A 110,768-nucleotide genomic window follows, 5' to 3' on the forward strand; every position below is an offset into this window, starting at 1 on the left:
GCGGAGTTGACCTTCTTGCCGGTGGCGAGCCGGCCCTGCGTCAGCGCCACGTTGGCGGCGGTGTTCTGCAGCTGGAGGAGGTTCGAGCGGATGCCCTTCGAAACGACGATATCAGCCATGGTACGCTCCCATCCTGGGGTATAGACGCGCATCCCTTTCTGAGATGCCAGTGGATAGAAGCATCCGAATCTTTCTATGAACTTAAATCATTGCGCTGAAGTCCCGTGTCGGCTGCCATGGTTACCGAAGACTGTCGCGGCGCTCGACCGGGCAGGAGCCTGCCGCCGTTCGCCTTGAGGGCGGGGGGCGAGCAAGTGCGCTCGCGGGCGCGAACCGCAGGCGAAGCGTCGCGGCGGCGGCTCCTCGATGGCATGGAGGGGATCGACGACGAAAACCCCCGCCCCAGGTTCGGAGCGGAGGCGAGAGGCCTGGCCGGCCCTGCTGTCAGGCGCTGCGGGCGACCTCGTGCTCGCGGCCGTCCTCGCCGTCGAGGACCGACTGGAGGGCGACCTTCATGCGCAGGTAGGACTCGGCGGGGATCTGGTCGAGCACCGTCCCGGAGCCTTCCTCGATGACCTTCATCACGGTCATACCGGTCGCCGCGTCGTTCTCGATCTCGCGGCGGCGCACGCTCGCGAGGTCGATCGTGTTCGACCGGCGGGCACGGGCCTCGGCGCGGCCGTCGTTGTCGGCGGCGGCCGAAGCGCCCCCGGACTGCTGCACGACAGCCTGTACGGGCAACTCGGTGTGGACGGTAGGGGCGGTCTCAACCGCCCGCGCAGGGGCGATCGGCGCAGCTGCGATCGGCCTCAGGGTTCCGGTTTCCATGACACACTCCCGGGCCCGTCCTGGGCCCCATACCACTCCTGGGAGCGATCCTAGCGAGAGCCGTTGAATCGTCCGTTAAGGCGTACAGGACAATTCGACGGGTCGACTCGGAATTTTGAGACCTCGTAACAAATCGATATGGCCGACCCAACGTCGACGGCCGGACATTATTGGTCCATGATGGTGTCCGCTGAATGTGTGAACGGAAGCATTTCCGGCGTTAACGCTCGGGACTCGGGCAGCCAAAACGAAGACTCGCGAGGATTCGTCAGAGATTCCGGTCGAGCGCCAGTCCACGGGCGCCGGTCTCCGCCGATGGCCTGACCGTCGACCCCGGGCCGTAGGTGCGCGGGCCGGCCTGGCGGCCGACCGCGTCGGAGACGTTGCGCACGATATCCTCGGCGACGTCGCGGGCGGTGGCCAGCACCGCGAGGTTGACCTTCAGCAGTTCGGCGAACAGTGCATGCTTGGCGCGCATCGCCTCGACGGCCGCGGGCGCATGGCGAGCGAGGGCGACCGAGTTGGCCTTCACGCGGCTGCGGATGCGCACGTAGGCGGCGGCGAGGCGCGATTTGTCGATCGCCATGTCGCCGGCCTGGAGGAGCGCGCCGGCGCGGACCAGCCTAGTCTCTTCCTCGATGACGCCGATCAGCCCGTCCATGGTGGCGTCGAGCTCGGCGAGGATCGACTCCGCGCCGGCCGGGGTCATCACAAGGATCTCGGCATTGTCCTCCGAGGGCACGAACTCCGGGTTCATGACGCGGCTCCTTCCTGAATGCGCAGCATTTCGCGATAGACGGTGTCGGCGACGCCGATGCCGCCGCGGCGGACCATCTCCTTGCCGTACTGGTCGATGAGCATGCCGCGCCAGGTTTCCTCGGCCTGGCCGCCGTGGAAGGGACCGGAGGTCTCGAGCCCGGCGAACATCTGCTTCATCATGGCGGAGAGAAAGACGGCCTCGTATTCCTCCGCGGAGGCGCGAGCGCGCGCCTTGGCGTCGCCGCGCTTGGCGGCCGTGGGGACGATGGAGGGCAGGGGCTCGGCGATCTGCAGGGGCGTCATGGTCACATCACCTCGATCTCGGCCTGGAGGGCGCCGGCTGCCTTGATGGCCTGGAGGATGGAGATCAGGTCGCGCGGGCCGATCCCGAGCGCGTTCAGCCCGTCCACGAGTTCGCGCAGGGAGACGGACTCGCGCACGATGGCGAGGCGGCGCTTGTCGTCGGTGTTGACGGTCACCTCGCTGCGCGGCGTCACCACGGTCTGGCCGCGCGAGAAGGCCTCGGGCTGGCTCACCTGGGCGTCCTCGCTGACGGTCACGGTCAGGTTGCCCTGGGCGATCGCCACGGTGGAGACGCGGACGTCCTGGCCCATGACGATGATGCCGGTCGACTCGTCGACCACCACCTTGGCGGGCAGGTCGGGCTGGACGGTGAGCTGCTCGATGTCGGTGATCAGGTCGACGATGTTGCCGTTGAACTTCGGCGGTAGGGTCAGGCGGACGTTCGAGGGATCGGTCGGCTCAGCGACGGGCATCCCGATCAGGTCGTTCACCGCCTGGGCGATACGGCGGGCGGTGGTGAAGTCCGGGTTGCGCAGGGCGAGGCGCACGCTCGACAGGGTGGCGAGCTTGAACTCGATCTCGCGCTCGACGATGGCGCCGTTGGCGATGCGGGCGGAGGTCGGCACGCCGCGGGTCACCGTGGTGGCGTCGCCCTTGGCCATGAAGCCACCGACCGCGAGCGGCCCCTGCGCGATGGCATAGACCTCGCCATCGGCGCCCATGAGGGGCGTGACCAGGAGGGTGCCGCCCTGGAGGCTCTTGGCGTCGCCGAGGGCGGAGACGTTCACGTCGATGCGGCTGCCCTGGGTGGCGAAGGGCTGCAGGTTGGCGGTGACCATGACGGCCGCCACGTTGGCGGTGCGCAGGTTGGCGCCGCGGGTGTTCATGCCGAGCCGCTCCAGCATCGCCTGCAGGCTCTGGCGGGTGAAGGGCGCGTTGTTGAGGCTGTCGCCCGTGCCGTTCAGGCCGACGACGAGGCCGTAGCCCACGAGCTGGTTCTCGCGAACGCCCTCGAAGGACGCCAGGTCTTTGATTCGCGAGGCCGCGGCCGCCGGGTATGCCCCGAGGCCGGCCAGCGAGGCCATGAGCAGGATCGCGGCGATCCCGCGGGTCCGATTACGCTTCATCAACGAGATCTCCCCAAATCTCGAAGAGCCCTGATGCGAGGGTCGTGCCAGTCGGCCCGGTCATCCAGGATCCGGCAGGATTGCTCGGATTCGGTCTGCCGGGAGCGGGGCGGGAGGTCGGGGCCGGCGCCCATTCCTGCCGGGCGTGCCCGGGTCCGGCCGGCAAAGTCTGCCGGGCGATTAACAGGGCGTTAACCATACCGGCCGATCCTCCGGTCGGGCTCGGCTGCGGAACGGGAGGGTCGACGATGCGGATCGACGGACCGGGGCGTCCGAACGGGATCGGCGGGCCGGCGGGGGCGCGGCGCGGCGGGGGCCAGTCGTCCTTCGCGCTGCCGGAGGAGAGCCGCACCGCGCGGGCTTCGACCACTCCCGGCGCGGGCGGCGTCTACGACGTGGCCGCGCTCATCGCCCTGCAGGCGGTTGAGGATCCCCTGCAACGCCGGCGCCGGGCCGTGCGCCGGGGATTCGACCTTCTCGACGTGCTCGATTCGATCCGGTTGGACCTGCTCGCCGGCTCGGTCTCGCCGGAGCGGCTGGAGCGGCTGGTCGGGTTGCTCGGCAAGCCGGAGGGCGCGGGGGATCCAAAGGTGGACGCGCTCATCGAGGAGATCGAACTGCGCGCCCGGGTGGAACTGGCCAAGCGGGGCACCTATCCGGACTGAAGGCCTGGAGCTAAGCCTCCGTGTTCGCGTCAGTTTTCGGTCACAGTCAGGTTCACGAGAACGTCGTCATTGCGACATTGTATCCTGCCGCGCGCCTGTCTATATTCCGCGCGCCTCGCGAGGGGGATACCAGGGAGTAGGAAGGGACATGATCACGGCCGAGATCGAAGAAGATTATCGCCCGTCGGAAGACGAACCCTTCATGAACGATCGTCAGCGTGAGTATTTTCGGAAGAAGCTGAATGCTTGGAGGGACGAGATCCTGAAGGAGTCGAAGGAGACTCTCCAGCATCTCGCCGACGAGAGCCAGAACCATCCGGATCTCGCCGACCGTGCCTCTTCGGAGACCGACCGGGCCATCGAACTCCGCGCCCGCGATCGTCAGCGAAAGCTGATCGCCAAGATCGATGCCGCCCTGAAGCGGCTCGACGACGGAACCTACGGATATTGCGAAGAGACGGGGGAGCCGATCTCGCTGAAGCGCCTCGACGCCCGGCCGATCGCGACCCTTTCGATCGAGGCCCAGGAGCGGCACGAGCGCCGCGAGCGGGTGTACCGGGACGACTGACCCGGACCTCAGTGACGCCGGAGCGGGGCCGCCGGTCCCGCCCGGTCCCTTGCGACCTTGTCAGGTTTCGTCCGAACCCCTACCGTCCGCACGAGGACGAGCCAAGCCGCGGGACGCGGCCATCGGCAGACGGGGAGACGACGAGAATGAGGCGTATCACGCGACGGGCGGCCGGGGCCGCCCTGGCCGGGGCGGTCGTGCTGGCATCCTTGCCGGCGCTCGCGGCCGACAAGGTTTCGGTCGGCGTGCTGCGCTTCGTCTCCTCGGGCGGGCTCTTCCTCGCGGTCGAGCGCGGCTATTTCAAGGACCAGGGCATCGACGTCGACCTCAAGTTCTTCGAGGCGGCGCAGCCGATCGCGGTGGCGATCGCGTCGGGAGACATCCAGTTCGGCGTCACGGCGCTGACGGCGGGCACCTTCAACCTCGCCGGCAAGGGCGCCCTGAAGGTGATCGCCTCGCAGGGCATGGAAAAGAAGGGTGTCAAGGGCAACGCCCTGATCGCCTCCAACGAGTCCTACGCGAAAGGCTTCACCAGTTTCGAGAAGCTGCCCGGCACCTCGATCGCGATCACGCAGGTCGGCTCCTCCTTCCACTACCAGATGGGACAGATCGCGGCCGCCAAGGGCTTCGACTTGGCCAAGATCGGGCTGAAGCCCCTGCAGTCGCTCCCCAACATGGTCGCGGCGGTGAAGTCCGGGCAGGTCGACGGGGCGCTGATCGCGCCGCACATCGCGCGGGCGATGATCGACAAGGGCGAGGCGAAGCTGGTCGGCTGGTTCTCCGACGTGGCCGAGTACCAGTTCGGCGCGCTGTTCGTCGCCTCCAAGGTGGCGACCGAGAACCGGGACCTGACGCAGCGCTTCGTGACCGCCTACCAGAAGGGCATGGCCGACTATGCCGCCGCCTTCCTGCGCGTCGACGGCAAGGGCGAGCGGGTGGTCGACGAAACGGCGAAGAGCGCGGCGGCGCTGGTCGGCAAGCACGTCTACCCGGCGGACAGCGCCGATGTCGCGGCGCCGAAGGTGATCGAATCGGCCGTCGCGGTCGACGAGAAGGCGCGGATCGACTTCGCCGACATCGAGCGGCAGATCGCCTGGAACAAGGCGGAGAAGCTGGTCACCCCCGAGGTGGACGCGAAGGCCTTCGTGGACACGAGCTTCGCCAAGTAGCCGGCCCGAGGGACGCCGCGCATGGACCTGATCGCCCGCGGCATCCGGCACGGCTACGAGGGACTGACAGTGCTCGACGACGTCACGCTCGAGGTGGCGAGCGGCGAGATCGTCGCGGTCATTGGCCCGTCCGGCTGCGGGAAGTCGACGCTGCTGCGCATTCTCGGCGGGCTGGAGCGGCCGGACGGCGGCGCGGTGCTGACACGCGGGGCGGTGCCGAAGGGAACCCTGAACCCGCTCACCTACGTGTTCCAGGACTTCGCCCTGGTGCCCTGGCGCAGCGTCGCCGGCAACGTCGCCCTGCCGCTGGAGCATCACCGGCTGGCACCGGGCGAGCGCGAGCGGCGGGTGGCGGACGCGCTGGCGCGGGTCGGGCTCTCCGACTTCGCGGGCGCCCTGCCGCGGCAGCTCTCTGGCGGGATGCGGCAGCGCACGGCCATCGCCCGGGCCCTGGCGGTCGATCCGGCCGTGCTGCTCATGGACGAGCCGCTCTCCGCCCTCGACGCGCAGACGCGCGAACTGCTGATGGACGACCTCCTCCGGCTCAGCGCGGCGAGTGGTTTCACGGCGGTCTACGTCACCCACAATATCGCCGAGGCCGTCCGGCTCGGGCACAGGGTCGTGGTCCTCTCGCGCCGGCCCGGCCGCATCCGGGAGGTGGTCGAGATCGGGGTGCCGCTCGGCGAGCGGCGCGACGACCATCCGGCGGTCGCGGCCGCCCGCGACAGGCTCTGGGCGCTCATCCGCGACGAGGCGGCCGCGGCGGACCGGGAGGTGGTCCATGGCTGAGGCGGGCGACACCCGTCCCGTGCCGTTCAGGGGCGGCGGCTTCCGGCCCGGAACGCTGCCCTTCGCCGGCCCCCTGACCTTCCTGGCGGTGCTTGGCCTGTGGTGGGTGGCAAGCCATGCGGGCTGGGTCGCCCGGTTCGCGCTGCCGACGCCCGAGGAGGTCTTCCTCGCGCTCGGCGACCTCGTCGCGTCCGGCCAACTCGCCCGGCATCTCACCGCCTCGCTCGGCCGGCTGCTGGCGGGCTGGGCGCTCGGCGCCTCGGCCGGGGTTGCGGTGGGGCTCGCGATCGGGCTCTTCTCGCTCGCCCGCTCGACGGCGCTGCCGCTCGTCTCGGCCCTCTTTCCGATTCCGAAGATCGCGCTCCTGCCGCTCTTCATCCTCTGGTTCGGGATCGGCGAGGCGTCGAAGGTCGCCACCATTGCGTTCGGGGTCTTCTCGCCCATGGCGATCGCGGCCTTCGGGGGCGTCGACGCCGTCGACCGGACGCTGATCCGCATGGCGCAGAGCTTCGGGCTCCCGGCCCGCGACATCGTCCGCAAGATCGTCTTGCCGGGCGCGCTGCCGGCGCTCCTGTCAGGCGCGCGCATCTCGGCCTCGATCGGGATCATCCTCCTCACCGCGGCGGAGATGATCGGGGCCGAGCACGGGGTCGGGGCGCTCGTGCTGGCGGCCGGCAACCTCATGCAGACCGACCAGCTCGTCGCCGGCGTGCTCGTGCTCTCCGGCCTGGGGCTGATCATCGCCAAGGGGATCGGCCTCCTGGAGCGGCGCCTCCTGACCTGGCGGGGCTGATCTGGGGCGGGGCTGATCCGGGCGGGGCGTGCCTCAGGGCGCGCGGCCGGCCGTCTCGACCAGGAAGTCGACGAGGGCGCGGACCCGGGGCAGCGCCTGCCGGCCGGGCGGCATCAGGGCCGTGATCGGGACCTCCTCGGAGACATGGTGGTCGACGAGGAGGGGGACGAGCCGGCCTGCCGCGATGGCGTCCTCCAGGATGAAGCCGGCGAGGCGCGAGATGCCGAGGCCCGCGAGCGTCATGTCGAGGATCGCGTCGGCGCTGTCCGAGGTGACGGCGCCCGAGACCTTGACGGGCACGACCGTCCCGCCGACCCGGAGCGGCCATTCGGCCAGGCGGGAGTAGCCGGTCAGGCGCAGGCAGGTGTGGCGCGCGAGGTCGGCCGGGGTCCGCGGGACGCCGTGACGGGCGAGGTAGGCCGGGGAGGCGGTGATCACCCGAGTGGCGCTGCCGAGCCGGCGGGCGACGAGGGTGGAGTCGTCGAGGGGGCCGGTGCGGATCGCCACGTCGATCTGCTCGCCGATGATGTCGACACGGCGGTCGGCCACCGACAGCTCGATCGACACGTCGGGATAGCGCTCGTGGAACGCGGGCAGGATCGGGGCGAGCCGGTGCCGGGCGAAGGCCGTGCCGGTGTTCACGCGGACGAGACCGCGGGGGTGTCCGCGTGCGGCCATCACCTCGGCCTCCGCGGCCTCAACGGCGGCCAGGATCTCGCGGCCGCGCGCCAGCATCGTCTCGCCCTCCGGCGTCAGCGCGAGGCGGCGCGTGGTGCGCTGGAGCAGGCGGACGCCGAGCCGGTCCTCCAGGCGCGAGACGGTCCTGGAGACGCCCGAGGCGGTCAGCCCGCGCTCGGCCGCGGCGGCGGCGAAGCTGCCGAGCTCCACGACGCGAACGAAGGTGGCGATGGCGTCGGTCGGGGTGGGTCTATTCATGACTTTTCATCAGGAGTGTGCGCTTCGATCCGCTGATTATGCGATCGAATGTTTCGAATACCGTTCTCCCATGGACCGCATCGGTCCGCCAGAGGAGATCGGCCATGGTTGATCCGGCTTTCGCGACCCGTCCCGCGCCCGCCTGGCGCGCCGAGGACGGCTCCATCGACTACGAGGGCATCCGCCGCGCCGCCGCGGACGCACGGTCTGCCGCCATGGCGGGGCTGGTCCGCCGCGTGCTGGCCGCCGGATCGGCCCTGCTGCTGCCGGCCCCGCCGCGCCACCGGCGTGCCCGGCCGGTCCGTCTCCACCGTCCCGAGGAGGTCCTGTGATGCCGCTCGTGCAGATCGATGTTCCCGCCCTCCTGGCGCCCGAGCGCGTGCGCGCCCTGGCGGATGCCGTGCATGACGCCCTGGTGGCGACGGTGGGCGTCCCGCCGGCGGACCGGTTCCAGGTCATCCGCCGGCACCAGTCCGGCGACCTCCTCGTCGACCCGGCCTATCTCGGTATCGCGCGCGGGCCGGAGGCGGTGATCGTCGCGATCGCGTTCCGGCGCGGACGCACCGACGAGCAGAAGCGGGCGCTCTACCGCGCCATCGCGGCCGGCGCCGCGCTCGAGGCTGAGCTTCGGCCGGAGGACGTCATGGTGGTCCTGACCGAGAACGGTCCGGCCGACTGGTCCTTCGGGCGCGGTGTCGCCCAATATGCGGCGGAGGCGGTTCCGGCGTGACGGCGCCGTCGCCAACCGGACTACCGGACAAGGGACGGCGCGGGCCCGTGGGGAGCGGGCCCGCGCCTTCGTGTGCGCCGGCCGGGTGGGGAGGCCCGGGGGGATCCGGCGCGCTGGGGAGGGATGCCGGGCGTCGGCTCGCGGCCACGCCCGGGAACGCGGTCAGAACGGCAGGATGATGTCGAGCACCTGGTTGCCGTAGCGCGGCTGCTGGACGTCGGTGATCTGGCCGCGGCCGCCGTAGGCGATGCGGGCCTCGGCGATCTTGGTGGACTCGATCGTGTTGTCGGCCGCGATGTCCTCCGGGCGGATGATGCCGGCGACGATCAGCTCGCGGATCTCGAAGTTGACCCGGATCTCCTGACGCCCCTCGACCACCAGGTTGCCGTTGGGCAGGACCTGGGTGACTACGGCGGCGACGTTGGTCTCCAGCTTCTCGGAGCGGTTGACGGAGCCCGAGCCCGCGTTCTCGTTCTTGGCGGTGGTGGCGACGAGGTTCGAGGCGGAGGTCTCGGTTGGGATCACCTTCTGCAGGTAGTAGCCCGGGACGCCGCCGACGCTGTCGGTCTCGGTCGTCGAGCGCGAGCGCTTGGTCTCGTTGTCGATCTCGGCCTTGTCGCCGATCGTCACCTTCACGGTCAGGATGTCGCCGACGCGGGCGGCGCGCTGGTCCTTGAAGAAGGCGCGCGCGCCGGAGCGCCAGAGCGAGTTCGGCGCGTAGGCGGCGACCTGCGGGTCTGGCATCGGCAGGCTGACGGGCTTGTAGCCGGGCTGGGCGGTCGGGTCCTTGATCGCCGTGAGCTTCGGCGTGTCGCCGACATTCGACAGTCGGTCGAGCGTGTTCGAGCAGGCCCCGAGGGGCGCGGCCGCGAGGGCGAGGAGGAGGATACGCGAGACTGTCACTGTTGAGCCCTCCCGAGGCTCGCGACCGAGGTGCCGCCCGGGCCGACCGTGACCCGGCCGGGGCCGGAAACGGTGCCGACGACGGTGCGCTTCGATTGCGGATTGAGAACGGTGATGACGTCGCCGAGCGAGCCCTGCTCGAGGGCCTGGGCGCGGGCGGAGAGAACGAGACCGGGCGACTGGTAGACCAGGGTGATGGTCTCGCCCCGCTTGACGAGCAGGGGCTGCTGGACGTCCCCGGCGGTCAGCGGCGTCTCGGCCCTCAGCGCGCGGCGGGCGGCGAGACCGGCGAAGTCCTCCACGGCGGCGGGGCGATTGGCGCCGGCCTGGCGCTTGGGGACGCGCTGGACCACGAGATCCTCGGCGCGCAGCACCTCGCCGCGGGCGAGCGGACGGGTCAGCACGACGGTGTCGACCACCTCGGTCGCCTGCCCACGCAGGCGCAGGCGCTCGGGCGCGGCGCCCTTGTCGATGAGGACGAGCGCCTCGAAGCGGCCGTTGCCGGGGACGCTGTTGACGCTGGCGATCCGGACGGGGGCGGGCGAGCGCTCGTCGGCGAGGCGCGGCTCGAGCGGTTGGTCGAAGGTCACCTGCAGCTCGCGGGCGTCGGCGACGCCCATCTGGCGGGCGAGGGCGGCGGCGACCAGGGACTGGATCTCCCCGGCCCCGATCTCGCGGGCGCTGCGGGTGACGCTGACCTCGACGAGCAGGCCTTCGGAGGCCTCGCGCAGGCCGGCGGCCCGCGCCTCGGCGAGCACGCGCCAGGCCGGGACGGTGCCGGTGGTGCCGAGGTCGGGGGCGCGGAAGATCGCACGGTCGGCGAGCGGGCCGGCGTTGTCGAAGAAGTCGCCGATGGTGACGAGCTCGGCGGCGACCGTCACGGCGGCACGGAGCGTCGGGCGGGCCGGCTCGGCCGCCGGGGCGGGAGCGGGGCCGAGCCCGCAGGCGAGCAGGGCGGCGAAGGCGAGGAAGCGGCGGACCGTCATGGCTCAACCTCAGCGGAACTGGATGGTGGCCGACATCATCTCGTCGGCGGCACGGATCACGCGGGAGTTCATCTCGTAGGCGCGCTGGGCGGCGATCAGGTCCGAGATCTCGGCGACCGGGTTGACGTTGGCGATCTCGAGATGGCGCTGCAGGAGCGACCCGTAGCCCTCGTCGCCGGGGTTGGCGACCTGGGCGGGGCCGGAGGAGGCGGTCTCGATGAAGATGTTGTCGCCGATCGCCTCGAGGCCCGACTTGTTGACGAAGCGGGCGACCTGGATCTGGCCGATGACGGTCGCCGCCGGAGCGTTGCCGATGACGGCGGAGACGGCGCCCTGGGCACTGATGGTCAGGCCCGAGGCGTTGACCGGGATGGTGATGGCCGGGTCGAGCGGGTAGCCGTTGACGTTCACCATCGCGCCATTGGCATCGCGCTCGAAGGAGCCGTCACGGGTGAAGCCGGTCCGGCCGTCGGGGAGCGAGATGCGGAAGAAGCCCTCGCCGCGGAGCGCGAGGTCGAGCTCCTTCTCGGTCGATTCGACGTTGCCTTGCGACATGATCCGGGGCGTCGCGGCGGTGCGCACGCCCGAGCCGATCTGCACGCCGGTCGGCAACAGGTTTCCGGAGTCGGAGCTCTGCGAGCCGACCTGGCGGAGATTCTGGTAGAGCAGGTCCTGGAAGTCCGCACGCTGGCGCTTGAAGCCGGTCGTGCGCATGTTGGCGATGTTGTTCGAGATGACTTCGACGTTCAGTTCCTGGGCGAGCATGCCCGAGGCGGCGATGTGCAGGGCCTTCATGGCATCCCTCCTCAGCTCACCTGGCCGAGCTTCTCGATCGCCGAGCGACGGAGGTCGTCGGCGTTCTGCATCCACTTGGCGACGCTCTCGTAGCTGCGCTGGACCGCGATCATGCGGGAGAGCTCGACCACGCCGCGCACGTTGGACTTCTCGATCTGTCCCTGGACGACCCGGGGCAGGGTGGCCGGAATGGGGTTCTCGCCCTCGAAGAGCGTCTCCCCGACCTTCTTCAGGCTGCCCTGCCTCTCGAAGTCGACGACCCTCAGCTTCCCCTTGACCCCCTGGTTTGTTGAGATCGTGCCGTCGGAGGCGATCGACAGGTTGGTCTCGCCAGGCTGCAGCGTCAGCGGCCCGCCATCGGTCAGGACGGCGTCGTTGTCGCGGGTGACGAGCTGGCCCTGGGCGTTGACCGCGAAGGAGCCGTTGCGCGTGTAGCGTTCGCCCTGCGGCGTCTGCACGACGAACCAGCCGCGGCCGTCCAGGGCGACGTCGGTCGGGTTGCCGGTCGCGGTCATCTGCCCCGGCTGCATGTCGTAGAGGTTGGCGTCGTCGACGACGAAGCTGATCGGCTGGTCGGGCCGCAGGAAGGTGTTGGCGGCGGCGCGCGGCTGGCCGATCTCCTCGAAGAGCAGCGACTGCGCCTTGAAGCCGTTGGTGTTGATGTTGGCCAGGTTGTTGGCGATCAGGTCCATCTGCCTCTGCAGCGTCACCTGTCGCGACAGCCCGACGAGCTGTGCGTTTTCCATCGATCGTCCCCAGCGACCGCCGTCAGCTCCCCAGCCTGGCGGTCCGGGATCCCAATGCGAGACCCGTGCCAGACGGAAAAATGGCGGATCTCTGGGCTTTTCGAGCCGGGACCGGCGTCCCCGCCCGGCAGGGTTTGCCGGGTCGCCGCAGCGCGGGGGCGGTCGTTGCCGGGCAACGGAATTCAGCGGTCGGCGTAACCCTTCGTTATTTCACAATACACGGCCCGGACCCCCAAATCCTTCCAAACCGTTAATCTTTACAGTTCATTAACCATTTTCTCCTTAGCTGTTCCCCGCGCGGATACGCGTGGAGTACGCGCGATTCCGAGGGCCCGGGGGCAGGATGGCGAAGAAGCCGACCAAGAAGGACGAGGCGGAGGCCGCGGCGCCGGAGGGCGCCGACGACGCCGCCAAGGCCAAGAAGAAGAAGCTCATCGTCTTCGGCGGTGCCGGCCTCGCCGTGCTCCTGATCGGAGGCGGCGCGGGCGCCTACTTCATCGGGCTGTTCGGCGGCAAGGCCGCCGACGAGCACGGTGTACACCCCGCGGCGCACGCGGAGGCGCCGAAGCCGGCGATGTTCGTCGAGCTTCCGGAGCTCACCGTCAACCTGTCGACCATCGACCAGCGGGCCACGTACCTGAAGGTCAAGATCGCGCTGGAGGTCACCGACAGCGCCGCCGTCGCCAAGATCCAGCCGATCCTGCCGCGCGTGCTCGACGCCTTCCAGGTGTACCTGCGCGAGTTGCGCAGCTCCGACCTCGACGGCTCAGCCGGACTCTATCGGGTCAAGGAGGAGCTGCAGAAGCGCGTCAACATCGCGATCTACCCGGCGCGGGTCGATGCCGTGCTGTTCAAGGAAATCCTGATCCAGTAGGCGGGCGCGATGGCGGGACCGGAAGACGACCTCGAAGACCTGGACGCCGCCTGGGGTGCGGCGCTGGCGGAGCAGAAGGGCGACGACGGCGGCGACGACCTCGCGGCCGAGTGGGGCGCCGCGCTCGCCGAGCAGGGGGTGGAAGGGGCCGACGAGATGGCGTCCCAGTGGGGCGCCATGCTGGACGATTCCGACACGGACCTCGACCAGGCGACGCGCGGCGGCGACCGCATCCTGAATCAGGAGGAGATCGACAATCTTCTCGGCTTCAACCTCGACGACAACATCGCGGCCGACCAGTCCGGCATCCGGGCGCTCATCAACTCGGCGATGGTCTCGTACGAGCGCCTGCCGATGCTGGAGATCGTGTTCGACCGGCTCGTCCGGCTGACCACGACCAGCTTGCGCAACTTCACCTCCGACAACGTCGAGGTCTCGCTCGATTCCATCACCTCCGTCCGCTTCGGCGACTACCTGAACTCGATCCCGCTGCCGGCGATCCTGGGGGTCTTCAAGGCGGAGGAGTGGGACAACTTCGGGCTGGTGACGGTCGATTCGAGCCTCATCTACTCGATCATCGACGTGCTCCTCGGCGGGGGGCGGGGCACCACCCCGATCCGCATCGAGGGGCGGCCCTACACGACGATCGAGACGAACCTCGTCCGGCGCATGATCGAGGTCGTGCTGTCGGACGCCGAGCAGGCCTTCGCGCCGCTGTCGCCGGTGCGCTTCAACCTGGAGCGGCTGGAGACGAACCCGCGCTTCGCGGCCGTGTCGCGGCCGGCCAACGCGGCGATCCTGGCCGAGTTCCGGATCGACATGGAGGACCGCGGGGGGAAGATCGAGGTCCTCATCCCCTATGCGACGCTGGAGCCGATCCGCGAGCTCCTGCTGCAGATGTTCATGGGCGAGAAGTTCGGCCGCGATCCCATCTGGGAAGGCCATCTCGCCACCGAGATCTACGGGGCCGACATCGCCGTCGACGCGGTCCTGTTCGAGCGCGAAATGTCGCTCGGCCAGATCCTCAACCTCAAGGTCGGCCAGACCCTCGTCTTCGACGCCGGGCCCTCCGACCCGGTGACGATCAAGTGCGGCGGCATTCTGCTGACCGAGGGCCACATGGGCCGGGTCGGGGACAGCATTTCGGTGAAGGTCGCGCGCAATCTGAAGCGGCCCAAGATGACGCTCGCGGCCTTCGAGAAGGCAGCATCCCAGAAGGACATGCAGGCATCATGACGAGCACGTGGATCGGAATCGGCATCGAGGCAATCGTTGCCGTTCTCCTCGCCATCACAATATCTTATTGTGTTATGCTCAACTCGCGCCTCAAGCGGCTTCGGGCCGACGAGTCGCAGCTCAAGGCGACCATCCTGGAGCTGGTGCGGGCAACCGAGATCGCCGAGCGGGCGATCCTCGGGCTGAAGCAGGCCGCGCAGGATTGCGACCAGACCCTCGCCAAGCGAGTGCGCGAGGCGGAGTTCTTCTCGGTGGAGATCGCCCGTGAGATCGGGGAGGGCGAGCAGGTGCTCGACCGCATCGCCCAGATCACGCGGACGGTCAGGGGGATTTCCGCGCCGGCGGCCGCGGAGCCCGAGGGCGGCGGCGAGGCCGGCGCTCCGGCTGCGGCTCCGGCTCCGGCCGCGGACGCCAAGGCGCCGCGGATGTCCGAGCTCAAGATGAAGTTCGCGCAGTCGGCCGAGCGCCTGGCGAGCCTGCGCAAGGATCTCGAAGGCCAGGCCGCATGACGCAGCCCCGGCTCCTGCCCCTCGTCGTGTTCGCGACCGCGGTGCTGCTCGCCCTCAAGGGCGTCCACCTGGCGATCGCGTCCGGGCCGGAGCCGGTCCGCGTGGTGGCGGCGGCCGACAAGGACCCTTTCGCGGGGGTCGACCCGGATCCGGTGACGACCGCGAGCGGAAGCGGCGGCGGGCACGGCGAGGCGGCTCCGGCCGCGGCGCCGCCGGGGCATGGAGTCGAGCCCGCCAAGGTCAAGGTGGAGGTGACCACCGAGAAGCCCGCCGAGGCCAAGCCGATCCCCGGGCAGGAGCTCATGTCGGAGATCGCCATTCTGCAGAAGCTCGCGGAGCGTCGGAAGCTCATCGAACAGCGCGAGAAGGAGCTCGAGATGCGCGAGCAGCTCCTGAAGGCGACCGAGGGCAAGATCGAGAAGCGCATCGACGACCTGAAGTCCATCGAGGGCCAGATCGGCACGGCCACCAAGGCGAAGGAGGAGGAGAAGTCCAAGGAGATCACGGATCTCGTGAAGATGTACGAGTCCATGAAGGCGAAGGACGCCGCCCGCGTCTTCGACCGGCTCGACACGAGCCTCCTGTCCGACATCGCCCGCCAGATGAACCCCAAGAAGCTCGCCGACGTGGTCTCGAAGATGAGCCCGGAGGCGGCCGAGAAGCTCACCATCGAGCTCGCCAACCGACGCAAGGAGCCGGTGGCCCAGCCGGCGCGCGAACTGCCCAAGATCGACGGGAACCGCGGCTGAGCGCGGCTTCGACTTAACCGGCCGTTCACGGCGGCCGTTTACCCTTCGCGGGTCCCGCAGTTCCCGCGTCGAAGGGACTTCGTTTGCGTCCGGCCTACGCCATACCGTCGACGATCGCTACCCGCGTCGCCAGGGCCCTCCGGGTCGCCCTCGTGGCCGCCGCCGCCCTTGTGTGGCCGGCCTCCCAGGCCGCCGCGCAGGGGAACGCGCGCGCCGAGGTGACGGCGACGCAGGAGAAGGGCTTCGGCCGGATCACGGTCAGCTTCACCGACCGCACACTCCTGCCGCAGTTCACCACGCGGGTCTCCGGGAACGTACTCGTCGTGCAGTTCGCCGAGCCGGTGACGGTCGACGTCGATCGTCTGCCGACGCTGATGCCCGCCTATGTGCAGATCGCCCGGCGCGATCCGGACGGGCAGGCGCTGCGCTTCGCGCTGACCCGGCAGGTGAAGGTCAATACGCTCGAGGCGGGGGAGAAGCTCTTCATCGACCTCCTGCCGCCGACCTGGGCGGGGCCGCCGCCCGGGCTGCCGGACGCCGTCGTGCAGGAGCTCGCCCGGCGGGCCGAGGCGGCGCTGAAGGCACAACGCGAGGCGGAGAAGCAGAGGTTCGGCCTCAAGGTCCTGCCCAAGCTCGACTTCCGGGTCGGGCGCCATCCGACCTTCACGCGCTTCTCCTTCGGCTGGAACGTACCCTTCGACACGCAGCTCGCCCGCGAGGACGACCGGGTCGTGCTGACCTTCAACCGGATGGCCGAGATCGACTTCGCCCCCGTGCTGACCGACCCGCCGCCCGCGCTGAAGGAGATCGCGGGGGAACGGGACGGCGACAAGCTCAAGATCGTCATGACGATCGCGCCGGAGGCGGACGTCCGCGCGTTCCGGGAGGACCAGAGCTACGTGGTCGACCTGTCCCTGCCGGGCAAGCCCGCTAACGCGGCCGAGGCCGCCGTGCGCAAGGCGCTCGCCGAGTCCTCGGGGGTCGGCGAGAGGGCCCGCGAGCTCGTCACCGCGCCGGCGGCCCCCGCCTCGTCCAAGGGAGCGGCCCCGCACGGCGACGCGGCCCTGACCGGCCTCGCCCTGCCGTCCCCGCAAGCGCCGGCGGCCGCTCCCGCCAAGGGCTCGGCCCCGAAGCCGGCGCAGCCCGCCTTTCCGAGGGCCGCCGAAGCCGGGGCGCCGGGGTCCAAGGCGGCGGACCCGGCGCCGGCGGCCCATTCGCCCGCCGCGGCACCCGGCACGGGGGCGGCGGAGGGCCAAGAGATGGCCAAGGGCCCGGCCGACGACCAGGGCGGCGAAGCGGACCCGACGGCCCAGCACGGCGAGGGCCCGCAGGACACCACGGCCGCCCGTTCGACGGACCTGCGCATCGTCCGGGTCGAGGCCAAGCGGATCGGCAACATCGTCCGCATCGCGTTCCCGTTCGCCGGCAAGGTGGCGAGCGCGGCCTTCAAGCGCGACGACGCGCTCTGGGTGGTGTTCGATTCCGAGATGCAGTTCGACACCCGCGCGATCGGGGCGTCCCTCGGCCCGCTCGCCCGCTCGGTGACGGTGACGAAGACCGAGCGGGGCCAGGCCATCCGCATCCTGCTCGGCGAGCCGATGCTGACGACCCTCGGTGCGGACGGGAATTCCTGGATCCTCACCATCGGCGAGATGGTGCTCGAGCCGGCGCGGCCGCTCTCGATCCAGCGCGTGTTCCGGGGCGGCGGGCAGGGGGCGCTGAAGGTCGAGCTGGCCGACGCGGGCAGCGTCCACGAGATCCAGGACCCGGTCGTGGGCGACAGGATGGTGGTCGTCACGGCCCTCGGTCCGGCGCGCGGGATCTTGAAGCCCTACAGCTACAGCGAGCTCGACACGGTTCCGTCGGCCCACGGCGTGGCGGTGGTGCCCCGCACGGACGACCTGTCGGTCTCGCTCGAGCCCGGGCAGGTGGTCATCTCGCGCGAACGCGGGCTCAACCTGTCGACCGGCTCCCTGACCCAGCCGCCCGATTTCAGCATCCCCAACGCGGAGCGCAAGAAGGCCAGGCGGCTGGTCGACCCCTCGGTCTTCGCTATCCAGGACCCCGCCGACTTCACGGCCCGCATCCGCTCGCTCATCGAAAAGGTGGGCCTCGCGCCGGAGCCCCAGAAGAACGCGGCGCGGTTCGACCTCGCGGAATTCTACATTGCCCACCGATTCGGGCCGGAGGCGCTCGGCGTCCTCCGGCTGATCGCCTCCCAGGAGCCGGGCATCGAGCGCGATCCCGGCTTCATCGTTCTCTTCGCCGCCGCGCAGACCATGACGGGGCGGACCGCCGAGGCGCGCCGGGCGCTCGGCCGCAGCGAGGTCGCCGACAACGCGGACGCGGCGCTGTGGCGCACGATCGCGGCGGCGGCGGAGCAGAAGTGGGACGAGGCGCGCGAGAGCGCCAGCAAGGCGGCGGGCGCCGTGGGGGGTTATCCACCGGACGTGCGCGCGCTGTTCGGCCTGGCGGCGGCCGAGGCCGCCGTCGAGCTCAACGACTTCGCGACGGCCCAGTCGCGGCTGGCCGAGATCGAGCCCGACGAGGTCGAGACGGACCTGCGCGCCCGCTACGAGCTCCTGCAGGCGCGGGTCGCGGACGCGGCGGGGCGGCCGGAGGATGCGACCGAGCGGTACCAGCGGGTGATCGCGACCGGCGACCGGATGGCCGGCGCGGAGGCGGAGTACCGGCGGCTGCGCCAGCTCGTGCGCGACGCGCGGATCCCGCCCGAGGAGGCGATCGACCGGCTGAAGTCGCTCGCCTTCGACTGGCGCGGCGACGAGATCGAGCTGAAGACCCTCCGGTTCCTGGCCAACCTGCAGTCCCAGCACGGGCTCTGGCGCGACGCCTTCCAGTCCATGCGCGCCGCCGTAATGGTGGCGCCGGATGCTTCGACCACCCGTCTCCTGCAGGACGAGATGGGCCGCGAGTTCGTCTCGCTCTATCTCGACAACAAGGCGGACCGCCTGTCGCCCGTTGACGCGCTGACGCTCTACTACGACTTCCGCGACCTGACGCCGATCGGGCGGCTCGGCGACGAGATCGTGCGCAAGATCGCCGACCGGCTGGTCGGGGTCGATCTCCTCGACCCAGCGGCGGAACTGCTCACCTACCAGATCGACAACCGCCTGCGCGGTGCGGCGCGGGCGCAGATCGCGGCGGACCTCGCCGTCGTCCACCTCCTCGACCGCAAGCCCGACAAGGCGCTCGCGGTGCTGAACAAGACCCGGCAGTCGCAGCTGCCGACCTCGGTGGAACGTCAGCGGCGCATGGTGGAGGCCCGGGCGCTCTCGGAGACCGGGCGCGGGGACGTGGCGCTGGAACTGGTCGGATCGCTCGGCGGCACGGACGTGGACAGGCTGCGGGCCGACATCCTGTGGCGGAGCAAGCGCTGGCGCGAGGCGGGCGAACGGCTCGAGACGATGCTCGGCGGGCGCTGGACGGAAGGCCCGCCCCTCGATCCGCAGGAACGGCAGGACGTGCTGCGGGCGGCGGTCGCCTATTCGCTCGGGAACGACAGCCTCGGGCTCGGGCGCCTGCGGGGCAAGTTCGCCGAGAAGATGGCGGCCGGCCCGAACGCGGCGGCGTTCGAGGTCGTCACCGCGCCGATCCAGAGCCAGGGCAACGAGTTCCGCTCCATCGCCAGAGAGATCGCGGCCGTGGACACGATGCGGAACTTCCTCGAGGAATACCGCAGCCAGTACATGAAGCCGGCGGACCAGCCGAAGGAGCCGGAGAAGAAGGACAAGGCGCCTCCGGGGCCGCAGGCCGCGGACAGGACGCCGGCGGGCACCAGGCTCGCCGCCGCCGAGCCGCCGGCCGACAAGGGCGGCGAAAAGCCTGCCGAAGCGGCGTCCGGAAAGGCCGCGGGGCACTGAGCCCGGCGCGCGCGCCGCGCCCCCTCAGCCGAAGCTCTTCACCAGGCTGCCAGCGACCAGGTTCCAGCCGTCGACCAGCACGAAGAAGATCAGCTTGAACGGCAGCGAGATCGTGACCGGCGGCAGCATCATCATGCCCATGGACATGAGAACGGAGGCGACCACCAGGTCGATGATCAGGAAGGGGAGGTAGAGCAGGAAGCCGATCTCGAAGGCGCGGCGGAGCTCCGAGATCATGAAGGCCGGGATCAGGATGCGGTAGCTGACGTCCTCCGGGCTGGCGGGCCGGGCCTCGCCGGAGAGGTTCACGAAGAGCTCGAGGTCCTTCTCGCGGACCTGGTTGCGCATGAAGACGTGGAAGGGCTGGGCGGCGCGCTCGATCGCCTGGTCGAGCTCGATGGTGTTCTCGGTCAGAGGCCGGATGCCCTCGTCGTAGGCCTGGGTGAAGACCGGGCTCATCACGAAGGCGGTCAGGAAGAGCGCGAGGCTGATCATCACCGAGTTGGGCGGCGCGGTCTGCAGGCCGATGGCCGTGCGCAGCAGCGAGAGCACCACGACGATGCGGGTGAAGCTCGTCACCATCACGACGATCGAGGGGGCGATCGACAGGACGGTGATGACCGCGATGAGCTGGACGGCCCGCTCGGTGACCGTGTTGCCCTGGCCGAAGTTGATCGAGATGTCCTGCGCCGAGGCGGGGAGCGCGCCGGCGAGGAGCAGGCCGGCCGCGAGGGCGGCGATCGCCAGCAGGGCGCCGCATGCCCAGAGCGCGGCCGGAAGCTGCCGGGCCGCGTCGCGCGACAGGACGGCGCGACGGCCCTCAGCGCCGGACCGACCCGGCGACGCCGGGCCGTGCGCCGCGGTGGTCATCTGTTGGCGGGTCCGGACAGCTCGGAGAGGAGCTTGGCCATCTCGGCCTCGAGTTCCTCCGCGGGGTTGCGCGGCTTCGACGGCTCGGCGGGGGCCGGCTCGGGCGGGCGGGCGGCAGCCGGTCCGGGCACGAAGGCGGCGGCCGTCTCGGGGCCGCGCCCCGGGGCCGGCGGCGGGGCGGCCGTCGCGGCCGGTGCAGGCGCAGGCGGTGCCGCCGGGCGCGGCGGCTGGGTGGGGGGCGCGGGCGTCTCCGGGGCCTTCGGCCGCTCCATCACCGCCACGCCGCCCGCGGCGGCGGGACGTTCCGGCGGAAGGGGTGGCGCTGCCGGCCGGACGGGGCGCTGGTCGCCGGGGCGGGGGGTGATGACCGACGCCAGGTCGGCGAGGGCCCGCTCGATCTCGCCGGCCACGATGTCGCGCGTCGCCTCCGGGGCGACCGGACGGGACCGGGCCGCGGCGGGCTCGGGGACGGGCGGCGGCGGGGGCGGCGCGGTCGGCGCCTCGCGGCGTTCGGCCACGTGCGCCGGCGGAGCGGCCGGTGCCGGCGGCGGCGCGGGACGGGGCACGGGTGCCTGCGGGGCGGGCGCAGTGGCGGCCGGCGGCGCGGCGGGCGGGGTCATGCGGGCGGGGTTGCGAAGGCCGACCGCCATGGTCGGCTCCTCGCGCAGGCGCTCCTCATCCTCCGCCGGGATCGCCGGGCCGCCGACCTTCACGGGCGCGGGCCGCGGCGGCGCCTCCGGGGTCGGTTCGGGGCGGACCGGAGAGGCAGCCTCGGTGCGCGCGGGCTCGGGGCGCGCGGGCTCGGGGCGCGGGGGTGCCTCGGCGCGGGCCGGCTCCGGCCGGGCGGGCGCTTCGGCGCGGGCCGGCGGGGCGGGCTCGCGCGGCGGCTCGGGTGCGCGCGGCGGCGGCGCGGGCGGGGGCGCCTCGGCGCGCCGGCGCTCGTTGAGGGCGGCCTTGAGGTCGGCCGCAACGCTGTTGGTGCGCGGCGGGGCCCCCGGGCCGGCGGCGAGCTCGGCACGCGCGACCGGCGGGGTCACGGCGGGAGCGGCGGGCGGCGGAGGCGGCACGCCGGCGGCCGCCGGCACGGAGGGCGCGTTGACCATCGGGTGGGCGCGCAGGATGCGGCTCTCGACGAGGACGTCGTTCGGGCCGCCGATCATGACGAGGTGCTCGACGTCGTCGCGGCGGAGCAGCACCAGCCGGCGCCGGCCGTCGACATTGGCCGCGTCGACCACGGCGAGCCGGCTGCGGCCGCGGGGATCCTGGCCCGCCGCGCCGATGCGCCCGCCGGACACCTTGCGGATGATCCAGGCGATCAGCACGATCAGCAGCACCACGAAGGCCAGCGCCAGGGCCATCTGGGCGGCGCGTCCGCCGTCGGCGCCGAGCATCGAATTCAGCCAGTCCCGCATCCCGGGTCACTCCTTCGCGCCGGAGGATCCTCGCGAATCTCCCCCGTGCGCCACGATATTAACGGACGGCGGCAGTTTCTGCCGCGCCGGTCCCGCTCTCTTAACCGACCCTTCACCAAAAAGGGCGCGGAATTCGGGCGGACCGACCGCCTCCGTTCCTATACGGCGCCAACCGTTAACCGGCCGTTAACCATGCGGCCGGAAGATTTTGCCGAGGCCGATCTCCCATTCGGGTGGGATCGGCCACGGAGCCTTGCATGTCAATCGGCGATCTGCCGCTCGTCGGCGCCCTGAAGACCAAGATGCGCTGGAACCAGGCGCGCCAGCGGCTCCTCGCCGAGAACGTCGCCAATGCCGACACCCCCCAGTACCGCGGCCGGGACCTGAAGGCCCCCCGGGTGCAGAGCTCGGGCCTGAGGCCGCCGAACCCGCCTTCGATCGCGGTCGCCACCACGGCAGCCGGGCATATCCAGGGGCGGCCGATCGGCGGGGCGGGCTTCCGCGACGCAGCCCAGACCGGCTTCGAGACCACGCCCAACGGCAACGCCGTCAACCTCGAAGAGGAAATGATGAAGGCGGCCGAGAACCAGATCGAGTACCAGGCCGTGACCTCGCTCTACCAGCGCAGCCTCGGCGTCATCCGCACCGCCATCGGCAAGAAGGGCTGACGTGTCATGGCCGACTTCTCGCAATCCCTGAAGATCGCCGCCTCCGGCCTCAAGGCCCAGTCCGGGCGGATGCGCGTGATCGCGGAGAACATCGCCAACGCGGAATCGACCGGCCGGTCCGCCGGCGAGGAGCCGTACCGCCGCAAGGTGCCGACCTTCGTGTCCAAGTTCGACCGCGAACTGGAGGCGCAGACCGTGCGGGTCGGCAAGGTCGAGCGCGACCGCTCCGACTTCAAGTCGCGCTACGAGCCGGGCCACCCGGCGGCGGACACCAACGGCTACGTCAAGTATCCCAATGTCGACAGCCTCGTGGAGGCGGTCGACATGCGGGAGGCGCAGCGGTCCTACGAGGCCAACCTCAACGTCGTGACCGCGACGCGCCGGATGATCATGCGCACGCTCGAACTGCTCAGGGCCTGAGGAGACTGACCGATGACGACGACGCCCTCCCTGGCGGCCAACGCGTACCGGATCGCGCAGGGCCTCGCGAATCGGCCGGACCAGAAGCAGAATGCGCTCGGGGACGCGACGCGGCCGGACTTCGCCAGCCTGGTGAAGGACGCCATGGGGGACGTCGTGCAGCAGGGACGGGCCGCGGAGGCCCGGCAGGCCTCCTACGCGGCCGGCAAGGCGGACGTGCTCGACGTGGTCACGGCCGTCGCCGAGACCGAGGTGGCGCTGGAGACCATGGTCTCTCTGCGCGATCGGGTGATCGCGGCCTACGAGGAAATCATGCGCATGCCGGTCTGAGGCGGCGCGGAGGGGGCAGGGCGGGGTCGATGACGGGTCCGGAAGTGATCGATCTCGCGCGCGACGGGATCTGGACGATCGTGCTCGTCGCCGGGCCGGTGATGCTCGTCGGGCTGATTGTCGGCGTGGTGATCGGCCTCCTGCAGGCGCTGACCCAGATCCAGGAGGCGACGCTCGTCTACGTGCCGAAGATCATCGCGATCTTCGTGGCGCTGATCGTCGCCTTCCCGTTCATGGGCTCCGTGCTCAACGGCTACATGGTGCGGATCATGGACCGGGTGGTCGGCATATGAGCCGGGTCGCCGGCGGGGCGGCGCCGTGAACGTCTCGGTCCTGCCCGACATCGCCGTCTTCTTCATGCTGATGTTCGGCCGCATGGGGTCGATGATGATGCTCCTGCCGGCGATCGGGGAGAGCGGCATCCCGGCGCGCATCCGCCTCGCCTTCGCGGTCCTCGTCGTGCTCGTCGCCTATCCGGTGGCCAGCCCCCTCTATCCGGCCGGGCTCGCCGGCAATCCGCCCCGCCTGATCCTGCTGCTCGCCTCGGAGATCGCCGTCGGGCTCTTCGTCGGGCTCGCGGCGCGCATCGTGATGGCGGCCGCGCAGGTCGCCGGCACGACGATCGCCAACCAGCTCGGCCTCGGCTTCGCGATGGCGGTCGACCCGACCCAGGGTCAGCAGGGCGTGGTGGTCGGCAACTTCGTGGCGCTCCTCGCCACCACGCTGGTCTTCGCCTTCGACCTCCACCACCTGGCGATCGCCGGGCTGACCGGGAGCTACCGGCTCTTCCCGCCCGGGCAGCTGATGCCCGTCGGCGACTTCGCCGAGGCGGCCGTCACCATGGTGGGGCAGTCCTTCAAGATCGGGGTGCAGATCTCAGCGCCCTTCCTGGCCTTCGGGCTCGTCTTCCAACTCGGGCTCGGCGTGCTCTCCAAGCTGATGCCGGCCTTCCAGATCTTCTTCGTCGCCATGCCGCTCAACATCGGCATGGGTTTCGCGCTCCTCGCCCTCGTCCTCGGAACCATCATGCTCTGGTACATGGAGCATGTCCGGGACGGCCTCGCACGCTTCTCGACCGCGGCCCTGACGGCCGCGGGCCTCCCGGTCTGAGGAGGGCGCCGTGGCGGAGGACAGCGAGGACGACAGCGAAAGAACAGAAGAACCATCGCAAAAGAAGCTCGACGACGCGATCGAGCGGGGCGACGTCGTCAAGAGCATGGAGGTGTCGAGCTTCTTCCTGCTCGGCAGCTGCATGATCATGATCGCCTTCCTGGCGACCGGCATGGGGCGCGACCTCGCCCGGCCGCTCGCCGGCATGCTGGAGCACATGCACGAGATCCCCGTCGACCGGCGCGGGCTGACGGGCGTCTACCTGGAGGCCGGCAAGGTCATGGCGACCGTGCTCGGCCTGCCGGTGCTCATGTTTATCGTCGCCGGGGTGGCCGGCAACATGATCCAGCACCGGACGGTGTGGACAGCCGAGCCGCTCATGCCGAAGCTCAACCGGGTCTCGCCCGCGGCGGGGTTCAAGCGGCTCTTCTCGGCCGACAGCCTGGCGGTCTTCGTCAAGGGCCTGATCAAGATCGTGGTCGTGTCGGCCGGCATCTGGTTCGCGGTCCGTCCGGAACTCTTCCGCCTCGAGGACATCGTGGCGACCGACATCCTCGGCCTCCTCGCCATCACCCAGCGGCTCGCAATCCGGCTGATGGCGGCGGTCCTGGTGGTCATGGCCTTCGTGGCGGTGCTCGACTACCTCTTCCAGCGGCAGCGCTGGATCAAGCGCCTGCGCATGACACGGCAGGAACTCAAGGAGGAGTACAAGCAGCAGGAAGGCAATCCGGAGATCAAGGCGAAGATCCGGCAGCTTCGGCAGCAGCGGTCGCAGAAGCGGATGATGGCCCAGGTGCCGAAGGCGACGGTGGTGGTCACCAACCCGACCCACTACGCGGTGGCGCTGCGCTACGAGCCCGGGATGAGCGCGCCGGTCTGCGTGGCCAAGGGCGTCGACGCGATCGCGCTCAGGATCCGCGAGACGGCCGAGAAGGCGGAGGTGCCGGTCGTCGAGAACCCGCCGCTCGCCCGCGCGCTGCACGCCACCGTCGACCTCGACGGGGAGGTGCCGGAGGAGCACTACCGGGCGGTCGCCGAGGTCATCGGCTTCGTCATGCGCATGCGGGAGAGAGCCCGGGGCTGGCGGCCAGACTGACGGGGCGTCGCGGCCGGGGGCGGGCGAAATCCTCCGCACATGCGGGGGCGAAAACGGATATCCTGCGCGAACTTCAGGGAATCGGGTGATGGCGGACGTGGACGCGGGGCAGTCGGGGCAGGACCCGGTGATCGACAGGGCCGAGAAGGCGGGGAGCATCGGGCTCCTCGTCGCGCTGGCGCTCGGCCTCGTCGGCGCGGCCGTGGCGCTGGCGCTGATGCGGCGCGAGGAGTCCGCCATCTACGTGCAGATGCTGCTCGGCATCCTGGCCGTCGTCGGGGTCTTCGCGCTCTTCGCCGGCGCCGTCGGCCTGATGCGCTTCGGCGCGCGTCGCCCGCATCACCCGCTCGCCAAGGCCTACCTCGACACCACCTCCGAGGGCGTCCTCATCACCGACAAGGAGGGGAGGATCGCCTATGCGAACCGCGCCTACGCGGACCTGATCCGGGCCGAGGCGGCGAAGGACGTGCGCACAGTGGAGCGCGTCTTCGCGGGCGACCCGGAGGCCGCCGAGGCGATGTTCCGCCTGACCCAGGCGCTGCGCGAGAAGCGCCCGGCGCGGGAGGAGATCCGCACCGTCAGCCCGCTCGGCCGGACGGAGGGCGGGGCACGCTGGTACCGGGTGCGGGTCCGGCCGCTCGAGATCAAGTGGGAGGGCATCGGCGGCGGCAAGGCCCAGCTCGCCATCTGGCAGGTCGCCGACATCACGCGCGACCGCGACGAGCAGGAGACCAGCTTCCAGGAGCTGCAGCAGGTCGTCACCTTCCTGGACCACGCGCCCGCGGGCTTCTTCTCCGCCGATCCGCGCGGGCGCATCACCTATCTCAACGCCACGCTCGCCGACTGGCTCGGCTACGACCTGGCCAAGTTCGAGCCGGGCGGCATCCAGCTCAAGGACATCGTGCAGGGGCAGGGGGTCGCCCTCATCGCCGACGCCGGGGCCGGCGAGGGCGGGACCAAGACGCGGATCATCGACCTCGACCTCGTCAAGCGCAACGGGCAGAGCCTGCCGGTGCGCCTGCTGCACCGGGTGCCGGTCTCGACCGCCGGCGTGTCGGGCGACAGCCGGACGCTCGTCCTGAACCGTTCGCCGGGGGAGGACGTCTCGGAGGCGCTCCGGGCGGCCGAGGTCCGCTTCGCGCGCTTCTTCAACTCCACGCCGATCGCCATCGCGTCGATCGACCGGGAGGGGCGCATCCTGCGGACGAACGCACCGTTCCTGAAGCTCTTCGGCGAATTGGCCCGGCCGAGCGAGGCGACCGGCCGGCGGCGGCTCGCCGACGGGGTGGCGGACGGCAAGCGCAGCGAGCTCATCGCCGCACTCGAGGCGGCCGCGCAGGGCCGTGGCGACATCACGCCCGTGGAGGCGGAACTCGCCGCCGGCGACCCGAACCGCAAGCGCTCCGTGCGCTTCTACATCTCGGCGGTCGAGGAGGGCGAGGGCGAGGGCGAGGCGGCGATCGTCTACGCGCTCGAAACCACCCAGCAGCGCGAGTTGGAGCAGCAGTTCGCGCAGTCCATGAAGATGCAGGCGATCGGCCAGCTCGCGGGCGGCATCGCTCACGACTTCAACAACGTGCTGACCGCCATCATCGGCTTCTCGGACCTGCTCCTCGCCTCGCACCGGCCGACCGACCCGTCCTTCCAGGACATCATGAACATCAAGCAGAACGCGAACCGGGCGGCCGCCCTCGTGCGGCAGCTCCTCGCCTTCTCGCGACGCCAGACGCTCCGCCCGGAGATCATCCGCCTCGGCGACACGCTCGCCGACCTGCACATGCTGCTGGCGCGCCTGCTCGGCGAGAAGGTCGAGCTGAAGGTGGTGCACGGGCGCGACCTGTGGCCGGTCAAGGCCGACACGAGCCAGCTCGAGCAGGTGATCGTCAACCTGGCGGTCAACGCCCGCGACGCCATGCCGAACGGCGGGCGGCTCACCATCTCGACGCGCAACGTCCAGGCCGGCGAGGCGATGGCCTTCCCGACGCCCGGCATGCCGCCCTCGGACTACGTCGCCATCGAGGTCTCCGACACCGGCACCGGCATCCCGCCGGAGATCATCGAGAAGATCTTCGAGCCCTTCTTCACCACGAAGGCGGTCGGGCAGGGCACGGGCCTCGGTCTGTCGACCGTCTACGGCATCGTCAAGCAGACCGGCGGCTTCGTCTATTGCTCCAGCGAGGTCGGGCAGGGGACCACGTTCCACATCCTGCTGCCGCGCCATGTCGAGACCGCGCGCGAGAAGCAGGACGCCAAGGCGGAGGCGGAGACGCACCAGCCGAGCGGCGACCTGACGGGGTCGGCGAGCATCCTGCTGGTCGAGGACGAAGAGGCGGTGCGCGCCTTCGCGTCGCGGGCATTGCGCTCGCGCGGCTACACGGTCCACGAGGCGTCGACGGGCACCGAAGCGCTGGCGGTCATGGAGGAGGCCGGCGGCAAGATCGACCTGGTGGTCTCCGACGTGGTCATGCCCGAGATGGACGGGCCGAGCCTGCTCAGGGAGCTTCGGCGCACGCGCCCGGAGCTCAAGATCATCTTCGTCTCCGGCTACGCGGAGGACGCCTTCGCCAAGAATCTGCCGGAAGGCGAGGCCTTCCTCTTCCTGCCCAAGCCCTTCTCGCTGAAGCAGCTCGCCACGGCGGTCAAGGACGCCCTGGGCAAGTAGGCGGAGGGCGGAGGCCGTCGCGGCGGATCAGCAAAGTCGGCGCTTCACCAGCAAATGTCGCCCGCCGGGCCACTTCGGCCGCAAGGGCGGCGCCGGCAGGCGCTCCGGGTGCTGGTTCGACAAAGCTGGGGGAGCCGGACGATTCTTCCGCGGGCAACCCTGGCGGATGCGTCTTGAGGGGCGAGTCAGCCGATCGTCCGACCCGTCCGGAAAGAATTGCCCCGGGTCGTCCTGTCGGACGGCCCGGGGTGTGACGGGGTGGCCGGCGCACGCGCCCCGACCACCCCGTGCGCTCAGCGCCGATCCTCGGCGAAGATGTCGCGATCCTTGTTCTCGGGCACGAAGATGAGGCCGATGACGGCCGTGCCGAGGGCGATCACGATCGGGTACCACAGGCCGTAGTAGACGTCTCCGGTCTGGGCGATCATCGCGAAGGCGGTCGCGGGCATGAGGCCGCCGAACCAGCCGTTGCCGATATGGTAGGGCAGCGACATGCCGGTGTAGCGGATCCGGGTCGGGAAGAGCTCGACGAGCGCCGCCGCGATCGGGCCGTAGACCATCGTGACGAGCAGGACGAGGTAGGTCAGGACCAGGATCAGCTTCAGCTGCTGGGCGCCGAAGATGTCGAAGAAGCCTTCGATCTTGACGATCTCGGCATTCGGCTTGCCGGCCACGGGGTAGCCGGCGGCGCCGAGCGCCTCGTTCACCTGCTTGGTGAAGGCGGCCGGGGTCGCCTTGGCGGCATCGCCCGTCAGCTTGGCGGCGTCGTAGGAGGCGATCTCCGTGCCGCCGACCTTGACCTTGGCGACCGCGGCGCCGGGCACGTACTCGACCGAGTAGTTGACCGAGCCGCGGGCGAGCAGGGCCTTGGCGACGTCGCAGGAGTTGGTGAACTTCGAGGTGCCGGTCGGGTTGAACTGGAACGAGCAGTCGTTCGGATCGGCGACGACGACGACCTTGGTGGCCTGGTGCGCCCGGTGCAGCATCGGGTTCGCGGTTTCGGTGATGAAGCCGAAGACCGGGAAGTAGGTGAGCGCGGCCAGCACGCAGCCGGTCAGGATGATGGGCTTGCGCCCGATCCGGTCGGAGAGCGAGCCGAACAGGATGAAGCCGCCGGTGCCGAGCACGAGCGCCCAGGCGATGAGCACGTTGGCGGTGAACATGTCGACGCGCAGGATGTTCTGCAGGAAGAACAGCGCGTAGAACTGGCCCGTGTACCAGACGACCGCCTGGCCGGCGACGAGGCCGAGCAGCGCGATGACAGCGAACTTGGCGTTCTTCCACTGACCGAAGGCTTCAGAGAGCGGCGCCTTGGACTGCGTACCCTCTTCCTTCATCTTCTTGAAGGCGGGGCTCTCCTCCATCTGGAGGCGGATATAGAGCGAGATGCCGAGCAGGAAGATCGACAGCAGGAAGGGAATGCGCCAGCCCCAGGCCGCGAAGGCCTGTTCGCCGACCCACATCCGGACCGTCAGGATCACGACCAGCGACAGGAGGAGCCCCAGCGTCGCGGTGGTCTGGATCCAGCTCGTGAAGTAGCCGCGGCGGCCGTGCGGGGCGTGCTCTGCAACATAAACGACCGCGCCGCCATACTCGCCGCCGAGCGCCAAGCCCTGCAGCATGCGCAGGAGGATCAGGGTGACGGGCGCGAGCCAGCCGATGGTCTCGTAGCCGGGCAGCAGGCCGACCACGAAGGTGGAGATGCCCATGATCAGGATGGTCATCAGGAACGTGTACTTGCGGCCGACCAGGTCGCCGAGCCGGCCGAACACGAGCGCGCCGAAGGGGCGGACCAGGAAGCCCGCCGCGAAGGCGAGGAGCGCGAAGACGTTGCGCGTCGCCTCCGGGAAGGAGGAGAAGAATTGCGCGCCGATGATCGCGGCGAGCGAGCCGTAGAGGTAGAAATCGTACCACTCGAAGATGGTGCCCGCCGAGGAGGCGAGGATCACCTTCTTCTCTTCCCGCGTCATCGGTCGGTTTCTGGCCGCGGCCGACGAACCCATGGTCGTCACAGACATGAGAAAGCTCCCTATCCCTTGTCCTTGTTTCAGGACTCTGCGGGCCGGAGCTCGAGGCACTCGGGAACTCTCCGGTCCGTCCGCGGGGAAGTGGGGCGCCGGGTTGGGTTGTCTACGTGATAACACGTAGCACATGGTCTAATTGCGTCGGTAGCAATCTGACATTAACCTGACCGGCTGGCCTTGGACAAGGTCCTCTGCTTCCATGCCGGCCGCTTGCCCGACGGGTCCCGGGAATCGTTTCGCAGGCGATTTCCGCCCGCACGGGCCGCCCGCCGTGCGGACCTCGCCACCTGCGTCGGACGGCTCTTTCGCGCGCCGCCGTCCTGGTCATAAGGTCGATCGCGCCGACGAGGAGGCCACGATGGAGACCGGGCCGGGAAACCTGCCGCGCTTCGCCCAAGACCCGAAGGAGTCCGCTTTCGTGCAGGACCCCTATCCGGCCTACCGGAGACTGCGCGCGCTCGGCGACCTGGTGGTCTGGGAGGCCTACGGCTTTCCCGTGTCGGCACGCCATGGGGTGGTGTCCGCAGCGCTCAAGGAGCGGCGCTTCGGCCGCGAGATCCTGCAGGTGGCCTCGCGCGAGGAACTCGGCTGGCCCGAGCCGGCCGCGCATCTCGCCCCCTTTCTCGCCTTCGAGGCGGGATCCATGCTGGAGCGCGAGCCGCCGGTCCACACGCGGCTGCGCGGCCTCGTCAACCGCGCCTTCACGGGTCGGGCGGTGGAGCGGCTCGCGCCCGAGATCGCGCGGCTCGCCGGCCGCCTCCTCGACGCCGTCGCGGACCGGTGGGAGGCGGATCTCCTCCCAGCCTTCGCGGAGCCGATCCCGGTGGCGGTGATCTGCGGGCTTCTCGGCCTGCCGGTCGCGGACGGGCCTCAACTCGTGGCCTGGTCTCACGCGATGGTGGCCGTCTACCAGTTCGGGGCCACGCGCGCTGTCGAGGAGGCTGCGGTCGCCGCGACGCTCGCCTTCTCGGATTATGTCCGCGCCGCGATCCGGGACCGGCGCGCGCGTCCCGGCGAGGATCTCCTCAGCGCGCTCGTGGCCGCCCGCGACGGCGCGGACCGGCTGAGCGAAGAGGAACTGGTCGCGACCGCGATCCTGCTGATGAACGCCGGCCATGAGGGCACGGTCCATGCGCTCGGCAACGCCGTCGCGGCGCTGCTCGCGCCCGGGGTCGACCGCCGGGCCATCTTCGCGGACGGCGAGGCGACGCGCCGGACCGTCGAGGAGTGCCTGCGCCACGACCCGCCGCTCCACCTTTTCACCCGCTACGCGCTGGAAGACTTCGACTTCGCCGGGCATCCGTTCCGCAAGGGCGATCGGATCGGGCTTCTCCTGGCCGCGGCGAACCGGGATCCGGTGGCATTCGACGACCCGGAGGCCTTCCAGCCGGCCCGCATCCCCGGCCCGCACCTCGCCTTCGGGGCCGGCATCCATTTCTGCGTGGGCGCCCCGCTGGCGCGGCTCGAACTGGCGATCGCGCTGCCCATCCTCTTCGAACGCCTGCCCGGGCTGCGGGCCGCCGCTCCGCCGCGCTGGCGCGACAGCTATCATTTCCGCGGGCTCGAACGGCTCGACTGCCTCTGGTGAAAGGGTGGCGTCCCGGGACTCCCGGGGCGCGTCACCGGCTTGGGTCCCGTGGCTCGGGCTGGTGCCGCTCCGACGCGTCCGTGCCCCGGGCGGCCGGATCAGGTCCGGGACAGGGCTACCGCGATCTCCGCCGCGAGCCCGGCATTGGCCAGGACGAGGGCGCGGTTGGTGGCGAGGCTGCGACCTTCGGTCAATTCCAGGATGCGGCCGAGAAGGTAAGGCGTCACGGCCTTGGCGCGAATGCCGGCGGACTCCGCGTCCGCCAGCGCGCAGGCGATGTGGCGCTCCATCTCGGCGCGCGCGATCTCGTGTGCCGCCGGAACGGGATTGGCGAGCAGGATCCCGCCGCCGATGCCGAGGGCGCGCCGGCTCGCGGCGAAGCGGGCGAAGTCCTCGGCCGTATCGATCCGGAGGGGGCAGGGCAGGCCCGAGGTGCGCGACCAGAAGGCCGGAAAGTCGTCGGTGCGCCAGCCTACGACCGGCACGCCGCGGGTTTCCAGGACCTCCAGGGTCTTGGGGAGGTCGAGGATGGCCTTGGCGCCGGCGGAGACCACCACGACCTCGGTCCGCGCCAGTTCCTCCAGGTCGGCCGATACGTCGAAGCTCGTCTCGGCGCCCCTGTGCACCCCCCCGATGCCGCCGGTCGCGAAGACCCGGATTCCGGCGCGCTGGGCTGCGATCATCGTGGCCGCGACCGTCGTGGCGCCGATCCGCCCCGTCGCGATCGCGAAGGCGAGGTCGGCGCGCGACAGCTTCAGGACGTCGCGGCTGCGCGCCAGTTGTTCCAGGGAGGCCGGGTCGAGCCCGACCCGCAGGCGGCCGCCCATGACCGCCACCGTCGCCGGCACCGCGCCGCCGGCCCGGACCGTCGCCTCGAGCTCGCGCGCGGCCTCGAGGTTCGCGGGCCAGGGGAGGCCATGGGCGATGATGGTCGATTCGAGGGCGACCACCGGACGGCCTTCGGCCAGCGCGGCGGCGACCTCCTCGGTCGGTTCGATCAGGTCGGCGTGCAAGGATCCTCGCGGGCAGGGAAGGCACGGATTTCCCCCAAGTATGATCGACGCGAGCGGGGCTGGCGAGGGCCTCCGCCGGGCCGCCGACAGGACCTCGACGATTCCTCCCGCGGCGACCCGGTCCGAGGGCTGGAGGACCGCCGGAACATAGCGCGTACGGAATTTGAATCGACGAGACAAGACAGCGACTTGACGAGGAGGACGGTATATGGAACAAAACCGGTACGCAAGCGGGATTTGTACGGCCGGCGAGCGCGTGACATAAGGAGCGGTCAGATGGCACAGGCGCAACTTCGCCTCGTGGACGGGGACGGCATGGACAAGAGCAAGGCTTTGGACGCGGCGCTGGCACAGATCGAGCGCAACTTCGGCAAGGGCTCGATCATGCGCCTCGGCCAGGGCAAGGTCGTGGAGATCGAGGTGGTCTCGACCGGCTCGATCGGGCTCGACATCGCGCTCGGCATCGGCGGGCTGCCGCGCGGGCGAATCATCGAGGTCTACGGGCCGGAATCGTCGGGCAAGACGACGCTCGCGCTGCATGTGGTCGCCGAGGCGCAGAAGAAGGGTGGGATCTGCGCCTTCGTGGACGCCGAGCACGCGCTCGACCCGATCTACGCCCGCAAGCTCGGCGTCAATCTCGACGATCTCCTGATCTCGCAGCCCGACGCGGGCGAGCAGGCGCTGGAGATCGCCGACACGCTGGTGCGGTCCGGAGCGGTCGACGTGCTGGTGATCGATTCGGTCGCCGCGCTGACGCCGAAGGCGGAGCTCGAGGGCGAGATGGGCGACAGCCTGCCCGGGCTCCAGGCACGGCTGATGAGCCAGGCCCTGCGCAAGCTCACCGGGTCGATCTCCAAGTCGCGCACCATGGTTATCTTCATCAACCAGATCCGCCAGAAGATCGGCGTGATGTTCGGCAACCCGGAGACGACGACGGGCGGCAACGCGCTGAAGTTCTACGCTTCGGTGCGCCTCGACATCCGCCGGATCGGCGCGATCAAGGACCGTGACGAGGTGGTCGGCAACCAGACCCGCGTGAAGGTGGTGAAGAACAAGATGGCTCCGCCCTTCAAGGAGGTCGAGTTCGACATCATGTACGGGGAGGGCATCTCCAAGGTCGGCGAGCTCGTGGACCTCGGCGTGAAGGCCGGGATCGTCGACAAGTCCGGATCCTGGTTCTCCTTCGAGAGCCAGCGCATCGGCCAGGGTCGCGAGAACGCCAAGACCTTCCTGAAGGAGAACAAGGACGTGTCGGCTCGCATCGAGACCGCGATCCGGCAGAACGCGGGCCTGATCGCCGACAAGATCCTGCCGACGGGCACCGCCGAGGACGAGGACGGCCCGGTCACGGACTGATCGAGGCGGGTCGTGGCGCGAGGGCCGGTGAGGGCCGCGGGCCCCCGGCGGTACCTGGGCCCTTCCCGGGAGAGAGGGCCGAGCCGCGACGCCGCGGCCGCCTCGCTTCTCGTGTGGACAGGCCGGGGAGCGGCGGCTAAAAGCTCGGACCCGTGTCAAGCATTCGAAAGGTCTGCGGTTCCATGAGCGGCGTCAACGAGATCAGGTCGACGTTCCTCGGCTATTTCGCGCGCGAGGGGCATGAGATCGTGCCGTCGAGCCCGCTGGTGCCGCGCAACGATCCGACCCTGATGTTCGCGAACTCGGGCATGGTCCAGTTCAAGAACCTGTTCACGGGCGTGGAGCGGCGGCCCTATGTGCGGGCCTCGACGGCCCAGAAGTGCGTGCGCGCCGGCGGCAAGCACAACGACCTCGACAACGTAGGCTACACCGCGCGGCATCACACCTTCTTCGAGATGCTGGGCAACTTCTCGTTCGGCGACTACTTCAAGGACCGGGCGATCGAACTCGCCTGGACCCTGGTCACGCGCGAGTTCGGGCTCGACAAGGAGCGCCTGACGGTCACGGTCTATTCCGAGGACGACGAGGCGCACGGGCTCTGGAAGAAGATCGCCGGGCTGCCCGACAGCCGCATCATCAGGATCTCCACCTCCGACAACTTCTGGCAAATGGGCGACACGGGCCCGTGCGGGCCCTGCTCGGAGATCTTCTACGACCATGGGGACCACATCTGGGGCGGGCCGCCGGGCTCGCCGGAGGCGGACGGGGACCGGTTCATCGAGATCTGGAACCTGGTCTTCATGCAGTTCGAGCAGTTCTCGGACGGTGCCCGGACCCTGCTTCCGAAGCCCTCGATCGACACCGGCATGGGTCTGGAACGTGTCGCGGCGGTCCTGCAGGGCGTCCACGACAACTACGACATCGACCTCTTCAAGGCGCTGATCCGCGCGTCGGTCGACCTGACCGGCGTTCCGGCCGAGGGGGACGCGCGGGCGAGCCACCGGGTCATAGCCGACCACCTCAGGGCGACGAGCTTCCTGATCGCCGACGGCGTGCTGCCCTCCAACGAGGGCCGGGGCTACGTGCTCCGCCGCATCATGCGGCGCGCCATGCGGCACGCCCATCTCCTGGGCGCGCGCGACCCGATGATCCACCGGATGGTCCCGGTGCTGGTGCGCGAGATGGGGCAGGCCTATCCGGAGCTGGTGCGCGCCGAAGCCCTTGTGGCTGAGACGATCCGCCTCGAGGAGACGCGGTTCCGCCGCACCCTGGAGCGCGGCCTCGGCCTTCTCGAGGAGGCGACGCAGGGCATGGCGGCCGGCGACATGCTGGACGGCGAGACGGCGTTCCGGCTCTACGACACCTTCGGCTTCCCGCTGGACCTCACGCAGGACGCGCTCAGGCGGCGCGACATCCACGTGAACCTCGACGGCTTCCAGGACGCGATGGCGCGGCAGCGCGCCGAGGCGCGGGCTTCCTGGGCGGGGTCCGGCGAGGCGGCGTCGGAGGCGGTCTGGTTCGGCATCAAGGAGCGGGTCGGCGCGACGGAGTTCCTCGGCTACGACACCGAGACGGCCGAGGGCGTCGTCCTCGCCCTTGTTTCCGGCGGTGCCGAGACGGACCGGCTCGAGGCCGGGCAGGAGGGGGCCATCGTGCTGAACCAGACTCCCTTCTACGGGGAGTCCGGCGGCCAGGTCGGCGACACGGGGGTGATGAGCGGGGACGGGATCCGCTTCCTCGTGAACGACGTGCAGAAGCTCGGTGGCGGTCTCTACGTGCACAGCGGGGTGGTCGAGGCCGGAACGGTGACGACCGGCGCCGCTCTCCAGCTGACGGTCGACCACGCCCGCCGCAGTGCGATCCGGGCGAACCATTCGGCGACGCATCTTCTCCACGAGGCCTTGCGCGAGGTGCTGGGCGAGCACGTTGCCCAGAAGGGATCGCTGGTCGCGCCCGAGCGGCTGCGCTTCGATTTTTCCCACCCGAAGCCGATCGCGCCCGAGGAGCTGGCACGCATCGAGGACATCGCCAACCAGATCGTCCTGCAGAACGAAGAGGTGGTGACCCGCCTCATGGGCGTCGATGACGCCATCGCGTCCGGGGCGCGCGCCCTCTTCGGCGAGAAGTACGGCGAGGAGGTGCGCGTCGTCTCCATGGGCCGCTACACGGACGGCAACCGGGCGGGCAAGACCTATTCGGTGGAGCTCTGCGGCGGCACCCATGTGCGGCGCACCGGCGATATCGGGCTCGTCAGCATCCTGGGGGAGAGTGCGGTGGCGGCCGGGGTCCGGCGGCTCGAGGCGGTGACGGCGACGGGCGCCCGGCGCCATCTCGGCGAACAGGACCGGCGCCTGCGCGAGGTGGCCGGGGCGCTCCGGGTGACGGCGGCCGATGTGGTCGGACGCGTCGAGGCTCTGGTCGAGGAGCGGCGCCGGCTGGAGCGCGAGTTGACCGAGGCGAAGAAGAAGCTGGCCATGGGCGGCGGCGGGACCAGCGCCGGCGACGGCGTCCGGGAGGTTGCCGGCCTGCGCTTCCTCGGTCGCTCCGTCTCGGGGGTCGCCCCGAAGGACTTGAAGAGCCTGGCGGACGAGGCCAAGAAGGCGGTGGGCTCCGGCGTGGTCGCCCTCGTGGGGGTCGCGGAGGACGGCAAGGCCGCGATCGTCGTTGCCGTCACGGAGGACCTGACCGGCGGCCTCAGCGCCGTGGACCTCGTCAGGGTCGGGTCCGAGGCACTCGGCGGCAAGGGCGGCGGCGGCCGGCCGGACATGGCGCAGGCCGGTGGACCGGACGGTGCCAAGGCGGAGGCCGCACTCGCGGCGGTCGCGGCCGCGCTGGCGGCGCGGACGGGCGGCTGAGACGAAGGGGTCGGCGATGGCGCTCCAGCGATCCGTCGTGGCCGGCCCGAAGCGCAGGGTCTACGAGATCCTGGAGGCGAACGCGGGGGGCGACCGGGTCGCCCATCTGGTTTCGGTCGGCATCATCGGCCTGATCGTCATTAACGTGGCGGCGGTGGTGCTGGAAACCGTCCCGCAACTCAGAGGCTCGTACGAGCGCCTCTTCGTCGCCATCGAACTCGTCACTGTGGCCCTCTTCGCGGTGGAATACATTCTCAGGGTCTGGGTGGCGGACCTGCACGGGCCGCTCATCAAGTACGGACCGATCGGGGCGCGGCTGCGCTACATGGCGCATCCGGGGGCGATCATCGACTTCCTGGCGATCGCGCCGACGCTGGTCGGCTTCATCTTCGACGTCTTCGACGTCAACGTCCTGGTCATCTTCCGCCTGTTGCGCTTCCTGAAGCTCACCCGCTACTCACCCGGTATGCGGTCGCTCGCCAACGCGGTCGTTTCCGAGCGGCGCGCCCTGGTGGCGAGCGCCGTCGTGATGGCGGGGCTCATCGTAACCGCAGCGTCGCTGATGCACTGGATCGAAGGGCAGATCCAGCCGAACGTGTTCGGATCGATCCCGGCGTCGATGTACTGGGCGGTGACGACCCTGACGACGGTCGGCTATGGCGACGTGGTGCCGGTCACGGCGCCCGGCAAGGTGCTGGCCGGCATCGTCATGCTGTTCGGCTTCTGCATGTTCGCCCTGCCGGTCGGCATCATCGCGACGGCCTTCGCGCGGGAGATCCACCAGCGGGACTTCGTGGTGACCTGGGGCATGGTGGCCCGCGTGCCGCTCTTCGCCGAACTCAATGCCGGCGAGATCGCCGAGGTCACGCGCCTGCTCAGCGCGCAATCGGTCGAGCCGGGGACCGTGATCACCTATGCGGGGGATCCGGCCCACTGCATGTACTTCATCGCCTCCGGCACGGTCGAGGTGGACCTGCAGGATGCGAAAGTTCGGCTCTCGGACGGGGACTTCTTCGGCGAGATCGCGGTGCTCCGGAAGGCGACCCGCTCGGCGGACATCGTCGCGCTTTCGCACTGTCGGCTGCTGCTCCTGGATGCGGAGGACCTGCATCACCTCATGAACCGCAAGCCCGGCATCGCGGCCCATATCCGGCAGGTGGCGCGGTCGCGCATCGAGCGGGAGGCACTGACGCCGCGCGGGGACATCACGCAGGACGAGTTGCACGAGCGCGAGGCGGAGGACGCGCCGCCGTGAGCCCGTGCGGGGGCCGGGTCCCGCGGCCGGGCGACCGTGCCTTCACGCCCGGGAGGCGGCCCCGCCGCCGAGGCGGGCCGGGAACGGAGGTCCGCCGGGCGAGTGCGGTCGGTTTGCCGGACGCGGGACCGGGGCGGGGCGGAGCGACGTCGCGGCCATCGGCGGCCCGGCCGCGGGCGACGCGGGTCGGGCCATGGAGGCGAGGATGAGCTTGTGCGATCTCGACGCGGTGACGGTCCGGGGGCTCCTCGGCCGGAAGGCGGTCTCGGCGACGGAGGTGGTACAGGCGGCCATAGAGCGGATCGAGGCGATCGACGGCGCCGTCAACGCCTTGCCGACTCGCGATTTCGAGCGGGCGCTCGCGGCCGCCCGGGCCGCAGACGGCCGGATCCGCCGGGGCGAGGCGCTCGGGGCGCTTGAGGGGTTGCCGATCGCCGTCAAGGACCTCGAGGAGACGGCCGGGCTGCGCACCACCTTCGGCAGCCTCCTCTTCCGCGACCACGTGCCGGCGCGCGACCACTCCATGGTGGCGGCGATCCGTGCGGCCGGCGGGATCGTGCTGGCGAAGTCCAACACTCCGGAGTTCGGCGCGGGGGCGAACACGCGCAATCTGGTCTTCGGCGCGACCGGCAACCCTTTCGACACGACCAGGACGGCGGCCGGTTCCTCGGGCGGATCGGCGGTCGCGCTGGCGACCGGCATGGTCGCGCTGGCGACCGGGTCGGACATGGGCGGCAGCCTCAGGAACCCGGCCGCCTATTGCGGCATCGTCGGGTTCCGGCCGACGCCGGGCCTGGTGCCGAACGAGAAGAAGCTGCTCGGCTGGGCGGGGCTGGGGGTGCTCGGGCCGATGGCGCGCACCGTGGCGGATCTCCGGCTGCTCCTCGGCGTGATCGCCGGCGACGATGCGGCGGATCCGCTGGCGACGACCGTCCCGGGCCGGCGGATCCGGCATCCGGGGGCGTTCGCGGCGGAGGCGGCCGACCTCGCGAGCCTGCGGGCCGCGGTGACGCCCGACTTCGGCTTCGCCCCGACGGACCGGCATGTCCGGGCCGTCTTCGCCGAGCGCTGCGCGCGGATGGCGCCGGCCTTCAGCGCGTTCGAGGAAGCGACGCCCGACTGCGGCGGCTCGGACGACTGCTTCGCGGTGCTGCGGGGACTGAGCTTCCTGGCGGGTTTCAAGGACATGGTCGCGCGCACGCCGGAGCTCGTGGGGCCGAACGTGCGGGCGAACGTGGCCGAAGCGCTGCGGCTCGACGCGGCGGCGGTGGCGGACGCGATGAAGCACCAGACGGTGCTCTACCGGCGCTGGCTGGCCTTCTTCGAGCGCCACGATGTGCTGATCAGCCCGATGATGACGATCGCGCCGCGGCCCTGGGCGGAGCTCTATCCCGCCGAGATCGACGGTGTGCCGACCCGGAGCTACTACCACTGGCTTGCGCTCGCCTATGCGGTGACGTTGGTCGGCCACCCGGCGGTGACGATCCCCTGCGGGGTCGATCGGGACGGCATGCCGTTCGGCATCCAGCTCGTCGGCCCGCGCGGCGCCGATGCGCGCCTGCTCGCGATCGCCGAGGCGCTCGAGAGGCACCTCGCGGCCGAGGCCGACACGGCGCGGCCGCTCCCCGATCTCGCGCGGCTCGCCTCGGCGCCGCCGATCGCGGCCTCCCCGGGCTTTCTCGAAATGGGCTGACCGGGCGGGCGCCATCGGCGGGCCCTCGCCTTCACCGCAGTCCGGCCTTCGGGGCGGACAGGCCGGGGGTGCGTTCCTCGAGGCGGGTCCAGATCATCAGCTCGAGGCAGTTGCGCGCGACGCGCTCGCGATCTCCCTGGCGTCCCTGGTTCACGGCGAAGAGGGCGCGGAGGTAGGTCAACAGCGGGTCCTCGCCGCTCCCGCCGAACATGCGGGCGGCGTCCTCGCGGGCGTCGCGCCGGCCGGCCTCGGCGAGGCGGAGGCGCTCCGGGGCGTCCGGCCCGCCCGGGTCCGGCCCGAGATAGCCGGGCACGCTGCCGAACACGGTCGCCTCGTAGGACAGTACGTACTCGGACAGGAGGCCGATCTTCTCGGCATTCTCGACGCGCCGGCCGTAGTCCCAGATCCCGAGCGCGATGAAGCCGATGTAGAAGACCGCGACCGCGCCGGCGCCCGACAGCGCGCCGGAGCCGATCCGCTGGACGAGGGCCGGGGAGGGGCCGGCCTGGAAGGTCACGGTGACGCTCGCCGAATAGGCGATCGGGATCGTCTCGCCGGAGATCGGGTCGGGCAGGTCGAGGGTGCCCTCGCCGGTTCCCGTCAGCTTGAGGACGAAGGGCGTCGTGGAGGCGTTGAGGCCCGCCTCGACATAGAAGCTGGCGTTGCCGATGGTGGAAAGCCTGGCCTTGACGGTCGCCTCCATGTTCTCGCGCAGCAGGCGGACGAAGCCCTTGTCGCCCTTGGCGAGGTCCTCCCACTTCAGCTTGGTGCCGGCCTGGATGGAGATGTCGTCGGTCAGCTTGCGGGCGATCGCCGCCCCCACCTGGGTGTTGCCGATGGCGAACTTGCCCTCTGCGTCGGACTTCAGGCCCGCCCACTTGAACTTTCCCGCGAGGCTCACCTTCCAGACGACCGCGTTGTTGGCGCCGCGCACGTCGGGCGACTTGAACTCGATCTCGTCGGACCACTTCAGCGCGCTCCGGCCCGCGGAGGTCTCCGGAGGGCGGCCGACCACGATGGTCTCGCCGAGGTCGATCGGGGCGCCGCGGCCGGTCGGCACGTAGATCGTGGCGCCGTCCTTGAAGCGATAGTTGCCGCCGGGGGTGAGCTCGTCCGAGCCCATGCGGGTGCGCAGGTAGTAGTTGACCAGCTTCTGCCACTTGCCGGCCAGGCGCGGGCTGCGGATGTCGATGCCGAAGTTGAGGTCGATCAGGCGGGCGAAATCCACCTTCTCGCGGCTGCAGACGTCCAGGAAGCTCTCGCTGCGCTTGACCGGGACGCCGCGCTTGTCGGGCGCCGCGGGGGGCCAGGGGGCCTCGGCGAGGCCGAGGGCGGCGGGGGCGAGTTCGAGGGCCTGGGCCATGGCTAGCGCTCCTGTCCGTTGCAGGGCAGGGGCGGCTCAGCCCGCTGCCGATGCATCCGGTCTTAAGGGGCGCGCGGGCGCGGCGCTGTTTCGGCGGTAACAGTCCGGAAACATGGGGACACGCCAAACGAAAACGGCGGGCCGAAGCCCGCCGTCCGCTCGGGTCCGTCAAAGGCTGCCGCAGCTCACCACTTGGCCATCTCGGTCTCGAGGTTGGCGGCGATCTTGTCGAGGAAGCCGGTGGTCGAGAGCCACTTCTGGTCGGCGCCGACCAGGAGGGCCAGGTCCTTGGTCATGTAGCCGGCCTCGACGGTGTCGACGCAGACCTTCTCGAGGGTGGCGGCGAAGCGGGCGAGATCGGCGTTGTCGTCGAGCTTGGCGCGATGGGCGAGGCCGCGGGTCCAGGCGAAGATCGAGGCGATGGAGTTGGTCGAGGTCTCCTTGCCCTTCTGGTGCTCGCGGTAGTGGCGGGTGACCGTGCCGTGGGCGGCCTCCGCCTCGACGGTGCGGCCGTCGGGGGTGAGCAGCACGGAGGTCATCAGACCGAGGGAGCCGAAGCCCTGGGCGACGGTGTCGGACTGGACGTCGCCGTCGTAGTTCTTGCAGGCCCAGATGTAGCCGCCGGACCACTTCAGCGCCGAGGCGACCATGTCGTCGATCAGCCGGTGCTCGTAGACGAGGCCCCGCTTCTTGAACTCGGCCGCGAACTCGGCGTCGAAGATCGCCTGGAAGATGTCCTTGAAGCGGCCGTCGTAGTACTTGAGGATCGTGTTCTTGGTCGAGAGATAGACCGGGTAGTTGCGGATCAGCCCGTAGTTGAAGGACGAGCGGGCGAACTCCTTGATCGACTCGTCGAGGTTGTACATCGCCATCGCGACGCCGCCGCCGGGGAAGTCGAACACCTCATGCTCGATCGTCTGGCCGTCCTCGCCGACGAACTTGATGGTCAGCTTGCCCTTGCCGGGAACGACGAAGTCGGTGGCGCGGTACTGGTCGCCGAAGGCGTGGCGGCCGACGATGATCGGCTGCGTCCAGCCCGGCACGAGGCGCGGCACGTTCTTGCAGATGATCGGCTCGCGGAAGATGACGCCGCCGAGGATGTTGCGGATCGTACCGTTGGGCGACTTCCACATCTTCTTGAGGTTGAATTCCTGCACGCGGCCCTCGTCGGGGGTGATGGTCGCGCACTTGATGCCGACGCCGTGCTTCTTGATGGCGTGGGCGGCGTCGATGGTGACCTGATCGGCGGTGGCGTCGCGGTTCTCGACGGAGAGGTCGTAATACTCGATCTGGAGGTCGAGGTAGGGGAAGATCAGCTTGTCCTTGATGAACTGCCAGATGATCCGGGTCATCTCGTCGCCGTCGAGGTCCACGACCGGATTCGCCACCTTGATCTTCGCCATCGGGCCTTCCCCCAGGGTTGTGCAGCGCGACCGGGCCGTCCCGGCAGGCGGGCTCGACGATCCGGCATTTCGCGGCTGCGAAAGGATGCCGGGTCTATAGCGCGGCCAATTGTCTCCGTCGAGCTATCCCTTTTGCGGGAGCGGCGCTTTCCGCGTGCGATTTGGCTTCCCGTCGCCTCCGGGCTAGAAGGGCGTCCGTCATCACCCTTGCAGGGACCGAAGCCGCCTTGTCCGCCGAACCCGCATCCTTCGCCTCGTCCCCCGTCGTCATCCTGGTCGAGACCCAGATGGCCGAGAATGTCGGCGCGGCCATGCGGGCGATGGCGAATTTCGGGCTGCGGCGGCTCAAGCTGGTCAATCCGCGCGAGCCCTGGCCGAACGAGAAGGCCGCGGCGATGAGCTCGGGGGCTTTCCGGCTCCTGGAGATCGAGACCGTGGCGAGCCTGGAGGAGGCGGTCCGGGACCTGAACCTGGTCCTGGCGACGACCGCGCGGGCGCACGACATCGCCAAGCCGGTCTGTTCGCCCGCGACCGCGGCGGGGCTGCTGGCGGCCTCGATCGATCGGGGGGAGCGCGTCGGCGTCGTGTTCGGACGCGAGCGCTGGGGGTTGACGACCGACGAGGTCGGGCTCGCCGACCAGATCCTGACGATACCGGTCGACCCGGCCTTCGCGTCGCTGAACCTCGCGCAGGCGGTCGTGACCGTCGCGTACGAGTGGCGCAAGGTGGTCGTCGGCGATGCCGCCTGGACGCCGTTCCCCGAGAAGGAGCGCTCGCCGCTCGCCGGCAAGGACGACGTCCTGCGGATGTTCGAGCACCTGGAGGGGGCGCTCGACGCCGTGGAGTTCTTCCGGCCGCCGGAGAAGCGGGCCAGCATGGTGCGCAACCTGCGCAGCATCTTCCAGAAGGCGCGGCTCACCGAGCAGGAGATCCGGACGCTGCGCGGCGTGATCGCGGCCCTGGAGGGGCGGTCCACCCGACCGACGGCGCGACCCTACGGAAAGGCCCTGGAGACGGGGCCGGGGAAGGACCCGGCGGGCGAGGGTACAAATTCATGAATTGGAAAGTTTTCGGAAACCCGGCCTTAACCACGTCGGTGCCATGGTGTCTTCGGGCCGGGCGATAGAAGGTTCTGCGTCGCGCCCGCGCCCTCGACCCCCCGGAGGATTGCCCGGGGTGGTGGCCGGGAGGGTCGGATGGGGCGTATCGAGTTCTTCGCCTCCGCCGGTCCGATCCCGCTCATGACCGAAGCCGCACCGAGACACGTCGCCGAGCCGCGCCTCCTGGTCTTCGATTCCGGGATCGGCGGGTTGTCGGTGCTCGCGGAAATCGTGGCCGCGCGGCCGGATGCGCGGATCACCTACGTGGCGGACGACGCCGGGTTTCCGTACGGGGCCTGGGAGGAGGGGGCGCTGGTCGCGCGCATCCTCGCGCTGATGGAGCGCCTCGTCGCGGCGCACCGGCCGGACCTCGTCGTGATCGCCTGCAACACCGCCTCGACCCTCGTGCTCGGGCCCCTGCGCGCGCGCTTCGACGTGCCCTTCGTGGGCACGGTGCCGGCCATCAAGCCGGCGGCGGAGCGGACGCGGACGGGGCTCGTCAGCGTGCTGGCGACGCCCGGCACGGTCAGGCGCGACTACACCCGGGCGCTCATCGACGCCTTCGCGCGCGAAGTGGCCGTCACCCTCGTCGGCTCGCAGCACCTCGCGGCCCTTGCGGAGGCGCACATGCGCGGCGAGGCGATCGACGAGAGCCGGGTGGCGGCCGAGATCGGGCCCTGCTTCGTGGAGGCGGGGGGACGACGGACCGACACGGTCGTGCTCGCCTGCACGCACTACCCCTTCCTGCTCGACGTTTTCCGGCGGATCGAGCCGTGGCCGGTCACCTGGATCGATCCGGCCCCCGCGATCGCGCGGCGCGTGGTCCATCTGGTCGGCCGGGCTCCCGACGGGCACCCGCCGCTCGCGGGTGGGCGGGCGATCTTCACCTCAGGGCGGGCGCAGCCGGCGGGCCTGGTCGCGCTCGCGGCCCGCTATGGGCTGACGGTCGACTGAGGACGGGCCGACGGTGCTTGACTTCATGGCCGCATCCGACTAATCACCCGGCAGCCAGCGCGGACCTCGACGGTCCGCGTTGCCGTTTGTCGTGCATCCGCGGGCCGGTTCCAACGCTCGGATCCCGGCCCTGTCGGCCCCGCGAGGGGCAGAGGAGGACGCGCTCACCTTAATATCGTCCGTGGCTTGTGGGCTGCGGTTCAACCAACGTGAGAACGCGATGTCGAAGCGTCACAGTGCGAAGTACAAGATCGACCGCCGGATGGGCGAGAACCTGTGGGGTCGTGGCAAGTCGCCCGTCAACAAGCGGGAATACGGCCCCGGCCAGCACGGCCAGCGGCGCAAGGGCAAGGTGTCGGACTTCGGCGCCCAGCTCAAGGCGAAGCAGAAGCTGAAGGGCTACTACGCCAACATCTCCGAGAAGCAGTTCAAGAAGGTCTACACCGAGGCCATGCGCCTGAAGGGCGACTCCTCGGAGAACCTGATCGGCCTGCTCGAGCGCCGTCTCGACGCGATCGTGTATCGCGCCAAGTTCGTGCCGACCCCCTTCGCGGCCCGCCAGTTCATCAGCCACGGCCACATCCGGGTGAACGGCCGCCGCGTGAACGTCGCCAGCTACCGCGTGCGGATCGGCGACGTGATCGAGGTCAAGGAGGCGTCCAAGCAGCTCGCGCTCGTCCTCGAGGCGACGCAGTCGGGCGAGCGCGACGTGCCGGACTACATCGAGGTGGACCATAACAAGATGGTCGCCAAGTTCGCGCGCATCCCGGCCCTGACCGACGTGCCCTATCCGGTCCACATGGAGCCGAACCTGGTCGTCGAGTTCTACTCGCGCTGATCCGGGTTTCCGTGGCCGACGACGAAAAAAGGCCGCCTCCGGGCGGCCTTTCGCGTTCGCGGCGTCGGATGCGCCGCGCCCCCTCCTTCAGCGGCAGGCGATGCAGCCGTCGACCGGCCCGGGAGCCGGAACGAAGGGCAGCGGACCGCGCCCATCCTTCAGGTTCTCGGCGGTCGCGCGCATGAAGGCCCCGACGGCGCGGGGGTCGAGACGGTCCCGACGCATGACGAGGCGTACGACGGGATCGGACAGGATGTCGTCGAGCTCCGGCTCGACGTTCGGGTCCAGGTAGTCCCTGGCCTCGAACAGCCGGTCGGGGCGGCTCGGGCCATGGCGCTGGGTCGCGTCTTGCATGGTTCCCTCCTCTCCTTCTCGCATCCAGGGTCGCGAAAGGGCTCCAGGCCCTTCAGGGCTCCTGATATGGGGTCGGTGTGTCCATGTCGTGACTGTGCCGGGGCGCGGTTTCGGCAAGATTTCGTGATCGAATCCAATTCGAACCAACCGGCGGTTTGGAGCGATTCGGACGGGTGCCGCGGGCTTCTGCGGCCGGCAAAGCGAAGGAGGGCGTGATGAGGAAGGCAGGATTGGCTCTCGGGCTCTCGGTCCTGATGGCCGGCGCGGCGGTGGCGGCCCCCGCCCAGGACCCGCTGAAGCAGTTCGTCGGCAAGACGGCCAGCATGTCGATCCAGCCCGACGCGGAGGGCGAGCTCGATCCGCTCCTGTCCGGCGCGGGGTTCGGCGCGATCCATCCGCCGCGCGACCTGCCGGCGGACGGCTTCGCCCTGCATCGCATCGACGTGTTGTCCGGCGGTCCAGATCCGTCCGGCGACACGACCGTGGTGGTGTGGCGGCTCGACGGGCCGACGGATCGCCTGAAGGGCGACTGGCGCATCATCGGGGCGTTCCGGACGAAGGTGAGTTCCGAGAGCAACTTCTCGATCGAGTGCGCGGGCAACGCCAAGGACAAGGCACCGATGGTCTTCGTCTTCCACGAGGGCGGCGCGGTCGGCCAGCCGGTGAAGCGGGTGCTGGCGGCGTTCCGGCTCGACCGGCAGGGCGGCAAGATCGAGCGGCTCACGGGAAAGCTGCCCGCCTGCAAGGCGACCGAGGAGCCGTTCTCCGAGGAGTAGCGGCCTCGCGGCCTTTCCCTGCTGACGGCCGGGCGCGGATCCCTTAAGGTCCGGGCCGGGCGACACACCGGAGAACATGATGGCGCGACCGCGTTCCGGCACCGACGAGGCGGTCTATGCCGTCCTCTGCGGGTCCGACAAGCCGATGACGGCCTACCAGCTGCTCGATGCGCTGAGGCCGCAGGGCGTGCAGTCTCCGCCCGTGGTCTACCGCGCCCTGGAGCGGCTCGAACGCGACGGTCGGGTGCACCGGCTCGAACAGCTCAACGCCTATTTCGCCTGCCACGGCCAGCACGAACATGCCGGCGCCGTCTTCGCCGTCTGCCGCGACTGCGGGCGCGTGGAGGAGTGGCCGGGGACGGAGGTGGATCGCGCTCTCGGGGCCGTGTCGGGCCGCGCCGGCTTTCGCCTGGAAGGCCGGACGATCGAGGTCCGCGGCCTCTGCGAGGCCTGCGCGGGTCGTGACGACGGGGCGGAGCCGGGCCCGGCGGGCCGCGTCCACGGGTGCGGGCACGACCACTCTTGAGCGCCGAGGCGAGCGGGACCCGGGGCCCGGCGGCCGGCCGCGCGCTGCCATTGACGGCGGGCGTCTGGCTGGTCGTCCTGATGGCGAGCTGGGGCTTCCAGCTCGTGACCGTCAAGCTCGCCCTGCCCGAGATGTCCGCGGCGGCGCAGAGCCTCGTTCGCGCGATCCTGGCGACCGCGCTCCTCTCCGGCTGGATGCGGCTCCGCGGCGAGCCGATGCTCGTCCGCGACGCCGCGCTCGCGCCCGGGCTCTGGGTCGGCTCGGTCTTCGCGGTGGAGTTCCTGCTGATCTTCGGCGGGCTCGCCTTCACGACCGCGTCGCGCGGGGTGATCTTCCTCTATTCCATGCCGCTGTTCACGGCGGGCCTGGCGCGCCTCTTCCTTCCCGCCGAGCGGCTCGACCTCTGGCAGACGGCCGGGCTCGGGGCGGCCTTCCTGGGGCTCGTCGTCGCCTTCGCGGACGGGCTCGGGGCGCCGACGGCGCCGAATGCCTGGATCGGCGACCTCATGATGCTGAGCGCCGCCTTCCTGTGGGCGAGTTCGAACATCGTGATCAAGGCTACGGCGCTGCGCGCGGCTCCGGCGACCCGCGTGCTCTGGTATCAGCTCGCGCTGTCGATCCCGGTCTCGGCGATCGCGGTCGCGCTCGAGCCGCGGGCGCTTCCGGCCAGCCTTTCGCCGGGGGTCCTCCTGGTGATCCTCTACCAGTCGGTCTGGGTGGCGTTCCTGACCTACCTCGTCTGGTTCCGCCTGATGGCCCGCCACCCGGTGCCGATCCTGGCGGCCTTCTCGTTCCTGAGCCCGCTCTTCGCCGTCCTGTTCGGCCACCTGCTGCTCGGCGAGCGGCTGGACTGGCGGCTCGGCGCGGCGCTGGCGCTGGTCATCGGGGGCATGGTGCTGATCAACCGGCCGAAGTCCGGGCGGTAGGGCCGGGCCACCCGGGCGCGGCACCCGGATCGACGGGAGGTACGAAGGCGCGACGGTCCAGGCGCTAGGTCTTGCGGGCGTCCGAGCGCGCCTCGAGAATGGTCAGGCGCCGCTCGTTGGCGAGGAAGCGCTCTTCGATCCCTTTGAAGGCGAAGGCGCGCGTCGACATCTCGCCGGCCAGCATGCTGTTCGTGACCTCGAAGTTGCGGTTCATTTCGGCGCGCAACTCCGCCAGCCCGACATGGAGGCCCTGCGTCTCGGATTCGAAGTGTCGCTCGATCTCGGCGAATCTTCGATCGACAGCCGCGAAGCTGCTGCGGATCTCGGCGCGGAGCTCCTGGAGAAGGTGGAGGGTGTGGCTGGCGATCCTGTCGTCTTCGTCGGCCATGGGCGTGTCCGGTTTCGCTCTCGACACACTGGCACGGGTCTGCGAACAGGACAAGAACAAAATCAAAACACAACTTTTGAATGTAAGCGCCCCGGCCGGCGGCGGCACGCGGCCGGCCGGGGAAGATCGGGTCAGGCCGTCTCGCGGACGGGGAGGCCCTTGTCCTTCAGGTGGGCCTGCAGCTCACCCGCCTGGAACATCTCGCGGACGATGTCGCAGCCGCCGACGAACTCGCCCTTGACGTAGAGCTGGGGGATCGTCGGCCAGTTGGAATAGTCCTTGATGCCCTGCCGGAGGTCGTTGGAGGCGAGCACGTTGACGCCCTTGTAGGGGACGCCCAGGTAGTCGAGGATCTGGACGACCTGGCCGGAGAAGCCGCACATCGGCATCTGCGGGGTGCCCTTCATGAAGAGCACGACGTCGTTGCCCTTCACCTCGTCGTCGATCAACTGATGCACGTCGGTCATGTCTGCCTCCTGCCCGGGTCAAGATCGGGCGTTCCGGTCCTGTCGACTTCGATATGCTCCCGAACGGCTCCGGATCAAGCCTCCGGTGCGCTCGTCTGCAATGCGAGGGCATGGAGCTGGCCGCCCATCTTGCCCTTCAGCGCCTGGTAGACCATCTGGTGCTGCTGAACGCGGCTCTTGCCCTTGAAGCTCGCCGAGACCACTTCGGCCGCATAGTGGTCGCCGTCGCCGGCCAGGTCGCGGATCGTCACCGTCGCGTCGGGCAGGGCGGCCCGGATCATGGCCTCGATCTCGCGCGAATCCATCGCCATGGAAGTCTCCTCGTCCCCGCGCCGGCCGCCGTCAGGCCGCGGCCATGAAGCGCGGAAACCAATTCTCGTGCGCTTCGGTCAAGGTTTCAACGGAAATGGCGAGCCGGTCGGCGACTGCCAAGGACCGGCCCCCGACCGAGCCGATCATGGTAGCCGGGACGCCGGCCATGGCCGCCTCGACCAGGATGTGGGCCGCCTCGGCGGGCGAGGCGGTCAGCACGTAGCGGGCCTGGTCCTCGCCGAAGAGGTAGGCGTGGAGCGGCGGCGTGCGGCGGTCGGGGAGGGTGACGGCGGCGCCCCGGCCGCCGGCCATGGCCATCTCGGCAAGGCCGACGAGGAGTCCGCCGTCGGAGAGGTCGTGCACGGCGCCGACGCGGCCCTCGTCGATCAGGCGGCGCACGAAGTCGCCGTTGCGCTTTTCGGCGGCGAGGTCGACCGGCGGCGGGGCGCCGTCCTCGCGGCCGTGGATCTCGCGCAGGAAGACCGACTGGCCGAGCCAGCCGGCGGTGTCGCCGACGAGGATGATGGTGTCGCCGTCGGCCCGGAAGCCGATACCGACCGACTTCGTCACGTCGGCGAGCAGGCCGACGCCGCCGATCGCCGGAGTCGGCAGGATCGCCTGCCCGTTGGTCTCGTTGTAGAGGCTGACGTTGCCGGACACGACGGGGAAGTCGAGCGCGCGGCAGGCCTCGCCGATGCCTTTGATGCAGCCGACGAACTGTCCCATGATCTCGGGCCGCTCGGGGTTGCCGAAGTTGAGGTTGTCGGTGACCGCCAAGGGGAGGGCCCCGACGGCCGTCAGGTTGCGCCAGGCTTCCGCGATCGCCTGCTTGCCGCCCTCGAACGGGTCGGCCTCGCAATAGCGCGGGGTGACGTCGCAAGTGAACGCTAGGCCCTTGCGGCCGTCGTCGATGCGCACGACGCCGGCGTCGCCGCCCGGGTGCTGGACGGTGTTGCCCTGGACGAAGTGGTCGTACTGCTCGACGACCCAGCGGCGAGAGGCGAGGTCGGGGGACCCGATCAGGGTCAGGAGCGCCTGGCCGTAGTCGGCCGGCTCGGGAACCGAGGCGGGGTCGACGGGCTCGCGCCGCGCGCTCTCCACCCAGGGCCGGTCGTATTCCGGGGCCTGGTCGCCGAGGTCCTTGATGGGCAGGTCGGCCATCACCTCGCCCTGGTGCCTCACCACGAAGCGGAGCGTGTCGGTGGTCCGGCCGACCACCGCGAAGTCTAGGCCCCACTTGCGGAATACTGCCTCGGCTTCGGCCTCCTTCTCGGGATGGAGCACCATGAGCATGCGCTCCTGGCTCTCCGACAGCATCATCTCGTAGGCGGTCATGCCGGGCTCGCGGCAGGGGACCTTGTCGAGGTCGAGCTCCAGCCCGAGATCGCCCTTGGCGCCCATCTCCACGGCCGAGCAGGTGAGGCCGGCGGCGCCCATGTCCTGGATGGCGATGACTGCGCCGGTGGTCATGAGCTCGAGGCACGCTTCCAGAAGCAGCTTCTCGGAGAAGGGATCGCCGACCTGGACCGTCGGGCGCTTCTCCTCGGAGTTGTCGTCGAACTCGGCGGAGGCCATGGTGGCCCCGTGAATGCCGTCGCGGCCCGTCTTGGAGCCGAGATAGACGACCGGCATGCCGACGCCCTCGGCCTTGGACAGGAAGATCCCGTCCTTCCGGGCGAGCCCGGCCGCGAAGGCGTTGACGAGGCAGTTGCCGTTGTAGCGGGGGTGGAAATTGACCTCGCCGCCGACGGTGGGCACGCCGAAGGAGTTGCCGTAGCCGCCGATGCCGGCGACGACGCCCGACACGATGTGCCGCGTCTTCGGGTGGTCCGGCGCGCCGAATCGGAGCGCGTTCATGGCCGCGACCGGCCGGGCCCCCATGGTGAAGACGTCGCGCAGGATCCCGCCGACGCCGGTGGCGGCGCCCTGGTAGGGCTCGATGTAGGAGGGGTGGTTGTGGCTCTCCATCTTGAAGACGACCACGTCGCCGTCGCCGATGTCGACCACGCCGGCGTTCTCGCCCGGACCCTGGACCACGCGCGGGCCGGAGGTCGGCAGCGTCTTCAGCCATTTCTTGGAGGACTTGTAGGAACAGTGCTCGTTCCACATGGCCGAGAAGATGCCGAGCTCGGTCAGCGTCGGCTCGCGCCCGATCAGGTCGAGGATGCGCTGGTACTCGTCCGGCTTCAGCCCATGGTCGCGGACGAGCTCGGGGGTGATCTTGATGTCGTTCGGGATCATCGGTCCTGTCGCGTCGGAACGGGGCGCCTCACGCGGTTCAATGAACCTTCCGCGCCGGATTCTCAAGGGTCGCGATTGGCATCGGGCGCGAATGGGGCCGATCCGTGACGGTGGCACCCGAACCGGCGAAAGCGCGGATACCTGCGTTTTTATTCAATTCACTTAACGGAATAGACCGACATTTTTCCTAGTACCGGATCGGCGGCCATGCGAGGACCCCGATGCGCTTCATGCCTTCTATACCGCTGGCCGGTCGTGGCCGGGCCATCGTCGGCGACCGGGCCGGCAACGTGGCGATGACCTTCGCGCTCCTGTCCATCCCTCTCCTGGGCGCGGTCGGATTCGCGATCGATTACGGCAACGCCGCGCGGGTGCGGGCGGAGCTGCAGGACGCGGTCGACGCGGCGGCGCTGGCCGCGGTGCGCGAGTTCGACGGAAAGTCCGACGAGCAGATCCGCAAGATGGTGGATGCCACCGTCAGGGCCGAGGCGCCGGCCGGGGGAAAGTCCATCACGGCGCTGACGGTCGGCGTCGACCGGGCGACCCGGCAGGTCAAGGCGACCGCCACGGCGCGGGTCGGGACCACGCTGGCGGGCGTGTTCGGGCAGGATCACCTGGACGTCTCGGCGAGCACCAGCGTGGTCGGGCCGACGAACCAGTACGTCACCATCTACCTGCTGCTCGACAACTCGGCCTCGATGGGCCTTGCGGCCACCTCGGAGGCTGCCGCGGCGATGAGGAAGGGCGTCGGCTGCCAGTTCGGTTGCCATGAACCGGAGGGTGGCCAGAAGATCTCGAACCTCGAATACGCGCGAAAGAACTCCATCAAGCTCCGGATCGACACGTTGCACGAGGGCGTGCTCGACATCGTCTCCGTCGCCAAGAAAACGGACCCCTCGGCGACCTATGTGAAGATCGGCGTCAGCTATCTCGACCAGCAGCTCGACAACGCGGTGAAGCCGACGCTCGACCGGTCGAAGGTGGAGGAGCTGGCCAAGACCTACAGCCTCGGCGACAGCACCTTCTTCTCGCAGCACATGGAAGCCTTCACCAACTATGTCGGCAAGAGCGGGTCGGGGGCCAGCGCGTCGGATCCGCGCAAGGTGGTGCTCATGGTGACGGACGGCGTCCAGTCGCACCGCCCCTGGGTGCTGAAGGCGTCCGAGAACGACAAGGTGGCGGCCTTCGATCCGAAGGAATGCGACAAGCTGAAGAAGAACGGCGTCACGGTCGCGATCCTGGACGCCATGTACCTGCCGATCACGGGCGACTGGGGCTACAACGCGACTCTCGGACAGCCGAGCAAGACCCTCGCGGGCAAGACCCGGCGCGACGAGATCGAGCCAGCGCTCCGGGCCTGCGCGTCGACCAGCTACTACCTGTCGGCGGCGGACGATGCGGGCGTGAAGCTCGGGATGACGGATCTCCTGTCCCGCTATCTCAGCAGCGTCCGGCTGACGAACTGATCCCGGACCGAGGATGGTCCTGGCTTGCCGGGTATCATCGCCCCGCGTTGGGGGTGCCCGCCGCGCGTGCTACGCCGGCCGCAGAGAGAGTGAGCTCTCCCGGCGGCGCCGCTCAGGCGGCCACCGCGACCGAGCGGACGAGGCTCTCGAAGATGCCGCGGCCGTCAGTCGAGCCCTGGATCGGCTCCACGAAGTTTTCCGGATGCGGCATCATGCCCAGCACGTTGCCGCGCGCATTCGTGATGCCCGCGATGTGGTTGACGGAGCCGTTCGGGTCGGCCGCCATCGTGGATGCGCCGGCCTCATCGCAATAGCGGAAGACGACACGGCCCTCGCCCTCGAGGCGGGCGAGCGTCTCGGGATCGGCGAAATAGTTGCCCTCGCCGTGCGCGATCGGGGTGCGGATGACGGCTCCGGCCTCGTAGGCCGACGAGAAGGCCGTTTCCGCGTTCTCGACCCTGAGCCGGACGACCTTGCAGGCGAATTTCAGCGAGGCGTTGCGCATGAGGACGCCGGGCAGGAGGCCCGCCTCGGTCAGGATCTGGAAGCCGTTGCAGACGCCGATCACATGGCGGCCGGCTTCGGCATGGCGGCGGACGGCCTCCATGATCGGCGCGCGCGCCGCGATGGCCCCGCAGCGGAGGTAATCGCCATATGAGAATCCGCCCGGAACGGCCACGACGTCGACGTCCGGCAACTCGGTCTCGGCGTGCCAGATCATATGGGGCTTGGTGCCGGAGACGAGCTCCAGCGCATGCGCCATGTCGCGCTCGCGGTTGATGCCGGGGAAGACGACGACGGCGGACTTCATGGGACGGCTCCGGTCAGGCGAGCTCGATGCGGTAGTTCTCGATCACCGTGTTGGCGAGGAGCTTCTGGCACATCGCGTCGAGGCTCTCGCGCGCGCGGTCCGGGTCCTGTTCGGCCAGTTCGATCTCGATCAGCTTGCCCTGGCGGACGTCCTCGACGCCGTCGAAGCCGAGGCTCCCGAGCGCGCCCTGGATGGCCTTGCCCTGCGGATCCAGAACGCCGGTCTTGAGCGTGACGGTGATGCGGGCCTTCATGGGATCGTCCTCGAGAGGGGCGGGGTCAGGCGAAGAGCGCGACTCCCTCGGCTCCCGCGGCCCGTAGCATGGCGCCGTCCAGCGACGCAAGCATGGCGGCTCGCCGGAGTGCGAGCTCGACAGAGGCGGCATCGTGGGCGGTCAGGCCGCGGCGGCGGGTGAGGGCGAGGATGGCCTCGCCATCGATCCGGAGCGGGTTCGAAATGCGCCGTTGCGGTCGGCCTGTCGGTCGTCGGAGAGGCCGGCGGCGATCAACGCCGAAGCATCGAGGATAGGCGCTTCGGATCAGCGCCGGCCCTCGGCGCTCCAATCCGGAATCTCCTGCATCAGATCCTTACGCGATGTCGCGACCGGTGATCGATCGCGGAATCGCATTCCGGGGCGGGGCGATCGGCTCCGCCCCCGCACTCACTGTACCAGCGTCGGCCCGGTGCCCGCGCTGCGCTCGTTGTCGTTCAGGATGCCCAGGCGGCGGGCGACCTCCTGGTAGGCTTCGAGCATGCCGCCGAGGTCGCGGCGGAAGCGGTCCTTGTCGAGCTTGTCGCCGGTGCCCTGGTCCCAGAGGCGGCAGCTGTCCGGCGAGATCTCGTCGGCGAGCACGATCCGCATCATGTCGCCTTCCCACAGGCGGCCGAACTCGATCTTGAAGTCGACGAGACGGATGCCGACGCCGAGGAAGAGGCCGGAGAGGAAATCGTTGACGCGGATGGCGAGCGCCATGATGTCGTCGATGTCCTGCGGGGTCGCCCAGCCGAAGGCCGTGATGTGCTCCTCGGACACCATCGGGTCGCCGAGCTCGTCGTTCTTGTAGTAGAACTCGATGATCGAGCGGGGCAGCGCGGTCCCTTCCGGGATGCCGAGGCGCGTCGACAGCGAGCCGGCCGCGACGTTGCGCACCACGACCTCGAGCGGAACGATCTCGACCTCGCGGATCAGCTGCTCGCGCATGTTGAGCCGCTTGATGAAGTGGGTCGGCACGCCCAGCGAATTCAGCTGCGTGAAGATGAACTCCGAGATCCGGTTGTTCAGCACGCCCTTGCCGTCGATAACGGCATGCTTCTTGTTGTTGAACGCGGTCGCGTCGTCCTTGAAGTGCTGGATCAGGGTACCCGGCTCCGGCCCTTCATAGAGGATCTTTGCCTTGCCTTCATAAATGCGACGGCGACGATTCATGGGGACGTACCGTGATCTCTCGAGAAAATCCATCTGACTTGCGTGTCTCCGGTCGGTGCGCTCCGGCTCTGCGGTGTCCGAAGTCGTCGCGTGCGGGGCTTGACCCCCCTCGGACCATCCGGCGCCCGCATCCCGCCTTTTCGAGGGCGCACCTCTTCGAAGGACGACGCGCGGGCCGATGGAATCGTCCAACGGTCCCGCGCGCGCAAGGTGGCACACTACCCGATCGCCGGACGATCCACAATGCCGCCGCCCGCGAGCGCCACGGAACCCTACGGCAGGGAGGAGGCGGGCCGGGCCGACGAAAGCGCGGCCTTGCGCCGATTGATCTCAAGGTCGCCTGACGCTATGCAAGCGCCAACGATGCCCCATATATGGGGAGCGCCCACTGTCATTCCAGGAGCGAGGCCGACATGTCCATGTTCGACAAGCGTGAGGAAGGGTTCGAGAAGAAGTTCTCGCATGACGAAGAACTCCGCTTCAAGGCGACGGCCCGGCGCAACAAGCTGATCGGCCTGTGGGCGGCCGAGAAGCTCGGCCTGGTCGGCGAGAAGGCGGAGGAATATGCGCGCGAGGTGGTCCGCGCCGACTTCGACGAGCCGGGCGACGACGACGTGTTCCGCAAGATCCGCGGCGATTTCGATGCCGCCAACGTGGCCCAGTCGGATCATCAGATCCGGCGGACCATGGAGGAGCTGATGGCGACCGCCGCGGAGCAGATCCGCAAGGGCTGAACCCGAGGGCGACCTCAAGGCCTCGCCGAACCCCGCCGTCCTGGACGGCGGGGTTTTTTATCGGCTTCCGCAGACCAGGGCTTCGCGCCTGCGGCTTCCCAGCGCAGCCCGATCCACTAGGATCGGGGCCGACTGGGACGGCCGACGGCAGACGCGGCCGGCAGCGAGGGGTGAGGCGCCAATGAGTTCGTTCGATTTCCGGACCCGCGTGATGCAGGGTCCGACGGTGTTCATGTCCTGGGTGTCGATGCCGGAGCCGCTCGTCGCGGAGGCGACCGCGCGGGCGGGGTTCGACGCCGTCAACATCGACATGCAGCACGGCCTGCACGATCCGGTGTCCGTCATGCGGGCGATCGGGGGCGTGGCGGCGGCCGGCAAGCCGGCGGTCGTGCGGGTCCCGCTCGGCGACTTCGCCATGGCGAGCCGGGCGCTCGACATGGGGGCATCCGCGGTGATCGCGCCGATGATCAACACGGTGGCGGACGCGCGCGCCTTCGCGGAGGCGACGAAGTTTCCGCCGCTCGGCAAGCGGAGCTGGGGTCCGGCGCGCGCGATGACGCTGCGCGGGGAGACCGACGGCACGCGGCACCTCGCTTCGGTCAATGGCGAGACGCTCGCGCTGGCGATGATCGAGACGCGCGAAGCGCTGGACAACCTCGAGGCCATCCTGGACGTCGACGGGATCGACGGGGCCTTCGTGGGGCCGTCGGATCTGTCGATCACGCTCTCGGACGGAGCCTACGTGAACGGCGATGCGCCCATCGTCGACGAGCCGGTGCGGCGGATCCTGGCGGCCGCGGAGGCGCGCGGCAAGGTGGCGGCGATCTACGCCATCTCGGGCGCCCGGGCGCGGCAGATGGCCGTCCTCGGCTACCGGCTGGTCGCGATCGCCCAGGACCAGCTCTACCTGGCGCAGGGCGCCAAGGCGATGCTGGCGGAGGCACGGGGCTGACGGCCGGCGGGCGTCAGCGCCGGGCCGGGAGGTAGAGAAGGTCCACGGTGCCGTTCCGCCCGCAGAAGGGCGGTTCGGGCCCGGCCTCGCCGGGCGGCGGTTCCGCCGAGACCTTCAAGGCGGCGCCGGACCGTTCCAGCCGCAGGCGCCAGCCGGACATCTCCTCGTCCGGGCGGGCCGGCGCGACGAGGGCGGCGCCGTCCGCCCTGGCCAGGCCCTGGAAGTCGCAAACCCAGCGGCCGAGGGCGCCGTCCTGGGTCGCGAGCGCGATCTCGAAGGTGCCGCCACCGTTCGCCCTCACCTCCAGGCCGCCGGCCGGGACGATCCACAGGCCCTCGAAGCCGGTCCGGGTCCCCGCCTCGATCGCCTCCAACTCCTTGACGCGCCCGGCGAGGTAGGCGGCTAGATCGAAGCCGTCCGCGCCGTAGGCCTCGTCGCGCAGGGCCAGGAAGCGGCGCTGGTGGTCGCGCAGCACGGTGCGCGCGTCCGGATCGAGCCGGGTCACGGCGGCCTTGTAGGCGAGGGCGATGTCCCTGTCGCGCTTGGCGAGCGGCTTGGAGCGGCAGATCGCCTGCTCGACGGCAAGCTCCGCCGTGCGGCAGTCGAAGGACGGCTGCGCCCGGGCTGTCGAGCCGATCGCCAGAAGGGCAAGGAGCGCCAGCGCCGAAACGGCCAGGAGCGCCGGGAGGCGATACATCATGAGATTAGAAACTCTCGAAAAAGCGGCGACCCTATCAAGGAAACGCAGAACTCGATCCTAGCCTTGGCCCGTTTCCGGCCGATTTCGTTGCTGCATCGGCCGGGGAGCTCTTTCGTTGCCGGGGAGCCGCCGGGCCGCCTCGTGCTCGCCTGGCAGATCGCCCCGGACTGGCGCTTCGACCCGGCGATCGACAAGCCTGTGGAGGTGACCTTCACGGCCGACGGCGATGGAACGGTGGTCCGCCTCGAGCACCGCGGCCTGGAGGTCTACGGCGGGAAGGCCGCCGGGGTGCGGGCGATCTACGACAGCGAGGGCGGCTGGACCGGCATCCTGGCGCTCTACGGGGCGGCAGCGGAGGGTTGAACCGGGCGTGCCGGTTTGCCGGCGCGAGGCCGGACGCACCGGATCGGGCTCGGCTTCTGGCGGGACGGCGAGGCCAAGATCCAGGCCGAATCCGGCGGCTCGCCGGCGCGGTCCGGCCGAGAACTCATGATTGTCGCCCGGTCCGGGAGCGGCTCTACAGAAGTTGCCGGATCTCCTCGGGGCTGAGGACCTTGCCGGTCGAGACCACCTTCTCGTCGATCACCAGACCCGGTGTGGACATCACGCCGTAGCCGGCGATGGCGGCCATGTCGGTCACCTTGACAATGTCCGCCTTGCGGCCTGCGGCAAGAGCCGCGGCCTTGGCATTCTCGCCGAGGGCGATGCATTTCCGGCAGCCCGAGCCGAGTATCTTGATGATCATCGCGGATCTCCTTCTAGACTGTGTGCTGGCCGTAGAGATTGAACCCGAAGCCGATCAGGAGGATGCCGCCGGTCACGATGAGCGTGAAAGTGACGAGCAGCGGCATCTTGATGACCCGCTTCAGCATGATGAGAGACGGCAGCGAGAGGGCGGTGACGGCCATCAGCAGGGCGAGGACCGTGCCGAGGCCGGCGCCGTTGGCGAGCAGGGCCTCGGCGATCGGGAGCGTGCCGAAGATGTCCGCGTAGATGGGAATGCCGATGAGCGTCGCCAGCGGCACAGACCACCAGTGGGCCTGGCCAAGCAGTCGCGTGATCAGATCCGCCGGCACCCAGTTGTGGATCGCCGCACCGATGCCGACGCCGATCAGGACATAGGGCCAGACGCGGCCGGTGATTTCGGTCACCTGCTCCCGTGCGAAGAGGAAACGTTCGCGGCGCGTGAGTGTCGGGCCGGCATCGTGGACAGGCGCGCGGTAGGCGAAGCTCTCGACCTGGTCCTCCATGTGCATCCGGCCGATCAGGAGGCCGCCGAGGATGGCGAGGACGAGGCCGGCTCCCACATAGGCCAGCGCCACGGTCCAGTTCACGACCCCGGCGAGCAGGACGACCGAGGCGAGGTCGACCAGCGGGGAGGAGATCAGGAACGCGAAGGTGACCGCGAGCGGCAGCCCGGCGGCGGTGAAGCCGATGAAGATCGGGATCGACGAGCAGGAGCAGAAGGGCGTGACCGTACCGAGCAGCGCGCCGATCGCGACGGCGCCGACCCCCGTGAAGCGGCCCAGGATGCGCCGGCTTCTTTCGGGAGGGAAATAGCTTTGCACCCAGGAGATCGAGAAGATCAGGACCGAAAGCAGGATGAAGATCTTGATCACGTCGTAGATGAAGAAGTGGACGCTGCCGCCGACACGTCCCGTCGAATCGATCCCGACCACGGCGAGCGCCACCCGGACCAGATCGGAAAGCCACTCCATCCGAAGAAGCTGTGCATTGAGCCAGGCGAACAGGTCCGACATCGATCCCGACGATCTCCTCCGCCGTCAGCGGCGGTCATGCCAGTGATCTATGCAGCGGTAGGCATGTGATCGCCATGACCGAGATCATTTCGAACCCGGCCGACGGCCGTCGCGTCCATGAGAGCGATGGCCCTGACCGGGACCTCCGTTTCGTGCCGGGAGGCCACGCGCTCGGGTTCAGGCGCGCCCGAACACGCGCCGGAAGATCGTGTCGACGTGCTTCAGGTGGTAGCCGAGGTCGAATTTCTCGCGGATCTCGGCTTCGCTCAGGGCCGCGCGGACTTCCGTGTCGGCGAGGAGCTCCTCGAGGAAGTCGACGGTCGCGGTGCCCTGGCGCTGGTAGCTGTCCCAGACCTTCATGGCGTTGCGCTGGACGAGGCGGTAGGCGTCCTCGCGGGAGACGCCGGCCTGGGTCAGGGCGAGCAGGATGCGCTGGGAATGCACGAGGCCGCCGAGGCGGTCCATGTTCATGGCCATGCGCTCGGGGTAGACGACCAGCTTGTCGACGACGCCGGTCAGGCGATGGAGCGCGAAGTCCAGGGTGACGGTGGCGTCCGGGCCGATCATGCGCTCGACGGAGGAGTGCGAGATGTCGCGCTCGTGCCAGAGCGCGACGTTCTCCATGGCCGGCATCGCATAGGCCCGGACCATGCGGGCGAGGCCCGTCAGGTTCTCGGTCAGGACCGGGTTACGCTTGTGGGGCATGGCCGAGGAGCCCTTCTGGCCCGGCGAGAAGTACTCTTCCGCCTCCAGGACCTCGGTGCGCTGCAGGTGCCGCACCTCGATCGCCAGCCGCTCGATCGAGGAGGCGACGACGCCGAGCACCGCGAAGAACATGGCGTGGCGGTCGCGCGGGATCACCTGCGTGGAGACCGGCTCGACGGCCAGGCCCATCCTGGCGGCGACGTGCTCCTCGACGCGCGGGTCGATGTTGGCGAAGGTGCCGACGGCGCCCGAGATGGCGCAGGTGGCGATCTCCCGGCGGGCGAAGACGAGGCGCTCGCGGGCCCGGGTGAATTCGGCGTAGGCCTCGGCGAGCTTCAGCCCGAAGGTGACCGGCTCGGCATGGATGCCGTGGCTGCGGCCGATGGTCGGGGTCAGCTTGTGCTCGAAGGCGCGGCGCTCGAGCGCCTTCAGGAGGGCGTCGACATCGGCGATCAGGATGTCGGCGGCGCGGACGAGCTGGACGTTGAAGCAGGTGTCGAGGACGTCGGAGGAGGTCATGCCCTGGTGGACGAAGCGCGCCTCCGGGCCGACGATCTCGGCGAGGTGGGTCAGGAAGGCGATCACGTCGTGCTTGGTGACCCGCTCGATCTCGTCGATGCGGGCGACGTCGAAGGTCACGTCCCGCGCCTTCTCCCAGACCCGGGCGGCCGCCTCCTTCGGCACGACGCCGAGTTCCGCGAGCGCGTCGGTCGCATGGGCCTCGATCTCGAACCAGATGCGGAAGCGCGTCTGCGGCTCCCAGATCGCGGTCATCTCGGGGCGGGAGTAGCGGGGGATCATGGCGGCGTCCTCGGCTCGCGTCAGGGCCGGGACGGATTACGCCATCAGGGGGAAAAGTCCACCCGGTAATCGGGCGCGATGGCGGGCAGGGCGGCCGGCTCCGGCGCGGGGCGCGGGGCGCGGGCGTCCCGCCGGGCGGCGGCTTGCGCATAGGCGGCGCCGGCCAGGACGGCGGCGAGGGGACCGAAGGGCAGGCACAGCCGGGTTCCCAGCACCGCGAAGATGCCGAGCACGTTGGCGAGCGTGCCGATCTGCTGCAGGACCCAGATCCGGCTCGGGAAGGGCGCGTGATAGGCGGCGTGGTAGGAGCGGACCTCCATGGCCGCGAGCGTGGCGGCGCCGGCTAGGGCGAGGCCGCCGGCGAGGACGGTCATGAGGAGGAAGCGCGTCGCGGGCCTTCTCGGCGCGAAGAGCGCGGCGGCCAGCCACGCGACGAAGCCGCCGAGGGCGGCCCCGCCGCCATAGACGGCGGCGAGGTGGAGGGCGCGGCCCCCGAGGGCCTCGGAGCGCCAGGCGACGTTGGCGAGGATCGCGGCGGCGACGGCGAGCCCGAAGGCGGGCGCGAAGACGGCCGCAGCGGGTACGGCGTCGACGAGGCGCCGGCCGGCGGCCATCGGTCCGCGGAGGAGGGATCGCGCGTTCATGGCGAGAGCCTAGCGCCGGCGAGCGAAGATTCCGTTTCCGGGCCGGCGCCCGCCGTCGTCACGGTCGGGGCGCTCCGGGCGGCGGCTTCGGCTTCTGCGTCCGGGCGGCCGGGGTCGGGCCCGGGGCGGGCGGCTCGGCGGCGGGCGAGGCCGCCGGATCCTGCGGGTTCTTGTCGAAGGCGGTAGCGATGCCGATGTAGCGCCGGTCCAGGCCCTCGAAGCCGAAGCGGTAGACGCTGACGATCACCACCAGGACCGGGCCCTTGCCGATGCGGGGGAAGATCTGGACCTCGGAGATGCCGTAGCCCTTCGGGCAGCCGCGGCTCGGCGGAATCTCGCGATCCTCGTGCATGACGCGGAGCGGGGCGCCCTGGGCATCCTCGAGCTGGAGCACGAAGCCGCGCAGGTCCTTGCCGAAGGCGCAGCCGGCCCGCTGGAGCTGGTGCTCGGTGATGCGCAGGCGCACCGTGCCGAGGCCGCGCACCGGGCCCTGGTCGGGCACCGTGAAGGCGACGAAACGGGCGGCCTTCTCAAGCCTGTCGGCGGCTTCGGAGACGATCACCTCGCCCTGCTGGCCGATCGCAAGGCGGACCAGGGTGTCGCTGGCGGCGTTGCGCGCCTCGGAACGGGCCTGATCGAGACGGGCCTGGTCGGACTGGAGCAGCACGCGGTGGGGCGAGCCGCGGACCCATTCGTCCCGGGCGGTGTCGATGATGTAGACATTGGCGTAGGGGAAGGCGGAGCCGTCCTGGATGCCGAACTCCTCGAAGGCGAAGTAGGCCCCGTCCGGCGAGAAGCCGATGATGGAGCGCCGCGCCGCGTCGGCGGCCCAGGCGGCAGGTGCCAGGCCGGCGAGGACGGCCAGGGTCGCGGCAAGGCGGACGAGGGCGGACGGGATCGCCACGCGGCAGGCTCCTCCGAGGCGCCGGCAGGCCGGCGGATCGAGCGTGTTCATACCAGGATGACGGCAGGAGCATGACGCGGCAAGCGGGCCCGGGCTAGTGTCGCACAGGAAGGACGCGGCGCGGCCGCGCTCAGGGAGTCGAACCGGCGATGAAGGTGGACGTGATCGTGTTGGGGGCGGGCATGGTCGGGGTGTCGGCCGCGCTCGCGTTGCAGAAGCGTGGCCGGTCGGTGCTGCTGGTCGACCGGGGCGAGCCCGGCGAGGAGACCAGTTTCGGCAATGCCGGCGTCATCGAGCGCGAGGGCTTCGTGCCGGTCGCGTTCCCGCGCAAGCTCAAGGCGCTGCTGCGCTACGGCCTCAACCTTTCGACCGAGGCGCACTACCACCCCGCCCACCTGCCCAAGGTCGTGCCCTGGCTCATGGCCCTGCGCCGCAACACGGACCTCCCCGGCATCGAGGCCTATGCGGCGGCGAACGACCTCCTGTGCCGGCACGCGGTGGCGGAACATCGGGCGCTCGCCGCGGAGGCCGGGGCGGAGCGCTACTTCCGGCAGGACGGCTGGATCCGGCTCTACCGGTCGGCGGAGAGCTACGCGGAAGCCGGACTCCTGCATCGGCTCGCCGACCAGTACGGCGTCTCCTACCGGGTGCTCGAGCCCGCGGAACTCGCCGCGCTGGAGCCGCATCTGCGCGGGCGCTTCCACAAGGCGGTGCTCTGGCCGGAGAGCGACACGGTGTCCTGGCCGGGCGGTGTGGTGAAGGCCTATGCGGAACTGTTCCGCCGCCTCGGCGGCAAGGTCGCCCGGGGCGACGCCCGCTCGCTCGCCCGCGCGGGCGACCACTGGACGGTGCACATCGCCGGCGGATCGGCGGAGGCGCCGCAGGTCGTCGCCGCGCTCGGGGCATGGACGACGGACCTGACGTCCCGCTTGGGCCTGTCCTTCCCGCTGGTGCCGAAGCGGGGCTACCACATGCATTTCGGCGCGGAGGGCAATGCCGTCCTGACGCGGCCGGTGGTCGACAACGACTACGGCTACGTGCTGACGCCCATGGAGCGGGGCATCCGCCTGACGACGGGCATCGAGTTCGCCGACCGCGACGCGCCGCCGACCCCGCGCCAGCTCGAGCGGCTGCGGCCGATCGCGCGGGGAATATTCCCGCTCGCCGAGGACCGCGACGCGGCGCCGTGGCTCGGACGCCGGCCGGCGCTGCCGGACTCGCTGCCGGTGATCGGGGCCGCGCCGGGCGTCCCCGGCCTGTGGCTCGACTTCGGTCACGGCCACCTGGGCTTCACCCAGGGGCCGATCTCCGGACGCCTGCTCGCCGACCTCGTCACCGGGGAGCCGGCGGTGGTCGATCCGAAGCCGTTCCGGGCCGAGCGCTTCTTCCGCGCCTGAGCGGCGCGGCCGGACTATTTCGTCCAGCGCTCGATCGGCAGATCGAGGCGCAGGATGCGGGCGATGCTGTTGGTCGGCGTCTTCAGGGTGGCGCGCCAGGCGAAGCTCGTCGGGACCCCGTCCTGCCGGTAGGTCGCGAAGGCCTGCTCCTGGTGGGTGGACCCCGGCGGGGTGCCGGGGACGAGCCGGGTCACCTCGGCCGCCGGGGTCGCCTCCCAGCTGACGGCGACATGGCCGTAGCCCTTGTCGGGCGGTTCGATCGAGAAGGACCAGGTGTGCGGTCCCGGCAGGAAGGTCGGGCCGGGCTGGTTCTTCACGGTGCGGTCGATGCGGGCGGTGGAGCCGGGGACCGGCTGGCCGCGCCCGCCTGCGACGAGGTCGAGCGGGCGGGCGAAGAGCCGGGCGGCGCGGTCGGCGTCGAGGCCCTCGACCGTCTTGCGGATCTGCTCCTCCGCCGGACCGCCGCCGAGGCCGGACTTGAGCCGCGCGAGGATCTCGGGGCGCTGCTTCGACCAGTTCTCCACCGTGACGGGGCGGCCCTGGCGGTCGAGACGGAGGTCGAGCGGCAGGTCCAGGACGAGGAGCGGCGCCGCGGCCTCGAGGTTCAGGCCCGGCTCGGCCCCGTCGCGCACGCGGATGTCGCCGACCGTCATGCGCGCGCGGATCGGCTCGCCCGCGACGGCGTCGAGGATACGGAGCGTCAGCTTGTAGGCGCAGCCGGGGCCCCTGGCCTCGACGCCCGCGGAGGAGAACTCGGTCGACACGTCGACGTCGAAGGTCTCCTCGTCGCCGGTGTCGGGCAGGTAGGTGAGGGTCCGTTCCTGCGCGGCGGCGGGCGGGATCGCCAGGGCAAGGAGGACGAGGAGCGCGCCCCCGTAGGAGCGTGACGGCCTGGTCGCGGTGTTCGACATGGGCGCTCTCCCGGTCGCTGACACCGGCGGAGGATAGCAGAGCCCCCTCAACCGCGCACACCAGGGAGGACCCGGACCCTTGCGGGGCCGTCAGCCCTCGTGGAGCGGCAGGCTCGGCGTGTCCTTCACGGTCGAGACGACGATGCGCGACTGGACGTCGGAGACGAGCTGCGAGTTCAGGAGCTTCATGCGCAGGAAGACGTCGTAGGACTTGATGTCGTCGGTGACGACCTTGATCATGTAGTCGACGGCGCCGGTTATCCTCTCGCAGAGAACCACTTCCGGCCAGCGGTTCACCATCCGGTCGAACTCCGCCATGTTCTCGGTGGAGGGCAAAGCGAGCTTGACGAAGGTGTAGGAGGCGAAGCCGAGGCCGATCTTCTCGCGGTCGACCAGGGCGGCCACCCGCTTGATGACGCCGGTCTCCTTCAGCCGCTTGATGCGCCGCCAGCAGGGAGTCTGGCTCATGCCGGCGCGCAGCGCCACCTCGGCGATGGACAGCGAGGCGTCCTCCTGCAGGACGCGGAGGATCCGGATGTCCCCCGCGTCGAGAAGAATCTGGTCGGTCATGCAGGCCCTTCGAGAAGAATGAATTCGGTCTGATCGATACAGCCGGCAAAATAGCACGGAAATTGTCCACGAACCGCAGCATAATTCTTTCAAGCAGCGACTTCGCCGTCGCCGGCGTCGGGAGGGATCCCGGACGGGGCCGCCGGTGTTCGGAGACGGGTGGAGCGCGGGCCCTGTCGAGGAGGGGTTCGGATGACGCAGCCGTTCGGAAAGATCACGCTCGACGACAAATACGCCCTGGAGACGGGCGCCGCCTACATGACCGGCATCCAGGCGCTGGTGCGCCTGCCGATGGACCGGATCCGGCTCGACCGCCGGGCCGGCGTGAAGACGGCCGGCTTCGTCTCGGGCTACCGCGGCTCGCCGCTCGGCGGCTACGACCAGCAGCTCGTCGCCGCCCGCAAGGCGCTCGCCGCCCATGACGTCCACTTCACCCCCGGGGTCAACGAGGAACTCGCCGCCACCGCGGTCTGGGGCACCCAGAAGGTCGGGCTCGCCGGTCAGGGCTCCACCCACGACGGCGTCTTCGGCATCTGGTACGGCAAGGCCCCGGGCGTCGACCGCTGCGGCGACGTCTTCCGGCACGCCAACGCCTCCGGCACGGCCCGTCTCGGCGGCGCGCTCGCGATCGCCGGGGACGACCACCTCGCCAAGTCCTCGACCGTCGCCTGCCAGTCCGAATTCCACTTCATGGATCTGGAGATCCCGGTCCTCAATCCGGCCGACCTGCAGGACGTCCTCGACTACGGCCTGCACGGGCTCGAGCTGTCGCGCTTCTCCGGCCTCTGGGTCTCGCTGATCGCCCTCGCGGACACGATGGACAGTTCCGGCATCGTCGAGGTCGGCCTGGACCGCCTCCGCTTCGTGCGCCCGGAGGGGGCCGATCCGCGCGCGGAGGGCGACGTCAACCGGCCGATCCTGCTGCGCACGCGTCTGGAGACCGAGGCCTCGGTCCGCGAATTGCGCCTCCCGGCCGCCAAGGCCTATGTCCGGGCCAACGGCCTCGACGGCATCCGCTTCGGCTCGATCCGTCCGCGCATCGGCATCGTGGCGACCGGCAAGGCCTACCGGGACCTCCGCCAGGCGCTCGACCTCCTCGGCATCGACGACGCGCGCGCGACCGCCATGGGGCTCGCCATCTACAAGGTGGCGATGAGCTGGCCGATCGAGCCCGTCGGGATCTCCAACTTCGCGCGCAACCTCGAGACCATGGTGGTGGTCGAGCACAAGCGGCCGCTGATGGAGACCCAGATCAAGGAGCTCCTCTACAACTGGCCAGACTTCAAGCGCCCGCAGATCTGGGGCAAGACCACGCCGAAGGGCACGCCGTTCCTCTCCGCCATCCGGGAGCTTTCCGCGGCCGAGATCGTGCCCGCGCTCCTGACCGTGCTGCCGGGCGCGGCCGAAGACGCTGCGATGCGCGCCGCCGCGGAGCGGATCGTCCAGCAGTCCATGTGGGCGCAGGGCCATGCCACGGACGCGCGGCGCTCGCCCTATTTCTGCTCGGGCTGCCCGCACTCCACCTCGACCAAGGTGCCGGAGGGGGCCCGGGCGATGCCGGGCATCGGCTGCCACGCCATGACGGAGGTGGCCGACCGCACCACGGAAGGTCTCGTCGCCATGGGCGGGGAGGGCGTGCCCTGGGTCGGCGCGCACCGCTTCGCCAAGGACCGGCACATGTTCGCCAACCTGGGCGACGGCACCTACTACCACTCCGGCTCGCTCGCCATCCGACAGGCGGTCGCCGCCAAGATCCCGATCACCTACAAGATCCTCTTCAACGACGCGGTGGCGATGACGGGCGGGCAGCCGCACGACGGGCCGCTGAGCGTACCCCAGATCGTCGCCCAGGTGACGGCGGAGGGTGTCGAGAAGGTGGTCGTCCTGTCGGAGCGGCCGGAGCTCCTCCAGGGCCGGTCGGACCTTCGCGGCGTCGCGGTGCGTCACCGGGACGACCTGATGGAGGTGGAGCGGGAGCTGCAGACCTATGAGGGCGTCTCGGTCCTCGTCTACGACCAGACCTGCGCGGCCGAGAAGCGGCGGCGGCGGAAGAAGCAGCAGTACGAGGATCCGGCGCTCCGGCTCTTCATCAACGACCGTGTCTGCGAAGATTGCGGCGACTGCTCGGTCCAGTCCAACTGCGTCTCGGTGGAGCCGATCGAGACCGAGTTCGGCCGCAAGCGCAAGATCAACCAGTCGAGCTGCAACAAGGACTATTCCTGCGTGAAGGGCTTCTGCCCGTCCTTCGTATGGGTCGAGGGCGGTGGCGTGAAGCGGGCGCCGCGGACCGGGCCGGACCCGGCGACGCTCGCGCGGGCGCTGCCGATCCCGCTGCAGGCGCCGGTCGACCGGACCGTCAACCTGTCGATCACCGGCATCGGCGGCATGGGGGTCACGACCGTCGGGGCGGTGCTCGCCATGGCGGCGCATGTGGACGGCCTGAACACCCTGACGCTCGACATGACCGGCCTCGCCCAGAAGGGCGGGCCCGTGACCTCCTACGTGCGGTTCGCGCGCGGCGGGGCGCCGATCGAGGGGCCGCGGGTGCCGCCGGCCTCGCTGGATGTGCTCATCGCGTCCGACATGCTGGTGGCGGCCGGGGCCGAGACCCTGACGGTGATGTCGCCGGAGCGGACCGCGACGGTCGCCAACGGCCGGGTCGCGCCGACGGCGGAGTTCGTGCTGAAGCAGGTGCAGAGCTTCGAGGCGGCGCGTCTCGCCCGGGCCTTGCGCGAGGCCTCGCGCAGCTACGCGGAGTTCAACGCCGCCGGCATTGCCGAGAAGCTCTTCGGCGACGCCATCTACGCCAACATGATGCTGGTCGGCCATGCCCTGCAGCAGGGGCTCCTGCCGGTGTCGATCGAGGCCCTGGAGACGGCCGTGCGGCTCAACGGCGCCTCCGTCGGGCAGAATCTGCAGGCGCTCCACGCGGGGCGGCTGATGGCCGGCGCTCCGGAGACGCTCCTCGCCCTGGTGGCGCCGGAGCGGACCGTGACGGAGCGGACGCTCGACGAGCGGATCGCGTTCCTGGCGGCGGAACTGACGGCCTACCAGGATGCCGCCTACGCGCAGCGCTTCACCGACCTGGTCGGCCGGGTGCGTGGGGCGGAAGCGGCGCTCGGCGGCGGGTCGGACCGGTTGACCCGGGCTGTCGCCGAAAACCTCTACCGGGTGATGGCGATCAAGGACGAGTACGAGGTCGCCCGGCTCTACGCCGACCCGGCCTTCGAGGCGAAGCTCGCCGAGCAGTTCGAGGGCGTCGACAAGATCAAGATCATGCTGGCGCCGCCGATGCTCTCGCGCATGGACCCGGCGACCGGCCGGCCCCGCAAGATGGCGTTCGGGCCGTGGGTCTTTACGGCGTTCCGGGTGCTGGCGGGGCTGAAGGGCCTGCGCGGCGGCGCGCTCGACCTGTTCGGGCGCACCCACGAGCGCCGGGCGGAGCGGGCCCTCCGGGACCGGTATGTCGCCGACGTCGAGGCGCTCATCGCCGGGCTCCGCCCGGACCGGCTGGCGCTGGCGGTCGAGATCGCGCGGGTGCCGGAGGGGGCGAAGGGCTACGGGCCGGTCAAGGAGGCCAACATGGCGCGGGCGGCGGCCCGGCGCGAAGGGCTCCTGGCGCGCTGGGAGGCTTCGGACGCCCGTGCGCTGCCGGCCGCGGCCGAGTGAGCCTCCGCCCTCGCTACGGGCCGGCGCCGATCAGGTCGCGCTGAACTGCTGGCGCCAGGCCGGGACCAGGTCGCCCTGTGCGGGGCGGGCCTCGTAGACGCCGCGGGCGATCGCCCGGGCGAGCACGTCCGCGGCGCCGATGCCGAGCCGGACGAGGTCGGGCAGGCCGCCGGTCAGCATCCGGCGCCCGGTCGCCAGCGCGAAGACGAGATCGCCGTCGAAGGGCGTATGGGCCGGGAAGAGCGCCCGGGCGAGACCGTCGTGCGCCATCACGGCCACGCGCTTCGCCTCCGACTTGGTCAGGACCGCGTCGGTCGCCACGATCGCGATGGTGGTGTTGCCGCCGACCACGGGCGCGTCGCCGGCAGCGCCCTTCAGGCGCGGGATCGCGGCGTCGGGCGGCATGGGCGCGGGCAGGCCGAAGCCGCCGAACTCGGCGCCGATCTCGAAGGGCGCGGCCCAGAAATGGCCGGTGTCGCCGACGGTCGCCGAGCCGACGGCGTTGACGGCGACGAGGGCGGCCACGGTGACGCCGTTCGGCAGCAGGAGCGAGGCGGAGCCGAGCCCGCCCTTCAGGGTGGCGGTGGTGGCGCCCAGGCCGGCGCCGTTGGAGCCGAGGCCGAGGTGCTCCGCGGTGGCGGCGACGGCGGCGCGGTAGCCGAGTTCGCGGTAGGGCGGGTGGCGGGCCCAGTCCTTGTTGCCGCCGTTGAGCAGGTCAAACAGGATCGCGCCGGGCACGATCGGCACCCGCACGTCGCCGACCGCGAAGCCGCGGCCCTGCTCGCGCAGGAAGGCCTGCACGCCGCCCGAGGCATCGAGCCCGAAGGCGGAGCCGCCGGAGAGGACCAGGGCGTCGACCCGGTCGACGGTCTGCTCGGGGGCGAGGAGGTCCGTGTCGCGCGTGCCGGGCGCGCCGCCCATCACGTGGACCGAGGCGACCGCGGGCTCGTCGGGGATGACGACGGTGACGCCCGACTTCAGGCGCAGGTCGCCGGCGTTGCCGACGGCGAGGCCCGCGACGTCGACGATCGAATTGTGGGGTCCGGCGCGGCGCTCGCTCATGGATCAGGCCCGGGTCCCCGTCGGAAACCGGACGGGATCCGGCGCCCTCGCGATCCAAGCCCGGGTCGAATGCTGCACCAGCCGGTTCATCGGCACCTCCATCGAGTCAGAAGGATAGCAGGTTCGCGCCGGGCCCTCGACCCCTCGGCCGGGCGGCCCGCAAACGAAAGCCGCCGCGGATCGCTCCGCGGCGGCTCGGATGGTCCGGAGCCTTTCGGCTCGAGGGATCACTTGTTCTGGAAGTAGCTGATCTTGCCGTCCGGACCCTTGTTCCACGTGTACATCACGTAGTCCACGGTCGTGCGGTCGCCCTTCTTGTCGTAGGAGATGTCGCCGAGGACGGTCTTGAAGGTCATGCCAGAATGCATGACTTCGGCCATCTTCTTCGGATCGAGCGAGTTCGCCTTCTCGGCGGCCTGCTTCATGATCTGGACGGCGGCGTAGGAGTAGAGAGTGTAGGCCTGCGGCTCGAAGTTCTTGGCGCGGAACTTCGCCACCACGTCCTTGGCGGCCGGGTTGTCGCGCGGATCCGGGCCGAAGGACATGAGGGTGCCGATCACGCCGTCGCCGCCGATGGTGGCGAACTCGTTGTCGGTGATGCCGTCGCCGGACATCATCACGGTCTTCAGGCCCTGGTCGCGCATCTGGCGCACGATCAGGCCGCCCTCGGTGTGGAGGCCGCCCCACATCAGGATGTCGGCGCCCGAGGCCTTGATCTTGGAGACGAGGGCCGAATAGTCCTTCTCGCCGGTGTTCACGCCTTCGTAGAGGACTTCCTTGATGCCGGCGGCGTTCATGAAGCCCTTGGCGGCGTCGGCGAGGCCCTGGCCGTAGGTCGTCTTGTCATGGACGACGGCGATCTTCTTGCCCTTGAGGTTGGAGACCGCGTAGTCGGACCAGAGCTTGCCCTGCTGGTCGTCACGGCCGCAGGTGCGGAAGATGTTCCAGAGGCCGCGCTCGGTGATCTTCGGGTTGGTCGCCGACGGGGTGATGGCGAGCAGGCCGTTCTCGGCGTAGACCTCCGAGGCGGGCATCGTGACGCCCGAGTTGAAGTGGCCGACGACCAGCTTGACGCCGTCGCCGACGAACTTGTTGGCGACCGAGACGCCCTGCTTCGGGTCGGACACGTCGTCGCCGACCGAGAGAACGATCTTCTGCCCGAGGATGCCGCCGGCGGCGTTGATGTCCTCGACCGCCTGCTCGGTGCCGTTCTTCAGCTGCGCGCCGAAGGCCGCGTTCGGACCCGTGATCGGACCGGCGACGCCCATCTTGATCTGCGCGCTGGCGGCGCCGGCGAAGACGAAGGAGGCGGCCAGTACGGTGCTGGCCAACCAGATTTTCTTCATGGGGATGCTCCTCTCCAGAGTGTTCGAGCCGTGCCGGCACCGTTGGATCCCGGTTGTTCCGCAAGGCCCTCTGCGTTCGATGTCATCCGGCCGCGGGCACGGAGACGCCGCGCCCGACCGCCGGTTCCATCCCGGGGGATATCCGCCGGCCCCCCAGCCGGCGGGCGCCAACCCGTCGAGGCGAGATCCTTGCCCGAAAACAACGAGTTGTCACCCGAAATCCTCTCGTTGCGAGAGGAATCTGCGTATCGCGGACGCAGCGTCAGCGCCGTTCGGTCCAGGCGAGCGGGCCGCTGCCGCCGTAGAGCCACCGATACTTGGTCACCATCTGCTTCACCCGCGTATGGCGGTACCCCGCCGCGCCGATCAGTTGCACCACCAGCGTGTCGACCACGTAGAACTGGAGCGACAGCAGGGTACCGTGGAACAGCGCGAAGTGGATGAAGCGCACCGCGAGCCCGAGCACCAGAAGGTAGGTGACGAGGACGGGGTAGGGCCGCCAGGTCGACGCGCAGGCCTTGCCGGTCATCCAGGCCGCCCATCCGCCCATCAGGCAGGTGACCAGGAGAAAGAGCAGGATGCTCGGTTCTTCGTAGAGGATGCCCTGCATGGGTGGCCCTTGACGGTTCAGCGGAGGCTCAGTGACGGCCGCCCTCGAGATAGGCGGCGCGGACTTCCGGACGCTCCAGGAGTTCCCGGCCGCTGCCGCTCATGGTGATGACGCCGTTGACCATGACGTAGCCGCGGTTCGCGAGCTTGAGGGCGTGGAAGGCGTTCTGCTCGACCAGGAAGACCGACAGGCCCTCGTTGCGGTTGAGGTCGCGGATGGCGTCGAAGATCAGGCGGACGATCAGCGGCGCGAGGCCCAGCGAGGGCTCGTCGAGGAGCAGCAGCTTGGGCCGCGACATCAGCGCGCGCGCGATGGCGAGCATCTGCTGCTCGCCGCCCGACAGGGTGCCGCCGCGCTGGTTGACGCGCTCCTTCAGCCGGGGGAAGAGATCGAAGACCCGCCGGAGATCCTCGTCGACATGCGCGAAGCCGTCGATGGCCGCGCCCATCTGGAGGTTCTCCATGACGGTCATGCGCGGGAAAATGCGGCGGCCCTCGGGAGACTGCGCGATGCGCAGCCGCGCGATCTCGTGGGTTTCCATGCGCGTGATGTCGCGGCCCTCGTAGACGATGCGTCCCTCGCGCGCCCGGGGGCTGCCGAAGATGGTCATCATCAGGGTGGACTTGCCGGCGCCGTTGGCCCCGATCAGGGTGACGATCTCGCCGGGGTTGACGTCGATGTCGACGCCCTTCAGCGCGATGATCTTGCCGTAGTAGGTCTTGACGCCGCGGACGGAGAGGAGGGGCTCGGTCACGACATGACCTCCGCCTCGACGGCCTCGACCTCGTCGTCGGCGACGCCGAGATAGGCCGCGATCACCTTGGGATCGTTCTTCACCTGTTCGGGCTTTCCATCCGAGATCTTGGTGCCGTAGTCGAGCACCACGACGTGGTCGGAGATCTCCATCACGACCGACATGTCGTGCTCGATGAGCAAGAGCGAGACGCGTTCCTTGTCGCGGATGCCGAGCAGGAGCTTGTTGAGCTCGGCGCTCTCGCGCGGGTTTAGGCCGGCGGCCGGCTCGTCGAGGCAGAGGAGCACCGGGTCGGTGCACATGGCGCGGGCGATCTCCAGGCGGCGCTGGTCGCCGTAGGGCAGGTCGCCGGCCGGGTCGTCGGCGCGGGCCGTGAGGCCGATGCGGTCGAGCCAGTACTTGGCCTTCTCGATGGAGGCGCGCTCGGCCTTGCGGTATGCGGGGAGGCCGAGAAGCCCGAGGATGGTGAAGCCGGAGGCCGTCATCAGGGCGTTGTGCTGGGCGACGAGCAGGTTCTCGAGCACGGTCATGCCGGCGAAGAGCCGGATGTTCTGGAAGGTGCGCGCCACCTTGGCGTGGGCGGAAACCTGGAAGTCCGGCATGCGCTCGAGGAGGTAGAGGCCGGACTGGCCGCGCACCATGCGCCGGCCCGAGCGGGCCGTCACGGCGTCGATCTCGGACCAGATCGAGAGGTCGCCGTGGCGCAGGCCGATGCGGCCCTCGGTCGGCTTGTAGAAGCCGGTGATGCAGTTGAAGACGGTCGTCTTGCCGGCGCCGTTGGGGCCGATCAGGGCCGTGATGTCGCCCTCTCCGGCGGTGAAGGTCAGGTCGTTGACCGCGACCAGGCCGCCGAAGCGCATGGTGAGGTGCTCGATCTTGAGGAGCGGCCTTTCTTCCCAGCGGTTCATCAGCCGTGGCCCTCCTTGACGAGATCGCCGGAGACGGCCTTGCGCTCCTTCAGGAAGGCGGTGGGCGACCGGGTCGAGATGAGGCCGCGCGGTTTCCAGAGCATGATGAGGACCATGGCGGCGCCGAAGATGAGGCCGCGGTAGAGGCTCGGGTCGAAGTCGTTGCCGAAGACGAGCTTCAGGAAGGCGAGCTCGCGCAGGATCTCGAAGCCGCCGACGAGCGCGATGGCGGCGATGACGATGCCATAGAGGCTGCCCATGCCGCCGAGCACCACGATGGCGAGGATCTGGGCGGATTCGATGAAGACGAAGCTCTCCGGGCTGATGAAGCCCTGGCGGGCGGAGAAGAAGGCGCCCGCGAAGCCGCCGAACATGGCGCCGAGCGCGAAGGCGGTGAGCTTGGTGTTGGTGGTGTTGATGCCGAGCGACCGGCAGGCGATCTCGTCCTCGCGCAGGGCCTCCCAGGCCCGCCCGACCGGCATCCGGCGCATTCTGACGGTCACGTAGGCGGTCAGGAGGGCGAGGGCGAGGATCAGGTAGAAGAGGAAGATCGTCCGGTAGATCGGCGAGAATTCCAGCCCGAAACGGGCCGCGAAGCCCTCGTCGGAGGCGTTGAACGGGATGCCGAAGAGCGTCGGGCGCGGAATGCCCGAGATGCCGGCGTATCCCCCCGAGAAGTCGACCCAATTGATCAGCACCAGCCGGATGATCTCGCCGAAGGCGAGGGTCACGATGGCGAGGTAGTCGCCCCGCAGGCGCAGCACGGGGAAGCCCAGGATGATGCCCCAGAAGGCGGCGAGCACGCCGGCGGTCGGCAGCAGGATCCAGAAGGAGAGGCCGAATTCCTTCGCCAGCAGCGCGTACGAATAGGCGCCCACGGCGTAGAAGGCGACGTAGCCGAGGTCCAGCAGGCCGGCGAGGCCGACCACGATGTTGAGGCCCCAGCCGAGCATGACGTAGATCAGGATCTGGATGCCGAAGTTGTCGATCCACTTGATCGAGCCGGCATTGCCGTGGATCTGCAGCATGGCGAGCGGATAGGCGATCACGGCGCCGAGGAGGACCAGCCCGAAGAGGCTCGACTGGCCGACCGTCGCCGCGGCGCTGCCCAGCGCCGCGGCGGGCTTCTTGAGCACCGTCATGCCGAGGCCGATGGCGAGCAGCAGGCCGCCGACCACGGCCCAGAGCTCGAACAGCGCCTGGTTGGTCTCGCTCGGCGGAGCCAGGCGGTAGAGCGCGGCCAGGACCGCGAGCGCGCCGCCGGCGATGACGATGACGAAGCCGCGCAACGAGTTCGGCAGGTCGATGAAGACCCGGACGGCCACCACGATGCCGATCCAGGACGCGAGCAGCCCGGGCCGCGTCTCCAGGACGAGGCGGTTCTCGATGTTCTGGATGGTCAGGAGGCCGACGAAGACGCCCAGCATGCCGAGGGCGATGAGGGCGGCCCAGCCGGCGTTCCGGACGAGCCGCAGCCAGTCGACGGCGTCGCCCGCGCCGGCGGTGTCGGTGGATTTCGCCATCGGGTCAGACCTTCTCGACTTCGGGTTTGCCGAGGATGCCCTGCGGCATGAAGATCAGCGTGATGGCGAGGATCGAGAATGCCGCCACGTCCTTGTAGTCGATGGTGAAGTACTCCGACCAGAAGGCCTCGATGAGACCGATCAGCAGTCCGCCGATGACGGCCCCGGGCAGCGAGCCGATGCCGCCGAGCACCGCCGCCGTGAAGGCCTTCACGCCCGGGTTGAACCCGTCCGAGAAGCTCACGACGCCGTAGTAGGTCATGTACATGGTGCCCGCGACCGCGGCGAGCGCGGCGCCCATGACGAAGGTCAGCGAGATGGTGCGGTCGACGTCGATGCCGAGCAGCGAGGCCATCTTGCGGTCCTGCTCGCAGGCGCGCTGGGCGCGGCCGAGCGGCGTCTTCTGCACGAGATACCAGAAGGCGGCGAGGAGCACCGCGGTGACCACCATGATCATGATCTGCTTGTAGGAGATCGTGACCGAATAGGCCGGGCTCTCCACCACCACGATGACGTCGCGCAGGATCGGCGGGACGGGCTTGTTGCGCGGGCCCTGGGTGACCTGGACGAAGTTGACCAGGAAGATCGACATGCCGATCGCGGAGATCAGCGGGGCGAGCCGGAACGAGCCCCTGAGCGGCCGGTAGGCTATCCGCTCGATGGTCCAGTTCCAGAGCGACGTCAGCAGCATCGCCACGATCAGCATCATCAGCAGCACGACCACCACCGAGCCGATGCCGAGCCAGATCGTCACCACCAGATAGGTGATCAGCGCGATGAAGGCGGAGACCATGAAGACGTCGCCATGGGCGAAGTTGACCATGCCGATGATACCGAAGACCATCGTGTAGCCGATGGCGATCAGGCCGTACATGGATCCGAGAGTGACGCCGTTGATCAGCTGCTGCAGGAACTGTTGGAACAATACGTCCATCCGGTCCGACGCTCCCATGGCCCGGCGGCTCGCCATGAGCCCACCGCAGGTCTGCTGCCCGATTTTCGCCATGCTTTAGCAAGCGGCCGGGGGGCAGACAATTCCCTTCGGGGTTCGACGGCTACAAAAGAGGAATCCTTTCTGCTGCCGTCGAGACGCGAGAATATTCCTTTCGAGCCGCGGGGAAAGCCTCATTATCGTTCCTCGCGCGTGAAATCTCGGTGCATCAGTGGGCAGACTGCCCTGACGGAGGGCCCTTCGAGTGCGGGGCGCGGCCGGCCGCACGGGGCGGTCTACGGCGAGCTTTTTCCGCAGCGGGCGGCCCGGAGCGATTGCCTTCGCGGCGCCGGCATGGTGAGTGGCCGCGATCCCGCGCCCGGGAGCGGCATGGACAGGACGACCGCCGCCCCTATCTGAGGGACTTTGCCGCAAGGCTCCGAGGAAAGACGACGTCGACCATGAACCCGCTGCTTCCCGCCGACGAGGCGGCCGTCGACGGCAAGCTGTTCCGGGACGCCATGAGCCGGATCGGCGCGGCCGTGCACGTGGTCACCACCGACGGACCGGCGGGCCTCGCCGGCGCGACCATGACGGCGGTGGCCTCGGTGACCGACCGGCCGCCGACGGTGCTCGTCTGCCTCAACAGGGGCGCGGGCGCGAACGCGGCCATCAAGGCGAACGGCCTTTTCTGCATCTCGACCCTGGCGGCCGGGGACGAACGCATTGCCGAGACCTTCGCGGGCCGGGGCACCCTCCACGGCGAGGACCGTTTCACGCTCGGCACGTGGTCCGTGCTGGCGACCGGCGCGCCGGCGCTCGACGGGGCGCGCGCGGTGCTCGACTGCCGCCTCGTCGAGGCGACCGAGGTCGGCACCCACACGGTTCTATTCGGCGAAGTCGTGGCTGCCCGGCTCGGCGGGACGGGCCCGGCGCTCGCCTATCTCGACCGCGGCTATCGCATCCTCGCCTGAGAGGGCGTCGCCTGCGGCTCAGCCGCGGTCGCGGGCCTCGTCCCAGGCGGCGAGCGCGCGGTCGATGAAGGCGTCGGTCATGCCCAGGTAGGCGGCGGGATCGAGAAGCTCGGCGATCTCCTCGGGCAGCAGCCGGAGGGCGATCTCGCGATCCTCCAGAAGTGCATCCTCCAGGTGGACGTCCTCGGCGACGGCGCGCGCCACCGCGGCCTCGGCCAGCCGCCGGGCCTCGGTGCGGCCGACCCGCTCGGCGAGACGGACCGTCAGGGCCTCCGTCATCACGAGGCCCCGCGTCGTCTCGATGTTGGCGCGCATGCGCGAGGGGTCGACCTCCAATCCGGAGAGCGCCTTGCCGAGGTTGACGAGGGCGCCGTGGGTGGAGACGAAGAGGCGGGGCAGGGCGCGCCACTCCGCGTGCCAGGCGCCGGCCGCGCGCTCCTGCTCCTGCACCATGGCGCCGAGCAGGGCCGGCACGGCGGCGATCGCCTCGGCGGCGGCGGCGCGCGCCGCCACGAGGTGCACGGGGTTGCGCTTGTGCGGCATGGCCGAGGAGCCGCCCTTGCCGGGCGCCGCGCCCTCCAGGACCTCCGCGACGTCGGAGGCCATCAGCGCCGCCAGGTCGCCGGCGATCTTGCCGACCGCCCCGGCCGCGAGGCCGAGACCGCCGGCGAGCGCGGCGATCCGAGTGCGGTCTGTGTGCCAGGGGAGCGGCGGCAGGGGCAGGTCGAGGATCTCCGAAAGGGCTTCGGCGACGTTGAGGCCGTCCGGGCCGAGGGCCGCCAGGGTGCCGGCGGCGCCGCCGAACTGGAGGGCGACGGCCTCGCGCCTGAGGCGCAGGACCTCGCCGCGGATGCGCCCCACCATGGCGAGGTAGCCGGCGAGCTTCAGCCCGAAGGTGACCGGGACGGCGTGCTGCAGGAGGGTGCGGCCGATCTGAACCGTGGCGCGGTGGTGGTCGACCAGGTTGGCGAGCACCTCGCCGAGGCCGGTGACCTCCTCGGTCAGAAGGTCGAGACCCTGGCGGACCTGCAGCATCGTGGCCGTGTCGATCACGTCCTGGCTGGTGGCACCGAGGTGGACATGGTCGCGCGCCGCGGGGGCGACCGCGGCCTGAAGGAGCTTGACGAGCGGGATCGCCGGGTTGCCGGCGAGCATGGTCTCGGCGGCCAGGCGCGGCAGGTCGAAGCGGTCCGGGTCGGCGGCCGCCTCGATGGCGTCGGCCGCCTCCTCGGGCACGAGGCCGAGCTGGGCCTCGGCGCGGGCGAGCGCGGCCTCGAAATCGAGCATGGCGGCGATGCGGGCGCGGTCGGAGAAGATGCGCGCCATCGCGGTCTCGCCGAAGAGCGGGCCCAGGAGATCGGCGACGCCGTCCGAATCGTGCTCCATCATGCGGATCGTCCCCCCGTCGAGAGAGTATCGCCCGGGCCGTCTCGGAAAAAGGGCGGAGACGGCCGGATTTGCGGCGGGCCGGCCGACGCTATACCTAAGGGACGGCGGAAGACCCGGGCGGAGCGCCTCGCCGGGGGCGTGCGCGAGGCCATCAGCAGGACACAAGGGACCCCATGACAGAGACGGCGAGCCCGCGGGCGCTGCCCGCATCGATCGACGAGACGCTGGCGCTCCTGCAGGGCGCGGGCTACGTGGCGGACCGGGCGCTGGCGACCGTCCTCTACCTCTCGCTGCGGATGAAGCGCCCGCTGTTCCTCGAGGGCGAGGCCGGCGTCGGCAAGACCGAGATCGCCAAGGTGCTCGCCGCGACGCTGGGGCGCAAGCTGATCCGGCTGCAGTGCTACGAGGGCCTCGACGTCTCCACGGCGGTCTACGAGTGGAACTACCCGGCGCAGATGGTCGAGATCCGCATGGCCGAGGCCAGCGGCGCGGTCGACCGGGGCGAGCTGCAGGCGAACGTCTTCTCCGAGCGCTACCTCATCAAGCGGCCGATCCTGCAGGCGCTCGAGCCGGACATCGCCGGCCCGCCCATCTTCCTCATCGACGAGCTCGACCGCGCCGACGAGGCCTTCGAGGCCTTCCTCCTGGAGGTGCTGGCGGACGCGCAGGTCACGATCCCCGAACTCGGCACGATCCGGGCGCCGGAGCCGCCCATCGTCGTGATCACCACCAACCGGACGCGCGAGATCCACGACGCCCTGAAGCGGCGCTGCCTCTACCACTGGGTCGACTACCCGGACGCGGCGCGCGAGACCGAGATCGTGCGGATCAAGGTTCCCGGCGCGCCGGAGCGCCTGTCCGCCGAGGTCGTCGCCTTCGTGCAGGCCTTGCGCGGCATGGAGCTCTTCAAGGCCCCGGGCGTCGCCGAGACGCTCGACTGGGCGACGGCGCTGACCGAACTCGACCAGCTCGCGCTCGACCCCTCGGTGGTGTCGGACACGCTCGGGGTCCTCCTCAAGTACCAGGACGACATCGCGCGCATCCAGGGCAGCGAGGCACGGCGGATCATCGAGGAGGTCCGCACCGGCGCGCGGCGGGGGTGAGGTGCCCTCACGGCGGCGCATCGTGCTAGGCTGTCTGACGAGCGAGGAAAGGCGGATCTATGACCATCCCTCTCGAGCCGAAATGGCAGGCCCTGGCGGAACAGCTGGTCGGTGCCGGACGGTTCCCAACGGTCCAGGCCGCCGTCGACGCGGCCTTCGAGATCCTCAAGGAGGAGCAGGACAGGCTGGATGTCGTCCGCTCCCAAGTCCTGGCCAGCGAGGCCGAGGGCGGCTCGGTGCCAGCGGACGAGATCCTGGCCGACCTCCCCAGATTGTTCGACGATGGCGAGGACGACCGCTGACGTGCGGCCCGTCGCGTTCCGGACGGCAGCACGGCGGGATCTCCGCGACATCGCGCGCTACATAGCACGGGAGAGCGGCAGCCGGGCGACCGCAGAGGCCTTCGTGGGCAGACTTATAGGGCATTGCTTTCGGCTCGCCCGGCTCGAGGCCACTGCCGGTCGAATCCGGGCCGACATCGGGCCGGAGTATCGCAGCACGCCGTTCGGCCGCTATGTCATCATCTTCCGCTACGACGGATCAACTTTCCTGGTGGTCGCGATCCTGAGCGCCTATCGGGACTTGAGGCCCGTCGTCGTTCGCCGGAACGACAGGGATCCCGAATGACACCCAGCCAGACCCCCTCCGACCCTTCCGCAGGCAAGCTCGCCGAGAACATCGTCCTGTTCGGGCGGGCGCTCCGGGCCGCCGGGATGCCGGTCGGTCCGGCCTCGGTGGTGGACGCGATCCGGGCCGTGGAGGCGGCGGGGATCGGGTCGCGCGAGGACTTCTACTGGACGCTGCACGCGGTGTTCGTCACCCGGCGCGAGCAGCGGCCGGTGTTCGACGAGGCGTTCAAGCTGTTCTGGCGCAACCGCGGGCTGGTCGAGAAGATGCTCCAGATGCTGTCGCCGGTCGCCATGCCGGCGCAGCCGCCCGCGCCGCCGAAGGCCGGGCAGACGCGGGTCGCCGCCGCCTTCCGGCAGGAGCGCGAGCCCGCCAAGGTGGTCGAGCAGCCGCAGATCGAGATCGACGCGCGCTTCACCGTCTCGGACCGCGAGATCCTGCAGCGCAAGGACTTCGCCCAGATGACCGCGGAGGAGATCGCGCGCGCCAAGGAGGCCCTGAAGCGGCTCGTGCTGCCGCTCGACCGGGTCCAGACGCGGCGGCTGGTGGCGGCGCCGCGGGGGCGGCTGATCGACCCGCGGCGGACGCTCAGGGCCTCGCTCAAAGCGGGCGGCCAGATGATCGCGTTGCGCTACCGGGCCCGCAAGGCGATCCACCCGCCGGTGGTGGCGCTCCTCGACATCTCCGGGTCGATGAGCCAGTATAGCCGGATCTTCCTGCACTTCCTGCATGCCCTGGCGGAGAAGCGGCGGCGGGTCACGATCTTCCTGTTCGGGACGCGGCTCTCCAACGTCACGCGGCAGCTTCGCATGAAAGACCCCGACGAGGCGCTCGCAGCCGCCTCGGGTGCGGTCGCCGACTGGTCGGGCGGCACGCGGATCGCCACCGCGCTTCACGCCTTCAACCGGCTCTGGTCGCGACGGGTGCTGTCGGGAGGGCCGATCGTGCTCCTCATCACGGACGGGCTCGAGCGCGACACCGACGAGGACCTGGGGCGCGAGATGGAGCGGCTGCACAAGTCGGCGCGCCGGCTCGTCTGGCTCAATCCGCTGCTGCGCTTCGAGGGCTTCGAGGCGCGGGCGCGCGGGGTGCGGCTCATGCTGCCGAACGTCGACGAGTTCCGGCCGGTGCACAATCTCGACTCGATCGCCGCGCTTTGCCGGGCGATCTCGGGGGAGGGCGGCGGCGGGCGCGCCACGGACCCGCGGCTCTGGCTCTCGCGGGCCAGGTCGGCGGCGGCCCGGGCCGCGCCGGCGCAGGACTTCTACGGCAGCGACGGGCCGTCGTCCGACCGGCGGTCCTGAGGGGCGGCCCCGGCCTGCGGCCGGGGCGGAGAGGGGAGCGGGGGCGGCCCCGGATCCGGCTTGCGGCGGGCGTTCTCGCGGATCGTGTAGGTGGCGGATCCGACGATCAGGACGGCCCCGAGGGCGGTCTGCACACTCGGCACCTCGGCGTAGTAGAGGTAGCCGACCACCGACATCATGACGAGGCGGACATAGTTGAGCGGGGCCAGGGCCGAGGCCTCGCCGAGGCGCAGCGCCATGGTGAAGAGCCATTGGCCGGTGACGAAGACGAGGCCCATGCCGAGGAGCACCAGGCCCTCGCGCCAGGTGGGCGTGACCCAGGACAAGCCGGCCAAAGGCCCGACGATCACCAGGACGATGAGGCCCTGGTAGAAGATCACGGTGCCGGTGCCGTCCGATCCGGCCCCCATGCGCAGGGTGGTGACGGTCGCGGCGCCGAAGAAGGCCCCCGCGAGGGCGATGAGCGCGTAGGGATCGAGGCCGGCGCTGAAGGGGCCGAGCATCACCATCACGCCGGCGAAGCCGACGCCCGTGGCGGACCAGCGCTTGCGGCCGACCTTCTCCTTCAGGATCAGGGCGGCGAAGATGGTGATGAAGATCACCTCGGCGAGTTGGATCGCGGTCGCGTCCGCGAAGGGGATGTGGACGACGGCGGTCAGGCCGCAGCTCATGGCCCCGATGCCGGTCACGCCGCGGGCGATGTGGAGCTTGGCGTTGCGGGCATGCGTGATGGCATAGCGGGTCCGGAAGAAGACCGGCGAGAGCAGCAGCATCGCGATGATCTGGCGGAGGAAGATGATCTCGATCACGGGCAGCCGCTCGGCGGCGACCCGGACGAGAATGCTCATCACCGTGAAGGTGCCGAAGGACCCCATGATCAGGATCGAGGCCGCGAGGTTCGGCGGCAGAGCCCGCCAGCCGACGCGGAGCCCGCTCAGCCGGTCATGATCGAGGATGCTCACGGGGGTCCGCCCTGTTGCCTCGCCGGCATCGCGGGCGAGGGTCGTCTTTCGTCGCATGCAACGTCGCGGATCGGAAGAGGCAAACTGACAGGGCAGTCATTCCCGAGGCCGGCGCTCCGTTGATCCTCGTCAACATTCCGGCCCACTCTCCGTGCCAAAGTCGATTCGGGTCGCAACGGGAGGAGGTCAGCCATGGTGCCGAACCGGAAGACGCTCGCCGGGCTCGTGTCGGCCGCCGTCATGCTCGCCGCGACGGGTGCCGTTGCGCAAGACCGCGACCGGGAGCTGCGCGGCAAGGAGATCGCCGAGGCGGCCTGCTCGCCGTGCCATGCGATCGGCAAGCAGGGCGCGAGCCCCAATCCGGCGTCGCCGCCGTTCCGGACCCTCGGCCAGAAGTATCCGGTCGAGTCTCTCGAGGAGGCGCTCGCGGAGGGGATCCTGGTCGGCCATCCGGGCATGCCGCAGGTGCGGATGTCGCCGGAGGACATCGGCGCGTTCCTGGCCTACCTGAAGACGGTGCAGGTCGAGAAATAGGGCCGGGCCTCCGCGCTCCCGCAGCCGAAGCGCGACTGGCCGGGCCGGGTCAGGTCACCGTGAAGGTGCCCATCATGCCGGAGTCCTCGTGCTCGAGGACGTGGCAGTGGAACACGAAGGGCGCCGTGCGCGGGGCGGGCTTCGTGAAGGTGACCAGCAGGGTCGCCGAGTTCTCGACGAAGACGGTGTCCTTGACGCCCCGGTTCCAGATCTTCGGGATGCCGCCGTCCTCTGACAGGACGCGGAACTGGACGCCGTGGATGTGGAACGGGTGTCCCATCTCGGGGGAGACGACCTCCCAGATCTCCGTGGTCCCGAGCTTCACCTCCTCGTCGATGCGCGTCGGGTCGAAGGACTTGCCGTTGATCGCCATGGCGGGGCGCTCGACGGCGTCGCCCGTGCCGTCGTGCTGGCCGGGGGCTTGGTGAAGGTGGGCGGCCGAGGCGGACATCGGACGCCCGCCGCGCAGCTGGAGCCGGAAGTTGCGTGTGCGGACCGATGCGGCGCGATCGGGCTCGGCCAGGGCGGCCAGAGCCGCGGGCAGCTTGGCGGCCGGCTTGTCGTCCTTCTCGGTGTGGAAGGCGCAGAGGCGCACCGGGGTGGAGATGACGTCCGGCATGCGCATGGCGCGCAGGCCGACGCGGTGCTCGTGCTCGTCGGGTGTCGTCATCAGGGCGGTGCCGCCGTCCGCGAAGTCGACCAGGATTTCGGCGCGCTCGCCGGGCGCGAGCGAGATCGTATCGGCGTCGACGGGGGCGGGCAGGTAGCCGCCGTCGGTGGCGATCAGCTTGAAGGCGCGCTCGTCCTCCAGGTACAGGCGGTAGACGCGGGCGCTCGAGGCGTTCAGCAGGCGGAGGCGGACAAGGCGCTGCGGCACGGTCGCGACCGCGTCGAGCGTGCCGTTGACGACCATGCGGTTGCCGCGGAAGCCGTGGTCGAAGACGCCGGCGTTCTCCTCGTAGCGCGGGGCGCCGCCGTCGTCGAAGACCCGGTCCTGGAGAACGAGGGGAATGTCGTCGACGCCCCAGGCGGACGGCAGGCCGAGCCGCTCGTCGGAGCCGTCGTCCACGATCAAGAGACCGGCGAGGCCGTCGTGCAGGTCGGCGGCGACACGCCCATGCACATGGGCATGGTACCAGAGCGTGGCGGCCGGCTGGTCGATGGGCAGGGCGGCCTCCCAGGTCCCGCCGGGGGCTACGCCGGGGTGGCTGCCGCCGTCGGCCTCGCCGGGGACGAGGAGGCCGTGCCAGTGCAGGTTGGTCGGGCGGTCGAGGCCGTTGACGAGGCGCACGCGCGGGGTGGTGCCGCTCTTCACCTTGAGGGCCGGGCCGAGGTAGCCGCCGCCGTATCCGGCGACCGGGACGGGCTTGTCGGGCACGAAGGCGTGGGAGCCCGGGCCGGCCTTCAGTTCGTAGACCTCGCCGTCCGGCAGGGCGACGATCTCGGGGATGCGCAGCGGCTGGCCGTCGGGCCGCTTGGGCAGGGACGGCGGCGCCTTGGCGGCCTCCTCGCTGCGCGCCTTGCGCCTGGACGAGCGCGTGGAGGCGCTGCGCTTCGGGCTGCGCTTCCGGGCTGCCATCGCATCGGTCGCGACAGCGGTGCCGGCGGCGGCGAGACCGAGGAGTAGCAGGCGTCGGGTCAGTTCCATCGAGACCTCTGGTTGGGGAGCCGTCGGTCGGCCCTCGGGCCTCGCCGCCTCGTACGAGGCGTGGCGGCGGATCGGGCGCCGGGGCGGGCAATGCAGCTGGTATTCCGAAAAACGCGGGAGGGCGCAAGCATCTGGCGGTCGAGGGGCGGCGGGGCGTCGCTGAACCTTGCGTGAATGGGCCGGTCAGCGTCGCTCCAGGTGCGGCGGGTTACTCAGACCGGAACAAGGATAGAGCCGGCTCCGAGGTTCCCGCGATGAGCAAGATCATTCCTGCCCTTCTTCTCGCCGCCATGACGACGGCGTCGGTCGTCTCGCTCGGCCAGGCCAGGGCGACGGGCCTGGCCTATGCCGGGCCGGAGGGGGGTCCGGCGCGGGCCGCTCCCGTGGCGATCGCCAGCCGCTGACAGGCTCAGTCGAGGCTGCAGGCCCAGATCGTGCGCACCTTGGTGGCGTAGCGCGCGTTCGGATAGCCGTCGAAGAAGCCGGCGACCAGAAGCGTCTCGCTCTCGCCGGGCATCACGGTGCCGGCGGCCGTCATCACGGTGTCGCGCAGGTCCATGGTCTGCGCGACGATCTCGATCTCGCGGATCACCTTGCCGGGCAGCGGGTTCCTGACGTCCCACGTGAAGGCGTTCGACTGGACCACGTAGGAGGGGCTGGCGCCGCGCACCGCCCTGAACTCGTCGAGGGACAGGGGTTCCGGCCGGCAGGACTCGACGCGGCGGCGGACCGGGTCCGCGACCCGGGCGAGCGCCTCGCCCTCGCAGAGGTCGCGGCAGCGGCGCATCTCGAAGCGGATGCGGTCGTCCGGGATGGCGCTATCGGTTAGGCGCGGGGCCAGGCACTGGCGGAAGCAGGTCTCCGCGGCGGCGGGCATCGTGCCGCCGATCAGGAGCAGAAGGGCGGCGGCGGTCAGGTGGGGCTCTTGCATGGCGGCGTCTCCGGGGCGGGCCGGACGGTTACGCGTGAGGCGCCCGTCCGGATGCGCGGACCACGCCGCAGCCCGGGGCCGGGTTCCAGGGCCGTCGCGGGAGCCGGGCCCTGAGCGGGCATTGCAGCGAGGCTCCGCGACCCGCAGGGGCAGGGCGGAGGATGCCCACGGGGACGCGGTCCCCGGTTCCCACCCTGTTTCATCAATAGAAATACAAATGCCGTGCGACGACATGCCCCTGAAACAACGGGGCCCTAGATTGAGATCACAGGACGGCTGCGGCTTGCGCCGAAATTGAGGCCCGACCTGGAAGTTTTGATCTGCACGGCCGTTCCGGAAGTCGGATTCGAAGATCGAAGGCCCCGTTCGTCGGGCCATTCACGGGGGGCGTGGCGGTTGCCGCGCCCTTTCTTTTTGCGCCTCTGCGGCAAAGAAAGAGGGCGCCGGATCGCTCCGGCGCCCCTTGTGCTCGTTTCCGATCGGTCGATCAGAAGTCCATGTCGCCCATGCCGCCGCCGGGCATGCCTGCCGGCGCGGCGGAGGCCTTCTTGGGCTTCTCGGCGACCATCGCCTCGGTGGTGATCAGGAGGCCGGCCACGGAGGCGGCGTCCTGGAGCGCGGTGCGCACGACCTTGGCCGGGTCGATCACGCCGAACTTGAACATGTCGCCGTACTGGCCGGTCTGGGCGTTCCAGCCGAAGGCGCTGTCCTTGTTCTCGAGGATCTTGCCGACCACGATGGAGCCGTCGTCGCCGGCGTTGATGGCGATCTGGCGGGCCGGCGACTGGATCGCCTTGCGGACGATCTCGATGCCGGTCTTCTGGTCGGCGTTGGCCGGGGTGAGGGCGGCGAGGGCGCCGAGGGCGCGGAGCAGGGCGACGCCGCCGCCCGGCAAGACGCCTTCCTCGACCGCGGCACGGGTTGCGTGCATGGCGTCGTCCACGCGGTCCTTCTTCTCCTTCACCTCGACCTCGGTCGCGCCGCCGACGCGGATCACCGCGACGCCGCCCGCGAGCTTGGCCAGGCGCTCCTGGAGCTTCTCGCGGTCGTAATCCGAGGTGGTCTCCTCGATCTGCGCCTTGATCTGCGACACCCGGGCCTCGATCTCCTTCTTGGAGCCGGCGCCGTCGACGATCGTGGTGTTCTCCTTCTCGATCATCACGCGCTTGGCGCGGCCGAGCATGTCGAGGGTGACGTTCTCGAGCTTGATGCCGAGGTCCTCGGAGATCACCTGGCCGTTCGTGAGGATTGCGATGTCCTCGAGCATGGCCTTGCGGCGGTCACCGAAGCCCGGGGCCTTGACGGCCGCGACCTTGAGGCCGCCGCGGAGCTTGTTGACGACGAGCGTGGCGAGCGCCTCGCCCTCGACGTCCTCGGCGACGATGACCAGCGGCTTGCCCGACTGGACCACCGACTCGAGCACCGGCAGCATGGCCTGCAGGCCGGAGAGCTTCTTCTCGAAGATCAGGATGTAGGGATCCTCGAGCTCGGCGCGCATCTTCTCGGAGTTGGTGACGAAGTAGGGCGAGATGTAGCCGCGGTCGAACTGCATGCCCTCGACGACGTCGAGCTCGGTCGTCAGGCTCTTGGCTTCCTCGACCGTGATGACGCCCTCGTTGCCGACCTTCTGCATCGCCTCGGCGAGGAAGCGGCCGATCTCGGTGTCGCCGTTGGCCGAAATGGTGCCGACCTGGGCGATCTCCTCGTTGGAGGTGACCTTCTTGGCGCGGGCCTTGAGGTCCGCCACGACGGCCTCGACGGCGAGGTCGATGCCGCGCTTCAGGTCCATCGGGTTCATGCCGGCGGCCACCGCCTTGGCGCCTTCCTTGACGATCGCCTGGGCGAGCACGGTCGCGGTCGTGGTGCCGTCGCCGGCGAGGTCGTTCGTCTTCGAGGCCACTTCGCGCACCATCTGGGCGCCCATGTTCTCGAACTTGTCCTCGAGCTCGATCTCCTTGGCGACGGTGACGCCGTCCTTGGTGATGCGGGGCGCGCCGAAGGACTTCTCGATGACGACGTTGCGGCCCTTGGGGCCGAGCGTCACCTTGACGGCATTGGCGAGGATGTCGACGCCGCGCAGCATCTTGTCGCGCGCATCGACGGAGAATTTCACTTCCTTGGCAGCCATGGCTGTTCTGCTCCGATTGTCTTGACGTATCGCGGGTCTGTCGCTCAGGCGGCCTTCTTGGCCGATGCGGTCGCCTCGACGATGCCGAGGATGTCGCTCTCCTTCATGATCAGGAGATCCTGGCCGTCGATCTTCACCTCGGTGCCGGACCACTTGCCGAACAGCACGCGGTCGCCGGCCTTGACGTCGAGGGGAACCAGCTTGCCGGTCTCGTCGCGCGCACCGGGCCCGACAGCGACGACCTCACCCTCCTGCGGCTTCTCCTTGGCGGTGTCCGGGATGATGATCCCGCCCGCGGTCTTCTGCTCGGCCTCGAGCCGGCGGACGACCACGCGATCGTGCAGGGGACGGAATGCCATGTTTCTTGCTCCTCCGATGGACGGGGCTTCGCTCGTTCCGAACGCCCCGATGGGTCGATGGACCGTGTCCCTCGTCCCGTGCCTCCCATGGCCCCGGGGAGGGGACACGCGGCTGTGAGTTAAGCGGGCGCCAGACGGGCTTCAAGGGGGTCGGACGAATTTTTTTGGCACTCACGTAGGGAGAGTGCCAGCCGGAGCGGAGCCATGCGGGCCACCGCCCGCGCGGTCTGGCAGCAGTCTCGGCGCCATGCTGCTAAGTCTCTGAGGCGGAACAATAATTTAACGATTCGGGTCTTGCATGGAGGGAGCGGTTTTGCTCTCCTTGGGACAGAGCTTGGTGAAGGGAGAAGCTCCATGCCGGAAAGACGGGTCGACGACGCCTTCCGCCTGCAGATGGAAGGATACGGACTGACGACAGCCAACATCCTCTATCGCATGCCCGACCATCCCGCGATCCTTCAGACATACATTTGGCAGGACTACGACCTCGCTCCGAAATTTCCGGAGCTCGAACGATTCCTCGACTTCTGGAACCGCGAGCTGGACGGCCCGATCTTCAAGGTCGAGGTCGCGCACCAGCGGCTCGTCCGCCCGGGCGAGTGGCGCGCCGTGAGCGGGCTCTTCAAGCTGCACTGATCCCGGCGGTCGACGAGACGGCGGGACCGGCGCGACGGGCTCGCCGACGCGCGGCGGGCCTGTGCCGCGTCGCGTCCTCCACGTCCTGGGCGGACCGGCCCGGAGCCCTTCTCGCTCTCCCGGATGGGACACGGCTCTGCGGCCTGCCGGAGCGCACTCCGGTCCGCCTTGCGGAAGCCGCCGGCGCCGAGGCGCTCCCGACATGACCCCGCAGGCATTTCGGGCCGGGTAACCTTTCCCGCCATAAACCTTAATGTGTGAAGTGCAGGCCAGTTGCCGCGCGCGGTTATGCTTTGATCTTGAAAGATCCACGACCTCTTTCTACTCTCGACAGGGGAATGGGCGGCCCGCGCAGTCCCGGTGTCGTGCGTTCCTATAAGAATTCTTGAATACCATTAAGCATGTTTGAAAGACACCTGTGCAAAATCTCGGCATTCCGACTCCTCCCAGCCGGCCGGACCTCGTCCCGGCCGTCCTGTGCCGTTGCGGCGCTGCGTTGAATTCGGGGGCGAACCATGCATGACGAATTCAACAAGAGTGCCCACGGGCTGCGCGGCATCGCGGCGCTCATGGTGTTCTACGCCCATATCTTCGGAGGGTCGGCCGAGCATATCTACGCCCAGTCCGAGGCCTACGTCTCCGCCGTGGCCGCGCCCTGGAGCGTCGGCGTCTTCGGCGTCAATCTCTTCTTCATGATCAGCGGCTTCGTTATCTGGCCGAGCATCGTCCGCTACGAGCCCTGGGACTTTGCCAAGCGCCGCTTCGTCCGCATCTACCCCCTCTTCCTGGTGCTGACGATCCTCTTCATCGTCCTCAACGGGATGACGAACGCCTACCCGAAGCTCAACAATCTCGGGACGATCATCCCGGCCTTCTTCTTCCTGGACCTCTACACGCATACGGACCAGCTCACCCCGAACGCGTGGAGCCTGACCTACGAGGTCCACTACTACGCGCTCGCCTGCCTCGCCTATCACTTCATCGCCCGGCGCTTCCACCCGCTCGGGGCGGCGCTCGCCGGCCTGGCGTGCATCGGATTCCTGTTCGCCTTCCCGATCACCTTCTACTTCATCGGAGGCGTCCTGGTCCGGACCGTCTACGACCGTCAGCTGATACGCTCGACGCTGCTCGTGCGGACGGTCGAGGTCGTCGCCTTCCCGATGATGATCTGGCTGGCGAGCCTCGGGCACGTCGAATATGTCTGGGCGCGCTTCGCCGACGGCTTCGTGCCGCTGAGGATCTACTTCTCGATCCTGTATTTCTGCTGCGCTGTGCAGCCCGGCAGCCTGACGAGCTTGCTCCTGCGCAACAAGGTGGCGGCCTACCTTGGAACCGTCAGCTACAGCCTCTACCTCGTGCATCCCTACACGTATTACGCGACCCGTCTCCTGTTCAAGAAGTTCGGACTGTTCACGCCCGATATCGCGCTCTCCATGACCACCTTCGCGCTGGTGACCACCGCCGTGACCATTCCGCTCACGCATCTCTTCTGGCGCACCTTCGAGACCATGCCCTACAGGATCATCTTCGGTCAGTGGGTCTACCGCGACCAGGCACAGGAACGGCCGCCGAGGGGCATCCTTGGCCTCTTCAGGGGAATTGGACGCCGCTCCGCGAGTCCGACCGTCACCCCTTGACCTTCCCGTGGCGGGAACCCTTATCTCCGGACGACCGCATCCGGAGACCCCTCCCATGAACATTGCCGCTGCCGCCGAAAAGGCCGGGCTGACCGCAAAGGCGGTCCGCTACTACGAAGAGATCGGGCTCCTCGCCGCCCCGCGCCGCGCCAACGGCTACCGCGACTACGGCCGGACGGAGGTCGCCAAGCTCCAGTTCCTGGCGCGGGCGCGGGGACTCGGCTTCTCGGTCGAGGACTGCCGCCAGCTCCTCTCGCTCTGGGGCGACGCCCACCGGGCCTCCGCGGACGTGAAGTCGCTCGCCGAGCAGCGCATCCGTGAGGTCGAGGCCAAGATCCGCGAACTGCAGTCCCTCAAGCGGACCCTCGCCACCCTGGTCTCCGCCTGCCACGGCGACGAACGCCCCGACTGCCCGATCATCGAGGACCTCGCCGGCCACGCGCATTGAGGCGGGCTGAAGCCCTCACGCCACCGCGCGGAAGCGGTCGTTCAGCGGGCGCTCCAGGAACTTGGCGACTTCGGCGGCTGGCATCGGCTTGGCGCAGAGGTGGCCCTGGACGGCGCTGCAGCCGGCGGCCTGGACGAAGCGGAACTGGCCGAAGGTCTCCACGCCCTCGGCGACCGTCTCCAGGCCGAGCTTGCCGGCCAGTTCCACCATGGAGTGGACGATGGTGGCGACCTCCGCGGAGGTCTCCAGCTTGGCGACGAAGCTGCGGTCGATCTTGATCGTGTCGAAGCGGAAGCGCGACAGGTAGTTGAAGCTCGACTGGCCGGAGCCGAACTCGTCGAGCGCGATGCCGACGCCGGCGGCGCGCAGCGTCTCGATCGCCGAGATGGCCACGTCGGCGTCGGTCAGCAGGATGTTCTCGGTGATGTCGACCTGCAGGCGGTCCGGGTCGAACCCCTCGTCGGCGAGGATCGCCAGGAGGTCCGCCGCGAAGGTCGGCTGGCGCATCTCGATCGGCGAGATGTTGACGGCCAGCTTGATGCCGGGCCAGCGGTGGGCGTCGCGGGCGGCGCGGTGCAGGATGAAGGCGCCGATGTCGCGGATGAGGCCGCATTCCTCGGCGATCGGGATAAACTCGCCGGCCGAGATGCGCCCGCGGGTCGGGTGGTCCCAGGCGACGCGGGCCTCCACGCCGACGGCCTTCATCTCGGCGACGGAGAAGAAGGGCTGGTAGAGCACGGTCAGGCGATTCTCGGTCAGCGCGGCGCGGAGGTCCTGGCGGAGGGACTGGCGCTTGCGGTGACCGTCGTCCATGTCGGGCTCGAACAGGAACCAGCGGCCGCGGCCGCCACCCTTCGCCCGGTAGAGCGCCAGGTCGGCCTTGTGCTGGATCTCGGCGCGGTCGGTGCCATCGACCGGCGCGATGGCGCAGCCGACGCTCGCGGCCGGGTAGATGGTGCGCTCGCCGAAGGACACAGGACGGGCGATCTCGGCGACGATCTGCGACAGCCGGTTCTCGACCTCCTGGCGGGTCGGCGCGGAGCGGATCACGAGGCAGAACTCGTCGCCGGAGATGCGGGCCGCCGTATCGCCGTCGCGCGCGATGGCGGCGAGGCGCCGGCCCGTCTGGCGGATCACCTCGTCACCCGCCTGATGGCCGAGCGTGTCGTTGATGTCCTTGAACTTGTCGAGGTCGACATAGACGATCGCGGTGCAGCGCTTCGGGTCGGTGGCAGCCTCCGCCAGGGCCTCCTCGATGCGCTGCCCGAGCAGGACGCGGTTGGCGAGGCCCGACAGGGCGTCGTGCAGGGCGGCGTAGGTGGCGCGCGCCTCGCTGTCGGCGAGTTCGCGGGTGCGGCGGTTGAACTTGCGGACGACGACGAGCGCGAAGGCGACGAACAGGGCCATGGCGACGAGGAGCAGGGGCGCCAGGTGCTGCATCATCTGGTAGCCGGGCTGATGGGGGCGCCAGAGGAGGAAGCCGAGCGTCTCGCCGGCCGTGCTCTTCACGGGGATCGCTGCGCGGCCGATCTCGTCGTCGTCGGACGCGGGCGGGCGGAACCGGAGGTCCGGAAGCACGAAGCGGCGAGCGAGCCGCTCCAGCATGTCGCCGGCGACGAGCCGTACACTCACCACGATCGTCGGCGGAATGGTCTTCTTGGGAACCTTGCCGTCGTCGGGGACGATCGCGACGGCCGCGACGATCGCGGCCTGGCCGGTCACCTGCATGACGGCCTGCTCGCGCAGGACCTTGCCGACGATCTGCTCCGGATCGTCGCCGCCGGCCGGCCGGTGGGCCGCCTCGGCCACCTGCAGGCGGAGGCGGTCGATGACGGGGGAGACGTCGGCGAGGATGCCGCGCAGATCCTTCGGATCGGTCGAGCGGCCGGCGATGTGGCCCTGCAGGACCGTGCGGGCGGGGGAGACGACGAGCACGATGTCGTGGCGGTGGTCGCGCCAGAGGCGGTCGCCGAACACGCGCTCGGCGAAATCTGGCTCGAATTTTAAATGCGTGCGGCGGTAGACCTCGTCGGAGATGGCCGTGCGCTGGATGTCTACGGCGATCTGGTCCTGCTCTTGTTCGAAGCCGTTCCAGGCGAGCCGGACCTGCCGGGCGACGGCGAGATCGTTCGACTGCTGCGCGGTCCAGGCGGCGGAGATCGACAGGAACAGCATGGTGCAGGCGACGAGGGCGGCGATCGACTGCACGACGGACGCGTCGCCCGTCGCCCTGCCGAACACACTCCGGATCCTCTCAAACAGCATCGCCCGTGAAGCCCGCCATCCTGCGTGCCCGATCATGGGGCAGGGGGCGTTGCGGACGGGTTCAGCCGGGCCGGCGGATTTGAGCGAGAAAGTTGCTAGAATTCTTAGTTGTCGAGCCCGTAGGGCGGGCGCGGGATGTTCTGGTGGGCGGCCCGGAGCGCGGCCGACCAGCGCTCGCGCAGGTCATGGAAATAGGGTTCGCCCGGCTCGACGCGGTGGACGAGTTCGGTCTGGACGGCGTCGCGGCGCATCACGGCGAGGTCGATCGGCATGCCGACGCCGAGATTCGACCGCATGGTCGAATCCATGGAGATGAGGCCGATCTTCAGGGCGTCGGGCAGGTCGACGTCGAACTTGATGGCGCGATCGAGGATCGGCTTGCCGTACTTGTGTTCGCCGATCTGCAGGTAGGGCGTGTCGACGGTCGCCTCGATGAAGTTTCCGGCCGAATAGACCATGAAGAGGCGGAGCCGGCCGCCCTTGATCTGGCCGCCGAGCAGCATGGTCACGTCGAAACTGAGGTTTTTCTGCTCCAGCATGCGACCGTCGAGGCGATAGACCTCTCGGATGGCGCGGCCGAGGAGCTGGGCGGTCTTGAACATGGTCGGGGCCGACTCGATCGTCTCGATCTCGCCGGTCTCCGGGTTCTCGAAGCCCTCGGTCACGAGGCTGACGATGGATTGGCTGATCGCCAGGTTGCCGGCGGTGGCGACCGCGATGGCGCGCTCGCCCGGGCGGTTGAAGACATGCAGCTTGCGGAAGGTGGCGATGTTGTCGAGGCCGGCATTCGTGCGCGTGTCGGCGATCATCACCAGACCGCCCCTCACCAAGATCCCGCAACAATAGGTCATGGTCCCACCCCGTCGGCCCGTCCCGCGCCCTGCGGTTTCGCAGATGGCGGGCGGGATCGCAAGGGGCGCCACCCGGCTGATCCGGGTGGCTCAGTCCACGCCGGCCATGATCGCGTGCCTCTTGCAAGGAGATACCGCCAGGGGTGGGCCCCGGTCCGCGGCATCGGGCATGGCAATTTTACCCGCAAGCCTCAAAACTCCCCCGTCTTCTCCACCGTGACCCGGACCGTCATGGCTTCGCCGTCGCCGCCGTAGCGGGTGCCGCGGATGGGGGCGGCGTCGAGGTAGTCGAGGCCGCAGGCGAGGCGGACGTAGGCGTCGGTGGGGCAGCGGTCGTTGGCGGCGTCGAAGCCGATCCAGCCTAGGCTGCCGCCGACCCAGGCCTCGGCCCAGGCGTGGCTGGCGCCGAGCGGGCCGGGCTCGGCCGGGTCGTACATGTAGCCGGAGACGTAGCGGGCGGGGATGTCGAGGACGCGCGCCGCGGAGACGAATATGTGGGCGAGGTCCTGGCAGACGCCGTGGTCGGTCGCGAAGGCCTCGGCCGCGGTGGTGGCGGCCTCGGTCGCCTCGCGGTCGTAGCGGAGCTCCCGGTTCAGCCGGCGCATGAGGGCGTGGAGGGTTGACAGCCGGTCTCCGCCTTCGCCGGCCGCGACCTCCCGGGCGAAGTCGCGGATGGCGGAATCGGCCTTGGTCAGGGCCGTATCGCGCAGGTAGAGCTTCGGCGGCATGCGCTCGGGAACGCCGCGCAGCACGCCCGTCGGATCCTCGGTGACGACTTCGCCGGAGGCCACGATGGAAAGCTCGGCGATCGGGCCGTCGATCGAGAAGGCGTGGGTGAGGTTGCCGTAGTGGTCATCCACCGGGGCCAGGCGGCAGTCCTGGCTGACGTCGATGCGCCAGTCCACCACATATTGATTGTCGGACCCGCGCGGCATCAGGCGCAGCGCCTGGATCGCATAGGTGGCGGGCTTCTCGTAGGCGTAGAGCGTCTCGTGGGTGATCCGGAGGCGCATGGTGGTGTCCCCCGGTCGTTCAGGTGAGATACTGGTCGTTGATCAGGCTGCCGAGCCGGCTGTTATCGGCGATCAGGCCCGACAGGTAGTCGTGAAGACCGCCCTGGAAGACATCGTCAAGCTTCGAGTTCTGCAAATGGGTGAAGGTGGCGCGCGCGAGGCGCTGGCTCGGCCCCTGGCGGCCGTAGTGGCGGGCGAGCATGTCCAGGTAGCGCGTGATGTTTTCGTAGCAGGAGGCGATCGATCGGGGCATCTGCTGGTTGAGGATCAAGAGGTCGGCCACGAGCCAGGGCTTCACGTTCTGCCGGTAGACCCAGTGATAGGCGGTCAGGGCCGACACGGAGCGCAGGATCGAGGACCACTGGAAATAGTCGAGGCTGCCGCCGACCTTGGCGCCGGGCGGCAGCAGCACGTGATACTTCACGTCGAGGATGCGGGCCGTCGCGTCCGCCCGCTCGATGTAAACGCCGATGCGGGTGAAGCAGTAGCTGTCGCTGCGCAGCATGGTCCGGTAGGCCGAACCGTCGAAGGACAGCGAGGTCTGCTTGACGAAGCGCAGGAAGTCCGAGAGACGCTGGGTCGGGTCCCTTGCAGGGAAGTTCTTGAGTTCCAGCCAGGCGGTGTTGATCGTCTCCCAGAGCTCGGTGGTCAGGGCGGTGCGCACCGAGCGGGCGTTGAAGCGCGCGACCTCGAGGCAGTTCTTGATGGACGACGGGTTCTGCGGCGAGAAGGCGAGGAACTCGACCACGGTCTCGGCGTCGGCCCGGTCGTAGTGCTGCCGGAAGGCCTCCAGGCAGCCGGTCGCGGCGAGCGCCGATTCCCACTCGTTGGTGGCGGCGCCGTAACCGGCCGGCAGGGCGGCGAGGCGGGTCGCCGCGTCGATGATCCGCGCGGTGTTCTCAGCGCGCTCGACGTAGCGGGAGAGCCAGTAGAGACTGTCGGCGGTGCGGCTCAGCATCGGGGTGGTCGGCTCCTGGACGATACGCGAGGGCGCGGGCTGGCGGTGCTCAGGCCTTTCCGGTCTGGGACTGCATCTGCGACTGGCTCTGCAACTGGGCCTGCGACGTGCCGTCCAGCACCGGCACGTCGACGACCCAGGTGTCCTTGGTGCCGCCGCCCTGGCTGGAGTTGACCACCAGGGACCCTTCCTTGAGGGCCACGCGAGTGAGGCCGCCGGGGACGGTCTTCACGCCGTCCGCGCCGGTCAGCACGTAGGGGCGGAGGTCGACGTGGCGAGGCGCGACGCCCTCGCCGACGAAGGTCGGCACGGTGGAGAGCGCCAGGGTGGGCTGGGCGATGAACTTGCTGGGGTCGCGGACGAGCTTGTCGCGGAAGGACTCGATCGTGGCCTTGTCGGCCTTCGGCCCGACCAGCATGCCGTAGCCGCCCGACCCGTCCACCTCCTTGACGACGAGGTCGCCGAGGTTGTCGAGCACGTAGCGGAGCGACTCGGGCTCCCGGCAGCGCCAGGTCGGCACGTTGTTGAGGATCGGCTCGGCGCCGGAATAGAAGCGGATGATCTCCGGCATGTAACTGTAGACGGCCTTGTCGTCCGAGACGCCCGTGCCGACCGCGTTGGCGAGCGTGACATTGCCGGCCCGGTAGGCGGAGAGCAGCCCGGGGACGCCGAGGACCGAATCGGGACGGAAGGCGAGGGGGTCGATGAAGTCGTCGTCGACGCGGCGGTAGACCACGTCCACCCGTTTCGGCCCCTCGGTGGTGCGCATGTAGAGGATGCTCTCGCGCACGAAGAGGTCGCGGCCCTCGACGAGCTCGACGCCGAGCTTGTCGGCCAGGAAGGAGTGCTCGTAGTAGGCCGAGTTGAAGGGGCCGGGGGTCAGGAGCGCGACGGTCGGCTCGCCGGGGGCGCTGCGCGGGGCGATGGTCTTCAGGGTGGCGAGGAGCTCGTCGGCGTAGTTCTCCACGGGCGCGATGCGGTGGCGGGCGCAGAGCTCGGGGAAGAGCCGCATCATCACCTCGCGGTTCTCCAGCATGTAGGAGACCCCGGAGGGCGTGCGGGCGTTGTCCTCGAGCACGTAGAAGGTCTCGGCGTCGACGCGGACGATGTCGATGCCGGCGATCGAGACGTAGATATCGTGCGGAAGCCTGAGCCCCTGCATCTCGGGGCGGTAGTAGGGGTTGCGATAGACGAGGTCCTCGGGAACGACGCCGGCGCGCAGGATCTCGCCCTTGCCGTAGACGTCCTTCAGGAAACTGTTCAGCGCGTTGACCCGCTGCTCCAGCCCCTTCGACAGCCGGTCCCACTCCGGGCGGGTCAGGATGCGCGGCACGATGTCGAAGGGGATCAGGCGCTCCTCGCCCTCCGCGTCGCCGTAGACCGCGAAGGTGATGCCGATGCGGCGGAACAGGAGCTCGGCCTCCTGCTGGCGCAGGCGCAGGAGTTCGGTCGGAGTGGCGCCCAGCCAGGACTGCACGATCTCATAGCCGGACCGGCATTCCTGTCCGAGCGCCGTCATCTCGTCGAAGGCGGTGACGGTCATCGTTCTGCAGCCCCCATGCCGGTCCGTTACCGTCATTTCCGCAAACCCCGGGCCGCGGCGCAAGCCGGATTCGTGACCAGGAAAATGCGGAGACGGCCCTCTGATTTGCGCAACCCTCGGGCAAGTTGCCCAAGTTTTCGGCACGAGCGCCGGTGCGGCCCTATCCGGCTGCAAGGCGGTCACGTCCGATCCTCACGGTAGGTCAGTCACGCCCGGGACGGAAGGGTGCGATTCGTTTCCCCCGCCGGGCTTGACGGGACAGGCGGGACGGTGTGGGAGGGAGCTCGCCCCAAGGAGCCCGCCGATGCGTTTCGCCCAGCCTCTCCTCACCGGCCGCTTGCGGCAGCGCTACAAGCGGTTCCTGTCGGACGTGGACCTGGACGAGGGCGGGCCGGTGACGGCCCATTGCGCCAATCCCGGGGCGATGCTCGGGCTCGCGCTGCCGGGCTCGCGGGTCTGGCTGTCGCGGTCGGAGGACCCCAAGCGGAAGCTCGCCCATTCCTGGGAGCTGGTCGAGGCCGACGGGGCGCTGGTCGGCATCAACACCGCGCACCCGAACCGTCTCGTCGAGGAGGCGATCCGCGGCGGGGTGATCGCCGAGCTGGCGGGCTATATGGGTCTTCGGCGGGAGGTGAAGTACGGCCGCAACAGCCGCGTCGACCTGCTGCTCGAAGACCCGGCGCGCGGGCGCGTCTTCGTGGAGGTGAAGAACGTCCACCTGCTCCGCCGGTCCGGGCTCGCCGAGTTCCCGGATTCGGTCACCGCCCGCGGGGCCAAGCACCTGGAGGAACTGGGCGACCAGGTCGAGGCGGGGCACCGGGCCGTGATGGTCTACCTCGTCCAACGCCCGGACGCGGACCGCTTCGCCCTGGCCACGGACATCGACCCCGCCTACGCCCGCGCCTTCGAGAGGGCGATGGCGCGCGGCGTCGAGGCGGTCGCGTATGCGTGCAGGGTCACGCCGGAGGAGATCGTGGTGGAGCGGGGGATTGAATTCGCGTAGGGATTGTGATGCCGTCGCCGCAGGTCTCGTCATCGATGCGGACGTCGGCTGCCCATGGACATCAAGGTTGAAGTCCAGAACTTGCCCTTGAGCAATCCGCCCTTGGTCTCATCGGGGCTGGCGGAATTCCTGGCATGGTGGAACTCACCAATCACCCGGCTGCTGTTCCGTGTTCTGGAATTTTTGTTCGAGTACAAGATCTGGCTTCTCATTGTTTTTTTCGGATTTGCGAAGATTTTCGAGATAGGACGCGAGTTATACCTGGCGCGACGCACCAAGAGGCAAATTCTTACGGGGCTCTTCATAGAGATCAAATTGAACACTGGCGGCCTCGATGACGCCTTGCACTACCGCCTGCGACTGGATTGGATGGTCGAGAGAGTGGCTGACGGCATGCCTGTTCTGCTTAGGTCGTCACACAGCGACCTCTTCTACCGCGCACACACGACATCTCTGGCCTCACTCGACCCCAGCATGGTGGCCAAGATCGTAAAGTTCTACACCTATCTGGACTCGGCAGATAAGGACATTCGAGCTTCGAGAGAGCCTGAGTTTGTCCGGATCTCAAGAAAAGGTCGTATGAATACGCTCAACAGCGCTGTCGATTCATTCTGTCGCGCAAGGACCCTAGGTCACCAAATTTGCGATGACCTGTTGCGCATTTATCCGCACATTGCCAAGGCAACGGCGTTGTAGGGATTTCAAACCTCCCAAGGGCGCGGAATCATGTCTGTTCTCCCGAATCTGATCGCAGTCATCGCGCTAGGCGAGGAATTCGCTGCTGGCGCGCGACCCAATGACAATTATATAGGTGGCTATCCCTCGTATCAAACGCAAAGCCTGTCATGGTCACCTACATCGATGCGGCGACGGCGCCGCCCAGGAATACCGGGGCGATCCGGCTCTACGGGCCGGACGGCTTCGAGGGCATGCGCCGGGCGGGGCAGCTCGCGGCGCGGTGTCTGGACGAACTGACGCATCTCGTGCGGGTCGGGACGACCACGTTGGAGATCGACGACTTCGTCTATCGCTTCGGGCTGGACAACGGCGCGATCCCGGCGACGCTGAACTACCGCGGCTACACCAAGAGCTGCTGCACGTCGATCAACCACGTGGTCTGCCACGGCATCCCGAACGACAAGCCGTTGCGCGACGGCGACATCGTCAACATCGACGTGACGCTGATCCTCGACGGCTGGCACGGGGACTCCTCGCGGATGTACCTGGTCGGCAACGTCAAACGGGCGGCGGAGCGGCTCGTCGAGGTGACCTGGGAGGCGCTCATGCGCGGCTGCGCGGCCGTCAAGCCGGGGGCCAGCACGGGCGACATCGGGGCGGCGATCCAGGACTTCGTCGAGGCGGAGCGCTGCTCGGTGGTCCGCGACTTCTGCGGCCACGGGGTCGGGCTCCTGTTCCACGACTCGCCCAACATCCTTCACTACGGCAGGCCCGGCGAGGGTGTGACCCTGAAGCCCGGCATGATCTTCACGATCGAGCCGATGGTGAACCTCGGGCGGCCGCACGTGAAGGTTCTCGGGGACGGCTGGACGGCGGTGACGCGCGACCGCTCGCTTTCCGCCCAGTTCGAGCATACCGTAGGGGTAACCCAGACCGGCTGCGAGATCTTCACGCTCTCGCCCGCCGGGCTACACAAGCCACCCTACGGGATCTGACGGAGCGCCATGGACGGCTTCGACGACGCGAGGACCCCCGCCTCGAAGGAGCCGCACTGGCACGGACACCGGGAGCGCCTGAAGGCGCGCTTCCGGGAGCGCGGCGCCGACGGCTTGCCGGATTACGAGCTGCTCGAGCTCGTCCTCTTCCGCTCGATCCCCCGCCGGGACGTCAAGGCGCTCGCCAAAACCCTCATCCAGCGATTCGGGTCCTTCTCGGAAGTCCTGGCGGCGCCTCACGAAAGGCTCGTCGAGGTCGATGGCGTCGGGGACGGGGCGGCGACCGATCTCAAGCTGGTGCTCGCCGCCGCGCAGCGCTTCGCCCGCGGCGAGGTGCGCAAGAAGCCGGTCCTGTCGAGTTGGGCGAACGTCATCGACTACTGCCGGGCCGCGATGGCGTTCGAGCCCAAGGAGCAGTTCCGCATCCTGTTCCTGGACAAGCGCAACGGCCTGATCGCCGACGAGGTGCAGCAGGTCGGCACGGTCGACCACACCCCGGTCTACCCGCGCGAGGTGATCAAGCGGGCGCTGGAGCTCTCCGCGACGGCGGTGATCCTGGTGCACAACCACCCGTCCGGCGACCCGACACCCTCCCAGGCGGACATCACGATGACGCGCCAGATCGTCGACATCGCCAAGCCGCTCGGCATCGCGGTGCACGACCACATCATCGTGGGCCGGGACGGGCACGCCAGCTTCAAGGGGCTGCGGCTGATCTGAACGGTCCGCCGGGAGGCCGTCCGGGCGCCTCGCAATCTCCGGTGATCAACTTCTATGCTGCCCAAAAAACCGCTCGACAGGCCGCCGGTCCGGTGTTGAACTGACGCCCCGGTAACAGTCTCCGCGAGACCCGGGACGGGCTCGACGGGGCGGAGTCCGGAGGGTCGCATGACGATCGGAATTGCGAAGTCTGTATTGGCCGGGGCCGTGGCGCTGGCGCTCGGGACCGGGGCCGCGTGGGCGCAAGCCAAGGACGTGAAGTTCACGCTCGACTGGGCCGTGCAGGGCAACCATGCGATCTGGACGGTGGCGCAGGAGCGCGGCTACTTCACCAAGGAAGGCCTGAACGTCAAGATCGACCGCGGCTTCGGCTCGGGCGACGCGGTCACCAAGGTCGCCAGCGGCGCCTACGACATCGGCTTCTCGGACATCAACGCCGTCATCAAGTACAACGGCGAGAACCCGACCAACCCGGTCATCGGCGTCTTCCAGACCTTCGACAAGACGCTGAACTCGATCATCACGCTGAAGAAGAGCGGCATCAAGAGCCCGAAGGACCTCGTCGGCAAGAATCTCGGCTCACCGGAGGCGGACTCCTCGCGACTGATGTTCCCGGCCTTCGCCAAGGCCAACGGGCTCGATCCGGCGGCGGTGAAGTGGACCTCCATGCAGCCGCAGCTGCGCGAGGCGATGCTTGTGCAGGGGCAGGTCGACGCGATCTCGGGCTTCGCCTCCACGTCGGTCTTCAACCTGACCGGCGTCGGCGTCGCCGAGGCCGACATCGTGGTCTTCTCCTTCCCGGACAACGGTCTCGACCTCTACGGCTCGACCGTCATCGTCCGCAAGGAATTCGCCGAGAAGAACCCGGACACCGTCGCGGCCTTCGTGCGGGCGACCGTCGCGGGCCTCAAGGACGTGGCGAAGGACCCGGACGGCGTCATCCCGACGCTCGCCAAGGTCGACCCGCTGGTCAAGCAGGACCTGGAGAAGGCGCGGCTGAAGTTCGTTCTCGACCGCGCCATGCTGACCCCCGGCATCAAGGCAAACGGCTTCGGCCATGTCGACCCTGCCCGGATGCTGAAGTCGATCGAGGTCGCCGCCGAGGCCTACGCCCTGAAGGCGGTGCCGAAGCCGGAGGACGTCTATTCGACGAAGTTCCTGCCGCCGGCCGACCAGCGGAAGCCGTGACGCGCCAACAGCCTCTGTGCTCTCGAAGACAATGCCCGGGCACCCGCCCGGGCATTTTCGCTTTCGGAGGGGCTCAGCGGCCGGCGGTCTCGGCGACCGTGGCGCGCGCGCCGACCCGATAGAGGCTCGCCAGAGCCTCCTTGACCGGGCGGATGAACCTCGGCTCGGCGGGGAGGTCGTCGCCGAAGATCTCGCGGATGCCGATCAGGCTGGCGGCCAGGGTCTCGGGGTTGCCGGCGGCCGCCGCGATGTCCTTGAAGCGGGACGCCATCGGGTCGCGGACGTCGATCGGCTCGCCCTTCTCGTCGACGCCGGTCACGTAGCGCATCCAGGCGGCCACGCCGAGGGCGAGGCGGTCGATGGAGGCCCCGGCCGCGAGGCGGTCGCGGATGGTGCCGAGCAGGCGCTGGGGCAGCTTCTGCGAGCCGTCCATGGCGATCTGCCAGGTGCGATGCTTCAGGGCCGGGTTCCGGAAACGCTCGATCAGCGCGTCCTTGTAGGCGGTCAGGTCCGTGCCGGGCGGCATGTGCAGGGTGGGGGTCGCCTCCTCGTCCATCAGGCCGCGGACGAGGCGCGCGTAGGCGGGATCGGCCATGGTCTCGGAGACGGTCTGGTAGCCGCCGAGGTAGCCCAGATAGGCGAGCGTCGAGTGGCTGCCGTTGAGAAGACGCAGCTTCATGTGCTCGAAGGGCTCGACGTCGTCGACGAGCTCCACGCCGACGGCGGCGAGATCCGGCCGGCCGTTCGGGAAACGGTCCTCCAGCACCCACTGGGTGAAGGGCTCGGTCATCACCGGCCAGGCGTCGGTCACGCCGAGGGCGGCGGAGACGCGGGCGCGGTCCTCGTCGGTGGTCGCCGGGACGATGCGGTCGACCATGGAGGAGGGGCAGCAGACCTCGTCGCGCACCCACTGGCCGAGCTCGTCGGAGACGAGGGCGCAGAAGCGGTCGAGCACCGCCTTGAGGGTTTTTCCGTTGGCCGGGAGGTTGTCGCAGGACACGATGGTGAAGGGCGGCGTGCCGGCGGCGAAGCGGCCGGCGAGGGCGGCGGCCAGGAAGCCGAGGGCGGAGCGCGGGCGGAACAGGTCGCCGAGGTCGTGGACGACGTCCGGGTGGTCCTCCTTGAGCGCGCCGGTCGCCGGGTCGTGGCAATAGCCCTTCTCGGTGATCGTGAGCGTCACGATGCGGATGCGCGGATCGGCGAGTAGCGCGATGAGCCGCTCGGGATCCTCGGGGGCGACCAGCACCTGCTGGACCGAGCCGATCACCCGGAGCGCCTCGCCGTCGCCGGCGCGGACCGCGAGGGTGTAGAGCCCGTTCTGCGGCTCCAGGGCGTCCCGGGTGTCGGGGCTGCGCAGGCTGGCGGCGGCGATGCCCCACTCGGTCTCGCCCCCGGCCAGGACATCGTCGAAATAGACCGCCTGGTGGGCGCGGTGGAAGGCGCCGATCCCGAGGTGCACGACGCCGCAGCCGACGGCCTCGCGGTCGTAGCGCGGGCGCGCCACGGCGGCGGGGAGGCGGTCGAGAAGGTCGGGTCCGAGGCGCATGGCGTTTCCGTCTTCGTTTCTGTCGGGGCGGGGACCTTGACACGGGGCGCCGGACAGCGTCAATGTCCCGGTCAATTGGTCTGACCAATCTACCGTACGGTGACGTACTGTCGATCGACCCGGGCCCCAGGCACGGCTCCGCTCCAGGAGCGCCGATCCAACGGCGCCGACGTGGATTTGTTCGGGAGGACTTTCGTTGCCGCTCGCCGCCATCGAGCCGCGCCGTCTCTACAGACAGGTCGCGGACCAGCTGCGCCAGCTGATCGACCGGGGGGAATACCCGGTCGGCGGGCGGCTGCCGACGGAGCGCGAGCTCGCCGAGCAGCTCGGCGTATCAAGGCCGACGGTGCGCGAGGCGCTGATCGCGCTCGAGGTCGAGGGGCGGCTGAAGATCCGGGTCGGCTCCGGCATTTACGTGGTCGAGCCGCCCGCGGCGGCGGCCGCGCCGGCCGGGCCCGCGCCGATCGAGGGGCCGTTCGAGCTCCTCAGGGCGCGCCAGTTCGTCGAGAGCGCCATCGCGGCGGAGGCGGCGCGCGTGGCCGGGCCCGAGGACGTCGCGCGGCTAGACGCCATCCTGGCCGAGATGGACCGGGGCGGGGGCAAGGAAGAGCTGATCGCGATGGACCGCGCCTTCCATACCACCATCACGGCGATGCTCGACAACGCGGTCCTTGTGCGCTTCGTGGGCGAGCTCTTCGACCAGCGCATCAATCCCTATTTCGAGCAGCTCGCCCTCTATTTCGAGAACGAGGCGACCTGGCGCGCGGCGACCGCCGAGCACCGGGCCGTCCGCGATGCGATCGCGGCCCAGGACCCCGAGGGGGCCAGCGCAGCGATGCGGCATCACCTGGAACGGTCGCAGGAGCGGCTCTCGTCGAGCTTCGGAGACGGAGCGGGCGAGCGCGGCCGACCGGCACGCAAGATCGCCGGCCCGCCCCGCAACGGGCGGCCGGCACGGATCGACCACGACTGACGAAAAGGGAGGACATCAGAATGCTGAAGAAGACCGTAGGACTGGCCGTCGCGGCCGCGCTCGGGCTCGCCATGGGCACCAGCGCCGCGCTGGCGCAGACCAAACTGAAGTGGGCGCACGTCTACGAGACGTCCGAGCCGTTCCACACGGAGAGCGTCTGGGCCGCCAACGAATTCGCGAAGCGGACCAACAACAAGTACCAGATCGAGGTCTATCCGGCCTCGCAGCTCGGCAAGGAGACGGACATCAACCAGGGCCTGTCGCTGGGCTCGGTCGACATCATCATCTCCGGCTCGAGCTTCGCGGCGCGATCCTTCCCGCCGATCGGCGTCACCTACTATCCCTTCATCTTCCGCGACGCCGACCATCTCCTCGCCTACACGAAGAGCGACATCTACAAGGAGCTCAACAAGGGCTACGAGGACAAGACCGGCCACCACATCGTGGCGACGACCTATTACGGCGCCCGCCACACCTCGTCCAACCGGCCGATCAAGGCCTGCGCGGATATGAAGGGCCTGAAGATGCGGGTGCCGGACGTTCCGGCCTACCTCGCCATGCCGCGCGCCTGCGGGGCCAACACGACGCCGATCGCCTTCGCGGAGGTCTACCTGGCGCTGCAGAACGGCACCGTCGAGGCGCAGGAGAACCCGCTCACCACGATCGAGGCCAAGAAGTTCTACGAGGTGCAGAAGCACATCGTCCTGACCGGCCACATCGTCGACCACCTCAACACGATCGTCGCCAAGGGCACCTGGGACAAGTTCACCCCCGAGGAGCAGAAGATCTTCGTGGAGGTGGCCCAGGAGGCCGCCAGGCGCGCCACCGACCAGATCAAGAAGCGCGAGGCCGAACTCGTCACCTTCTTCAAGGAGAAGGGCCTGACGGTGACGGACATCAACCGGCAGGAGTTCATCGACGCGGTCGCCAAGGCGGTCACGTTCGAGCAGTTCGGCTACCGCAAGGCCGACTACGACAAGATCGTCGCGATCAAGTGACCTCGACCGGCCGGGCGGGGCTTCCACGGCCCGCCCGGCCGATCTTCTCGCGCCGGACCAGCTCTCCCGAGGACCTTTCATGACCCCCGAAATCCACACCCCGATCTCCGGCGAGGAGCTCGCCCACGTCTTCGACGACCAGCCGGTCGAGGTGAATCTCGGGACCTTCGGGATCGAGGACTGGGTGGCCATCGCGATCTTCTGGCTGATGGCGCTGGCCGTCTTCCTGCAGTTCTTCACCCGCTACGTGCTCAACGACAGCTTCGCCTGGACCGAGGAGATCGCGATCTACTGCCTGATCGGCGTGGTCTTCGTCGGCTCGGCCATGTGCGTGCGGCTGACCCGGCACATCCACGTGGACTTCCTCTACCGCTATCTGCCCGGCGGACCGGGACGCATCCTGGCGACGGTCGTCGGCCTCGTCCGGATCGTCTTCTTCGCCTACGCCGGCTGGCTCTTCTACAAGTACGCCTCGATCATCTCGGACGAGCGGATGACCACGGTCGACCTGCCGAAATCCATCGTGTTCTACACCGTCATCGCGGCCTTCGCGATGATGACCGTCCGGGCGATCCAGGTCTTCGTGCAGGATCTCCGGCGCGGCTACTCGCCGCTCGAGAAGCCCGAAGCCTTCGACGGCTCGGAGGCCTGATCCGCCATGGCGCTGCTTCTCGGCCTCTTCCTCGGGCTCATGGTGATCGGCGTGCCGGTCGCCCTCTCGATGGCGGTCTCGTCGATCGCCTACATCCTGGTCTACGGCGTCGCGCCGGACGTAATCGTCGCCCAGCGCATGTTCGCGGGCGTGGAGAGTTTCCCGCTGCTCGCCGTGCCGTTCTTCATCCTGGCCGGCAACCTCATGAACATCGCCGGCGTAACGGGGCGCATCTACTCCTTCGCGGTCGCGCTCGTCGGCTGGATGAAGGGGGGCCTGGCGCAGGTCAACATCATCGGCTCGGTGATCTTCTCGGGCATGTCGGGGACTGCCATCGCGGACGCGGCCGGCATCGGCACCATCGAGATCAAGGCCATGAAGGACCACGGCTACCCGATCGAGGTGGCGGTCGGCGTGACGGCTGCCTCGGCGACGCTCGGGCCGATCATCCCGCCGTCCTTGCCCTTCGTGATCTACGGCATGATGGCCAACGTCTCGATCGGCGCGCTCTTCCTGGGCGGCGTCATCCCGGGCGTGGTCATGACCGTGTTCATGATGCTGACGGTCGCCATCTTCGCGCGCCGCTACGGCTGGGGCGCGGACGCGCCCTTCGAGATCCGCAAGCTGGCCGAGGCCGGCCTCGAGGTCTTCATCGTGCTGGCCTTCCCGATCGCCGTCTACGCGATGATCTGGGCCGGGCTGTCGCAGAACGTGGCGATCGGGATCGCGCTGGCCGTCCTGCTGGCGCTCGACTGGACCTTCAACTTTTCGGCCGTGATGGCGCTGATGACGCCGGTCATCCTGATCGGCGGCATGACGCTCGGCTGGTTCACGCCGACCGAGGCGGCGGTGGCGGCGGTGATCTGGTCGCTGTTCCTCGGCCTGGTGCGCTACCGCAGCATGACGTTCCGCACGCTCGCCAAGGCGACGCGCGACACGGTGGAGACGACGGCCTCGGTGCTCTTCATCGTGACCGCGGCGTCGGTCTTCGCCTGGCTCCTCACCGTCAGCCAGGCGGCGGCGCTCCTCTCCGACGCGATCCTGAGCATCACCCAGAACAAGTGGGTGTTCCTGGTCCTCGTCAACCTATTGCTGCTCTTCATCGGCTGCTTCCTGGACACGATCGCGGCGATCACGATCGTCGTGCCGATCCTCCTGCCGATCGCGCTGAAGCTCGGGGTCGACCCGGTCCACTTCGGCCTGATCATGACCCTGAACCTGATGATCGGGCTTCTGCACCCGCCGCTTGGGATGGTGCTGTTCGTGCTCTCCCGCGTCGCCAAGCTGTCGGTCGAGCGGACCACGGTGGCGATCCTGCCCTGGCTCATCCCGCTCTTCGCGGCGCTCTTCGCCATCACGTTCGTGCCGGAGCTGACCCTCTGGCTGCCGAAATACATGGGACTGTCGAAATGAACAGCGCGCTCGCCGCCACCCTCTTCGCCCCGGAAGACCTGCGGATGGTCGAGACCCCGCTCGGGGACCTGGCGCCCGGCATGGTGCGCATCCGGTTCCGGGCGGGGGGGATCTGCGGCTCCGACATGCACTACTACCGCCATGCGCGGACGGGCGACTTCGTGGTCCGGGATCCGCTGATCCTCGGGCACGAGATCGCCGGCGAGGTGGCGGCCCTCAACGGGCCGGCGCCGGGGCTCAAGGTGGGCGACCGGGTCGCCGTCAATCCGTCGCGCTGGTGCGGTCATTGCGTCCGCTGCCGGGAGGGGCGGCCGAACCTCTGCGAGAACATCTACTTCATGGGTTCGGCGTCGAAATACCCGCACATGCAGGGCGGCTTCGCGTCCTATTTCGACGCGGTGCCGGCGCAGTGCGTGGCGGTGCCGGATCATGTGCCCCTGCAGGCGGCGGCGCTCGCCGAGCCGCTCGCCGTGTGCCTGCACGCGGTGCGGCGGGCGGGCGACATCCGGGGCCGGTCGGCGATCCTGTTCGGGGCGGGGCCGATCGGGCTGCTGACGCTGCTCGCCGCGAAGCTGGCGGGGGCGGGGACGACCGCGATGGTGGACCTCGCCGCCGCGCCGCTCGCCTTCGCGACCCGGCTCGGGGCGGACCGGGCGATCGACATCTCGGGGGGCGAGGAGCCGCTCGCCCAGGCCGCGGCGGAGACGCCCTTCGACGTCGCCTTCGAGGTCTCGGGCACCGCGGCGGGCCTCGCCGCGGCCATCCGCACGGTCCGGCGCGGGGGCACGATCGTGCAGATCGGCAACCTGCCGGGCGGGTCGATCCCCGTGCCCGCCAACGCTGTGATGGCCAAGGAGATCGACTTCCGCGGCTCGTTCCGCTTCGGGCACGAGTTCGAGGAGGCGGTCCGGCTGATCGCCGACGGGTCGGTCGACGTGCTGCAGCTCGTCACCGCCGAGCGGCCGCTCGCGGACGCACCGGACGCGGTGCGGCTGGCGCTCGACCGGTCGCAGAGCGTGAAGGTCGTGCTCACGGCGTGACGGGGTCCGTCGCGGGCCGGTCACCGGGCCGGCAGTGGCGGGCGTGGACAGGAACAGGAGAGGTCGGGTTCGATGCGTGAAGGCTGGCGGTGGTACGGGCCGAACGATCCGGTGTCGCTCGACGACGTCCGGCAGGCGGGGGCGAGCGAGATCGTCAATGCGCTGCACCAGGTGCCGATCGGCGAGGCCTGGACGGTCGCCGAGGTCGAGGAGCGGCGGCGGATCATCGAGGAGAGCCAGCCCGGGCGCACGCCGCTGCGGTGGACGGTGGTCGAATCGATCCCGGTACCGGACGACGTGAAGCGCCTCGGCGGGCGGGCGACGCGCTCGATCGAGGCCTGGATCGCCAGCATGGAGGCGCTCGCCGCCTGCGGCATCAAGATCATCTGCTACAACTTCATGCCGGTCGTCGACTGGTGCCGGACCGACCTCGAGTGGGAACTGCCGAACGGCGCCCGGGCGCTGCGCTTCGACCAGGACCGCTTCGCCGCCTTCGAGCTCCACATCCTGGAGCGGCCGGCCGCCAGGCACGAGTATTCCGCCGAGCAGCAGGCGCGCGCGAAGGCGGCCTTCGACCGGATGACCCAGGCGGACATCGACTACCTGGTGATGGTCATCGCCAGCGCGCTGCCGGGATCGACCACCGAGCCGCTGACCATCCCGCAGTTCCGCGACAAGCTCGAGTCCTACCGGGACATCGACGCCGACGTGCTGCGTCGGCACCTGGCGGAATTCCTGGAGCCGGTCTGCCGGCGGGCGGACGAACTGGGGGTGAAGCTGACGCTGCACCCGGACGACCCGCCGCGGCCGCTCTTCGGCCTGCCGCGGATCGCCTCGACGCCGGACGACTACCGGGCGCTGTTCTCGGCGGTGCCGTCGCCCGCCAACGGCATCTGCTTCTGCACGGGCTCGCTCGGGGTGCGTTGGGCCGCGGAGCTGCCCGCCATGGCGCGCGCTTTCGGGCCGCGGATCGGCTTCGCGCATCTGCGCGCCACCAAGGGCGAGCCGGACGGGTCCTTCTACGAGTCCGACCACCTGGACGGGGACGTCGACATGGTGGCGGTGGTGCGCGCGCTGTTAGAGGAGGACCGGCGCCGGCCGGAGGGCGAGAAGATCGTCTTCCGCCCGGACCACGGCCACCGCATGCTCGACGACCTGCAGGCGACGAAGAGGACCAATCCCGGCTACACGGCGATCGGCCGGCTGCGCGGGCTCGCCGAGCTCAGGGGCGTGATGCGGGCGCTGGACAGCGTGATGTGAGAAGAAGGAGGCGGCACGAACCGGCGCGCGGCCGAGGAACGGGCCCGTCACGTCGCGTTGCGCGCACGCGTTTCCGCTAGGCGGTGAAACGAACGACCGTTTCTTTCAATCCGGGGGTGCGGCCTGCTATAGTCGTGGCGAACGGGGCGCCCGGACGCCTCGAGGGGAAGGATACGACGGAGGCCGCCATGACCGACGCCAGCACCCGACCGCATCTCGCGCCCATCGACGGGCTCAGCCACGTGCGGGGCGAGACGGAACCGCCGCTCTGGCTGAAGACCATCCCGGACGTCCTGGCCGAGACGGTCGAGCGCTTCGCGACGCGCGAGGCGGTGGTCTTCCCGGAGCACGGCGTGCGCTGGACCTGGGAGGCGTTCGGCGCGCGGGTCGAGGCCGTGGCGGCCGGCTTCGCGGCGCTGGGGCTGAGGAAGGGCGACCGGATCGGGATCTGGTCGCCGAACCGGCCAGAGTGGGTCCTCACCCAATTCGCCTCGGCGCGGGCGGGGCTGATCCTCGTGACCATCAACCCGGCCTACCGCTTCGCCGAGCTCGAGTACGTCCTGAACAAGGTCGGTGCCAAGGCGCTGGTCGCGGCGGAGCGGTTCAAGTCCTCCGACTACCTGGAGATGATCCGTCGGCTCGCCCCGGAACTCGACACCGCCAAGCCGGGCAACCTGCACGCCGCCAAGCTGCCCGAGCTGCGCACCGTGATCCGCACGGGGCCGGGGTCGTCGCCCGGCATGGTCGACTTCGATGCGATCGCGGGGCTCGGCGGCGCGCACGAGCGGATCTATCTCGACGCCATGGCGCAGGCCATGCGGCCGGAGGACCCGATCAACATCCAATTCACCTCGGGCACGACCGGCGCGCCGAAGGGGGCGACGCTCAGCCACGTCAACGTCGTCAACAACGGCCGCTTCACGGTCGGCCGGATGAACTTCACCCACGAGGACAGGCTGTGCATCCCGGTGCCGCTCTACCACTGCTTCGGCATGGTCATGGGCACGCTCGGTTGCGCCTCGACCGGGGCGACGATGGTCTTCCCCGGCGAGGGCTTCGACG

General features: G+C 69.7%; 108 protein-coding genes (1 of these 108 running past the window's edge). 58 read left to right on the plus strand and 50 right to left on the minus strand.

Annotated features, from left to right (window positions below):
* Positions 1–444: 444 nt before the first annotated feature.
* From WBG79_RS22060 to WBG79_RS22075, 4 genes are all read right to left on the minus strand, one after another.
* Positions 445–828 (minus strand): hypothetical protein, encoded by a 384-nt coding sequence (locus WBG79_RS22060; protein WP_337359397.1) that lies wholly within the window; start codon positions 826–828, stop codon positions 445–447.
* A gap of 268 nt (positions 829–1,096) precedes the next feature.
* Complete coding sequence (locus WBG79_RS22065; RefSeq protein ID WP_337359398.1) at positions 1,097–1,585, minus strand: flagellar protein FlgN; 489 nt, start codon at positions 1,583–1,585, stop codon at positions 1,097–1,099.
* Positions 1,582–1,890, minus strand: coding sequence for a rod-binding protein (locus WBG79_RS22070; protein ID WP_337359399.1), 309 nt, complete (start codon positions 1,888–1,890; stop codon positions 1,582–1,584). The genes WBG79_RS22065 and WBG79_RS22070 overlap by 4 nt, the downstream gene beginning before the upstream one ends.
* Positions 1,891–1,892: 2 nt before the next feature.
* On the minus strand, positions 1,893–2,975 hold the full coding sequence (locus WBG79_RS22075; protein ID WP_337359854.1) for a flagellar basal body P-ring protein FlgI: 1,083 nt from the start codon (positions 2,973–2,975) through the stop codon (positions 1,893–1,895).
* 290 nt (positions 2,976–3,265) lie between these two features.
* On the opposite strand from WBG79_RS22075, the gene WBG79_RS22080 reads away from it, so the two are divergent.
* The 5 genes from WBG79_RS22080 to WBG79_RS22100 all read left to right on the plus strand — a co-directional run bounded on the left by WBG79_RS22080 (position 3,266) and on the right by WBG79_RS22100 (position 7,001).
* Entirely contained in the window at positions 3,266–3,682 is a 417-nt protein-coding gene (locus WBG79_RS22080; protein ID WP_337359400.1) for a flagellar assembly protein FliX, read from the plus strand.
* A gap of 148 nt (positions 3,683–3,830) precedes the next feature.
* Positions 3,831–4,250, plus strand: coding sequence for an RNA polymerase-binding protein DksA (gene dksA, locus WBG79_RS22085; protein WP_443147502.1), 420 nt, complete (start codon positions 3,831–3,833; stop codon positions 4,248–4,250).
* A 146-nt stretch (positions 4,251–4,396) separates the two neighbouring features.
* Positions 4,397–5,419, plus strand: a complete 1,023-nt coding sequence (locus tag WBG79_RS22090) for an ABC transporter substrate-binding protein (protein ID WP_337359401.1) — start codon at positions 4,397–4,399, stop codon at positions 5,417–5,419.
* 21 nt (positions 5,420–5,440) lie between these two features.
* Positions 5,441–6,208 carry an ABC transporter ATP-binding protein gene (locus WBG79_RS22095; protein ID WP_337359402.1) on the plus strand — a complete coding sequence of 256 codons (768 nt, stop codon included), beginning with the start codon at positions 5,441–5,443 and terminating at the stop codon, positions 6,206–6,208.
* Positions 6,201–7,001 carry an ABC transporter permease gene (locus tag WBG79_RS22100; protein ID WP_337359403.1) on the plus strand — a complete coding sequence of 267 codons (801 nt, stop codon included), beginning with the start codon at positions 6,201–6,203 and terminating at the stop codon, positions 6,999–7,001. Before WBG79_RS22095 ends, WBG79_RS22100 begins: the two co-directional genes overlap by 8 nt.
* Before the next feature lie 33 nt (positions 7,002–7,034).
* Here WBG79_RS22100 and WBG79_RS22105 read toward each other — a convergent pair whose 3' ends face one another.
* Complete coding sequence (locus WBG79_RS22105; RefSeq protein ID WP_337359404.1) at positions 7,035–7,937, minus strand: LysR family transcriptional regulator; 903 nt, start codon at positions 7,935–7,937, stop codon at positions 7,035–7,037.
* A 104-nt stretch (positions 7,938–8,041) separates the two neighbouring features.
* Between WBG79_RS22105 and WBG79_RS22110 the strand changes: the two genes are divergently transcribed.
* Both WBG79_RS22110 and WBG79_RS22115 read left to right on the plus strand, forming a co-directional pair.
* Positions 8,042–8,269: a hypothetical protein gene (locus WBG79_RS22110; protein ID WP_337359405.1), complete on the plus strand. Its 228-nt coding sequence runs from the start codon at positions 8,042–8,044 to the stop codon at positions 8,267–8,269.
* The gene (locus WBG79_RS22115) at positions 8,269–8,667 is read left to right on the plus strand and encodes a tautomerase family protein (protein WP_337359406.1); all 399 of its coding nucleotides are present in this window, start codon (positions 8,269–8,271) and stop codon (positions 8,665–8,667) included. The genes WBG79_RS22110 and WBG79_RS22115 overlap by 1 nt, the downstream gene beginning before the upstream one ends.
* A 162-nt stretch (positions 8,668–8,829) precedes the next feature.
* On the opposite strand, the gene flgH is transcribed toward WBG79_RS22115, so the two are convergent.
* From flgH to flgF, 4 genes are read right to left on the minus strand one after another with little or no spacing between them, the layout of a single operon-like run.
* Positions 8,830–9,570 (minus strand): flagellar basal body L-ring protein FlgH, encoded by a 741-nt coding sequence (gene flgH / locus WBG79_RS22120; protein ID WP_337359407.1) that lies wholly within the window; start codon positions 9,568–9,570, stop codon positions 8,830–8,832.
* Complete coding sequence (flgA, locus tag WBG79_RS22125; RefSeq protein WP_337359408.1) at positions 9,567–10,556, minus strand: flagellar basal body P-ring formation chaperone FlgA; 990 nt, start codon at positions 10,554–10,556, stop codon at positions 9,567–9,569. Before flgA ends, flgH begins: the two co-directional genes overlap by 4 nt.
* Before the next feature lie 9 nt (positions 10,557–10,565).
* Positions 10,566–11,351, minus strand: coding sequence for a flagellar basal-body rod protein FlgG (flgG, locus tag WBG79_RS22130; protein ID WP_337359409.1), 786 nt, complete (start codon positions 11,349–11,351; stop codon positions 10,566–10,568).
* A gap of 11 nt (positions 11,352–11,362) precedes the next feature.
* On the minus strand, positions 11,363–12,097 hold the full coding sequence (gene flgF / locus WBG79_RS22135) for a flagellar basal-body rod protein FlgF (protein ID WP_337359410.1): 735 nt from the start codon (positions 12,095–12,097) through the stop codon (positions 11,363–11,365).
* A gap of 343 nt (positions 12,098–12,440) precedes the next feature.
* Between flgF and WBG79_RS22140 the strand changes: the two genes are divergently transcribed.
* From WBG79_RS22140 to WBG79_RS22160, 5 genes are all read left to right on the plus strand, one after another.
* Entirely contained in the window at positions 12,441–12,971 is a 531-nt protein-coding gene (locus tag WBG79_RS22140) for a flagellar basal body-associated FliL family protein (RefSeq protein ID WP_337359411.1), read from the plus strand.
* 9 nt (positions 12,972–12,980) lie between these two features.
* Positions 12,981–14,207, plus strand: coding sequence for a flagellar motor switch protein FliM (gene fliM, locus WBG79_RS22145; protein WP_337359412.1), 1,227 nt, complete (start codon positions 12,981–12,983; stop codon positions 14,205–14,207).
* Complete coding sequence (locus tag WBG79_RS22150) at positions 14,204–14,716, plus strand: DUF6468 domain-containing protein (protein WP_337359413.1); 513 nt, start codon at positions 14,204–14,206, stop codon at positions 14,714–14,716. Before fliM ends, WBG79_RS22150 begins: the two co-directional genes overlap by 4 nt.
* Positions 14,713–15,465 (plus strand): MotE family protein, encoded by a 753-nt coding sequence (locus WBG79_RS22155; protein WP_337359414.1) that lies wholly within the window; start codon positions 14,713–14,715, stop codon positions 15,463–15,465. The genes WBG79_RS22150 and WBG79_RS22155 overlap by 4 nt, the downstream gene beginning before the upstream one ends.
* Positions 15,466–15,548: 83 nt before the next feature.
* Positions 15,549–19,346, plus strand: coding sequence for a tetratricopeptide repeat protein (locus tag WBG79_RS22160; protein ID WP_337359415.1), 3,798 nt, complete (start codon positions 15,549–15,551; stop codon positions 19,344–19,346).
* 24 nt (positions 19,347–19,370) lie between these two features.
* Here the strand turns inward: WBG79_RS22160 and fliP are convergent, their stop codons facing one another.
* Both fliP and WBG79_RS22170 read right to left on the minus strand, forming a co-directional pair.
* Positions 19,371–20,216 (minus strand): flagellar type III secretion system pore protein FliP, encoded by an 846-nt coding sequence (gene fliP, locus WBG79_RS22165; RefSeq protein ID WP_337359416.1) that lies wholly within the window; start codon positions 20,214–20,216, stop codon positions 19,371–19,373.
* Positions 20,213–21,628: a hypothetical protein gene (locus WBG79_RS22170; RefSeq protein WP_337359417.1), complete on the minus strand. Its 1,416-nt coding sequence runs from the start codon at positions 21,626–21,628 to the stop codon at positions 20,213–20,215. The genes fliP and WBG79_RS22170 overlap by 4 nt, the downstream gene beginning before the upstream one ends.
* Before the next feature lie 257 nt (positions 21,629–21,885).
* On the opposite strand from WBG79_RS22170, the gene flgB reads away from it, so the two are divergent.
* The 7 genes from flgB to cckA all read left to right on the plus strand — a co-directional run bounded on the left by flgB (position 21,886) and on the right by cckA (position 27,914).
* Positions 21,886–22,296 carry a flagellar basal body rod protein FlgB gene (flgB, locus tag WBG79_RS22175; protein WP_337359418.1) on the plus strand — a complete coding sequence of 137 codons (411 nt, stop codon included), beginning with the start codon at positions 21,886–21,888 and terminating at the stop codon, positions 22,294–22,296.
* Positions 22,297–22,302: 6 nt separating this feature from the next.
* Positions 22,303–22,716 (plus strand): flagellar basal body rod protein FlgC, encoded by a 414-nt coding sequence (flgC, locus tag WBG79_RS22180; protein ID WP_337359419.1) that lies wholly within the window; start codon positions 22,303–22,305, stop codon positions 22,714–22,716.
* Positions 22,717–22,728: 12 nt separating this feature from the next.
* Positions 22,729–23,046, plus strand: coding sequence for a flagellar hook-basal body complex protein FliE (locus WBG79_RS22185; RefSeq protein ID WP_337359420.1), 318 nt, complete (start codon positions 22,729–22,731; stop codon positions 23,044–23,046).
* Positions 23,047–23,075: 29 nt separating this feature from the next.
* Positions 23,076–23,339 (plus strand): flagellar biosynthesis protein FliQ, encoded by a 264-nt coding sequence (gene fliQ, locus WBG79_RS22190; RefSeq protein ID WP_337359421.1) that lies wholly within the window; start codon positions 23,076–23,078, stop codon positions 23,337–23,339.
* A gap of 25 nt (positions 23,340–23,364) precedes the next feature.
* Positions 23,365–24,156 carry a flagellar biosynthetic protein FliR gene (fliR, locus tag WBG79_RS22195; RefSeq protein WP_337359422.1) on the plus strand — a complete coding sequence of 264 codons (792 nt, stop codon included), beginning with the start codon at positions 23,365–23,367 and terminating at the stop codon, positions 24,154–24,156.
* A 10-nt stretch (positions 24,157–24,166) separates the two neighbouring features.
* A complete protein-coding gene (gene flhB, locus WBG79_RS22200; RefSeq protein WP_337359423.1) occupies positions 24,167–25,252 on the plus strand; it encodes a flagellar biosynthesis protein FlhB in 1,086 nt (361 codons plus the stop codon).
* Between the two features lie 88 nt (positions 25,253–25,340).
* Complete coding sequence (gene cckA, locus WBG79_RS22205; RefSeq protein WP_337359424.1) at positions 25,341–27,914, plus strand: cell cycle histidine kinase CckA; 2,574 nt, start codon at positions 25,341–25,343, stop codon at positions 27,912–27,914.
* A 293-nt stretch (positions 27,915–28,207) separates the two neighbouring features.
* Here the strand turns inward: cckA and WBG79_RS22210 are convergent, their stop codons facing one another.
* Entirely contained in the window at positions 28,208–29,884 is a 1,677-nt protein-coding gene (locus tag WBG79_RS22210) for an MFS transporter (RefSeq protein ID WP_337359425.1), read from the minus strand.
* 412 nt (positions 29,885–30,296) lie between these two features.
* Here WBG79_RS22210 and WBG79_RS22215 point away from each other — a divergent pair, with 412 nt between their 5' ends.
* Complete coding sequence (locus WBG79_RS22215; protein ID WP_337359426.1) at positions 30,297–31,526, plus strand: cytochrome P450; 1,230 nt, start codon at positions 30,297–30,299, stop codon at positions 31,524–31,526.
* Positions 31,527–31,624: 98 nt separating this feature from the next.
* Here the strand turns inward: WBG79_RS22215 and WBG79_RS22220 are convergent, their stop codons facing one another.
* A complete protein-coding gene (locus tag WBG79_RS22220; protein WP_337359427.1) occupies positions 31,625–32,539 on the minus strand; it encodes a pseudouridine-5'-phosphate glycosidase in 915 nt (304 codons plus the stop codon).
* A gap of 276 nt (positions 32,540–32,815) precedes the next feature.
* Here WBG79_RS22220 and recA point away from each other — a divergent pair, with 276 nt between their 5' ends.
* From recA to WBG79_RS22240, 4 genes are all read left to right on the plus strand, one after another.
* Positions 32,816–33,895: a recombinase RecA gene (recA, locus tag WBG79_RS22225; protein ID WP_337359428.1), complete on the plus strand. Its 1,080-nt coding sequence runs from the start codon at positions 32,816–32,818 to the stop codon at positions 33,893–33,895.
* Positions 33,896–34,077: 182 nt separating this feature from the next.
* Complete coding sequence (gene alaS / locus WBG79_RS22230; RefSeq protein ID WP_337359429.1) at positions 34,078–36,750, plus strand: alanine--tRNA ligase; 2,673 nt, start codon at positions 34,078–34,080, stop codon at positions 36,748–36,750.
* A gap of 16 nt (positions 36,751–36,766) precedes the next feature.
* Positions 36,767–38,005, plus strand: a complete 1,239-nt coding sequence (locus tag WBG79_RS22235; RefSeq protein ID WP_337359430.1) for a cyclic nucleotide-gated ion channel — start codon at positions 36,767–36,769, stop codon at positions 38,003–38,005.
* 205 nt (positions 38,006–38,210) lie between these two features.
* Positions 38,211–39,698 carry an amidase gene (locus WBG79_RS22240; RefSeq protein ID WP_337359431.1) on the plus strand — a complete coding sequence of 496 codons (1,488 nt, stop codon included), beginning with the start codon at positions 38,211–38,213 and terminating at the stop codon, positions 39,696–39,698.
* Between the two features lie 31 nt (positions 39,699–39,729).
* On the opposite strand, the gene WBG79_RS22245 is transcribed toward WBG79_RS22240, so the two are convergent.
* Together WBG79_RS22245 and WBG79_RS22250 are read right to left on the minus strand one after the other, a co-directional pair.
* Positions 39,730–41,061 (minus strand): hypothetical protein, encoded by a 1,332-nt coding sequence (locus WBG79_RS22245; RefSeq protein WP_337359432.1) that lies wholly within the window; start codon positions 41,059–41,061, stop codon positions 39,730–39,732.
* Positions 41,062–41,246: 185 nt separating this feature from the next.
* Entirely contained in the window at positions 41,247–42,464 is a 1,218-nt protein-coding gene (locus WBG79_RS22250; protein WP_337359433.1) for an NADP-dependent isocitrate dehydrogenase, read from the minus strand.
* A 227-nt stretch (positions 42,465–42,691) separates the two neighbouring features.
* On the opposite strand from WBG79_RS22250, the gene WBG79_RS22255 reads away from it, so the two are divergent.
* From WBG79_RS22255 to rpsD, 3 genes are all read left to right on the plus strand, one after another.
* Positions 42,692–43,522, plus strand: coding sequence for an RNA methyltransferase (locus tag WBG79_RS22255; RefSeq protein ID WP_337359434.1), 831 nt, complete (start codon positions 42,692–42,694; stop codon positions 43,520–43,522).
* A gap of 138 nt (positions 43,523–43,660) precedes the next feature.
* Positions 43,661–44,518, plus strand: a complete 858-nt coding sequence (gene murI / locus WBG79_RS22260; RefSeq protein WP_443147503.1) for a glutamate racemase — start codon at positions 43,661–43,663, stop codon at positions 44,516–44,518.
* 220 nt (positions 44,519–44,738) lie between these two features.
* Complete coding sequence (gene rpsD, locus WBG79_RS22265) at positions 44,739–45,356, plus strand: 30S ribosomal protein S4 (RefSeq protein ID WP_337359435.1); 618 nt, start codon at positions 44,739–44,741, stop codon at positions 45,354–45,356.
* A gap of 87 nt (positions 45,357–45,443) precedes the next feature.
* On the opposite strand, the gene WBG79_RS22270 is transcribed toward rpsD, so the two are convergent.
* Positions 45,444–45,710 (minus strand): hypothetical protein, encoded by a 267-nt coding sequence (locus tag WBG79_RS22270; protein WP_337359436.1) that lies wholly within the window; start codon positions 45,708–45,710, stop codon positions 45,444–45,446.
* A 215-nt stretch (positions 45,711–45,925) separates the two neighbouring features.
* Here WBG79_RS22270 and WBG79_RS22275 point away from each other — a divergent pair, with 215 nt between their 5' ends.
* The 3 genes from WBG79_RS22275 to WBG79_RS22285 all read left to right on the plus strand — a co-directional run bounded on the left by WBG79_RS22275 (position 45,926) and on the right by WBG79_RS22285 (position 47,938).
* The gene (locus WBG79_RS22275; protein WP_337359437.1) at positions 45,926–46,486 is read left to right on the plus strand and encodes a hypothetical protein; all 561 of its coding nucleotides are present in this window, start codon (positions 45,926–45,928) and stop codon (positions 46,484–46,486) included.
* 79 nt (positions 46,487–46,565) lie between these two features.
* Positions 46,566–47,012, plus strand: a complete 447-nt coding sequence (locus WBG79_RS22280; protein ID WP_337359438.1) for a Fur family transcriptional regulator — start codon at positions 46,566–46,568, stop codon at positions 47,010–47,012.
* Positions 47,009–47,938: a DMT family transporter gene (locus WBG79_RS22285; RefSeq protein ID WP_337359439.1), complete on the plus strand. Its 930-nt coding sequence runs from the start codon at positions 47,009–47,011 to the stop codon at positions 47,936–47,938. Before WBG79_RS22280 ends, WBG79_RS22285 begins: the two co-directional genes overlap by 4 nt.
* A gap of 64 nt (positions 47,939–48,002) precedes the next feature.
* Here the strand turns inward: WBG79_RS22285 and WBG79_RS22290 are convergent, their stop codons facing one another.
* From WBG79_RS22290 to purL, 4 genes are all read right to left on the minus strand, one after another.
* Positions 48,003–48,326, minus strand: a complete 324-nt coding sequence (locus tag WBG79_RS22290; protein ID WP_337359440.1) for a hypothetical protein — start codon at positions 48,324–48,326, stop codon at positions 48,003–48,005.
* A gap of 131 nt (positions 48,327–48,457) precedes the next feature.
* Entirely contained in the window at positions 48,458–48,793 is a 336-nt protein-coding gene (grxD, locus tag WBG79_RS22295; RefSeq protein ID WP_337359441.1) for a Grx4 family monothiol glutaredoxin, read from the minus strand.
* A gap of 74 nt (positions 48,794–48,867) precedes the next feature.
* Positions 48,868–49,104 carry a BolA family protein gene (locus tag WBG79_RS22300; RefSeq protein ID WP_337359442.1) on the minus strand — a complete coding sequence of 79 codons (237 nt, stop codon included), beginning with the start codon at positions 49,102–49,104 and terminating at the stop codon, positions 48,868–48,870.
* Positions 49,105–49,135: 31 nt separating this feature from the next.
* A complete protein-coding gene (gene purL, locus WBG79_RS22305; RefSeq protein WP_337359443.1) occupies positions 49,136–51,346 on the minus strand; it encodes a phosphoribosylformylglycinamidine synthase subunit PurL in 2,211 nt (736 codons plus the stop codon).
* 221 nt (positions 51,347–51,567) lie between these two features.
* On the opposite strand from purL, the gene WBG79_RS22310 reads away from it, so the two are divergent.
* Positions 51,568–52,812, plus strand: a complete 1,245-nt coding sequence (locus tag WBG79_RS22310) for a TadE/TadG family type IV pilus assembly protein (protein WP_337359444.1) — start codon at positions 51,568–51,570, stop codon at positions 52,810–52,812.
* 112 nt (positions 52,813–52,924) lie between these two features.
* Here the strand turns inward: WBG79_RS22310 and purQ are convergent, their stop codons facing one another.
* The 3 genes from purQ to purC all read right to left on the minus strand — a co-directional run bounded on the left by purQ (position 52,925) and on the right by purC (position 55,082).
* The gene (gene purQ, locus WBG79_RS22315; RefSeq protein ID WP_337359445.1) at positions 52,925–53,623 is read right to left on the minus strand and encodes a phosphoribosylformylglycinamidine synthase subunit PurQ; all 699 of its coding nucleotides are present in this window, start codon (positions 53,621–53,623) and stop codon (positions 52,925–52,927) included.
* 13 nt (positions 53,624–53,636) lie between these two features.
* Positions 53,637–53,876, minus strand: coding sequence for a phosphoribosylformylglycinamidine synthase subunit PurS (gene purS / locus WBG79_RS22320; RefSeq protein ID WP_337359446.1), 240 nt, complete (start codon positions 53,874–53,876; stop codon positions 53,637–53,639).
* Between the two features lie 408 nt (positions 53,877–54,284).
* Positions 54,285–55,082 carry a phosphoribosylaminoimidazolesuccinocarboxamide synthase gene (gene purC / locus WBG79_RS22325; RefSeq protein ID WP_337359447.1) on the minus strand — a complete coding sequence of 266 codons (798 nt, stop codon included), beginning with the start codon at positions 55,080–55,082 and terminating at the stop codon, positions 54,285–54,287.
* 380 nt (positions 55,083–55,462) lie between these two features.
* Here purC and WBG79_RS22330 point away from each other — a divergent pair, with 380 nt between their 5' ends.
* Positions 55,463–55,783 carry a DUF1476 domain-containing protein gene (locus WBG79_RS22330; RefSeq protein WP_337359448.1) on the plus strand — a complete coding sequence of 107 codons (321 nt, stop codon included), beginning with the start codon at positions 55,463–55,465 and terminating at the stop codon, positions 55,781–55,783.
* Between the two features lie 181 nt (positions 55,784–55,964).
* On the plus strand, positions 55,965–56,735 hold the full coding sequence (locus WBG79_RS22335) for an HpcH/HpaI aldolase family protein (RefSeq protein ID WP_337359449.1): 771 nt from the start codon (positions 55,965–55,967) through the stop codon (positions 56,733–56,735).
* Between the two features lie 13 nt (positions 56,736–56,748).
* Here WBG79_RS22335 and WBG79_RS22340 read toward each other — a convergent pair whose 3' ends face one another.
* On the minus strand, positions 56,749–57,435 hold the full coding sequence (locus tag WBG79_RS22340) for a lysozyme inhibitor LprI family protein (RefSeq protein ID WP_337359450.1): 687 nt from the start codon (positions 57,433–57,435) through the stop codon (positions 56,749–56,751).
* Between the two features lie 141 nt (positions 57,436–57,576).
* Here WBG79_RS22340 and WBG79_RS22345 point away from each other — a divergent pair, with 141 nt between their 5' ends.
* Positions 57,577–57,798: a hypothetical protein gene (locus tag WBG79_RS22345; protein WP_443147504.1), complete on the plus strand. Its 222-nt coding sequence runs from the start codon at positions 57,577–57,579 to the stop codon at positions 57,796–57,798.
* Positions 57,799–57,952: 154 nt separating this feature from the next.
* Here WBG79_RS22345 and WBG79_RS22350 read toward each other — a convergent pair whose 3' ends face one another.
* The 5 genes from WBG79_RS22350 to WBG79_RS22370 all read right to left on the minus strand — a co-directional run bounded on the left by WBG79_RS22350 (position 57,953) and on the right by WBG79_RS22370 (position 62,249).
* On the minus strand, positions 57,953–58,180 hold the full coding sequence (locus WBG79_RS22350) for a thioredoxin family protein (protein WP_337359451.1): 228 nt from the start codon (positions 58,178–58,180) through the stop codon (positions 57,953–57,955).
* Between the two features lie 13 nt (positions 58,181–58,193).
* Positions 58,194–59,195 carry a permease gene (locus tag WBG79_RS22355; RefSeq protein WP_337359452.1) on the minus strand — a complete coding sequence of 334 codons (1,002 nt, stop codon included), beginning with the start codon at positions 59,193–59,195 and terminating at the stop codon, positions 58,194–58,196.
* Positions 59,196–59,372: 177 nt separating this feature from the next.
* On the minus strand, positions 59,373–60,701 hold the full coding sequence (purB, locus tag WBG79_RS22360; RefSeq protein WP_337359453.1) for an adenylosuccinate lyase: 1,329 nt from the start codon (positions 60,699–60,701) through the stop codon (positions 59,373–59,375).
* Positions 60,702–60,745: 44 nt separating this feature from the next.
* A complete protein-coding gene (locus WBG79_RS22365; protein ID WP_337359454.1) occupies positions 60,746–61,345 on the minus strand; it encodes a hypothetical protein in 600 nt (199 codons plus the stop codon).
* Positions 61,346–61,403: 58 nt separating this feature from the next.
* Complete coding sequence (locus WBG79_RS22370; protein ID WP_337359455.1) at positions 61,404–62,249, minus strand: DUF2259 domain-containing protein; 846 nt, start codon at positions 62,247–62,249, stop codon at positions 61,404–61,406.
* 149 nt (positions 62,250–62,398) lie between these two features.
* Here WBG79_RS22370 and WBG79_RS22375 point away from each other — a divergent pair, with 149 nt between their 5' ends.
* A complete protein-coding gene (locus WBG79_RS22375; protein ID WP_337359456.1) occupies positions 62,399–63,646 on the plus strand; it encodes an NAD(P)/FAD-dependent oxidoreductase in 1,248 nt (415 codons plus the stop codon).
* A 14-nt stretch (positions 63,647–63,660) separates the two neighbouring features.
* On the opposite strand, the gene WBG79_RS22380 is transcribed toward WBG79_RS22375, so the two are convergent.
* Positions 63,661–64,557 carry a hypothetical protein gene (locus WBG79_RS22380; protein ID WP_337359457.1) on the minus strand — a complete coding sequence of 299 codons (897 nt, stop codon included), beginning with the start codon at positions 64,555–64,557 and terminating at the stop codon, positions 63,661–63,663.
* Between the two features lie 90 nt (positions 64,558–64,647).
* Positions 64,648–65,127, minus strand: a complete 480-nt coding sequence (locus tag WBG79_RS22385; protein ID WP_337359458.1) for an Lrp/AsnC family transcriptional regulator — start codon at positions 65,125–65,127, stop codon at positions 64,648–64,650.
* Positions 65,128–65,319: 192 nt separating this feature from the next.
* Here WBG79_RS22385 and WBG79_RS22390 point away from each other — a divergent pair, with 192 nt between their 5' ends.
* A complete protein-coding gene (locus WBG79_RS22390; protein ID WP_337359459.1) occupies positions 65,320–68,796 on the plus strand; it encodes an indolepyruvate ferredoxin oxidoreductase family protein in 3,477 nt (1,158 codons plus the stop codon).
* A gap of 30 nt (positions 68,797–68,826) precedes the next feature.
* Here WBG79_RS22390 and WBG79_RS22395 read toward each other — a convergent pair whose 3' ends face one another.
* From WBG79_RS22395 to WBG79_RS22425, 7 genes are all read right to left on the minus strand, one after another.
* Positions 68,827–69,858, minus strand: a complete 1,032-nt coding sequence (locus tag WBG79_RS22395; RefSeq protein WP_337359460.1) for a P1 family peptidase — start codon at positions 69,856–69,858, stop codon at positions 68,827–68,829.
* A gap of 227 nt (positions 69,859–70,085) precedes the next feature.
* Positions 70,086–71,204, minus strand: coding sequence for a branched-chain amino acid ABC transporter substrate-binding protein (locus tag WBG79_RS22400; protein WP_337359461.1), 1,119 nt, complete (start codon positions 71,202–71,204; stop codon positions 70,086–70,088).
* A 262-nt stretch (positions 71,205–71,466) separates the two neighbouring features.
* Positions 71,467–71,814, minus strand: a complete 348-nt coding sequence (locus tag WBG79_RS22405; protein ID WP_337359462.1) for a DUF6867 family protein — start codon at positions 71,812–71,814, stop codon at positions 71,467–71,469.
* Positions 71,815–71,842: 28 nt separating this feature from the next.
* Positions 71,843–72,568, minus strand: coding sequence for an ABC transporter ATP-binding protein (locus WBG79_RS22410; RefSeq protein WP_337359463.1), 726 nt, complete (start codon positions 72,566–72,568; stop codon positions 71,843–71,845).
* Positions 72,565–73,476 carry an ABC transporter ATP-binding protein gene (locus WBG79_RS22415; protein ID WP_337359464.1) on the minus strand — a complete coding sequence of 304 codons (912 nt, stop codon included), beginning with the start codon at positions 73,474–73,476 and terminating at the stop codon, positions 72,565–72,567. The genes WBG79_RS22410 and WBG79_RS22415 overlap by 4 nt, the downstream gene beginning before the upstream one ends.
* Positions 73,476–74,999, minus strand: coding sequence for a high-affinity branched-chain amino acid ABC transporter permease LivM (gene livM, locus WBG79_RS22420; RefSeq protein WP_337359465.1), 1,524 nt, complete (start codon positions 74,997–74,999; stop codon positions 73,476–73,478). Before livM ends, WBG79_RS22415 begins: the two co-directional genes overlap by 1 nt.
* Positions 75,000–75,003: 4 nt before the next feature.
* Positions 75,004–75,933 (minus strand): branched-chain amino acid ABC transporter permease, encoded by a 930-nt coding sequence (locus tag WBG79_RS22425; RefSeq protein WP_337359466.1) that lies wholly within the window; start codon positions 75,931–75,933, stop codon positions 75,004–75,006.
* Positions 75,934–76,391: 458 nt separating this feature from the next.
* Here WBG79_RS22425 and WBG79_RS22430 point away from each other — a divergent pair, with 458 nt between their 5' ends.
* Positions 76,392–76,904 (plus strand): flavin reductase, encoded by a 513-nt coding sequence (locus tag WBG79_RS22430; protein WP_337359467.1) that lies wholly within the window; start codon positions 76,392–76,394, stop codon positions 76,902–76,904.
* Positions 76,905–76,922: 18 nt separating this feature from the next.
* Here the strand turns inward: WBG79_RS22430 and pcaB are convergent, their stop codons facing one another.
* On the minus strand, positions 76,923–78,293 hold the full coding sequence (gene pcaB / locus WBG79_RS22435; protein WP_337359468.1) for a 3-carboxy-cis,cis-muconate cycloisomerase: 1,371 nt from the start codon (positions 78,291–78,293) through the stop codon (positions 76,923–76,925).
* Between the two features lie 173 nt (positions 78,294–78,466).
* Here pcaB and WBG79_RS22440 point away from each other — a divergent pair, with 173 nt between their 5' ends.
* From WBG79_RS22440 to WBG79_RS22455, 4 genes are read left to right on the plus strand one after another with little or no spacing between them, the layout of a single operon-like run.
* Complete coding sequence (locus WBG79_RS22440; protein WP_337359469.1) at positions 78,467–79,396, plus strand: AAA family ATPase; 930 nt, start codon at positions 78,467–78,469, stop codon at positions 79,394–79,396.
* Between the two features lie 59 nt (positions 79,397–79,455).
* Complete coding sequence (locus tag WBG79_RS22445) at positions 79,456–79,698, plus strand: ribbon-helix-helix domain-containing protein (protein WP_337359470.1); 243 nt, start codon at positions 79,456–79,458, stop codon at positions 79,696–79,698.
* Positions 79,679–80,023 (plus strand): type II toxin-antitoxin system RelE/ParE family toxin, encoded by a 345-nt coding sequence (locus WBG79_RS22450; protein WP_337359471.1) that lies wholly within the window; start codon positions 79,679–79,681, stop codon positions 80,021–80,023. Before WBG79_RS22445 ends, WBG79_RS22450 begins: the two co-directional genes overlap by 20 nt.
* A complete protein-coding gene (locus tag WBG79_RS22455) occupies positions 80,020–81,327 on the plus strand; it encodes a vWA domain-containing protein (RefSeq protein WP_337359472.1) in 1,308 nt (435 codons plus the stop codon). Before WBG79_RS22450 ends, WBG79_RS22455 begins: the two co-directional genes overlap by 4 nt.
* Here WBG79_RS22455 and WBG79_RS22460 read toward each other — a convergent pair.
* On the minus strand, positions 81,288–82,289 hold the full coding sequence (locus WBG79_RS22460; RefSeq protein WP_337359473.1) for a DMT family transporter: 1,002 nt from the start codon (positions 82,287–82,289) through the stop codon (positions 81,288–81,290). The genes WBG79_RS22455 and WBG79_RS22460 overlap by 40 nt on opposite strands.
* A 192-nt stretch (positions 82,290–82,481) precedes the next feature.
* On the opposite strand from WBG79_RS22460, the gene WBG79_RS22465 reads away from it, so the two are divergent.
* Positions 82,482–82,823, plus strand: a complete 342-nt coding sequence (locus tag WBG79_RS22465; RefSeq protein ID WP_337359474.1) for a c-type cytochrome — start codon at positions 82,482–82,484, stop codon at positions 82,821–82,823.
* A gap of 49 nt (positions 82,824–82,872) precedes the next feature.
* Here WBG79_RS22465 and WBG79_RS22470 read toward each other — a convergent pair whose 3' ends face one another.
* On the minus strand, positions 82,873–84,471 hold the full coding sequence (locus WBG79_RS22470) for a multicopper oxidase family protein (protein ID WP_337359475.1): 1,599 nt from the start codon (positions 84,469–84,471) through the stop codon (positions 82,873–82,875).
* A 254-nt stretch (positions 84,472–84,725) separates the two neighbouring features.
* On the opposite strand from WBG79_RS22470, the gene WBG79_RS22475 reads away from it, so the two are divergent.
* Complete coding sequence (locus tag WBG79_RS22475; RefSeq protein ID WP_337359476.1) at positions 84,726–84,875, plus strand: hypothetical protein; 150 nt, start codon at positions 84,726–84,728, stop codon at positions 84,873–84,875.
* Positions 84,876–84,880: 5 nt separating this feature from the next.
* Here WBG79_RS22475 and WBG79_RS22480 read toward each other — a convergent pair whose 3' ends face one another.
* The 3 genes from WBG79_RS22480 to groES form a co-directional block, all read right to left on the minus strand.
* Entirely contained in the window at positions 84,881–85,402 is a 522-nt protein-coding gene (locus WBG79_RS22480; RefSeq protein ID WP_337359477.1) for a hypothetical protein, read from the minus strand.
* 487 nt (positions 85,403–85,889) lie between these two features.
* Positions 85,890–87,530 (minus strand): chaperonin GroEL, encoded by a 1,641-nt coding sequence (gene groL / locus WBG79_RS22485; protein WP_337359478.1) that lies wholly within the window; start codon positions 87,528–87,530, stop codon positions 85,890–85,892.
* Positions 87,531–87,574: 44 nt separating this feature from the next.
* A complete protein-coding gene (gene groES / locus WBG79_RS22490) occupies positions 87,575–87,889 on the minus strand; it encodes a co-chaperone GroES (RefSeq protein ID WP_337359479.1) in 315 nt (104 codons plus the stop codon).
* A 354-nt stretch (positions 87,890–88,243) separates the two neighbouring features.
* Here groES and WBG79_RS22495 point away from each other — a divergent pair, with 354 nt between their 5' ends.
* From WBG79_RS22495 to cueR, 3 genes are all read left to right on the plus strand, one after another.
* Positions 88,244–88,525: an usg protein gene (locus tag WBG79_RS22495; protein WP_337359480.1), complete on the plus strand. Its 282-nt coding sequence runs from the start codon at positions 88,244–88,246 to the stop codon at positions 88,523–88,525.
* Positions 88,526–89,040: 515 nt separating this feature from the next.
* Complete coding sequence (locus WBG79_RS22500; protein ID WP_337359481.1) at positions 89,041–90,162, plus strand: acyltransferase family protein; 1,122 nt, start codon at positions 89,041–89,043, stop codon at positions 90,160–90,162.
* A 55-nt stretch (positions 90,163–90,217) separates the two neighbouring features.
* The gene (gene cueR, locus WBG79_RS22505) at positions 90,218–90,610 is read left to right on the plus strand and encodes a Cu(I)-responsive transcriptional regulator (RefSeq protein ID WP_337359482.1); all 393 of its coding nucleotides are present in this window, start codon (positions 90,218–90,220) and stop codon (positions 90,608–90,610) included.
* Positions 90,611–90,625: 15 nt separating this feature from the next.
* Here cueR and WBG79_RS22510 read toward each other — a convergent pair whose 3' ends face one another.
* From WBG79_RS22510 to WBG79_RS22530, 5 genes are all read right to left on the minus strand, one after another.
* Complete coding sequence (locus tag WBG79_RS22510; protein WP_337359483.1) at positions 90,626–92,851, minus strand: putative bifunctional diguanylate cyclase/phosphodiesterase; 2,226 nt, start codon at positions 92,849–92,851, stop codon at positions 90,626–90,628.
* Positions 92,852–92,979: 128 nt separating this feature from the next.
* On the minus strand, positions 92,980–93,726 hold the full coding sequence (locus WBG79_RS22515) for a peptidase (RefSeq protein WP_337359484.1): 747 nt from the start codon (positions 93,724–93,726) through the stop codon (positions 92,980–92,982).
* Positions 93,727–93,917: 191 nt separating this feature from the next.
* Positions 93,918–94,739, minus strand: coding sequence for a transglutaminase family protein (locus WBG79_RS22520; RefSeq protein ID WP_337359485.1), 822 nt, complete (start codon positions 94,737–94,739; stop codon positions 93,918–93,920).
* A 19-nt stretch (positions 94,740–94,758) separates the two neighbouring features.
* Positions 94,759–95,697: an alpha-E domain-containing protein gene (locus WBG79_RS22525; RefSeq protein ID WP_337359486.1), complete on the minus strand. Its 939-nt coding sequence runs from the start codon at positions 95,695–95,697 to the stop codon at positions 94,759–94,761.
* Positions 95,698–95,746: 49 nt separating this feature from the next.
* Entirely contained in the window at positions 95,747–97,240 is a 1,494-nt protein-coding gene (locus WBG79_RS22530; protein WP_337359487.1) for a circularly permuted type 2 ATP-grasp protein, read from the minus strand.
* Between the two features lie 304 nt (positions 97,241–97,544).
* On the opposite strand from WBG79_RS22530, the gene sfsA reads away from it, so the two are divergent.
* From sfsA to WBG79_RS22555, 5 genes are all read left to right on the plus strand, one after another.
* A complete protein-coding gene (sfsA, locus tag WBG79_RS22535) occupies positions 97,545–98,243 on the plus strand; it encodes a DNA/RNA nuclease SfsA (RefSeq protein WP_337359488.1) in 699 nt (232 codons plus the stop codon).
* Positions 98,244–98,297: 54 nt separating this feature from the next.
* On the plus strand, positions 98,298–98,939 hold the full coding sequence (locus tag WBG79_RS22540) for a hypothetical protein (RefSeq protein WP_337359489.1): 642 nt from the start codon (positions 98,298–98,300) through the stop codon (positions 98,937–98,939).
* A gap of 149 nt (positions 98,940–99,088) precedes the next feature.
* A complete protein-coding gene (gene map, locus WBG79_RS22545; protein ID WP_337359490.1) occupies positions 99,089–99,916 on the plus strand; it encodes a type I methionyl aminopeptidase in 828 nt (275 codons plus the stop codon).
* Between the two features lie 9 nt (positions 99,917–99,925).
* Complete coding sequence (gene radC / locus WBG79_RS22550; protein WP_337359491.1) at positions 99,926–100,636, plus strand: RadC family protein; 711 nt, start codon at positions 99,926–99,928, stop codon at positions 100,634–100,636.
* 168 nt (positions 100,637–100,804) lie between these two features.
* Positions 100,805–101,824: an ABC transporter substrate-binding protein gene (locus WBG79_RS22555; RefSeq protein WP_337359492.1), complete on the plus strand. Its 1,020-nt coding sequence runs from the start codon at positions 100,805–100,807 to the stop codon at positions 101,822–101,824.
* Positions 101,825–101,897: 73 nt separating this feature from the next.
* Here WBG79_RS22555 and WBG79_RS22560 read toward each other — a convergent pair whose 3' ends face one another.
* Positions 101,898–103,370, minus strand: a complete 1,473-nt coding sequence (locus tag WBG79_RS22560; protein ID WP_337359493.1) for a mannitol dehydrogenase family protein — start codon at positions 103,368–103,370, stop codon at positions 101,898–101,900.
* 196 nt (positions 103,371–103,566) lie between these two features.
* Here WBG79_RS22560 and WBG79_RS22565 point away from each other — a divergent pair, with 196 nt between their 5' ends.
* From WBG79_RS22565 to WBG79_RS22595, 7 genes are all read left to right on the plus strand, one after another.
* Positions 103,567–104,343, plus strand: a complete 777-nt coding sequence (locus tag WBG79_RS22565) for a FadR/GntR family transcriptional regulator (RefSeq protein ID WP_337359494.1) — start codon at positions 103,567–103,569, stop codon at positions 104,341–104,343.
* Positions 104,344–104,363: 20 nt separating this feature from the next.
* Positions 104,364–105,341 (plus strand): sialic acid TRAP transporter substrate-binding protein SiaP, encoded by a 978-nt coding sequence (locus WBG79_RS22570; RefSeq protein ID WP_337359495.1) that lies wholly within the window; start codon positions 104,364–104,366, stop codon positions 105,339–105,341.
* 79 nt (positions 105,342–105,420) lie between these two features.
* A complete protein-coding gene (locus tag WBG79_RS22575; protein WP_337359496.1) occupies positions 105,421–105,993 on the plus strand; it encodes a TRAP transporter small permease in 573 nt (190 codons plus the stop codon).
* Positions 105,994–105,999: 6 nt separating this feature from the next.
* Positions 106,000–107,406, plus strand: coding sequence for a TRAP transporter large permease (locus WBG79_RS22580; protein WP_337359497.1), 1,407 nt, complete (start codon positions 106,000–106,002; stop codon positions 107,404–107,406).
* Entirely contained in the window at positions 107,403–108,446 is a 1,044-nt protein-coding gene (locus WBG79_RS22585) for an L-idonate 5-dehydrogenase (RefSeq protein ID WP_337359498.1), read from the plus strand. Before WBG79_RS22580 ends, WBG79_RS22585 begins: the two co-directional genes overlap by 4 nt.
* A gap of 72 nt (positions 108,447–108,518) precedes the next feature.
* Positions 108,519–109,706 (plus strand): mannonate dehydratase, encoded by a 1,188-nt coding sequence (gene uxuA, locus WBG79_RS22590; protein ID WP_337359499.1) that lies wholly within the window; start codon positions 108,519–108,521, stop codon positions 109,704–109,706.
* A 188-nt stretch (positions 109,707–109,894) separates the two neighbouring features.
* On the plus strand, positions 109,895–110,768 hold the 5' portion of the coding sequence (locus WBG79_RS22595; protein ID WP_337359500.1) for an AMP-binding protein. It continues 854 nt past the right edge of the window; only the first 874 of its 1,728 coding nucleotides appear in the window; it begins with the start codon at positions 109,895–109,897; its stop codon lies off the right edge, out of view.

This window comes from Prosthecomicrobium sp. N25 (assembly GCF_037203705.1).
Taxonomy (GTDB): Bacteria; Pseudomonadota; Alphaproteobacteria; order Rhizobiales; family Ancalomicrobiaceae; genus Prosthecodimorpha.

Excerpts from the sequence above, each read along its gene's own strand:
- WBG79_RS22060 (WP_337359397.1), bottom strand. The coding sequence starts at position 828 with ATGGAAACCGGAACCCTGAGGCCGATCGCAGCTGCGCCGATCGCCCCT.
- WBG79_RS22065 (WP_337359398.1), bottom strand. The coding sequence starts at position 1,585 with ATGAACCCGGAGTTCGTGCCCTCGGAGGACAATGCCGAGATCCTTGTG.
- WBG79_RS22070 (WP_337359399.1), bottom strand. The coding sequence starts at position 1,890 with ATGACGCCCCTGCAGATCGCCGAGCCCCTGCCCTCCATCGTCCCCACG.
- WBG79_RS22075 (WP_337359854.1), bottom strand. The coding sequence starts at position 2,975 with ATGGCCTCGCTGGCCGGCCTCGGGGCATACCCGGCGGCCGCGGCCTCG.
- WBG79_RS22080 (WP_337359400.1), top strand. The coding sequence starts at position 3,266 with ATGCGGATCGACGGACCGGGGCGTCCGAACGGGATCGGCGGGCCGGCG.
- dksA (WP_443147502.1), top strand. The coding sequence starts at position 3,831 with ATGATCACGGCCGAGATCGAAGAAGATTATCGCCCGTCGGAAGACGAA.
- WBG79_RS22090 (WP_337359401.1), top strand. The coding sequence starts at position 4,397 with ATGAGGCGTATCACGCGACGGGCGGCCGGGGCCGCCCTGGCCGGGGCG.
- WBG79_RS22095 (WP_337359402.1), top strand. The coding sequence starts at position 5,441 with ATGGACCTGATCGCCCGCGGCATCCGGCACGGCTACGAGGGACTGACA.
- WBG79_RS22100 (WP_337359403.1), top strand. The coding sequence starts at position 6,201 with ATGGCTGAGGCGGGCGACACCCGTCCCGTGCCGTTCAGGGGCGGCGGC.
- WBG79_RS22105 (WP_337359404.1), bottom strand. The coding sequence starts at position 7,937 with ATGAATAGACCCACCCCGACCGACGCCATCGCCACCTTCGTTCGCGTC.
- WBG79_RS22110 (WP_337359405.1), top strand. The coding sequence starts at position 8,042 with ATGGTTGATCCGGCTTTCGCGACCCGTCCCGCGCCCGCCTGGCGCGCC.
- WBG79_RS22115 (WP_337359406.1), top strand. The coding sequence starts at position 8,269 with ATGCCGCTCGTGCAGATCGATGTTCCCGCCCTCCTGGCGCCCGAGCGC.
- flgA (WP_337359408.1), bottom strand. The coding sequence starts at position 10,556 with ATGACGGTCCGCCGCTTCCTCGCCTTCGCCGCCCTGCTCGCCTGCGGG.
- flgG (WP_337359409.1), bottom strand. The coding sequence starts at position 11,351 with ATGAAGGCCCTGCACATCGCCGCCTCGGGCATGCTCGCCCAGGAACTG.
- flgF (WP_337359410.1), bottom strand. The coding sequence starts at position 12,097 with ATGGAAAACGCACAGCTCGTCGGGCTGTCGCGACAGGTGACGCTGCAG.
- WBG79_RS22140 (WP_337359411.1), top strand. The coding sequence starts at position 12,441 with ATGGCGAAGAAGCCGACCAAGAAGGACGAGGCGGAGGCCGCGGCGCCG.
- fliM (WP_337359412.1), top strand. The coding sequence starts at position 12,981 with ATGGCGGGACCGGAAGACGACCTCGAAGACCTGGACGCCGCCTGGGGT.
- WBG79_RS22150 (WP_337359413.1), top strand. The coding sequence starts at position 14,204 with ATGACGAGCACGTGGATCGGAATCGGCATCGAGGCAATCGTTGCCGTT.
- WBG79_RS22155 (WP_337359414.1), top strand. The coding sequence starts at position 14,713 with ATGACGCAGCCCCGGCTCCTGCCCCTCGTCGTGTTCGCGACCGCGGTG.
- fliP (WP_337359416.1), bottom strand. The coding sequence starts at position 20,216 with ATGACCACCGCGGCGCACGGCCCGGCGTCGCCGGGTCGGTCCGGCGCT.
- WBG79_RS22170 (WP_337359417.1), bottom strand. The coding sequence starts at position 21,628 with ATGCGGGACTGGCTGAATTCGATGCTCGGCGCCGACGGCGGACGCGCC.
- flgB (WP_337359418.1), top strand. The coding sequence starts at position 21,886 with ATGTCAATCGGCGATCTGCCGCTCGTCGGCGCCCTGAAGACCAAGATG.
- flgC (WP_337359419.1), top strand. The coding sequence starts at position 22,303 with ATGGCCGACTTCTCGCAATCCCTGAAGATCGCCGCCTCCGGCCTCAAG.
- WBG79_RS22185 (WP_337359420.1), top strand. The coding sequence starts at position 22,729 with ATGACGACGACGCCCTCCCTGGCGGCCAACGCGTACCGGATCGCGCAG.
- fliQ (WP_337359421.1), top strand. The coding sequence starts at position 23,076 with ATGACGGGTCCGGAAGTGATCGATCTCGCGCGCGACGGGATCTGGACG.
- cckA (WP_337359424.1), top strand. The coding sequence starts at position 25,341 with ATGGCGGACGTGGACGCGGGGCAGTCGGGGCAGGACCCGGTGATCGAC.
- WBG79_RS22210 (WP_337359425.1), bottom strand. The coding sequence starts at position 29,884 with ATGACGCGGGAAGAGAAGAAGGTGATCCTCGCCTCCTCGGCGGGCACC.
- WBG79_RS22215 (WP_337359426.1), top strand. The coding sequence starts at position 30,297 with ATGGAGACCGGGCCGGGAAACCTGCCGCGCTTCGCCCAAGACCCGAAG.
- recA (WP_337359428.1), top strand. The coding sequence starts at position 32,816 with ATGGCACAGGCGCAACTTCGCCTCGTGGACGGGGACGGCATGGACAAG.
- alaS (WP_337359429.1), top strand. The coding sequence starts at position 34,078 with ATGAGCGGCGTCAACGAGATCAGGTCGACGTTCCTCGGCTATTTCGCG.
- WBG79_RS22235 (WP_337359430.1), top strand. The coding sequence starts at position 36,767 with ATGGCGCTCCAGCGATCCGTCGTGGCCGGCCCGAAGCGCAGGGTCTAC.
- WBG79_RS22240 (WP_337359431.1), top strand. The coding sequence starts at position 38,211 with ATGAGCTTGTGCGATCTCGACGCGGTGACGGTCCGGGGGCTCCTCGGC.
- WBG79_RS22245 (WP_337359432.1), bottom strand. The coding sequence starts at position 41,061 with ATGGCCCAGGCCCTCGAACTCGCCCCCGCCGCCCTCGGCCTCGCCGAG.
- WBG79_RS22250 (WP_337359433.1), bottom strand. The coding sequence starts at position 42,464 with ATGGCGAAGATCAAGGTGGCGAATCCGGTCGTGGACCTCGACGGCGAC.
- murI (WP_443147503.1), top strand. The coding sequence starts at position 43,661 with ATGGGGCGTATCGAGTTCTTCGCCTCCGCCGGTCCGATCCCGCTCATG.
- rpsD (WP_337359435.1), top strand. The coding sequence starts at position 44,739 with ATGTCGAAGCGTCACAGTGCGAAGTACAAGATCGACCGCCGGATGGGC.
- WBG79_RS22270 (WP_337359436.1), bottom strand. The coding sequence starts at position 45,710 with ATGCAAGACGCGACCCAGCGCCATGGCCCGAGCCGCCCCGACCGGCTG.
- WBG79_RS22275 (WP_337359437.1), top strand. The coding sequence starts at position 45,926 with ATGAGGAAGGCAGGATTGGCTCTCGGGCTCTCGGTCCTGATGGCCGGC.
- WBG79_RS22280 (WP_337359438.1), top strand. The coding sequence starts at position 46,566 with ATGGCGCGACCGCGTTCCGGCACCGACGAGGCGGTCTATGCCGTCCTC.
- WBG79_RS22290 (WP_337359440.1), bottom strand. The coding sequence starts at position 48,326 with ATGGCCGACGAAGACGACAGGATCGCCAGCCACACCCTCCACCTTCTC.
- grxD (WP_337359441.1), bottom strand. The coding sequence starts at position 48,793 with ATGACCGACGTGCATCAGTTGATCGACGACGAGGTGAAGGGCAACGAC.
- WBG79_RS22300 (WP_337359442.1), bottom strand. The coding sequence starts at position 49,104 with ATGGCGATGGATTCGCGCGAGATCGAGGCCATGATCCGGGCCGCCCTG.
- purL (WP_337359443.1), bottom strand. The coding sequence starts at position 51,346 with ATGATCCCGAACGACATCAAGATCACCCCCGAGCTCGTCCGCGACCAT.
- WBG79_RS22310 (WP_337359444.1), top strand. The coding sequence starts at position 51,568 with ATGCGCTTCATGCCTTCTATACCGCTGGCCGGTCGTGGCCGGGCCATC.
- purQ (WP_337359445.1), bottom strand. The coding sequence starts at position 53,623 with ATGAAGTCCGCCGTCGTCGTCTTCCCCGGCATCAACCGCGAGCGCGAC.
- purS (WP_337359446.1), bottom strand. The coding sequence starts at position 53,876 with ATGAAGGCCCGCATCACCGTCACGCTCAAGACCGGCGTTCTGGATCCG.
- purC (WP_337359447.1), bottom strand. The coding sequence starts at position 55,082 with ATGGATTTTCTCGAGAGATCACGGTACGTCCCCATGAATCGTCGCCGT.
- WBG79_RS22330 (WP_337359448.1), top strand. The coding sequence starts at position 55,463 with ATGTCCATGTTCGACAAGCGTGAGGAAGGGTTCGAGAAGAAGTTCTCG.
- WBG79_RS22335 (WP_337359449.1), top strand. The coding sequence starts at position 55,965 with ATGAGTTCGTTCGATTTCCGGACCCGCGTGATGCAGGGTCCGACGGTG.
- WBG79_RS22340 (WP_337359450.1), bottom strand. The coding sequence starts at position 57,435 with ATGATGTATCGCCTCCCGGCGCTCCTGGCCGTTTCGGCGCTGGCGCTC.
- WBG79_RS22350 (WP_337359451.1), bottom strand. The coding sequence starts at position 58,180 with ATGATCATCAAGATACTCGGCTCGGGCTGCCGGAAATGCATCGCCCTC.
- WBG79_RS22355 (WP_337359452.1), bottom strand. The coding sequence starts at position 59,195 with ATGTCGGACCTGTTCGCCTGGCTCAATGCACAGCTTCTTCGGATGGAG.
- purB (WP_337359453.1), bottom strand. The coding sequence starts at position 60,701 with ATGATCCCCCGCTACTCCCGCCCCGAGATGACCGCGATCTGGGAGCCG.
- WBG79_RS22365 (WP_337359454.1), bottom strand. The coding sequence starts at position 61,345 with ATGAACGCGCGATCCCTCCTCCGCGGACCGATGGCCGCCGGCCGGCGC.
- WBG79_RS22375 (WP_337359456.1), top strand. The coding sequence starts at position 62,399 with ATGAAGGTGGACGTGATCGTGTTGGGGGCGGGCATGGTCGGGGTGTCG.
- WBG79_RS22380 (WP_337359457.1), bottom strand. The coding sequence starts at position 64,557 with ATGTCGAACACCGCGACCAGGCCGTCACGCTCCTACGGGGGCGCGCTC.
- WBG79_RS22385 (WP_337359458.1), bottom strand. The coding sequence starts at position 65,127 with ATGACCGACCAGATTCTTCTCGACGCGGGGGACATCCGGATCCTCCGC.
- WBG79_RS22390 (WP_337359459.1), top strand. The coding sequence starts at position 65,320 with ATGACGCAGCCGTTCGGAAAGATCACGCTCGACGACAAATACGCCCTG.
- WBG79_RS22395 (WP_337359460.1), bottom strand. The coding sequence starts at position 69,858 with ATGAGCGAGCGCCGCGCCGGACCCCACAATTCGATCGTCGACGTCGCG.
- WBG79_RS22400 (WP_337359461.1), bottom strand. The coding sequence starts at position 71,204 with ATGAAGAAAATCTGGTTGGCCAGCACCGTACTGGCCGCCTCCTTCGTC.
- WBG79_RS22405 (WP_337359462.1), bottom strand. The coding sequence starts at position 71,814 with ATGCAGGGCATCCTCTACGAAGAACCGAGCATCCTGCTCTTTCTCCTG.
- WBG79_RS22415 (WP_337359464.1), bottom strand. The coding sequence starts at position 73,476 with ATGAACCGCTGGGAAGAAAGGCCGCTCCTCAAGATCGAGCACCTCACC.
- livM (WP_337359465.1), bottom strand. The coding sequence starts at position 74,999 with ATGGCGAAATCCACCGACACCGCCGGCGCGGGCGACGCCGTCGACTGG.
- WBG79_RS22425 (WP_337359466.1), bottom strand. The coding sequence starts at position 75,933 with ATGGACGTATTGTTCCAACAGTTCCTGCAGCAGCTGATCAACGGCGTC.
- WBG79_RS22430 (WP_337359467.1), top strand. The coding sequence starts at position 76,392 with ATGAACCCGCTGCTTCCCGCCGACGAGGCGGCCGTCGACGGCAAGCTG.
- pcaB (WP_337359468.1), bottom strand. The coding sequence starts at position 78,293 with ATGATGGAGCACGATTCGGACGGCGTCGCCGATCTCCTGGGCCCGCTC.
- WBG79_RS22440 (WP_337359469.1), top strand. The coding sequence starts at position 78,467 with ATGACAGAGACGGCGAGCCCGCGGGCGCTGCCCGCATCGATCGACGAG.
- WBG79_RS22445 (WP_337359470.1), top strand. The coding sequence starts at position 79,456 with ATGACCATCCCTCTCGAGCCGAAATGGCAGGCCCTGGCGGAACAGCTG.
- WBG79_RS22450 (WP_337359471.1), top strand. The coding sequence starts at position 79,679 with ATGGCGAGGACGACCGCTGACGTGCGGCCCGTCGCGTTCCGGACGGCA.
- WBG79_RS22455 (WP_337359472.1), top strand. The coding sequence starts at position 80,020 with ATGACACCCAGCCAGACCCCCTCCGACCCTTCCGCAGGCAAGCTCGCC.
- WBG79_RS22465 (WP_337359474.1), top strand. The coding sequence starts at position 82,482 with ATGGTGCCGAACCGGAAGACGCTCGCCGGGCTCGTGTCGGCCGCCGTC.
- WBG79_RS22470 (WP_337359475.1), bottom strand. The coding sequence starts at position 84,471 with ATGGAACTGACCCGACGCCTGCTACTCCTCGGTCTCGCCGCCGCCGGC.
- WBG79_RS22475 (WP_337359476.1), top strand. The coding sequence starts at position 84,726 with ATGAGCAAGATCATTCCTGCCCTTCTTCTCGCCGCCATGACGACGGCG.
- WBG79_RS22480 (WP_337359477.1), bottom strand. The coding sequence starts at position 85,402 with ATGCAAGAGCCCCACCTGACCGCCGCCGCCCTTCTGCTCCTGATCGGC.
- groL (WP_337359478.1), bottom strand. The coding sequence starts at position 87,530 with ATGGCTGCCAAGGAAGTGAAATTCTCCGTCGATGCGCGCGACAAGATG.
- groES (WP_337359479.1), bottom strand. The coding sequence starts at position 87,889 with ATGGCATTCCGTCCCCTGCACGATCGCGTGGTCGTCCGCCGGCTCGAG.
- WBG79_RS22495 (WP_337359480.1), top strand. The coding sequence starts at position 88,244 with ATGCCGGAAAGACGGGTCGACGACGCCTTCCGCCTGCAGATGGAAGGA.
- WBG79_RS22500 (WP_337359481.1), top strand. The coding sequence starts at position 89,041 with ATGCATGACGAATTCAACAAGAGTGCCCACGGGCTGCGCGGCATCGCG.
- cueR (WP_337359482.1), top strand. The coding sequence starts at position 90,218 with ATGAACATTGCCGCTGCCGCCGAAAAGGCCGGGCTGACCGCAAAGGCG.
- WBG79_RS22515 (WP_337359484.1), bottom strand. The coding sequence starts at position 93,726 with ATGACCTATTGTTGCGGGATCTTGGTGAGGGGCGGTCTGGTGATGATC.
- WBG79_RS22520 (WP_337359485.1), bottom strand. The coding sequence starts at position 94,739 with ATGCGCCTCCGGATCACCCACGAGACGCTCTACGCCTACGAGAAGCCC.
- WBG79_RS22525 (WP_337359486.1), bottom strand. The coding sequence starts at position 95,697 with ATGCTGAGCCGCACCGCCGACAGTCTCTACTGGCTCTCCCGCTACGTC.
- WBG79_RS22530 (WP_337359487.1), bottom strand. The coding sequence starts at position 97,240 with ATGACCGTCACCGCCTTCGACGAGATGACGGCGCTCGGACAGGAATGC.
- sfsA (WP_337359488.1), top strand. The coding sequence starts at position 97,545 with ATGCGTTTCGCCCAGCCTCTCCTCACCGGCCGCTTGCGGCAGCGCTAC.
- WBG79_RS22540 (WP_337359489.1), top strand. The coding sequence starts at position 98,298 with ATGGACATCAAGGTTGAAGTCCAGAACTTGCCCTTGAGCAATCCGCCC.
- map (WP_337359490.1), top strand. The coding sequence starts at position 99,089 with ATGGTCACCTACATCGATGCGGCGACGGCGCCGCCCAGGAATACCGGG.
- radC (WP_337359491.1), top strand. The coding sequence starts at position 99,926 with ATGGACGGCTTCGACGACGCGAGGACCCCCGCCTCGAAGGAGCCGCAC.
- WBG79_RS22555 (WP_337359492.1), top strand. The coding sequence starts at position 100,805 with ATGACGATCGGAATTGCGAAGTCTGTATTGGCCGGGGCCGTGGCGCTG.
- WBG79_RS22560 (WP_337359493.1), bottom strand. The coding sequence starts at position 103,370 with ATGCGCCTCGGACCCGACCTTCTCGACCGCCTCCCCGCCGCCGTGGCG.
- WBG79_RS22570 (WP_337359495.1), top strand. The coding sequence starts at position 104,364 with ATGCTGAAGAAGACCGTAGGACTGGCCGTCGCGGCCGCGCTCGGGCTC.
- WBG79_RS22575 (WP_337359496.1), top strand. The coding sequence starts at position 105,421 with ATGACCCCCGAAATCCACACCCCGATCTCCGGCGAGGAGCTCGCCCAC.
- WBG79_RS22580 (WP_337359497.1), top strand. The coding sequence starts at position 106,000 with ATGGCGCTGCTTCTCGGCCTCTTCCTCGGGCTCATGGTGATCGGCGTG.
- WBG79_RS22585 (WP_337359498.1), top strand. The coding sequence starts at position 107,403 with ATGAACAGCGCGCTCGCCGCCACCCTCTTCGCCCCGGAAGACCTGCGG.
- uxuA (WP_337359499.1), top strand. The coding sequence starts at position 108,519 with ATGCGTGAAGGCTGGCGGTGGTACGGGCCGAACGATCCGGTGTCGCTC.